We start from the raw sequence: 113,371 nt of genomic DNA on the forward strand, positions 1-113,371 counted from the left end.
CATCTGCCATGTGATGACACGGCCCGAACCCAAGATGCTCCAAGGCGAGCTTCAGCGAATATGTGCCAGTGCGACCCATGCCTGCGCCAATGACATATAGAGCCATGAGCACCCCCCGACGATTTCAATTGGTCAAAATACCGCTGTTTCCTTTACTTCGCTATATGTTTTGAAGGTCAGCTCCCGGTCGAACTCGGTCATTCAGGGTGATTGGGTTTGATCTTATCCCGCAGCGCGGACAGGCTCTCCTTCCTGGAAGGCGGCGAGCGCCGCCTTCAGCCCGTCGGGCCCGGTCGCGACAATCTGCGGCGGCGGCGAAAAGCCGGCGCCGAGCATCTTGCGGCCAAGCATGTGGTCGCCGGGCCGGTTGACCGATTCGATGCCGAGCAGCCGGCTTCCGGCATAGTGGTAGATGGAGAATTTGTTCTCGACCACGTCGCCCAGCACGACATGGCTGTCGCCACCCGCAATCAGGCCGACCATCTGCAGCTTCATGTCACCGATATCGGACCAGAACCACGGCACTGCCGAGTAATTGTCGGTGTGGCCGACGATGGTGCGCGCGGCGAGCCGCGCCTGGTCAGTGGCGTTCTGTACCGATTCCAGCCGCACATCGCCGCCGGTGAACCAGTGCCGGTAGGAGGCGGCATCGCCGATGGCGAGGATTTCCGGCACCGACGTACGCATCTGCTGGTCGACGCGGATGCCGTTGCCGATGGCAATGCCGGCGGCTTCGGCCAGTTCGACATTCGGCACGACGCCGATGCCGATGACGACCATCTGCGCCGGCAATCTTTCGCCGGATGAGGTGATTGCAGCCGAAACACGGCCGTTCTCGTCCTCCAGCCGTTCGATGGTGGTGCCGGTAAGGATGCGCACACCGGTGGCCTCCAGCCGCTGGCGCACATGGCCGGCGATGACCGGTGCCACGGCGCGGCCGAGCAGCCGGTCGACCGCCTCGACCACCGTAACCTTGCGGCCTGCCGCGGTGAGCGTCGCGGCAATCTCCAGGCCGATGAAGCCGCCGCCGAGGATGACGACCTCCTCGCTTTGCGCGCTCAATTCGCGGATCAGGCGGGCATCGCCGAGCGAGCGCAGCGACACAACGCCGGAAAGCTCCGAACCCGGCAGCGGCAGCAGGCGCGGCCGCGCGCCGGTGGCGAGGATCAGCCGGTCGAACGGCAACACACCGCCGCCCGATATCTCCAGCCTGCGGCCGCCTACGTCGATCCGCTCGACCCGGATGCCTGGCCGGAAGTCGATGGCGCTGCCGGTATAAAAAGCCTCGCCGCGCAACGGCTGCGGCTTTGCTTGCTGATCCTTGATGAAGGTCTTCGACAGCGGCGGCTTGTGGTAGGGCAATTCGTTTTCGTCGCCGACCAGGATCACCGGGCCGTCATAGCCTTCTTCGCGCAGGCTGGCGGCCGCTTGCACGCCCGCATGACCCGCACCGACAATGACGACCCCGTTCTTCATAGCAGCCCGATTCCTCATCCAAATCTAGGACGTCTCGCCAGGTGGCGATTGTCCGGCGCCGCCGCAAGAGCGCCGATCCGGGTCGCACCCGGAACGGCCGCCTGTCAACTGCGTCATGCGCCGGCATTCCTCATACGTCGGTGTTAAAGTTGACAGTTCTAGTTTAGAATAATTCTAAACTGTTGTTTCAATTGAATTTTTTCTATGCCACCAGTTGACATCCGGCGTCTTCGCCGTTTTATGGAAGCTCGCGCGTCAGCGCATCCCTTTGATGTCTGGGCCTTGAACCCTTTCGATTGGAGGCATTTCGGTGTCTTTCTTCCGCGAACCGCGCGATGGCGCGACCCTTCTTTGCCCGCTGGCAACTGCCCGCCGCGGCGCCGGCATTTCATTGATTCCCGAGGAGAGACAATCATGAGAACGATGATGACCGCGCGGTATGGCGGCAGGCTTGCAGCGATCGGCGCCACCGCGATGCTGACGGCGGCCGTGTTCGTGCTGCCGGCCAAGGCGCAAACCGATGCCAAGGCGGTCATCAAGACCTATTCCGACATTGCGCTCGCCAAATACGAGGATTCGCTGATCACGGCCGAGGCGCTCGACAAGGCCGTCGATGCGCTGCTCGCCAAGCCATCTGCCGAAACGCTGAACGCCGCCCGCGAGGCCTGGAAGGCATCGCGCGTTCCCTATCAGCAGACCGAGGTCTATCGCTTCGGTAACGCGATCGTCGACGACTGGGAAGGCAAGGTGAACTCCTGGCCGCTCGACGAAGGCTTGATCGACTATGTCGCCAAGAGCTACGGCACCGAGTCGGACGCCAACGCGCTCTACACCGCCAATGTGATCGCCAACAAGTCGATCGAGATCAACGGCAAGAAGATCGACGCCACCGACCTGACGCCGGAGTTCCTCTCCGGCACCCTGCAGGAGGCCGGCGGTATCGAGGCCAATGTGGCGACCGGCTATCACGCCATCGAATTCCTGCTTTGGGGCCAGGACCTGCACGGCACCGGTCCGGGCGCCGGCGAACGGCCCTACACCGATTACGACCTCGCCAATTGCACCGGCGGCAATTGCGACCGTCGCGGACAGTATCTGAAATCGGCGAGCGACCTTCTGGTTTCCGATCTAAAAGATATGGTCGACGACTGGAAGGAAGGCGGCGCCGCCCGCAAGAACCTTGTCGATGGCGAGCCGAACACCGCCATTTCGACCATCTTCACCGGCATGGGCTCGCTGTCCTATGGCGAGCTCGCCGGAGAGCGGATGAAGCTCGGCCTCTTGTTGCACGACCCGGAAGAGGAGCACGATTGCTTCTCCGACAATACCTACAACTCCCATCTTTACGATGCGATCGGCATCCGTGCCGCCTATCACGGCAGCTACAAGCGGCTCGACGGCACTGTCGTCGAGGGGCCGTCGGTGGCCGACATGGTCAAGGCGGCCGACCCGGCGGTTGCCAAGGAATTGTCGGACAAACTGGACGTCACCGTCGCCAAGATGGAGGCCATCAAGGCGCGGGCGCTTGCCGGCGAGGCCTATGACCAGCAGATCGGAGAAGGCAACACGGAAGGCAATGCCACTGTGCACGCGGCGATCGACGCGCTGGTCGATCAGACCAAGTCGATCGAACGCGCCGTCGGTACCCTGAAGCTCAATGCGATAGCCTTCGAGGGCTCGGACAGCCTCGATTCACCGGACAAGGTGTTCCAATAGACTATCGAAACCACCAGCCGCGCGACGCAACGAAGCGCCGTTAGCCAGAGCGACAAATGCTGATCTGCCATTGCAACATCATCACCGAAAAGGAGATAGAGCAGACGATCGTCGGACTGCTGGATGAGGACCCCTGGCAGCTGATCGTGCCGGCGAAGGTCTATCACGCCATGCACAAGCGCGGTCGCTGTTGCGGCTGCTTCCCAAATGTGGTCGAAACGATCATTCGGGTCACCGAAAATTACCATGCCCGCTCGGCGGCGAGTGGCGTGGACATCGTTTCACACCTGGATCGCGTCAGAGGCCTGCGCGTCCAATACGGGAGCAGAACCCATGAAAGGCGAACAGCAGATCATAGAGCGGCTTAACGAGGCTCTGTTTCTGGAACTTGGGGCGGTCAATCAATACTGGGTGCATTTCCGGCTGCTGGAAGACTGGGGATACGCCAAGCTAGCGAAGAAGGAACGCGCTGAATCGATCGAGGAAATGCACCATGCCGACCGGCTCGTGGCGCGCATCATCTTCCTCGAGGGCCATCCGAACCTGCAGTCCGTGGCGCCGCTGCGCATCGGGCAGAATGTCAAGGAAGTGCTCGAATCCGATCTTGCCGGCGAATATGACGCGCGCACCGCCTACAAGCGTTCGCGCGAGGTTTGTAACGAAGCAGGCGACTACGTGACGATGAAGCTGTTCGAGGAATTGCTGGCTGACGAGGAAGGTCACATCGACTTCCTCGAGACGCAACTCGACCTGCTCGCCTCGATCGGCGAAGAAAAGTACGGCCAACTCAACGCAGCGTCGGCCGACGAGGCGGAATAAGGACATGCCGGAATGCGGCGCCCCCTAGATTTCATGCGCCGCTTGCGGCCGGCCGAGCATTGTGGCCTGCCGCCTCCGCGATACGGTATCCTTCGCGGCGCCTTTCTTGCCGTGGTGGCGACGCTCACAGCCTCGGCGCTGGCCGGGGCGCCGCAACCGGCGGGGCTTGCCACCAGCCGCACGGATCTGACGCCGAAGGATCTGGCGCGCGTCATCGCCATCACCAGGCCGACCAGCGATTTCTCCAAGCCCGAGCAATTCGAGCTGATGCAGGGCGGCGCCGGCACCTCGAAGAAGGACGTCAACAAGGACGCCTTCTCGCAATCCTCCGCCAACATCAGCTTCGAGGAAGAGGGTACCTTCAAGCTCGGCAATGCCATTTTCCGCAAGAACTGGGTGTCCTCGCCATCCTCGACACAAGCCTCGGATGGGCTCGGTCCGTTGTTCAACGAGCGCGCATGCCAGAACTGTCATCTGAAGGACGGCCGCGGCCATCCGCCCGAAGGCGACAGCGGCACCACCTCGATGTTCCTGCGCCTGGCAAGGGAAGCCAGTACCGAGGAGGAGAAAGCCGCGCTCGCCGATCACAAGGTGCTCAACTTTCCCGACCCGGTCTATGGCACGCAGCTGCAGGAATTGGCCGTTCCCGGCCTGCAGGGCGAAGGCAGGATGCATGTCGACTATCAGGACGAGAAGGTGAAATTGGCGGACGGCAGCACGGTGTCGCTGCGCAAGCCGAGCTATTCGGTCGACGGTCTCGCCTACGGGGCGCTCAATCCACACACCACGCTGTCGCCGCGCATGACGCCGCCGATGATCGGCCTTGGCCTGGTCGAGCAGATCGCTCCTGCCGACATCCTTGCGCGTGCCGATGCGGCCGACCGCGATGGTGACGGGATTTCCGGCAGGCCAAACATAATACGCGACGCCAGCAGCGGTGAACTGACGCTCGGCCGTTTCGGCTGGAAGGCGCAGGCGGCATCGATCCGCCAGCAATCGGCGGACGCTTTTGCCGGCGATATCGGCATTTCGACGCCTGAGGTGCCGAAGCACTGGGGCGATTGCAGCGCCGCGGAAAAGACCTGCCTTGCCCTACCTAACGGTGTACAGGAGCGCCTCGGTCCGGTCGAAGCGCCGCCGCCGGTCATGGACCTCGTGACCTTCTATTCGCAAAACCTTGCCGTGCCGGCCCGGCGCGATCTCGACAGACCGGACGTGCTCGCCGGCAAAAAACTGTTCTACGATATGGGCTGCATCTCCTGCCATACGCCGAAATTCGTCACCCGTCGCGGCACCCCGAACAAGGCGCAGGCCTTCCAGCTGATCTGGCCTTATTCCGATTTTCTGCTGCATGACATGGGACCTGGTCTTGCCGACGGACAGGCGGTGGGCGAGGCCACGGGAAGCGAATGGCGCACGCCGCCACTGTGGGGCATCGGGCTCACCCAGACCGTCAGCGGCAACACCTTCTTCCTGCATGACGGGCGCGCACGAAGCCTGGCCGAGGCGATTCTGTGGCATGGCGGCGAGGGCCAGAAGGCGCGTGACCGCTTTGCCGCTGCCGGTGCGGCCGACCGCGCCGCGCTGATCAAGTTTCTGGAGTCGCTCTGATGCGGAAGCGTCTTGCATTCGCTCTGATGCTGGTCCTCGCCGCTGCGCTGCCGGCATCCGCGGCGGTGAAGGCTTCGGATGTGATCCAGCGGGCGATCGACGGCTTCGTCCGCCCGGCCTATGCCAGACTGAATGACCATGCGGACAGCTTGGCCAAGACCATGCACGCGCTTTGCCAAGCGCCCTCGCGAGACAATCTCGATGCGGCACGCGCCGAATTCTCGGGTGTCGTGGATGCCTGGTCGGTGGTGGAAATCATCCGTTTCGGGCCGATCGCGGAAAACAACCGGCTTGAGCGCATGCTGTTTTGGCCGGACCGCAAGAGCATCGGCCTGAAGCAGGTGCAGGCAGCACTTGCCGGCAAGGATCCGACAGCCGCCGATCCGGCCCAGCTGGCTACAAAGAGCGTCGCCATGCAAGGGCTCGGCGCACTGGAATTCGTCCTCTACGGCGACGGAGCCGGTCAATTGGTCGGCAGGGACGACGCCTATCGCTGCGCCTACGGTGCGGCCATTGCCGGCAATGTCGAGATGATTGCCGGCGAGGTTGGCGATGCCTGGAACGAGCCCAACGGCTTTGCCGCGCTCTGGGCCAATCCGGGTCCGCAGAACGCGCTCTACCACGACGGAACTGAAGCGGTGACCGAACTGGTCGGCGTCTTCATCAACGAGCTGGAAATGGTCCGCGACGTACGCCTGAAAGGCTTCCTGGGCGCCAAGCCGGAGGCCGACAAACCGAAACAGGCGATCTATTGGCGCTCGCAAAACACCGCCCGCTCGCTGACCGGGAATCTGGCGGGCATGGACACGCTGTTCCAGGCCTCGCAGCTTGGCGACGCGCTGCCGGCCGATGCGCGCTGGATGGCAGAATCGGTCCACATCCAGCTCACCAACGGGATCGAGGCGGCCAAGGCGATCAGGGGACCGATCGACAAGGCACTTGCCGATCCGGCGCTGCGCCAGAAGCTCGACTATTTCTCGCTGGTGACATCCAGCCTGACGACCCTGATCGGCACCAGGCTGACCGCCGAATTCGGCCTGACCGCCGGGTTCTCGTCATTGGACGGCGACTGATCATGAGGACGCCGCTGATCGATCGGCGCGATTTCCTGAGGGCCGCAGGCGCTGGTTTCGTAGCGGCGATGGCGCCGTCGGCCTGGGCAAAGACACTCGACGCCGACGCGGTCTTCGCCACCGCTTTCGTCAAGCGCGACGGCAGCTATGGCGCGGCCGTCCTGTCCGAGGCCGGCAAGTTGTTGCACACGATCGATCTGCCCGATCGGGGCCACGGCGTTACCTTCGACCCGGTGTCCAAGCGTTCGGTGGTGTTTGCCAGGCAGCCGGGCACCTTTGCTGTCGTCTTCGACCACACCGGCCGCGATGAACCGCAGACCGTTGCCAGCATTGCCGGCCGGCATTTCTTCGGTCACGGCGTGTTCTCGGCCGACGGCACGCTGCTCTACGCCACCGAGAACGATTTCGACAATGCCGCCGGCGTCGTCGGCGTCTATGACGCGCATGCGAAATTCAAGCGCATCGGCGAGTTTCCGACCTACGGCACAGGCCCGCACGAGCTTTTGCTGCTTTCCGATGGCAGGACGATTGCTGTGGCCAATGGCGGCATCGAGACGCATCCGGATTATGGCCGCGCCGAGCTCAACATTGCCACGATGCGGCCATCCTACGTGCTGGTCGACCGTCTCACAGGCGATCTCACCGAAAAGCACGAATTGCCGCCGGCGCTGCACCAACTGTCGATCCGCCATATGGATGCCGACCGCTCCGGCACCGTCTGGTTCGGCTGTCAGTACAGGGGGCCGGGTACCGATCGTCCCCCACTGCTCGGCCGCGCGCCGCGCGGCATGGACTTGAAATTGCTCGACATGTCGCAGGACGTGCTCTCGGCCTTCAGGAACTATATCGGCTCGGTCGCCGCCAACCCTGCCGCCGGCACTATCGCCGTGTCTTCGCCTGAGGGCAATTCGCTCGCCGTGATCGACACGGCCAGCGGCCGCATCGTCGCCACCAAGGCGCTGGTCGAGGTTTGCGGCGTTGCAGCCGATGGGGAAAGCTTCATGGCGACGACCGGCGCCGGCGAAATCATCGAAGCCGGTGGTGCGACCCGTTCCGAGCCGGACTATGTCTGGGATAATCACGTGCTGCGTATCGAGCAGATCGGCTAGTCCTGGCACCGATTTGTGGCAGTTACGTTCGTCGAAACTTACCGTCTTGAACCTGAGCCGAAGCAAAGTCGCCTGACGATTTATCCATTATGCCCTTGCGGTGATGAGCCCTGGCGGGCAGAGGGAAGCTGTTTTCGAAACTGTCTCAACCGGCCGCTTCATGAATTTACTTGCCATCGACTGTGCCGCCAATCTCTGCGCCGCCTGCGTCTACGACGCGGCGGCTGGGAAGGAACTCGGCCGTTCGGTGATCGATCTTGGCAAGGGCCATGCGGAACATTTGATGGCCGTGATCGAGGGAGCATTGAAGGCGGCTGGAACCGATTATGCCAGCCTCGGCGCCATTGCCGTTTCCACCGGTCCGGGCTCCTTCACCGGTCTGCGCGTCGGCGTCTCGGCGGCGCGCGGCCTTGCGCTGGCGCTGAAAATCCCGGCGATCGGCGTGACGACTCTGGAGGCCCTGGCGGCGCAAGCGAGAGCGGCATTTCCCGGTCGCGCCGTGCTCGCCGCGCTCGATGCAGGGCGCGAGGAAATCCATGCGGCACTCTACGATGAAGCATCCGTTTTGATTTACGGTCCCTCGGTGACCACGCTCTCGCAAGCCGCCGCCATCGCGGTTGACAGCTCCGCGGTTCTCGCCGGTACGGCGGCAACGCAAATTGCCGCCTCGGCCGGGCGCGCCTTCGACGTCGGCGCGACAGCGGCCACCGCCGACATCGCCGTCTATGCCCGGCTGGCCGCCGCCCAACGTGCCGGTAAAAAGGGCAAGGGCGAAAAGCCGAAACCGCTCTATCTGCGCGGCGCCGACGCAAAGCCTCAGGGAGGCTTTATTCTATCGAGGCAAGACCATGATCCCAAAAAGTGGAAACCGGTTTTGGGAAAAGATCATGGTCCAAACGGAAACAAGTCCTGATGCGCATTCCCTTCCTCCAGTCGCGCCGCAGGGACTATGCGCTCGAGCCGTTGACGGTTGCCGATAGCGCGGCCATGTCGGTGCTGCATCGCGAGGATTTCGCGCGGCCGTGGACCGACGACGAATTCGCCGCGCTGCTCGAGCAGGACACGGTGTTCGGCTATGCCGCGCGCGAGACCGGACAGGGTGCCAAGCCGCCGGTCGGCTTCGTGCTGGCGCGGCTGGCGGCCGGCGAGGGGGAGATCCTGACGGTCGCGGTGGCACGCTCGCATCGGCGCCGGGGGCTCGGCTGGCAATTGATGGATGCGGTGCTGCGTGAACTGCACGCACAGCGCGCCGAGGCGCTTTTCCTCGAGGTCGACGAGACCAATGTCGCCGCGATCGCGCTCTACCGGCGGTTCGGCTTCCGCGAGGTCGGCAAGCGTGCCAACTATTACAAGTCGCCGGAGCAGGGCCCGACCGGCGCGCTTGTCATGCGCCGCGATCTTCGTTAGCCAAACGCCGGGGTGGTGCGGATGATCGGAAAAATCAGGATTTTCCTGGCGCTGGGGCTGGTTGTCGTCGGCTCGCTGGTGCTTGTGCCGCTGCAGATATTGTCGATGCGGACCGGGCTCTGGCGCGAGACCTTCATCCTGAAAATCTGGCACAGGATGATTGTCAGGACGCTGGGGCTGCGCATCCATGTCAAGGGAGCGCTGTCCGGCCGGCGCCCATTGCTGATTGCTGCCAACCACATCTCCTGGACCGACATCATGGTGCTGGGGTCGATGGTCGACGTGACGTTCATCGCCAGGGCCGATATGGCCGGCTGGCCGTTGATCGGCATGCTGTCGAAGCTGCAGCGCACGGTATTCATCGAACGTGAGCGTAAGCGTTCGTCGGGCGACCAGGCGAGCGAGATCGCCGGCCGCATGGCCAAGGGCGACGCCATGGTGCTGTTTGCCGAAGGCTCGACCGGCGACGGCAACATGATCCTGCCGTTCAAGAGCACGCTGTTCGGCGCCGCTACAATGGCGATTGCGGAAGGGGCGGCCGAACAGGTCTTCATCCAGCCGGTGGCGATCGTCTATACGCGCCTGCATGGCGTGCCGCTCGGCCGCCGGCATCGGCCGGTTGCCGCCTGGATCGGCGACGAGGAGCTGATGCCGCACCTCAAGGTGCTGATGGCCGAGGGCGCCCTCGACGTCGAGGTGCATTTTGGCGAGGCGATTGCTTTCTCCAAGGGCTCAAGCCGCAAGGAGACGGCAAAGCAGATGGAACGCCAGGTGCGCAAGATGGTGCAGGCGGCGCTCGCCGAACCGCGTCCGAGCCGGTAGGCTGCGCAGGTCCCGGCCAGATTCGTCTGTTTTTTGTCGGGGAAAGGCGCTAGAAGCCGCGAAATGGAATTGAACACGATAGAACGCGACGACATCGGCGCTGCCGCCGAAAACCTGGTCGTTCCGCCTGCCGCGACCAGAAAGGTCTTCGTCAAGACCTATGGCTGCCAGATGAACGTTTACGATTCGCAGCGCATGACCGATGCGCTGGCGGCCGACGGCTATGCCGCGACAGACGCTATCGGCGAGGCCGATCTGGTGCTGCTCAACACCTGCCACATCCGCGAAAAAGCGGCGGAAAAAGTCTATTCCGAACTTGGGCGCATCCGTGAGTTGAAGGCCGAGCGTGCAAAGGCCGGGCGCGAAATGCTGGTCGGCGTCGCCGGCTGCGTGGCGCAGGCCGAGGGTGCCGAGATCATCCGCCGCTCGCCGGCCGTCGACCTGGTCATCGGCCCGCAGACCTACCACCGGCTGCCCGGTGTGCTGGCGAGGGCGCGTGGCGGCGAAAAGATCGTCGAGACCGACTATGCCGTCGAGGACAAGTTCGAGTATCTGCCGCAGCCGAAGCGCGCCGAACTGATCAGGCGCGGCGTGACGGCGTTCTTGACCGTTCAGGAAGGCTGCGACAAGTTCTGCACCTTCTGTGTCGTGCCCTATACGCGCGGCACGGAAGTCTCGCGGCCGGTCGCACAGATCGTCGCCGAGGCCGAGCGCCTGGCAGATGCCGGCGTGCGCGAGGTGACGCTGCTCGGCCAGAACGTCAATGCCTGGCATGGAAGAGGCGAAAACGGCGAGGAATGGGGCCTTGGCCGGCTGCTGTTCAGGCTGGCCGAGATTCCAGGCCTGGCGCGGCTGCGCTACACAACCAGTCATCCGCGCGACATGGACGATGAATTGATCGCCGCCCATCGTGATTTGCCGACGCTGATGCCCTATCTACATTTACCGGTGCAGTCCGGCTCCGACCGCATACTCAAGGCGATGAACCGCAGGCATATGGCCAAAGACTATCTGACGTTGATCGACCGCATCCGTGCCGCACGGAACGATATTGCACTGTCGGGCGATTTTATTGTCGGCTTTCCCGGCGAGACGGAAGCCGATTTCGAGGCGACCATGCAGTTGGTCGAAGACGTCAACTATGCCTCGGCCTTTTCGTTCAAATATTCGCCGCGCCCCGGCACGCCCGGCGCCGAGATGAGCGATCACGTGCCGGAGGCCGTCAAGGACGAGCGCCTGCAGCGGCTGCAGGCGCTGCTGCTGAAACAGCAGCAGGATTTCGGCACCAGCCTGATCGGCAGGACCATCGACACGCTGATCGAAAAGCCGGGCCGCCAGGCCGGCCAGAAGGTTGGCCGCTCGCCCTGGCTGCAGCCGGTTATTGTTGATGAAAAGGCCGGCGAAATCGGTGACATTATCCAGGTACGAATCACGAAGACGGGCTACAACAGCCTGTTCGCCGAATTGGCCTGAAGGTCTCGGCAGATGAGGAGAGACGGTTGAGCGCTGCTGAAGTGAAGAACCTGCCCCAGAACCTACCCTCGGGGGCCTCGGATATCGCGCACATCGTACTGACTTTCGACAACAACAAGCTTGCCAGCGCCCTTTACGGCCAGTTCGACGAGAATCTGGCCCGACTCGAGCAGAAGCTCGGCGTCGATATCCGCTCGCGCGGCAATCAATTGACCATCAAGGGCTCTTCCTCGGCCGCCGAGCAGGCACGCCGCGCCTTGGACAATCTTTACGGCATTCTGCAGAAAGGCACCGACATCGGCCAGTCCGATGTCGATGGCGCCGTGCGCATGGCGATCGCCAGCGACGATCAGCTGACGCTGCCGACGCTGGAGCGCAAGGGCAAGGTGTCCGCCGCCCAGATATCGACGCGCAAGAAGACGATCTATGCCCGCTCGCTGAACCAAGACGCCTACATGCGCGCGCTGGAGCGGTCGGAACTCGTCTTCGGCATCGGCCCGGCCGGCACCGGAAAGACCTATCTGGCGGTGGCGCATGCGGCAATGCTGCTCGAACGCGGCATGGTCGAACGCATCGTGCTGTCGCGCCCCGCGGTCGAGGCCGGCGAACGGCTTGGCTTTCTGCCGGGTGACATGAAGGAGAAGGTCGATCCCTATCTGCGGCCGCTCTATGACGCGCTCTACGACATGATGCCGGCCGACAAGGTCGAGCGGGCGATTGCCGCCGAGGTCATCGAGATCGCGCCGCTGGCGTTCATGCGCGGCCGTACGCTGGCGCACGCTGCCGTCATACTCGACGAGGCGCAGAACACCACGCCGATGCAGATGAAGATGTTCCTGACCCGGCTCGGCGAGAACTCGCGCATGATCGTCACCGGTGATCCGACCCAGATCGATCTGCCGCCAAACACCAAGTCCGGCCTGGTCGAGGCGCTGAGAATCCTCGACGGCGTCACCGGCATGGTGACGGTCCGCTTCAACGAAGGCGACGTCGTCAGGCATCCGCTGGTCGCCGAGATCGTCAAGGCCTACGACCGGGACGGCAAGCTGGCCAGGGGTTTGGGTGTCGAAAGCTGATACGATTATGCGGCCGCATGGCTGAGGAGCAAAAGGCGGGGGGACCGCTTCCCGTCGAAATCGATATCGCGATCGAGGCGGGCGACTGGCCCGACGAGACGACGCTGACGCGGCTGGTCGACCACGCCGTCTCGGCCGCCTTTGCCGAAACCGGTGCCGACGGGCGTTCCGAGCTCAGCATCGTCTTTTCCGACGATGCCCGTATCCGCACGCTCAATGCCGGCTGGCGCGGCAAGGACAAGCCGACCAACGTCCTGTCTTTTCCCGCTTTTCCGTTTGCCAGGGGCGGGCCTCTGCCGCCGATGCTCGGCGACATCGTGCTGGCCGCCGAGACTGTCGCGCGCGAGGCGGCACTGGAAGACAAGCCCATCGAGGACCATATCTCCCATCTCGTCATCCATGGCCTGCTGCATTTGCTGGGCTATGATCACGAAACCGATGCCGAAGCGGAACTGATGGAAGCGACAGAGCGCGCAGCACTTGCGAGGCTTGCCATTCCCGATCCCTACACGTAATTACAAAAGACCAATTGACCGGACGATGATGAACGACAAACCAGAGACTGCCGCCCGCTCCGACGCCGGCAGTGTGATCAAGCCTTCCGAAACGACGGAAGAGGGCTCGAGTCCGAGTACCACGACCGGCAGCTTCGCCAGCGAGGCATCGCCTGCCGGTCCTTCCCTGTTCGATCGCGTGCTCGGGCTTTTCAGGCACCGCAACGGCACCAGCCTGCGCGAGGAGATTGCCGGTGCGCTTGCCGAAACGGCGAGCGATGCAGAATCCTTCTCCCCCGGCGAACGCGCCATGCTTAACAACATCCTGCGCCTGCGCGAAGTGCGCGTCGAGGACGTCATGGTGCCGCGCGCCGACATCGAGGCGGTCGAGATCACCACGAAGCTGGGTGATCTTCTGGGGCTGTTCGAGCAGTCCGGCCATTCCCGCATGCCGGTCTATTCGGAGACGCTCGACGATCCGCGCGGCATGGTTCATATCCGCGACGTGCTGGCGCACATCACCAAGGTCGCCCGCGTCAGAAAGGGCAGGACGACCAGGAAAACTCCGGTCGCGACGGTTCTCGATCTCGCCCAGGTCGATCTGGCGCGCACCATCGGCGATCTCAACCTGATCCGACCGGTGCTGTTCGTGCCGCCGTCGATGCTCGCCTCCGACCTGATGGGGCGGATGCAGACGACGCGGACCCAGATGGCTTTGGTCATCGACGAATATGGCGGTACTGACGGTCTCGTCTCGCTCGAGGACATCGTCGAGATGGTGGTCGGCGACATCGAGGACGAGCACGACGAAGACGAGCCGATGATCACCCAGGCCGGCGAAGGCGTCTTCATCGTCGACGGGAAGGCCGAGATCGACGACGTCGCCAAGATGATCGGCGAGGATTTCGCCGCCGGCGAGCACGGCGAATATGTCGACACGATCGGCGGCATGATCTTCAACACGCTTGGCCGGGTGCCGGCGCGCGGCGAAGTGGTGCAGGCTATACCCGGCTTCGAGTTCCATGTGCTCGACGCCGATCCGCGCCGCGTCAAGCGCGTGCGCATCGTCGAGACCCTGAAGGGCGAGCGCCGCCGCCGCGCCGTCCGCACCGAGCAGGCTTGAAGGACGCGGCTTGCCCGATGCCGGTTGAGGACCCGTTCAAGCACTCAACCTTGGGCTCGGGTGTCTTCTACCAGAATCCGCGTGCCGCATTGACATGGCTTGAAAAGGCTTTCGGCTTCGAGCCGAGCATGGTGGTCAGCGATGCTAATGGCAGGCTCGTCCATTCCGAGATGCGGTTCGGCGACGGCTATATCATCGTCGATTCCGAATGGGCCGACCATATAGCCAGCCCGGCTTCAGTTGCAGGCAAGAACACGCAGTCGGTCTATGTACGTCTCAAGGACGGAATAGATGCCCACTGCGATCGTGCAAGGGCGGCGGGAGCCGAGATCGTCGAGGGGCCTGCCGACCAGCTCTACGGTGAACGGCAGTACAGGGCGCGCGATCCTGAAGGCCATGTCTGGACCTTTTCCCAGACTGTCGGCTCTGTCCCACGCGAAGAGGCTGAGCGGCTGGGCGGGCTGAAGATACAAGGCTGGCATCGATAACTATGAGCGGACTAGGTCGCCCGGTTTGGAGCCAAGCCCGCGGCCTGATAAATCTTGCTTCCTGATTCGCACGACTCGGAAGCATAGATGGAGCGCCAGGCCGGCCGGATAATTCTGCTTTGGGGCTGGCGGCGCGCGCTGGTGGCGTTTCTTGCCGGGGCGCTGGCGGTTCTTGCCCAGGCGCCTTACGATTTCTTCGCCGTCTGCTTCGTTTCGTTTCCCCTGCTGGTGTGGCTACTCGACGGCGCGACCGGCGAAGCCTCGGACGGTTTTCCGCGTCGCTTGCTGCCGGCTTTCGCCATCGGCTGGTGGTTCGGTTTCGGCTACTTTCTTGCCGGTCTCTGGTGGGTCGGCTCGGCGCTGCTGGTGGAGGCCGACAGCTTTGCCTGGGCCTTGCCGTTCGCGGTGGTCGGCATCCCCCTCGCGCTCGCCCTCTTTTACGGTTTCGCTGCCGTGGTTGCCCGGCTGTTGTGGAGCAACGACATCGGCCGCATCGCGGCACTTGCCTTCGGCTTTGCGCTGGCGGAATGGCTGCGCGGCTTCCTGTTCACCGGCTTTCCCTGGAATGCCGTCGGCTATGCGGCGATGCCGGTGCCTTTGCTGATGCAGAGCGTATCGGTGACCGGCATGGTCGGCATGGACGCGCTTGCGGTCTTCGTCTTTGCACTGCCGGCGCTGCTTGCGGCGCGCCGGCATCTCCGCCTCGGCGCGGCATTGCTTGTCGTTCTCGTCGCCGCCCATGCCGGCTTCGGCTATGTCCGGCTCGCCGCCCCCGAAAAGCCGGCCGCCCGCAGCCTTGACGTCCGTATCGTGCAGCCTGCCGTCGACCTTACGGAAAAATGGGATACCTCGGTGCGTGACCGTATCTTCGCCACCATGATGGGGCTTTCGGCCAAGGCGCCGGAACCCGGCCATGACAGGCCGCAATTGATCCTGTGGCCGGAGACGTCCGTGCCGTTTCTGTTCACCGAACGTCCGGATGCCCTGCCTGCGATCGGAGAGATGCTTGGCGATGGCCAGATGCTGGTCGCCGGCGTCGTTCGCGAGGAAGGCGGCTCGGCGGCCGGCAGCCGTTACTACAACTCTGTGGTGGCCATCGACGAAAGGGGCGAAATCGTCGATGCCGTCGACAAGGTCCACCTGGTACCCTTCGGCGAATACCTGCCTTTCGCCGATCTGCTCGGCCGCTTCGGCCTTGAGCAGCTTGTTGCCGGTCCAATGACCTTCGCGGCGGGCAATGAGCGGCATCCGATCGCCCTGCCCGGCGGTATCCGGGCGCTGCCGTTTATTTGCTATGAGGTCATCTTTCCCGATCTGGTCGCAGTTGACGCAACGTCAGCCGAGCTTATTGTGAACGTCACCAATGACGCCTGGTTCGGCGACACGCCGGGGCCGTACCAGCACTTCAGGCAGGCGCAGATCCGGGCGGTGGAGAATGGGGTGCCTCTGTTGCGCGCGGCTAATAACGGCATTTCGGCCGTTGTCGACTCGCGCGGTCGCATCGTCGACGCGCTGGCAATCGATGCACGCGGCGCGATCGATGTGCGTGTGCCGATCTCCAACCAAGCCATCGTTTCCTCCGGCCAACGACGCATTAACGGAATGCTGATCATGTTTTTGCTTGCCGTTGCGGCATGCATTTTGAACGTAAGGCAAAGGCTACGGGCGAATTGACAGCCGACACATTAGAAACTCATACTGTAAGCGCCTGAAAATTTTCGAAGTCGATAAGGTCGTTCTGTTGGGGCACGGGCCGCGGCGTCGTTTGGGCAGCAAAATAGAAAAAGCCGGAAAAATTCGGCGAGGAAAAAATGACAGAAGAAAACAAGAAAAAGCCGAATCCGATCGACATCCACGTCGGAAGCCGCATCCGGCTTCGCCGCAATATGCTGGGAATGAGCCAGGAAAAACTGGGTGAAAACCTCGGCATAACGTTCCAGCAGATCCAAAAGTACGAAAAGGGCACCAATCGCGTCGGCGCCAGCCGTTTGCAGGCAATCGCCTCCATACTCGGCGTCCCCGTCGCCTTCTTTTTCGAGGATGCGCCCGGTCAGGAGCCCGTGGGCAACCGTGGATTTGCCGAGGATGCTTCGATGACCTCCGCCGTCGAATTCTGCGGCAGCCCGGAAGGCCTCCAGCTGAATCGCGCCTTCGTCAAGATCGCTGACGTGAAAGTGCGCCGCAAGATCATCGAGCTGGTGAAGTCGCTTTCCACCGACGAAGTCGATTGACTGGCCCCTGAAGAGTTCAACAAGGAAGGGGTCGTCGTAGCTGGGCATGCAATTTCTCGCGGCTGCGCGCATTGAGGGATGTTCATTCCGCAGATGCGCTGAAGCGCAGATCGATTTCGCTCGACACGCTTCCTCGAAGCCGTTTTCCTCAGTCTGTTGGTGCAAGGGCTGATCGCAGTGCGCCCTGCCGCTGTCTCGGGATGCAAAGATAATAACGTCAAAATTCATGCCAGAACGGCTGCATGGCTTGACGAGCGACGCCCGGCACCGTTAACAACTGGCGCGCCAAAATCGGCGGCCTGCCGATATTTTTTTCAAGAGGGGACACCCGTGACGCGGCACAATTACTTCTTCACCTCGGAATCCGTTGCCGAGGGCCATCCCGACAAGGTCTGCGACCGCATCTCCGACGAGATTGTCGATCTCGTCTATCGCGAAGCCAGAAAGACCGGCATGGACCCGTGGAAGGTCCGCGTTGCCTGCGAGACGCTTGCGACGACCAATCGCGTTGTCATCGCCGGCGAGGTGCGCGTCCCCGAGACGCTGCTCAAGAAGGACAAGGAGGGCAACGTCCTGAAGGATGCGGCCGGCCATCCGATTGTCAACCCGGCCAAGTTCAAGTCGGTCGCTCGCAAGGCGATCCGCGAAATCGGCTACGAGCAGGCCGGCTTCCACTGGAAGACAGCCAAGATCGAGGTCCTGCTGCACGGCCAGTCGCCGGATATCGGCCAAGGCGTCGACAACGCCTCCGACCGGCAAGGCGAGGAGGGAGCCGGCGACCAGGGCATCATGTTTGGCTATGCCTGCCGCGAAACCCCGGACCTGATGCCGGCGCCGATCTATTACAGCCACAAGATCCTCGAATTGCTGGCGGCTGCGCGCCATGAAGGCAGCGGTGATGCCGGCAGGCTCGGGCCGGATGCCAAGAGCCAGGTCACCGTCCGCTATGTCGACGGCAAAGCGGCGGAAGTGACGCAGATCGTGCTGTCGACCCAGCATCTCGACGAGACGTGGGATTCGAAGAAGGTGCGCAACGTCGTCGAGCCCTATATTCGCGAAGCACTGGGCGACCTGAAGATTGCCGACAATTGCAACTGGTACATCAATCCGACCGGCAAGTTCGTCATCGGCGGGCCTGATGGCGACGCCGGCCTGACCGGTCGCAAGATCATCGTCGACACTTATGGTGGGGCTGCGCCTCATGGCGGCGGCGCTTTTTCTGGCAAGGACACCACCAAGGTCGACCGCTCGGCGGCCTATGCGGCGCGTTATCTCGCCAAGAACGTGGTTGCCGCAAAGCTCGCCGATCGCTGCACCATCCAGCTTTCCTATGCGATCGGTGTCGCCCAGCCGCTGTCGATCTACGTCGACCTGCACGGCACCGGCAAGGTCGACGAGGCAAAACTCGAGCGTGCACTGCGTGCCGTGATGGACCTGTCGCCGTCCGGCATCCGCCGCCACCTCGATCTCAATAAGCCGATCTATGCCAAGACGTCGTCCTACGGCCATTTTGGCCGCAAGGCCGGCCGCGACGGATCCTTCTCCTGGGAGAAGACCGATCTCGCCAAGGCGCTCAAGGACGCTCTCGCCGAACCGGTCGCCGAAGCAGTCGCCGCCTAACCGCGGCGCCTATGGATCCGAAGGACCGGCCAAGCCGTGCGACCGAGGCCTTTTTCGGTCGCCGGCGCGGCAAGACCATTCGACCACAACAGGCAGCGGCGCTGGAGAGCGGCTTCGCCGCCTACAGGCTCGATCTGACGGTTGAACCGCCGGCCGACTTGCGCAGCCTTTTCAAAGCCGAAGTTTCGGCTGTCCAGCTCGAAATCGGTTTTGGCGGCGGCGAACATCTTCTGCACCGTGCTACGGCCAGCCAGACGACCGGCTTTATCGGCGTCGAGCCTTTCGTCAACGGCATGGCCAAGATGATGATGGCGGTCCGGGAGCGGCCGCTTGCCAATCTGCGCGTCTATGACGACGACGCCACACGTCTGCTGGACTGGCTGCCGCAGGCTTCGCTTGACGGCATTGATCTTCTCTATCCGGATCCGTGGCCGAAGAAGAAGCACTGGAAGCGGCGCTTCGTCAGCCCGGTCAATCTCGACCGCTTCGCGCGCGTCCTGAAGCACGGCGGAAAGTTCCACTTTGCGTCCGATATCGATAGCTATGTGAACTGGACGCTCCTGCATTGCCGGGCGCACGACGCCTTCACGTGGCAGGCAAGCGAAGCAGCCGACTGGCACCGGCCCTATGATGGCTGGCCGGGGACGCGCTATGAGGCCAAGGCCATTCGCGAAGGCCGACGGCCCGCCTATCTCACCTTCGTGCGGAAATAAGCGGGAAAGTAGAGCTGAGCACAAGGCGAGCGGGCCGAAGGCTCTCGGCGCTCACTTGGCTCAGAAGCGACGGATCTTGTCGAAGGCTGCCGGCTCCATGCCGAGATTGCGCAGATCATGCGCACGCGGCTTGCGACCGCTTTCCACAGCCCGCGACGCGGCTACGGCGCTGCCGAACACGCTAAAGACATCGCCTATGGCTGAAAAAAATCCACGATTGTTCATGATGGTACCCTTTTGAGCGCAGTGAGCGCTCCAATTGTGCAATGCAACATAGATAGTCGTGCGTGGCCGGTGCTCAAAGGGGGATCACTGCATGGGCGCCATGCATTTGGCGCAGCGCTGCGGACTCGGAGCCTTGCCGTCATGCAGGACGGGCTTGAAACGAGGACCACGATCGTCTATATCAGCTTCAAATTCTTGGTCGCTATGACGAAGAGTGGGTCCACCCGGTCCCGCTCTTTTTTATTACCTGCCGACCAACAGAAATCGAGTGACAGGAACGAATGACAGTGACGGCAAGCGAAGGCGACGACCGCATCATCCGCGAAAGCGGCATCGATGCGCGCATCGCGCTGATCGTTCAGCCGGTACTGCGCGCCATTGGCTTCCGCTTGGTACGTGTGCACCTGTCGGGCCAGAACGGGCTGACGCTGCAGATCATGGCCGAGCGCGAGGACGGCACCATGACGGTCGAGGATTGTGAAGAGGTCAGCCGGGCGGTGTCGCCGGCGCTCGATGTCGATGATCCGATCGAGAAGGCTTATCATCTCGAAGTGTCGTCGCCGGGCATCGACCGGCCGCTGGTCCGCAAATCGGACTTTGCAGCCTGGACCGGCCATCTGGTGAAGATGGAAACATCGGTTCTCGTCGCCGACCGTAAGCGCTTCAAGGGCAAGATCGCCGAAAGCGACGCGGACGGTGTGCTGATCGAGCGTGACAAGGCCGCTTACGGCGAGGAGCCGACGGTACGTGTTCCCTACGATGCGATTGCCGAAGCGCGGCTGATTCTGACCGACGACCTTATCCGCGATGCGCTCTCGAAGGACAATCGGGCGCGCAAGGAAGCCAGGAAACGCCGCGGCGAACCCGAAGACGCACCAGAGGGTGCGGAAGACGAAACCGAACAGGAAATGTGATTGGGCTGCCGGCCGTAAGGGTCGGCAACAAGCTCGGGAGAAAGAAGATGGTTGTAAGCGCCAACAGGCTTGAACTGCTGCAGATCGCCGATGCGGTCGCGCGTGAAAAGTCGATCGACAAGTCGATCGTCATCGCCGCCATGGCCGATGCGATCCAGAAGGCCGCGCGCTCGCGCTACGGCCAGGAAACCAATATCCGCGCCGACATCAATGCCAATACCGGCGAGATGAAGCTGCAGCGGCTGATGGAAGTGGTCGAGAAGGTCGATGACTACGCGACGCAGATTGCCATTTCCTCGGCGCGCGAGCGCAATCCGGACGCCCAGCTCGGCGATTTCATTGCCGAACAGCTACCGCCGATGGATTTTGGCCGCATCGCCGCCCAGTCCGCCAAGCAGGTCATCGTGCAGAAGGTGCGCGAGGCCGAGCGCGACCGGCAATATGACGAATACAAGGACCGTATCGGCGAGATCGTCAACGGTACCGTCAAGCGCGTCGAATACGGCAACGTCATCGTCGATCTCGGCCGCGGCGAAGCGATCATCCGCCGCGACGAGCTGATTCCGCGCGAAAACTACAAGTATGGCGATCGCGTCCGTGCCTATGTCTATGACGTGCGCCGCGAACAGCGCGGCCCGCAGATATTCCTGTCGCGCACCCATCCGCAGTTCATGGCGAAGCTGTTCACCATGGAAGTGCCGGAAATCTACGACGGCATCATCGAGATCAAGTCGGTCGCCCGCGATCCGGGTTCGCGCGCCAAGATCGCTGTCATCTCGCGCGACAGCTCCATCGATCCGGTCGGTGCCTGCGTCGGTATGCGCGGCAGCCGCGTCCAGGCGGTCGTCGGTGAATTGCAGGGCGAGAAGATCGACATCATTCCATGGTCGCCTTCGGCGGCGTCCTTCATTGTCAATGCATTGCAGCCGGCGGAAGTCGCCAAGGTCGTGCTCGACGAGGATGCCGAGCGCATCGAGGTCGTCGTTCCCGACGATCAGCTGTCGCTGGCCATCGGCCGCCGCGGCCAGAACGTCCGTCTTGCCTCGCAGCTCACCGGCTGGGATATCGACATCCTGACCGAGCAGGAAGAGAGCGAACGCCGCCAGAAGGAATTCGTCGAACGGTCGTCGCTGTTCATGGAAGCCCTCGACGTCGACGAGATGGTCGGCCAAGTGCTCGCTTCCGAAGGCTTCACCAGCGTCGAGGAGGTCGCGTATGTCGACTCCGGCGAAATCGCGTCGATCGACGGCTTCGACGAGGACACGGCTTCGGAAATCCAGACCCGCGCCCGCGAATATCTGGAGAAGATCGAAGCCGAGCATGACGAGAAGCGCAAGGCGCTCGGCGTCAAGGACGAGCTGCGCGAGATTCCCGGCATCACCACCGCCATGATGGTGACGCTCGGCGAGGACGGCGTGAAGACGATCGAGGATTTCGCCGGCTACGCCGCCGACGACCTGACCGGTTGGAAGGAACGCAAGGACGGCGAGACGAAGGTATTCCCGGGTGTGCTCGCCAACCACGGCGTATCACGCGCCGATGCCGAGCAGATGGTCCTGGCCGCTCGCCTGAAGGCTGGCTGGATCACCGAAGACGAGCTTGCCGCCGAGGGCGCGCCGGCTGACGAAACCGTCGGTGCGTGAGGTGAAACCGCATCGCACCGAACCCGCCCTTGGACGAGATGAACGATCGCACCTGCATCGTCACGCGCAGGCAAGCCGAACCGGATGAGCTGATCCGTTTCGTCGTCGGCCCGGATTCGGCCGTCGTTCCGGACATCAAGAGAAACCTGCCCGGCCGCGGTTGCTGGGTGACGGCCGACCGCCTACATATAGAAAAGGCGGCGGCCAAAAACCTGTTTGCCCGTGCTTTTAAGGCGCAGGTGAGCGTGCCGGCCGATCTTGGCGGCATGGTCGACGCGCTGCTTTCCAGGTCCGCTCTGGGTATGCTTGGCCTGGCCCGCAAGGCGGGCGCCATAGCGCTCGGAGCGACCAAGGTCGAGAGCGCTGTGCGCGGCGGACTTGCACTTTTCGTGCTCCACGCGACCGAGGCTTCCGACGATGGCGTCCGCAAGATAAGCCAGGCGCGACGGGCAACCGTCCACCTCGGCGGGCCTGCGATCCGCGCTTACAAACTTTTCTCCGAGGCCGAGTTGAGCTTGGCATTGGGGGGTACAAATGTGATACATGCTGCCGTTCTCGCGGGAGACGCGGGCAGGGCGGTCCAGAAGCGCATGGTTGCGCTCGACCGATATCGGGGCGGTTCCCCGGACGATCTGGCAATGCTTGCGGCCGTTGCTGACGAAGATGATGCCGCAGAGGATATGGAATGAGCGATACGAAATCGGGCGACGACAAGACGCTGAGTGTTACGCCGAAGAAGACCTTGACGCTGAAGCGCCCCGGTATGGAACAGGGCACGGTGCGCCAGAACTTCTCGCACGGCCGCACCAAGTCGGTGGTCGTCGAGACCAAGAAGCGCAAGTTCTCGCTGCCCGGCGACAAGCCGGAGCCGGCGGCAGCGCCTGTGTCCGTCTTCACGCCGAAGCCGGTCGCGGCAGCACCTGCCGTGCAGGAAGCTCCCAAGGCGCCTCCCCCTCCGCCGCCGGTCGAACGCGGCGGCATGGTGCTGAACGAGTTGTCGCGCCAGGAAATGGAAGCACGCCGCCGGGCTCTCGAGGGCTCGAAGGTCCGCGATGTCGAGGATCGCCAGCGCGCCATCGAGGAAGCCAAGCGCCGCAGCGAGGACGAAGAGCGCCGCCGCCGCGAGCGCGAGGAATCGGCTCGCCGTCAGGCCGAGGAAGAGGCACGGCTGCAAGCCGAGGCCGAATCCCGCCGCCGTGCCGAGGAAGAGGCGCGCCGCCGTGCGCCGCTCGCCGCCGAACTGGCAACAGTCGATGACGAGGAAGAGGTCAAACCGAAGCGGACCGGTGCCGGCGCACCAGTGCGCCGTCTGGTCACGCCGGAAGTGGCGCGTCCGGCCAAACCGACCAAGGGCGAGGAAGACCGCCGCCGCGGCAAGCTGACGCTGAATTCGGCGCTTTCCGACGAGGATGCGCGCGCCCGCTCGCTCTCGTCGATGCGCCGCCGTCAGGAGAAATTCAAGCGCGCGTTGCATAACGAGCCACGCGAGAAAGTCATGCGTGAAGTGATCCTGCCCGAAACCATCACCATCCAAGAGCTGGCGCAGCGCATGTCCGAGCGCGCTGTCGACGTGGTCAAGTTCTTCATGAAGCAGGGCCAGATCCTGAAGCCTGGTGACGTCATCGACGCCGACACGGCCGAACTCGTCGCCACCGAATTTGGCCACACTGTCCGCCGCGTCGCCGAGTCCGACATCGAAGAGGGCTTGTTCAACATCGCCGATCGTCCCGAGGACCTGCAGCCGCGTCCGCCGGTGGTAACGATCATGGGCCATGTCGATCACGGCAAGACCTCGTTGCTCGATGCCATCCGCAATGCCAACGTCGTCTCCGGCGAGGCCGGCGGCATTACCCAGCATATCGGCGCCTATCAGGTCGAGAAGAACGGTCACAAGGTTACCTTCATCGACACGCCCGGCCACGCCGCCTTCACGGCGATGCGTGCCCGCGGTGCCCAGGCGACCGATATCGCCATCCTCGTGGTGGCAGCCGACGACAGCGTCATGCCGCAGACGATCGAATCGATCAATCACGCCAAGGCGGCCGGCGTTCCGATCATTGTGGCGATCAACAAGATCGACAAGCATGATGCCGACCCGCAGAAGGTGCGTTCGGAGCTGCTGCGCCACGAGGTGTTCGTCGAATCCATGGGCGGCGAGGTGCTGGATGTCGAGGTGTCGGCGACCAAGGGCATCAATCTCGACAAGTTGCTCGAAGCGATCCTGCTGCAGGCCGAAATCCTCGACCTGAAGGCCAATCCGGACCGCACCGCCGAAGGCGTGGTCATCGAAGCCCAGCTCGACAAGGGCCGCGGCCCAGTCGCTACCGTGCTGGTGCAGACCGGCACGTTGATGCCGGGCGACATTCTCGTCGCCGGCAACGAATGGGGCCGGGTACGCGCGCTCGTCAATGATCGCGGCGAGCAGGTCAAGGAAGCGCCGCCGGCAATGCCGGTGGAGGTGCTCGGCCTGCAAGGCACGCCGCAGGCCGGCGACCGCTTCGCCGTGGTCAACAACGAGGCCCGCGCCCGCGAGATCACCGAATACCGCCAGCGTCTGGCACGCGAGAAGGCGGTTGCCAGGCATGCCGGCCAGCGCGGTTCGCTGGAGCAGATGATGTCGCAATTGCAGACGAGCGGACTGAAGGAATTCCCGCTGGTTATCAAGGGCGACGTGCAGGGCTCGATCGAGGCGATCAACGCCGCGCTCGACAATCTCGGCACCGACGAGGTGCGCGCCCGCATCGTCCATGCGGGGGCTGGCGGCATTACCGAAAGCGACGTGTCGCTGGCGGAAACTTCGGGGGCTGCGATCATCGGCTTCAACGTTCGCGCCAATGCGCAGGCCCGCGCAGCCGCGGCTGCGGCAGGCATCGAGATCCGCTACTATTCGATCATCTACAATCTGGTCGATGATGTGAAAGCGGCGCTCTCCGGCCTGCTCTCGCCGGAGCGTCGCGAGACCTTCATCGGCAATGCCGAGATCCTCGAGATCTTCGACATCACCAAGGTCGGCAAGATCGCCGGCTGCCGTGTCACCGAAGGCAAGGTCGAGCGTGGTGCGGGCGTGCGCCTGATCCGCGACAACGTCGTCATCCACGAAGGCACGCTGAAGACCCTGAAGCGCTTCAAGGACGAGGTTTCGGAAGTTCCGGGCGGCCAGGAATGCGGCATGGCCTTCCAGAACTACGAGGACATGCGCGTCGGCGACGTCATCGAGTGCTTCCGCGTCGAGATGGTGACCAGGACGCTCTGAGCTCGAACGTTCGAGTTCGGGCATCCATCGAGACCGGGCGGTGGTCGAAAGACCGCCGCCCAAACCATATGAGACATGTGGTGCGGTCCTATCCCGCGCCCCACGATTTCAGGATAGAGAAAAATGCCCCGTTCAATCACATCAGGCCCATCCCAGCGCATGCTGCGTGTCGGCGAGCAGGTGCGCCATGCGCTGTCCGAGACCTTGCAGCGCGGCGAGATCCTCGATCCGCTGATCGAGAACACGGTGGTTTCGGTCTCGGAAGTGCGCATGTCGCCCGATCTGAAGATCGCCACCGCCTTCGTCTCGCCGCTTGGCGCCAAGGATGCCGGCGTGGTGGTCGAAGCGCTCAACAAGCATGCGAAGTTCGTCCGCGGCCGTGTCTCCGGCGCGCTGCGGCAGATGAAGTACATGCCGGAATTCCGCTTCCGGCTCGACACCAGCTACGACAATTTCCAGAAGATCAACGAATTGCTGCACTCGCCCGAAGTGGCGCGCGATCTCAGCGCCGACGACAAAGACAAAGACGACCGGAAGGACAGCGAATAGTGGCGCGTCGCGGCAAGAAGAAGGGCCGGCCGATCTCGGGCTGGCTGGTACTGGACAAGCCGGTCGGCATGGGCTCGACTGAAGCCGTCTCCAAGATCAAATGGCTGTTCCAGGCGGAAAAAGCCGGCCATGCCGGCACGCTCGACCCGCTGGCGTCCGGCATGTTGCCGATCGCGCTCGGCGAAGCGACCAAGACCGTGCCATACGTCCAGGACGGCGCCAAGGTCTACCGCTTCACGGTTGCCTGGGGCGAGGAGCGTTCGACCGACGACCTCGAAGGCCCGGCGACCAAAAGCTCGGACCGCCGTCCGGCGGAAGCCGACGTACGGGCGCTGCTTTCGAAATATACCGGCGTCATCATGCAGACGCCGCCGCAATTTTCGGCGATCAAGATCGCCGGCGAGCGCGCCTACGACCTTGCCCGCGATGGCGAGACGATCGACATTCCGCCACGCGAGGTTGAGATCGGTCGGCTCGATCTGGTCGAGCACATGGCCGATCGCACCATCTTCGAGGTCGAATGCGGCAAGGGCACCTATGTCCGCTCGCTGGCGCGCGACATGGGGCGCGACCTTGGCTGTTTTGGTCACATCGCCGAGCTGCGGCGGGTCGAGGTCGAGCCGTTCACGCAGGAAGATTTCGTCACCTTGGCCGAGCTGGAAGCCGCCCGCTTCGGCGAACAGAGCGAGGAAGGCTCGCAAACAGCGGACGCGCCGATCGACTTCGGTGCCATCGATGCACTTCTGGTCGACACCGCCGCGGCGCTCGAATGCTTGCCGCAGGTCGCGATCAGCGACGATGCGGCAACCAAAATCCGCCTCGGCAATCCGGTCATCATTCGCGGCCGTGACGCGCCGGTAGAAGCGGAGGAGGCCTGCGCCACCGCGCGCGGCAAGCTGGTCGCCATCGGCGCCATCGAGCAAGGCATGTTCAAGCCAAAACGGGTCTTTGTCGGGTAACAGCTGTCGCCCGGCGCATGATCTCCAAACCGGATTCTATTTTGGGAAAGGATCATGCGCTAAATCAACAGGGCGACGGCGTCGTTTGCCGTCCGAAGGGATGCGCGGCACCGACGCTGCATTCGAGGGGGCACATGGCAAAGGCTGACACGGTCAACAAACGAGCGGCGCTCAAAACACGGAGGCCGCCCGTCGGGGCCTCGCCCGGCACGCTGATCGCCGACCCGGCGGCACGCCGTTCCGAGCTCAGGCTGACATTGATCTCGCCCGAAAAGTTCAAGACCATCGACAATGCCAGCATCGACGACGTCAACACCCATTGCCACAATTGGCCGGTTATCTGGCTCGATTGCACAGGCCTCGCCAACATCCAGCTGATCGAGGAGATCGGCCGGATCTTCAACCTGCATCCGTTGGCGCTGGAAGATGTCGTCAACACCGGCCAGCGGCCGAAGGTGGATTTCTTCGAGGACCATGCCTTTGTCGTCGTCAGGATGATCGACGATGTCACCGCGCATCGCTACGAACAGATCGCCGTCTTCTTCGGCAGGAACTTCGTCGTCACCTTTCAGGAGCGCGAAGGCGACCCGTTCGATCCCGTACGCAAGCGGATCGCAAGCTCGGTGCCCAACCGCTTGCGCTCGCGCGGCGCCGACTATCTCGCCTATGCTTTGATCGACGCCATCGTCGACAGCTATTTCCCGCCGATCGAGGCTGCCGGCGAATTGGTCGACAGCATTGAGGACCAGATGCTGAACCAGGCGCACAAGCATCAGATGCGGCAGCTTCACGAATTGCGGCGCGATGCCAATGTGCTGAAGGGCGTGCTTTGGCCGATGCGCGACGCGCTGGCGACCATGATCCGCAACGACGTCTCTTATGTGAAGGCCGAAACCAAGATATTTCTGAACGACACGCTCGATCATTCGCTGCGATTGATCGAACTGGTCGAAACCCAGCGCGACATGCTGACCGGCCTGATCGAGATGCACTTGTCGCTCAGCCAGGCGCGCACCAACGACGTCATCAGCTATCTGACGATCGTCTCGGTGATCTTCATGCCGCTTACCTTTCTCGTCGGCGTATGGGGCATGAATTTCGACCCCGACACCTCGCCCTGGAACATGCCGGAGCTGAAAGCCTATTACGGCTATCCCCTGTCGCTCGTCTTCATGGCGCTTGTTGCGGTCGGGCTCTTTGCGTACTTCAAATGGAAGAAATGGCTCTGACTAGGCGGAAGTGCCCGTTTATGCAGCAAAAAGCCGGCTTGTGAATTAGGCTGGCCTTTTTGTCGGAATTGCACTATATGCGCCGCAGCCTCGCGCTTTGACGCGTTGCTTGCACCGGCCCCTGCTGGACGACATCCCGGCTGAGGGCGTCCCGTTTCCTCAAACAGACAAGGAAAAACACGATGTCGATTACTGCCGAACGCAAGAAGGAATTGATGGGCGAATTCGCAACCGCCAAGGGCGATACCGGGTCTCCGGAAGTCCAGGTGGCCATCCTTTCGGAGCGCATCAAGAACCTGACCGACCATTTCAAGGACCACAAGAAGGATAACCATTCCCGCCGTGGTCTGCTCGCTCTCGTTTCCCAGCGCCGCAGCCTGCTTGATTATCTCAAGCGCAAGGACGACGCGCGCTATCAGACGCTGATCGAGAAGCTCGGTCTGCGCCGTTGACGAATTGACCGGCGGGTTCTTTCGAGAGCCCGCCGGTCGCGCATTGGAGCATCGGGTCATCCAAGGCTCCATGAAGGAAGTAGAGCGCCGCGCATCGGTTTGGATGCGCAAAGGACGCTCTGAAGTTTAGATTTGCGCAGGATATTTTCCGAAAACCTGGTTTTCGGGTTCACGCGCAAGGCCACTCGGATCGATTGGCCAACCCGGTTTCGAAACAGCAGAGGGCCGCTCGAAACCGCCCATGGACGGTCATGGGGCAGGATTGCAGGACGCTCGTGCGGCAAATGCGCTGAATAGCCGAGCTTCCCGTTGTCTTGCCCGTGGCTGCCCGAGAAAGGAAGCCAAGGGAAAGGGGCATCCGCGCACGCTGAAACGGCGCGGCCCTTTCCGCATACGAAGGACAAGACATGTTCAATTACCACAAAGTGGAAATCGAATGGGGCGGCCGTCCGCTCATTCTCGAAACCGGCAAGATCGCACGTCAGGCTGATGGCGCGGTGCTGGCCACCTACGGCGAAACCAAGGTTCTCGCCACCGTCGTCTCGATGAAAGAGCCGAAACCCGGCCTCGATTTCTTCCCGCTGACGGTCAACTACCAGGAGAAGACTTACGCGGCCGGCAAGATCCCGGGTGGCTATTTCAAGCGTGAAGGCCGTCCGAGCGAGAAGGAAACGCTGGTTTCCCGCCTGATCGACCGCCCGATCCGGCCGCTCTTCGCCGAAGGCTACAAGAACGACACCCAGATCGTCGTCACCGTCGTCCAGCACGATCTCGAAAATGACCCGGACATCCTGTCGATCGTCGCCACCTCCGCCGCCCTGACCTTGTCCGGCGTGCCGTTCATGGGCCCGGTTGGCGGCGCCCGCGTCGGCTACATCAACGGCGAATATGTGCTCAACCCGCATGTCGACGAGATGCAGGAATCGAAGCTCGACCTGGTCGTCGCCGGCACCGCCGACGCCGTGCTGATGGTCGAGTCCGAAGCCAAGGAACTCGGCGAGGACCTTATGCTCGGCGCCGTCATGTTCGGCCACAGGGGCTTCCAGCCGGTGATCGACGCGATCATCAAGCTGGCTGAAGTCGCGGCAAAGGACCCGCGCGACTTCACCGCGCCGGACTATTCCGCACTTGAAGCCGAGATGCTCAAGATCGTCGAAGGCGAGCTTCGCGACGCCTACAAGATCACCGACAAGCAAAAGCGCTATGCCGCCGTCGACGCCGTCAAGGCGAAGGTCAAGGCCGCGTTCGCGCCGGCAGAAGGCGAAGAGGCCAAATACACGTCCGAACAGATCGGCACCGTGTTCAAGGAACTCCAGGCCAAGGTCGTGCGCTGGAACATCCTCGACACCGGCTCGCGCATCGACGGCCGCGACCTGAAGACGGTCCGCAAGATCGTCTCGGAAGTCGGCGTCCTGCCGCGCACGCACGGCTCGGCGCTGTTCACTCGCGGCGAGACCCAGGCATTGGTCGTCGCCACGCTCGGCACCGGCGAGGACGAGCAGTATGTCGATTCGTTGACCGGCATGTACAAGGAGAAGTTCCTCCTGCACTACAACTTCCCTCCCTATTCGGTCGGTGAAACCGGCCGCATGGGTTCGCCGGGCCGCCGCGAAATCGGCCATGGCAAGCTCGCCTGGCGCGCCATCCGGCCGATGCTTCCGACCGCCGACCAGTTCCCCTATACGTTGCGCGTCGTTTCGGAGATCACCGAGTCCAACGGCTCGTCGTCGATGGCTACCGTCTGCGGCACCTCGCTGGCTCTGATGGACGCGGGCGTGCCGCTGGCCAAGCCGGTCGCCGGTATTGCAATGGGCCTGATCAAGGAAGGCGGGCGCTTCGCCGTGCTCTCCGACATTCTTGGCGACGAGGACCACCTCGGCGACATGGACTTCAAGGTTGCCGGCACCGCCTACGGCATCACCTCGCTGCAGATGGACATCAAGATCGAGGGCATCACCGAGGAGATCATGAAGATCGCCCTCGACCAGGCCAAGGATGGCCGTCAGCACATTCTCGGCGAAATGGCCCACGCGCTGTCCGGCGCACGTGCCGAGCTCGGCGAGTTCGCGCCGCGCATCGAGGTCATGCACATCCCGACCGACAAGATCCGCGACGTGATCGGCTCGGGCGGCAAGGTCATCCGCGAGATCGTCGAAAAGACCGGCGCCAAGATCAACATCGAGGACGACGGCACGGTCAAGATCGCTTCGGCCAACGCCAAGGAGATCGAGGCGGCGAAGAAGTGGATACACACCATCGTCGCCGAGCCGGAAGTCGGTGAAATCTACGAAGGCACGGTCGTCAAGACCGCCGACTTCGGCGCTTTCGTCAATTTCTTCGGTCCGCGTGACGGTCTCGTCCACATCTCGCAGCTCGCCAATGATCGTGTCGCCAAGACCTCCGATGTGGTCAAGGAAGGCGACAAGGTCTGGGTCAAGCTGATGGGCTTCGACGAGCGCGGCAAGGTCCGCCTGTCGATGAAGGTCGTCGACCAGGCCACCGGCAAGGAGATCGTGCGCGACAAGAAGAGCGAAGGCGAAGAAAACGCCGCCTAAGCTGATCTAACTATGCAATCGAAGCGGGCGCGCCGGAAGGTCGCGCCCGTTTGCGTTTCAACAACAGCCTTGCAGTTCAAGAGTGGTGAATGTCCGCCGAGCCGCTGAAAACGCTTTTCCATCCGTTCGAGGCCGGTGCTGTTTCCCTGCCACGAAAGGATGAACGCATACTCTTTCTCGGTGCCGAGCCCGGCTTTCGCTTGCCGGAAGGGTCTGATGCCAAGCTTCATCTTGTCCAAGGCTTCAGGCCGCACTTTCGCGCCTTGCAGGCGTCCGGCTTCACGGTCACGCCGCAGGTCGAAGGCGAGGCTTTCGACGCGGCATTTGTGCTCGCTGGCCGCCATCGCGGCCAAAACGAGTTGCGCGTTGCCGAAGCGGTCGAACGCGCAGCACCAGGCGGGTTGATCGTCGTCGCCGGCAGCAAGGACGATGGAATCGCCAGCCTGCGCAAGCATGTCGGCGCCCTTGTGCCGCTCGAAGGCCACCTGCCGAAGCATCACGGCATTGCCTTCTGGTTTCGCCGGCCGGCCGATACCGTTGCCGCGGCAACGCTTCGCGCCGCCAATCCGGACTTGGTGGTCGAGGACCGCTTCCGCACGGCCCCAGGCATGTTTTCCTTCGACAAGATCGATGCCGGATCGAAGCTGCTGGTCGAAAATCTGCCCAACGATCTGCGTGGCAGCGTTGCGGATTTCTGTGCCGGTTGGGGCTATGTCGCCGCCGAAGTCGCCGCCCGCTCACCCGGCATATCGGCGCTTGACCTTTACGAAGCGGATTTCGAGGCGCTGGAGGCGGCCAAGGCCAATGTCGGCAACACAGGCGTGGAGCCACATTTCTTCTGGATAGATCTTTTGAGCGAACCGGTCGAGCGCCGCTACGACGTGGTCGTCATGAACCCGCCCTTTCACCGCAGCCGGGCGACTGAGCCGGAAATCGGTGCCGGCATGATCCGCGCGGCAGGCAAGGCGCTGAAGCCCGGCGGCCGGCTGTTCATGGTGGCAAACCGTCAGCTTCCCTACGAACCGGTGCTGGCGGCCGCCTTCTCCAGCCATGCGGAGCTCGCCCGCGACGGCATGTTCAAGGTCTTATCGGCGCGACGCTGAAATCCTGCGGGGCAAGCCGGCGATACGTCGCTCGCGCTATTCCCGCCCGCCGTCGGTCTGCTTCAATTCGTCAAGCGTCGGCATGGAAACGATGTGATAGCCGGAATCGACATAGTGGATTTCGCCGGTGACGCCGGAGGACAGGTCGGACAGCAAATAGAGCGCGGAGCCGCCGACTTCGTCGATCGTCACTGTACGGCGTAGCGGCGAGTTGCGCTGCTGGTAGGAGAACATGTGGCGTGCGTCGGAAATCCCGGCGCCCGCAAGCGTCCGTACCGGTCCCGCCGATATGCCGTTCACCCTGATGCCGCGCGGGCCGTAGTCGTTGGCGAGATAGCGGACGCTGGCCTCCAGCCCCGCCTTAGCGACACCCATAACGTTGTAGTTCGGCATGACACGGACCGAGCCGGCATAGGTCAGCGTGATCATCGAACCGCTATCCTTCATCAATGTGGCGGCGTGACGGGCGATCTCGGTGAAGGAGTAGCAGGAGATCACCATGGTGCGGATGAAGTTGTCGCGGCTCGTGTCGGCGTAGAGGCCTTTCAGCTCGTTCTTGTCGGAAAAGCCGATGGCATGGACGACGAAATCCAGCCCGCCCCACGCCTTCCCCAAAGTCTCGAAAGTCGCGGCGACCGACACGCTGTCCTCGACGTCGCAAGGCACCACCAGGGATGCGCCCAATTTCTCGGCGAGCGGCTTGACCCGGCGCCCGAAGGCCTCGCCCTGATAGGTGAAGGCGAGGTCCGCGCCATGTTCGGACAGTTTGCGGGCGATACCCCAGGCGATCGAATGATCGTTGGCAACACCCATGACAAGCCCGCGCTTGCCCTTCATCAATCCGTCCATGGTCGGCAAATCCTTATGCGGAATAGCGCTGGAAAATCAGCGTTGCGTTGGTGCCACCGAAACCGAACGAATTGGACAAAACGGTGTCGATCCTTGCATCGTCGATGCGCTTGCGCACGATCGGCATGCCCTCGAATTCCGGATCGAGGTTCTCAATGTGGGCGCTCTCGCCGATGAAGCCGCCTTGCATCATCAGGATCGAGTAGATCGATTCCTGCACGCCGGCGGCGCCCAGAGAATGGCCGGTTAGCGATTTGGTCGACGTGATGAAAGGCATCTTCTCGCCGAACACCTCGCGGATGGCGCCCATTTCCTTGGAGTCGCCGACCGGCGTCGAGGTGCCGTGCGTATTGATGTAGTCGACCGGCGAGGACACCGTTGCGAGCGCCTGCTTCATGCAGCGCGCCGCGCCTTCGCCCGACGGCGCCACCATGTCGTAGCCGTCCGATGTCGCGCCATAGCCGACGATCTCGGCATAGATCTTGGCGCCGCGTGCCTTGGCATGCTCGAGCTCTTCAAGAATCAGCACGCCGGCGCCGCCGGCAATGACGAAACCGTCGCGATCGACGTCGTAGGCGCGTGAGGCGACCGATGCCCTGTCGTTGAACTTGGACGACATGGCGCCCATGGCATCGAAGAGATCCGACATCGTCCAGTCGAGATCCTCATGGCCGCCGGCGAAGACGATGTCCTGCTTGCCCCACTGGATCAGCTCGTAGCCATTGCCGATGCAATGCGCAGACGTCGAGCAGGCCGATGAGATCGAATAGTTGACGCCGTGGATCTTGAACCAGGTGGCAAGCGTCGCCGACGCGGTCGACGACATCGCTTTTGGCACTGCGAACGGCCCGATCCGCTTGGGGCTGCCGTTTTTGACCGTGGTCTCGGCCGCCTCGACGATTGCACGGGTCGACGGTCCGCCGGAGCCCATCACGATACCGGTGCGCTCGTTGGTGATGTCGGCCTCGTCGAGGCCGGCGTCTGCGATCGCCTGGTCCATTGCGACATGGTTCCAGGCAGCACCCTGCGACAGGAAGCGCATGGCGCGACGGTCGATCATGCCCGATGGGTCCAGCGTCGGCGCACCCCACACCCGGCAACGGAAGCCATGCTCGGCGAAAGAGTCGGAGAAGCTGATGCCGGATCTGGCATCGTGCAACGAGGTCTGCACCTCGTTGGCATTGTTGCCTATCGACGACACGATGCCGAGACCTGTGACTACGACCCGTCTCATTCGCAACTCCTTCCAGCGCCGACCCCGAACCTGAAATCAATTTCCGGAATGGAACCATGCGCAAAATTAAAGTGCTACAGCGTTCATCAGACGTCCGAGACGTCGTACTGTAGGGTCTTCGTTCAGACGGCGGCCGATTGCTTGGACAGACCGACCTTCAGATCCGTTGCCGCGTATATGGGCTCGCCATCTGCCTTCAGCCAGCCATCGGCGATGCCAAGCACAAGCCGACCGCGCATCACGCGCTTGAAGTCGACGCCATACTCCACCTTCTTGACCGAAGGCGTGACCATGCCTTTGAACCTCACCTCACCGGTCGACAGCGCCATCCCTTTGCCGGGTTCACCGAGCCATCCGAGATAGAACCCCGTCAACTGCCACATGGCGTCCAGGCCTAGGCATCCTGGCATGATCGGATTACCGATGAAATGGCAGGCGAAAAACCACAAATCCGGCTTGATATCGAATTCCGCGCGGATGAAACCCTTGTCGAACGCACCGCCGGTCTCGCTGATCTCGGTGATGCGGTCGAACATCAGCATCGGCGGATAGGGCAGCTGCGCATTTCCCGGTCCGAACAGCTCGCCGCGGGCGCAGGCAAGCAATTCCTCGTAACCGTAGCTGGATTTCGAACCCGCCATCAATCTCGTCCCCGTGATCGTCCCGGGCGATAGGCGCCCTTGTCGGTGGTTTCCTAACACAATCTGTTTCAGGCCGGAAACCGGCGCTTGCGCTTAACCTGCCCGTCTGCCCGGGTCAATGCGCGCTATTGATCGCATTCGGTCGACAGAATATATGTCAGGACACGTCCGGTTTCGGCAGATGCTCAATTTCTGCCATTTTGGACCTGTCTGAGGCGGAACTGTGAGCGCGACGGATACATGGATCTGGGTTGCCGGAAGGATAATGTCGCTGTGGACAAGCGCGTTCGCGAGGCCGGTCTGAGGCCGACACGCCAGCGCATCGCGCTGGCCGATCTGCTTTTCGCCAAGGGCGACCGCCATCTTTCGGCCGAGGAACTGCACGAGGAGGCGCTTGCCGCCGGGGTGCCGGTGTCTCTGGCCACCGTCTACAATGCTCTGCACCAGTTTACCCAGGCCGGTCTTCTGCGCATCCTTGCCGTCGAGGGATCGAAGACTTATTTCGACACCAACACCTCCGATCACCATCATTTCTATATCGAGGGCGAAAACAGGATCTTCGATATCGACAGCGGCCCGGTGACGGTTTCCAACCTGCCGGAACCGCCGGAGGGCATGGAGATCGCCAATGTCGATATCGTGGTGAGACTGCGTCCGAAACGCTGCGACTGACCGGCGCCTTATGAAATTCCTGGATTTGACGCTCCGGCTCGAATGGGTCGCTGTCGCGGTGGCGGCTCTTGTCTTCTATGCAATCGCCGGTGTTTCCTGGTGGCTGTTTGCCGTGCTCATTCTGGCGCCCGACCTGTCGATGCTGGGTTACATGGCCGGGCCGCGCGTCGGGGCGGTCGCCTACAACGCCTTGCACATACTGATCTTGCCCGTTCTGCTGGCGCTTGTCGGCAGCGTCTTTGACAATGCAATGGCGGTAGCTGTCGCGCTGATCTGGATCGCCCACATCGCCATCGACCGCGCTCTGGGCTATGGTTTGAAGCTGTCAAGCAGTTTCCAGGATACCCATCTCGGCCGCATCGGCCGCTAAACCATCCCCGAACCGAAGATCAGCGGAACAAATGCCGGATCCGGCGCTTGCAGCGCTGGCCCGACCTCCGGTTCGGAAAGTCAGTTCTTGACCTTTTCGCCGGGATAGGCACCCCAGACCAGCGACTGCGCGAGCCAGCCGGTATGGCCGTCGAAGGTCATTTCGCACCACTGGCCATCGCAGGACTTGATCGTGCCCATCACCCCCGGTTCGAGGATCGCGATGACGCCTGCATCTTTTGCCGGGTCGTCAAGGAGGTTGACGCGAGCGTCCTTGCCGCGCTGCCAGGGGGCGACGATCGCCGTGCGACGGCCCGAAAGCAGCGACTGATTGATCCAGCCCTCCGAGCCGTCGGCATCGCGCACACGGCGCCACGTATCGAACTCCTGGATGATCTCCATCGGCAGGCCTGGCTTCATATACATCCAGTCGACGGAATAATTGACGCCCGGCCCAACGCGCGAGTTGACGCGGCCGGATTTCAGGCTGACGAAGCGCGGCAGCGGCAAGCCGCTTGGTCCGAGCGTGACGCTCTGGGCGGGTGCGGCGGCACTTTGCGCCATCACCAGTGGGCTATGGATGAGAGCGCCGAGGAATGCTGCACTGAGGGTCAGGCGGAGCGACGCGAAACCAGACACTTTCGTTCCTTTCGGCGCCCGCCCATCGGCCTTCGCGCCCATTTTTCTTTGTCTTCGGCGGAACCGCTTGTTACATGGATGACGGTACCGCGATCGGCTCTCAGTTTCGCTGTTCTTGGTTAAAGAGGTCTCAACGAGATCGGGTTCGAGGAAACAATGACAGGCAAAAAGAAGCCCCTCGTCGTCATCACGCGCAAGTTGCCCGACGTAGTCGAGACCCGCATGCGCGAGTTGTTCGACGCCCGCTTGAATGTGGAGGACAGGCCGATGACGCAGCCGGAACTGGTGGCGGCGGTCAAGGAGGCCGACGTGCTGGTGCCGACTGTGACCGACAATATCGACGCGGCGCTGATTGCCCAGGCCGGCGACAACCTCAAGCTGATCGCCAACTTCGGTAATGGCGTCGACAAGATCGACGTTGCGGCAGCGGCCAAGAAAGGCATCACCGTCACCAACACGCCGAACGTGTTGACCGAAGATACGGCCGACATGACCATGGCGCTGATGCTGGCCGTACCGCGGCGGCTGGCCGAAGGCGCCAACGTGCTGACCGGCGATAAGAAATGGGCGGGCTGGTCGCCGACCTGGATGCTCGGCCGGCGCATTTGGGGCAAACGGCTCGGCATTGTCGGCATGGGTCGCATCGGCACCGCTGTCGCCAGGCGCGCCAAGGCGTTTGGCCTCTCGATCCACTACCACAACCGCCACCGCGTACTGCCGGCAATCGAGGACGAGTTGGAAGCGACGTATTGGGAAAGCCTTGACCAGATGCTCGCCCGCATGGACATTATCTCGGTCAATTGTCCATCGACACCGGCAACCTTCCACCTGCTTTCGGCACGGCGGCTGGCGCTTCTGCAACCGTCAGCTTACATAGTCAACACCGCGCGCGGCGATATCATCGATGAGGAATCGCTGGTCAAGCTCATCCATGACGGCAAGATCGCTGGCGCCGGCCTCGACGTCTACGAGCACGAGCCGGCGCTGAACAGCAAGCTGCTGAAGCTTGCCCACAAAGGCAAGGTCGTGCTGTTGCCGCATATGGGTTCGGCGACGCTCGAAGGCCGTGTCGACATGGGCGAGAAGGTGATCATCAATATCCGCGCCTTCTTCGATGGTCATCGCCCGCCCGACCGCGTGCTGCCGTTGAGGGCGTGACCTGCCGTCACGCCGGCACGGTCTTGCCGCGGCAACCGCGCGTTCGTCGTTGGATAGCTTTGGCTTACGAAAACGCCTTGCGCATGGTGATTGAGGTCGGCCGGTCGTAGCCCTTGTGCGCTGTCCGTTCGGTTTCACGAAAACCGAGGCGGGCAAAGGCTGCGTGATTTCCGGTCAGCTCGACCCGCGTCTGGAGCTCGATGGCGGTCCTGTTGTGGCTGCGGGCAAGATCTTCGACGGCCTGCATCAGCTGTTTTCCAATGCCTTGTCCCTGAAGAACCGGCTCGACCGCGAGCTTTCCAACATAGAGCTCGTCTGCGCGCTTCAGGATGAAGACGCAACCGACGATCTCGTTTTCCTTCAGCGCCAGGAATGCTGTTTCCTCCAGCGCTCTAGCCCTGAGATTTTCAACGGTGAGCCGATGCACCGAGGACGGCGGGTCAATAACCCCGTCCATAAAGGCGAAGGCGCGCATGACCAGCGCCAGCACCTCGTCCCAACGGTCGAAATCGGCCGCAAGCTGCACGATGGAAACGTCGGCAGGCAGGCTCACGGGCTGGTTCGCTTGTAGCGGATCGTGTCGAAGCGTGCCGCCAGCGCATCGTAGAGCAGCAGTCGTCCGACCAGCGGCTCGCCAATCCCGGTGATCAGCTTGATCGCTTCCATGGCTTGCAGCGTGCCGATGACCCCGGTCAGCGCGCCGACAATGCCGGCCACCGCGCAGGATGGCACCAGTCCCGGCGGCGGCGCCTCGGGAAAGAGATCGCGGTAGCTTGGGTTCAACTTGCCGTCCGGGCCGGTTTCGAATGGCTTCAGTACGGTGACCGAGCCGTCGAAGCGGCCAACGGCGGCATGCACGAGCGGCCGGCTTTCCGCGGCGCAGGCGTCGGCCACCGCGTAGCGTGTCTCGAAATTGTCGGAGCCGTCAACGACGATGTCATAACGGGCAATGAGGGTAGGGGCGTTGTCCACGGTCAGCCTGAAATTGTGCTCTTCCACGACGACGTTTGGATTGATGCGGATGATCGCCGCTCTGGCGCTGTCGGTTTTCGCCACCCCGACATCGCCCGTGGCGTGGATCACTTGTCGTTGCAGGTTGGAAAGCGAAACGATGTCGTCGTCGACGATACCGAGAGTGCCAATCCCTGCGGCGGCGAGATATTCGAGCACCGGCGCACCCAATCCGCCGGCGCCAATGACGAGCACCCGCGCCCGCTTCAGCCGCTGCTGGCCGGCGCCGCCGATCTCGGGCAGCACGATGTGGCGGGCGTAGCGTTCGAGCTCTTCATCGGTGAGGGCGGCTGTGATCATCGCCGGACCATATAGCGGAGGAAAAAGCTTGTCAGGTATCAATGCATGCCGCTCAGAAGTGCGCCATGAACCAAGTTCAAATGGTCGGCCTGACCGTGCCGTGATCGACGGTCAGGAATTGCGCGCGTCCCTTGAGGCTGTCAAACAACGCGGCATCGGTCCCGGTCATGAAGGCCTGGCAGTTTAGTTCCTCCAGGATCGAGAACAAGGCCGCCCGTCGACCGCCGTCGAGATGGGCGGCGATCTCGTCGAGCAGCAGGATCGGTGTCATGCCCGACATCTCGCCGGTTAGCCGCGCATGCGACAAGACAATGCCGACCAGCAGCGCCTTCTGCTCGCCGGTCGAACAGAGCTCGGCCGGCATCGCCTTGGGCCGGTGGCGCACCACGAGGTCGGAACGGTGCGGGCCGTCGAGCGTGCGTCCGGCGGTGCGGTCGCGGTCGCGCCCCTGGGCAAGCGCACGACGGAACCGTTCCTCTACGTCGACGGCCGGCAAAATACCGAGTTCGCCTTCCAGTTCGCCAGAGATGCCGATGTCGGCTTGCGGAAACGGTCCGTCGCCGGGCAGCCGGTCGATCATGGCGGCGAGCAGGCGCACCAGTTCGGCACGCGCCGCGGCAATCGCCACGCCGGTCTCGGCCATTTGCATCTCGATCGCATCGAACCAGGCACCGTCGCGTGAACCGTCGGCGAGCAGTCTGTTGCGGCCGCGCATTGCCTTTTCGTAGTCAAGCGCGCGCTGGCCGTGGCCAGGATCGATCGCCAGCACCAGCCGGTCTAGGAAGCGCCGGCGGTCGGCAGCCGGCCCGGGGAACAGGCCGTCCATGGCCGGTGTCAGCCAGACCACGCGCAGCCATTCCAGCATGTCTTCGGCTGAGCGTGCCGTCGCGCCGTTGATCCGCACCCGCCGGCCGGCTTCGCCGTCGCTGCCCGATATTCCGGTACCGATCTCGACCTGGCCTTCCGGCCCGTCAAGCCGGGCATGCAGCGCAAACCCACCGTCGCCGCCTTCGCGCGCCACCTCGGAATAGGGTGCGCGGCGCAGGCCGCGGCCCGGCGTGAGCAGCGAGATCGCTTCAAGCAGATTGGTCTTGCCGGCGCCATTGTCGCCGGAGAAAACGACAGCGCCGGGATCAAGGTCTATTGCCAACGCCGCATAGTTGCGGAAATTAGTAAGTGTGAGCTTACTTATGTGCGTCTGCTGCGGTTTTGCAGATCTGGTCACGACAGCAAGATGGCCCCGTTCGGGCCCTACACCCGCATCGGCATCAGCACGTAGAGCGCGGTCTCGTCGGCCATATCGTGGATCAGCGTCGGGGAACCGGCATCCGCCAGCATGAACTTCGCCTCCGTGCCGGTCAGTTGCGCGGCAACGTCGAGCAGGTATTTGGCGTTGAAGCCGATTTCGATCGGATCGGACGAATAGTCGGCCGCCAGTTCCTCGGTGGCACTGCCCGAATCCGGGTTGTTGACCGCAAGCGTGACCTGCCCTTCGGCGATCGAAAGCTTCACCGCCCGGCCGCGTTCGGACGAAATGGTCGAAACGCGATCGACGGCAGCGGCGAAACTCTGGCGATCGATAATCAGCTTCTTGTCGTTGCCGGTCGGAATGACGCGCTGGTAGTCCGGGAAAGTGCCGTCGATCAGCTTGGAGGTCAAGATAACGCTGCCGATGGTGAAACGGATCTTGGTGTCGGACAGCTCGGTAGTGACTGCAACATCGGGATCGTCGACCAGCTTTTGCAGCTCGCTGACCGTCTTTCGCGGGATTATGACGCCAGGCATGCCCTCAGAGCCTGCCGGCGCATCGATCTCGGCGCGCGCCAGCCGGTGGCCGTCGGTCGCGACAGAGCGCAGCTTCAGCTTGCCGCCGGCCTCGTGCGTGTGCAGATAAATGCCGTTCAGATAATAGCGCGTCTCCTCGGTCGAGATGGCGAACTGGGTCTTTTCGATGAGGCCCTTTAGTCCGACGGAATCGAGCCGGAAAATATGCGAGAACGACCCGGCTGAAAGCTCGGGAAAGTCGGACTGCGGCAGGCATTGCAGGCGGAAGCTCGAGCGCCCCGACGTCACCGTCATGGCGTTGCCGTCTTCGTCGGTCTTCAGCGCCACCTCCGCGCCGTCGGCAAGCTTGCGCACGATGTCGTAGAGCAGATGTGCCGGGACCGTCGTCGCCCCGCCACGTTCGACCTTTGCCGGCGTTGCTTCGGTCACCTCCAGGTCGAGGTCGGTCGCCTTCATTTCAAGGCTGGCCCCCTCGGCGCTGAGCAGCACGTTCGACAGGATCGGAATGGTATTGCGCCGCTCGACCACGCGGTGAACATGGTTGAGCGACTTCAGGAGATTTGACCGTTCCAGGATAACACGCATGACGAAACAGGCTCGCTTGAATGAATGAACGGGTCTCCGGCAAGCGGCGCCCCGCGAAAGGTCTGAACAGGCTCAGAATCTGCGTAAACTGACAGGAAAAACCCGGCAAACGCAAGCCCGCGCCACCGGTTCGGACCGGCTGCACGGGCTTTCTGGGGATAAAAAGGCCGGAGTCGGCGAGCCGGCGTTTTTCGGGCCGTCAGGCCTGGTCGTTGATCAGCCTTCTCAGCAATTCGAGTTCCTGCGCCAGTGTGTTGTCGGCACCGGAAAGATCCTCGATCTTGCGCACCGCATGCAGCACGGTCGTATGGTCACGACCGCCGAACCGCCGCCCGATCTCCGGCAGCGAGCGCGGCGTCATCACCTTCGACAGATACATGGCGACCTGCCGTGGCTTGACGACGGTGCGTGTGCGCCGGTTGGACAGAAGTTCGGTCTTCGACACGTTGTAGTGGCGCGCGACGATGCGCTGGATGTCCTCGATACGCACCCGCTTGGGTTCGCCCGAACGATAGATGTGGCCAAGGATCTCGTCGATGCGGTCGATGGTGATCTGCGGTTCGAAGGATTGACGAAACAAAAGCTGGTTGAAGGCACCTTCGAGCTCGCGTCCGCTGCCGGTCACAGTGCGGGCGACGTGGTTGAGGATCTCTTCGGAAATATCGAGCGACGCATCATCGAGCTTGGCGGTGGCAAGCCTGAGCTTGAGCATACCGATACGCATGGCGAAATCCGGGGCTGACATTTCCAGCGCGACGCCGCCGTTGAGGCGCGAGCGGACGCGTGGCTCCAGCGACTCCAATTCCGACGGCGGCCGGTCGGCAGCGACCACCACTTGCTTGGCGCTGTCGAGCAGCATGTTGATCAAATGGCAGAATTCGTGCTGGATCGACTTGCCCTGCAGGAACTGCATGTCGTCGATGATGAGGAGGTCGATGTCGCGCAGCTGTTCTTTCAGCGTCAGTGCGTTGTTGTCGCGGATCGCGGTGGCGAACCGCCACATGAAATACTCAGCCGTCAGATAGACGACCCGCGATTTCGGATTCTGCTTCAGCGATTCTGCGGCGATCGCCTGCAACAGGTGCGTTTTGCCCAGCCCGACCGTCGCGTGAAGAAAGAGCGGATTGAAACGCACCGCGCTCGACTGCGATTCCGCGACCGCCTTGGCCGCGGCAAAAGCCACTCGGTTCGATGGTCCTTCGATGAAGGAGGTGAAAGTATAGCGTGGATCGAGTGGCGAACCGAGAACATTGTGCCGGAACTCGGTTTCTGCCGGCATCCCCGGGCGGGGTACCGGGACCCGTTCGACCCTGCTGGGGCTCGCCGTGCCCGCAGAGAGCGCGGTTTGCGTCTGCCTGGTCATCTTGCGCGCCGGGGCCACTTCTGGCTCGACGCTGTTGCGGCCCTGCCGTGTGGCGGTGCGAACCACGATCTCGATCTTGAGGATCTCCGGATCCTCGTGCTTCCACAACTCGGTGATGAGATCGAGATAGTGGCCGTTGATCCATGAACGCAGGAATGCGGTTGGCACTGAGATGCGGACAATGCCCTTAGAGGATTCAGCGACCTTCATGCGCCCGAACCAGCTCGAATAGACCTCGGTTCCCAGACGCGCCTTCAACTGGGCCTTGACCCGATCGAACTTCTGTTCAGCTTCATTGGAAGCCGCCATGTCGTTCCTTCCGATTAACGTTCCAGGAAATGGGAGGTCGCCTGTAAGCTCCCTTTCGATGCCGCCGCTCTGCATGATCGAGTTCCTTGTCTCTTGTACCTGTTTTCCGCCGGGGATGCGCCTCCTGCATCCATGTTTCCGGCGACCGTGTCTTCGCTGCGACACCATCGCCGCCGCCGGCTGATGAATCGCCTCGTTGTCGGTCCGGCGCCGAAGAGCCGATCCGCTTTGGTCATGTCAGGGCAACAAAATGCCGTCCGGCGAAAAACCGCCGGCGCACCGTCGACCTGCCATGTACAATTACGCCAGTCCCCTACCGTATCGAAAAGACAAACCAACCCCGTCCGCGGAGTTGAATCCGCGGTGTAAACTCTGCCAATTTGAGCTGGCCGGTTTCAGGCTGGTCAAGGGCCAAGGGCCCGTCCCTTCGATGGACAGACATTACCGAAATCGCTGTGGATAGGGCAAGGCCACCCCTAACGGATTTTTAAGGAATCTGACTAGCAAGGGACGTTTCGAACGCCATGCTGCAACAGTTGATTTTGACAAAGCCATTGTGATTCAAACCCTTTTCCGGCGAATATGAAAAAGGCCACACAACGCGAAATTTTCTGAAATAATTCACTTGACAGCCAATTGTCGCCTATCGGCCGCAGCTGATGTGAACAAGCTGTGGATCACCATCGGTAAGCTTCTGAAAAGAAAAGGTAATCTGTGACGCTCGGAAATTTTCGCATTGGCAGTTTCGAAGGCTCCGAATATCAGCGGGCATGTATATGCCGGCAAAGCATTTCGAACTTTGAAATGCACCCGGAGCGCCATTTTGCGGGCTTTCTTTTAAGTACTTGCCGGCAAACGAAAAAAACCCGGCGCGATTGGCCGGGTTTGAAGAAGCGCAGTTCAGGAAAAGGTATATTAGGCCGACAGCACCTTGACCCGTTGGGCCAACCGCGACACCTTGCGCGATGCCGTGTTCTTGTGCACCACGCCCTTGGTCGCGGCGCGCATCAATTCCGGCTCGGCCACCTTGAAGGCAGCCTGTGCGGCCGCCTTGTCGCCAGCCGCGAGCGCCTCTTCGACCTGGCGGATGTAGGTCCGGACGCGGGAGCGGCGGTTCTTGTTGATCGCTGCGCGACGGGCGATCTTGCGCGTTGCCTTTTTGGCCGAGGAGGTATTGGCCATGGTGCCTCTCTTCTGATCTGGTGGGCGCTTGCGGGATACCGCAGGGCGCAAAAAACAAACGGGCAGCCACAGGGCCGCCTCGGTTGGTGCGGCTTATAGTTCAGCTTTTCCGGCGCGTCAACGCTGCAGCGATTTCTTTTTGACCGGCGCCTTCGTCATCTCATCGGTTCGTGAAATTCGGCTTCCGCTTGCCGCTGAAGGCCGCCATGCCTTCCTTCTGGTCATCCAGCGCAAACAGCGAATGAAATAGCCGGCGCTCGAACCGCAGACCCTCGGTGAGCGTCGTCTCATAGGCGCGGTTGACGGCCTCCTTTGCCATCATCACCGACGGCAAGGAAAAACCAGCGATCTTGGACGCTGCCTTAAGCGCTTCCTCGATCAACTCGCCGGCTGGCACCACGCGCGAGACAAGGCCGGAACGCTCGGCCTCGGCTGCGTCCATCATTCGACCCGTCAGGCACATATCCATCGCCTTCGACTTGCCGACAAAGCGGGTCAGGCGCTGCGATCCGCCCATGCCGGGCATGACGCCCAGCGTGATCTCGGGTTGGCCAAACTTGGCGGTGTCGGCGGCGATGATGAAGTCGCACATCATCGCCAGTTCGCAGCCGCCCCCCAGCGCATAGCCCGCCACCGCCGCGATGATCGGCTTTCGTGCCCGCGTAAATTCTTCCCAGCCGACGAAGAAATCCTGCAGATAGGCATCCACATAGGAGATGGACTGCATTTCCTTGATATCGGCACCTGCCGCGAAAGCCTTTTCCGAACCAGTGATGACCATGGCGCCGATGTCGGCATTGGCGCCCATGCTATTCACCGACGCGACCAGTTCCGCCAGCACTTGTGAATTCAGCGCGTTGAGCGCCTGCGGCCGGTTCAGCGTAATCAGCCCGACCTTGCCGCGGGTTTCGACGATGATGGTTTCATAGCCCATGCTTTGCTCCTCCTCGCTTCTGGTTCAAGCCTGACAGGCCCGGCAGTGGAAAGTCGAACGACCGCTTTGCACGATACGCTCGATGTGGCCGCCACAACCAGGCTTGGAGCAGGCTTCCCCCTCGCGATCGTAAACCGCGAAGGAATGCTGGAAGTAGCCCAGCGATCCATCGGTCTGCATATAATCGCGCAACGACGAGCCGCCGGCGGCGATCGCATCGGCGACGACCGAGCGGATTGCTTCGGCCAGGCGTTCGCTCTGCTCTTTGGCTTTCTTGCCGGCTCTCGCGAGGGTGCCCGCTTCGCGCAGCGGCGACAGGCCGGCCCGCCAAAGCGCTTCCGAGACGTAGATATTGCCTAGCCCGGCAATCAGCCTCTGGTCCAGAAGTGCCGCTTTCAGCGGTGACTTGCGACCTTTCAGCAACGAAGCGAGCAGCGCGCCGTCCAGTGCGTTGCCTGTAGGCTCGACGCCTAATCCCGCCAGCATCGGATGCATGTCGGGCTCGCCTTCCGAAAACAGCATGAACCCGAAGCGGCGCGGGTCGTTGAAGATCACGCGAGAGCGGACGCCGGCAGGGGATGCGATGTCGAAGACGACGTGATCGTGAGCAGTGTTTTTCGAACGTTCGTGGTGGAACGCGCCGGGCGTTGCGCTCTCGTCGGCCGTTTCGATGCGAAACGAACCCGACATGCCGAGATGGCAGATCAGAACCGGGCCGTTGTCCATGTGCATTGTCAGATATTTGGCACGGCGGCCGAGCGCCGCAATCGTCTTGCCGGTCAGCCGCTCCGAAAATCTCTCGGGGAACGGAAACCGCAAATCCGGCCGGCGTGCCTCGACACCGACAATGCGGGCACCTTCAAGGGCCGGCTGCAGACCGCGCCTGACTGTCTCTACCTCCGGCAGCTCAGGCATGGCCACCTATCGTGGCGTGGAAGGAGGTGCCGTAACGGCCGCGCGCCAGCCCGAGATGTTCGGCCACGGTTTCGCCGATGTCGGCAAATGTTGTCCTCAGTCCGATGTCTGCGCCTTTGAAACCCGGCCGTGTCCCGATAATCGGAATACGCTCGCGCGTGTGGTCGGTGCCGCGCCACGTCGGATCGTTGCCGTGATCGGCGGTCAAAATGAGCAGATCGCCTGGCCTCAGCCGTGCGAATGCCTCGGGCAGGCGCCGGTCGAAAGCTTCGAGTGCGGCGGCATATCCCGCAACGTCGCGCCGATGCCCGAACTCGGTGTCGAAGTCGACAAAGTTCGCGAAGACGAGGTCGCTGTCGCGGGCGTCTTCCATGGCACCAAGCGTTTTGTCGAACATCGCCATGTTGCCGGCAGCCTTGCGGACTTCCGAGATCCCCCGATGGGCGAAAATGTCGCCGATCTTGCCGATCGCGATAACCCGGCTGCCGCGCGCCGTCAGCCGATCGAGCAGCGTCGGTTCCGGCGGCGGTACGGCATAGTCGCGACGATTATGCGTTCGCTCGAACGTGGCGGCGGTTTCACCGATAAACGGCCTCGCGATGACGCGGCCGATATTCAGCGGATCGACGAGCCTGCGCACCACTTTGCAGAACTCGTAAAGCCGTTGCAGGCCGAAATGAACCTCATGCGCGGCGATCTGCAGGACGGAGTCGATCGAGGTGTAGCAGATCGGCTTGCCGGTGCGGATGTGGTCTTCGCCGAACCGTTCGATAATCTCGGTGCCCGGAGCATGGCAATTGCCGAGGATGCCAGGCACCTTCCCTTCACGCACCATTGCTTCGGTCAACTCGGCCGGAAAGGCGGGAATCTTGTCTGGGAAGTAACCCCAGTCGAAACGGACCGGCAGGCCGGCTATTTCCCAATGGCCCGATGGCGTGTCCTTGCCGCTCGAAACCTCTTGGGCCGCGCCGTGAAAGGCGGCGGCAAGCGGCGCACTGCCGGCATTCTCGAACCTGAAACCCGTCGCCGTTGCCGCGGCCTGGCCGAGGCCGAGCGCGAGCATGTTTGGTACAAGAAGGGGTCCGGCACGCAGGCCTTCGCGATCGGCGCGGCCTTCTGCGCAGGCCCGCGCGATGTGTGCGAACGTATTGGAGCCGGTGTCGCCATAACGTTCGGCATCGGCCGCGCCGCCGATGCCGAAGGAGTCGAGGACAAAAAGGAAGGCGCGTGCCATCGAAAGGTTCATCATTGCCTGTGCGTTGGCTCAGACATAGGGTTCCGCGCCGCCATTGGCAATTCGGAAACCCAACGGCACGGCTTGGCGTGCTGGTCCCGGAGAGACGAATCGCGGCATGGTCGATCCGCGGATGGAAATGCGCGGCGCGGAGCTCGCATGAGGCTTGCCCTGACAGCATTCGCCGCCGTACTGGCTTTGCTGCTGGATGCGTCTTGCACAAACCTGGCGCGAGCCGATTGGCGCGATGTTATCGGAACGTTCCGTATCGGTATCGCCGCCGAACCGTTGCCGGTCCGAGGACTATGTGCTGGCTGCAGCCATCGTGCGTCTAGTCTCGGCCCGCGGTCGCAAGCAATAGCAACAGACCGGTTAGCGGGCTTCAGGCGTCAGCAATCGCTGCACGGAATGGTCGGGCTCCTGCGCGGCCGCAGATAATAAGTCTCCGCCATCGATATCGAATTGAAGACCGAGCTCAACCCGAACCGGCTTTGGCCGTCCGCCGACCAGGTGATGATTGGCTTGTAGGCGAGATCGCTTTCGACCCGAATGAGGAACGTGCCTTTGATCTTGAGCGCGCTCGGGACCGTTGTGGTGGAATCCTTGACCGCGTCGACGCTAGAGACGCCATCGACCAGTTTGCGCGACCACACGACCAGGACTTTCGGCGTCGTCTCGTTCGTCACCTGTATCGCCGTGATAATGATCTTCGGTTTCGAGCGGTTGTAGGGCTGGAGCGTGGAACTGCCGATCGCCATGATGGCATCGACATCGGCCGCCTTGACGGTCTGCTGCTGCGTGACGAGGTCCGCTACCATGCTGCCGATGCGGCTGACCTTCTTGCTGGTCTCGATGGCTTGCGAGGCCTCCATTGTCATAAAGTACATGATCAACAGGACAGGCACGATGAGGGCAAACTCGACAGCCGCAATACCGCGGCGGTCCGAGCAAAGCCGGACTGCTCTTGTACAAATCCCTGCGATGCCCAGCTGTGCCCCCGCACGAATCATGGCTTTGCCCTTTTCAAGCGACTACGTGGTTCAGTTGTCGAACGGCTCGTTCTGCCAAGTGATCGAAGCAAAATGCAGCGTTTTGCCGTCCTTCAGGTTGGCCATCGATTTGGCCATGAAGTCGGTCATCACCGGCCATTTGTAAAAAACACGCAGCATGTTTCTCGACTCCGCCAGGCCAGGTGCGACGGTGAAGGTCTGTGTGCTCGTGCCCTTGGTCAGCACGACGTCGCCATCCTGGATCTTGAAACCGGCCAGCGCCGCATCGGCGAAGGTCGGATATTCGCGCAAGTCCACCAGCAATCCGGGACAGGTCTTGGCGACCATGATCTCCAATTTGGTGCAGATCATATCCCGCAGCTTGGTCCCGGACACATCGGCCGGTCTTAGTTGGCCGGTACGCAGCTGGCGCGCGATGTCGTCGGTTGCGTTTGCCATCACTTCCTGTGCGGCAAAAGAAATGCAGCTCTCCAGGATGGCGAAGACAAGAAGCGCGAAAGGAATTGCAAGCATGGCGAATTCGATCGCCGTGCTTCCGCGGCGGTCGCCCAAAAACCGTCTTGGAGAACCTGCTCGTCCTGCCTTGCTCATGTCCTCTGCCCGCCGATGCCGCTTCTGTATCGGTCCCACCCTTAGTCGGAACCGATTGAAGTCCGGTTGGAATGACCGTTAAATTCAACGGGAAGGCCTTAACCCGGCGATAACCGAAGCACGTACTCGCCAAAGACGGAGACGTCGGCTACTAATGCGCGGCGCTCATTTCGGCTTCAGAGGCCTTCTCGGCATCGCTCTTATACGAGCTTTCGCAATATGGCGCGCAGGACATGGTCTGTACTTCGGAACGCCGATAGATGCGCACCGACGACGCTGCCTGGCGCACGACGGTTATTTGCTCATCGACGATCGGGTTGCCCTCCTGGTCGAGGACGACGAGATTGGTGACGCCAAATCCCTTGCCGGTCAGTACGATCGTCGATGCGTCCTGCACGGAGGCGTCGGCGATCGCCGGATTGCCGACGACAATCGTATCGGCGGCGCGCGACAATTTGATGATCTTTGCCTGGTTCATCGTCACCTCGATGCCGGCGCCGGCCTTGGCTGGAAAGGCGAAAGCCGCTGCGGCAAAAAGCACGGCAACTGGAAATGATGATCTCGGCCCGGCCATTGAGGCGCCCCCTGGCAAACTGTTCAACAGAACATGAACGAGATTGGTGAACCAACCGTTAAGCGGCTGGAGTTCAGGATCAAACCGGAACCGGCATTGGGCCTAGCCGGCACGGCTGGAACGTCTTTGCCGAATTGCGCCTTTTGCGCCTTTGTCAGCCCGGTGGCCTGGCGGCGGGTATTTTAGTTCTGGGTTAACCACGCAATGTCGTCGAAGCGGGAAAGGAATCGGTAAGCCTGTTTATTAAGCCGATTGAAACAGCTTCTCCTTAGATTCGCAGTATCCGATCAGCCACCAAGAGAAGTTGACGGAAGTGCTGTAACAATTGGAGTAGGAGCTCGAATGTCTAACCTCATCGCACGTTTTGTGAAGGACGAATCCGGCGCGACCGCTATCGAATACGGTCTGATCGCCGCTCTTATCGCACTCGCCATCATGGTCGGCGCCGGCCAGCTCGGCAACTCGCTGAACGCCAAGTTCACCGCCATCTCCACCAAGGTGAACGGTAGCTGACCGTAACGGGTTCGGTTGTTCTGAAATAAGGGCCGCCGCTCTGGCGGCCCTTATTTAGTCCTGGTATGATTTGAAACTTAGGCCTCATCAGTCGTTAATCGAATAGGATTAGGTTGGGGCCAGATGCAATTGGGTCATAGGCGCGCCGATGCTTGAAGCCTTGATCTTCGTCGTGTTTCCGTTTTGCATGCTTTTTGCCGCGATCTCCGACATGCTTTCGATGACGATCGCCAATCGCGTGCCGGTGTTGCTTGTTGTTGTCTTCGCCTTGGTTGCGCCTTTGACCGGTATGGACTGGGCCACCTATGGCTGGCATTTCGCCGCCGCCGGCCTGGTTCTCGCGGTGACGTTCGGCCTGTTCGCGCTGGGCGGCATGGGCGGCGGCGACGCCAAGCTTCTGGCTGCCACTGCCATGTGGATGGGACTGAACATCCATCTCATCGAATACCTCGTCGCCTCGACATTCATCGGCGGCCTGCTGACGCTAGCCATCCTCGCCTATCGAAAATCGCCGCTTGCCGCCGTCACAAGCCACAATCCGTTCCTGCGCCATTTCGCCGATGAGGCGACCGGCGTTCCGTACGGCATCGCGCTTGGCATTGGCGGTCTGCTCACCTATTCCGACTCGCCATTGATGGCCTGGGCACTTACCAGGCTGGCGGGCTGAATTTCGCTTTACGCCTTTGGCGCCGAGCAGGCGAGTTGACCACGTTTTCCTTCGGGCCGGGCTTGTCGGTCCAATTTATATAAACGTTAAATTAATCACGATCGTAAGTATAACATTAACCTTGTTTTGACGATTGCCGCTGCAAAGTCCCGCTTGGCTACGTGGTTTGCCAAGGCGAGGTTCGGACAGATGCCAGCATCCCGATTGATTATTCTGAGCGTGGCGATAGCCGCGGCCGGTGGTGCAGGCTATGTCGCGAAGAACATGGTCGTGGCTCCGCCGCCTCCGGTTCTCGATTCCGGTCCTCAGGCGCCGGCGATCGCGCTGCAGGATGTGCTTGTCCTTTCCGGCGACGTTCCGATGGGCAGTCCGCTTGAAAACAACATTTACTGGGAGTCATGGCCGTCCGCCGGCATCAACGCAAATTTCATCACCCGCGCCGCCGAGCCTGAAGCGCTGGACAAGCTGAAGGGCGCCGTCGCTCGCGTGGCGCTCTACGCCGGCGAGCCGCTGCGGCGCTCGAAGCTGATCGGTGAAGGGCAAAGCTTCATGTCGTCGATCCTGCCCTCCGGCATGCGGGCCGTTGCCACAAGCATCTCGGCCGACACCTCGGCCGGTGGCTTTATTCTTCCCAACGATTTCGTCGACGTCATCATGACCCGCAGAGCCGATCCCGCCAATGGCGGTGGTCCGGGCTTCACGACCGAAACTATCCTGAAGAACATTCGCGTCCTGGCGATCGACCAGACCATTCAGGAGGACGAGGAAGGTAAGAAGACCAGGGTTGGCCAGACCGCCACCCTGGAACTGACGCCGCAGCAGTCCGAGATCATCACCGTCGCACAGCAGATGGCGGATCGCCTGACATTGGCGCTGCGCTCGATCAAGGACAGTCAGGACAAGAATGTGGGCGAAGCCGATTACCTGGTTTCCGGCAATGGCCGGCGCGGAACCGTGCGGCTGATCAAGTCGGGCGAAGTTTCCGAAGTGGGGGCAAGGAAATGAGGCTAAAAACCAAACTGCCGCTCATCCTGGCTGCGGCGATCGGCCTGTTTCTCCTTGGAACGAATGCATATGGCATTGTCGATGCCAGTGCGGCGGGCAATGCCAGGGTGACGGCTTCGACCGCCACCCAGCGGGTCAAGCTCGGACTGAACAAGTCGGTGGTCATCGACCTCCCGAGCGATGCCTACGACATTCTCGTCGCCAACCCCGCTGTAGCCGACGCGGTGACCCGCACTGCCAGGCGCATCTATCTGTTTGGAAAGGCGGTCGGCGAGACAAATATCTTCGTCTTTGGCCCGAATGGCGAGCAGATCGTCAGCCTTGACCTAGCGGTCGAACGTGACGTTGCCGGGCTGGAGGATTATATCAAACGCTTCATCCCGTCATCGGAGGTTAAGGTCGAGTTGCTGAACGACAACGTCGTTCTGACCGGAACCGTGGACACTCCTCTGGACGCCAAGCGCGCGGCCGATCTGGCAACCATTTTCGTGTCCGGCGGCGAGGCAACCACGGGTCAATATTCGCAGACCGCTGCCGGCGGTTCGGCTGAAGCCGGCGTCGCGATCGATAACCCGGATGCCGAGCGCCGCGTCAGCAAGATCGTCAACTTGCTGCAGATCATCGGCGACGACCAGGTGACGCTGAAGGTGACGGTCGCGGAAGTCAGCCGCTCGGTGATGAAGCAGCTCGGCGTCAACATGGTGGGCAACGGCAGCAGCAACGGCATCAGCTGGGGCGCGGTAAGCGACAATTTCACTGGTTTGGGCAAGTCGCTGTCGAACTCGGGCCTCTCTATCGGCAGCTCGACGCTGCAGGCCTACATCAATGCCATGGAACAGTCCGGTGTCATGAAAACCCTCGCCGAACCAACATTGACGGCCGTATCCGGCGAGAAAGCGACCTTCAAGGTTGGCGGCGAATACAATATGGTGACCAGCGTTTCCCAAGCCGTATCAAATGATAACCAGACCGGTCTGAAGACGTATTCTGTCGAGAAGATCGAATACGGCATTGGCCTGGAATTCCAGCCGGTGGTGCTGTCTCCCGGCCGTATCAGCCTGAAAGTCAGAACCTCGGTTTCCGAGCCGACAACGGAGGGGTCTGTGTCTTTGTCCGAAGGTGTAACGAGCCCGGGCATGAATGCCCTGTCTCTCCGCAAGCGCTTGGCCGACACAACGGTGGAACTGCCTTCGGGCGGCTCGATGATGATTGCCGGCCTTGTCCGCGATGATCTCAGGCAAGCTGTTAACGGCTTGCCCGGTCTGACAAAGATTCCAGTGCTTGGCGCGCTGTTCCGCAGCAGGGATTTCGTTCGCAACGAGACCGAGCTCGTCATCATCATTACGCCCTATCTGGTGAAGCCGGTGGCGCGCAATGATCTTGCCAAGCCGGATGACAATTTCAACGCCGCCAGCGATGGCGCCGGCATTTTCCTTGGCCGCGTCAACCGTGTCTACGGCACCATGCAGACCGACAAGCCCAACGGCCGTTACCACGGCGTTGTCGGCTTTATCTACAAGTAAGCGGGGAAGCGGTCATGTCTAAGGCAACATCGAAGGCACGGGCGATCACCGCGACGCGGTCAGTCCATTCGCGAATCTGGCGGCCGGCCGTTCCCATTATGGCGATCGCGGTGGCGGCATTGCTGGCCGGCTGCGCCAATCGCGACAGCGTCACGGTGGGTGCCATACCGGACGATTATCGCACCACCCATCCGATCGTCATAGCCGAGAAGATACAGAAGATCGACCTTCCGGTCGGCGCCGGCGACCGTGGCATGACCAGATCCCAGCGTGACACGCTCCTGGGCTTTCTGGACGGATACGACAGGAGCGCGGCTCCGGTGCTGACGATCGAGATTCCGAGCGGCTCAGCCAACGAAATCGCAGCGGCCGCGGCCGGCCGCGATTTCGCCAGGCTGGCCATAGCCAGCGGCATCAGCCGGAAGCGGATCGACATGCGGTCCTACCAGTCTGTTTCGGCCGAAGCGTCGGCACCGGTCCGTGTTGCCTACGTCTCGGTGAAGGCTCAGACGGATAAATGCGGTCGCTGGCCCGAAGACCTGCTGCAGACTTCGGAAAACAAGCACTATGCCGATTTCGGCTGTTCGTATCAGAACAACCTGGCTGCCCAGATGGCCAATCCGTCCGATCTGATCGGGCCACGCAAGCCGACGCCGATCGACGCGGAAAATCGCGGTGCTGTGATCGACGTCTATCGTGACAGAGGTATTTCGGACGAATTCCTCGGCAATTCGGAAGTCGAATATTAACGAGTGTTGAGGCTCAACAAACCCTAAGCCGCGCAAGTCACGGAAAGTGATGACAATGAGCAATCTTGCCTATGACACAGAGGTACCGGGCGGCGAAACCTCGGAGCAGGATCTTGCCGCGATGCAGGCGTTGCGGCCGATCCCGCGCATTTCGATCCAGGCATTTTGCGAGACCGAAGGCGTAGCCAATCCGGTCGAGCGCGCCGGCGAGGATCGCCGCATGGCCAAGGCCCATTTGAAGGTGCATATGGGGGGCATCCCCACCGCTATCGAATTCTATCAGTCGGCGCCGACGCCGAACCTGATCCTGCTTGAATCGCGCAGCGAGCCGAAGCTGTTGCTGGAACAACTCGCCCAGCTCTCCGAGCATTGCGACCCGACCTCCAAGGTGGTGGTTGTCGGCCACTACAACGACGTCGGCCTGTACCGCGAACTCATCCGTTCGGGCATTTCCGAGTATGTCATCGCGCCCGTATCGATGGCCGACATCGTCAGCGTGGTGTCTTCGATCTTCGTTGATCCGGAAGCTGAGCCGATCGGCCGCTCGATTGCCTTCATCGGCGCCAAAGGCGGCGTCGGCTCGTCGACCATAGCCCATAATGTGGCCTGGGCCATGTCGTCCCTTTTCAAATCCGAAGTGGTTGTCGCCGATCTCGACCTCGCCTTCGGAACGGCCAATATCAATTTCGACCAGGATCCGGCGCAAGGCATTGCCGAGGCAGTCTTCTCGCCGGAACGCGTCGACGAGGTCTATCTCGACCGGCTGCTCGCCCAATGCGCCGAGCACCTGTCGCTGCTTGCGGCCCCTTCGACCCTGGAGCGGGTCTACGATTTCGATCCCGACGCCTTCACCCAGCTTATCGACATAGCCCAGCGTAGCGCGCCGCTCCTCGTGCTCGATGTTCCCCACGTGTGGGCCGGCTGGACCAAGAACACGCTGGTCAAGGCCGACGAGATCGTCATCACGGCGACGCCCGAACTGGCCAATCTGCGCAACACGAAGAACCTGGTCGACATGCTGAAGCGGCTTCGTCCGAACGACCCCGCGCCAAAGCTTGTGATCAACCAGGCCGGTGTGCCGAAACGTCCTGAGATTACGCCGTCCGACTTCTCCGAATCGCTCGGCCTTTCGCCGATGTCGGTCATCCCGTTCGAGCCGCTTTTGTTCGGAAATGCTGCGAACAACGGACGTATGCTCGGTGAGATGGATGCCAAGAGTCCGGTTGTCGCCACGATCAACGAGATCGCCCATGTGCTGACAGGGCGCAGCGAAATCAAGGTGAAGAAAAAGGCTGGCCTCGGCAATCTGATCGGCAAGCTTTCGCGCAACAAGAAGTGATGCCTCAGCGGTGGAATTGGTAAGCGATCATGTTTGGTAAAAGAGGCAGCGACGACGGCAACCGGACCATTCCGGAATTCCGTCAGCCAGCACCCGCACCTGCTGCGCCGGCGGCCGCGAACCCTGTGGAAGCGGCTGTAACTGCCAGGCCGGCGGCGCTGCCGCCATCCGGCGCGCCTGCCGCGCCGGCGGTTCGCCGTGCGGTCGAGCCGCCGCCATTGGCCCCGGAGCCGAAAAGTATCCAGCGCCAAAAGAGCGAAACCTACTACGACACCAAAAGCCAGGTCTTCGCCGCACTCATCGATACGATAGATCTGTCGCAGCTCGCCAAACTCGATCCCGAAAGCGCGCGCGAGGAAATCCGCGACATTGTCAACGACATCATCGCGATCAAGAATTTCGCGATGTCCATCGCCGAGCAGGAAGAGCTTCTCGAGGATATCTGCAACGACGTTTTGGGCTACGGGCCGCTGGAGCCACTGCTTGCCCGCGACGATATTGCCGACATCATGGTCAATGGCTCCAAGAACGTCTACATCGAAGTCAACGGCAAGGTCGAGCAGACCGGCATCCGTTTCCGCGACAACCAGCAGCTCCTCAACATCTGCCAGCGTATCGTCAGCCAGGTTGGCCGCCGCGTCGATGAATCAAGCCCGATCTGCGATGCGCGTCTTCCTGATGGCTCCCGTGTCAACGTCATCGCACCGCCCCTGGCTATCGACGGCACCGCACTTACCATCCGCAAGTTCAAGAAGGACAAGCTGACGCTCGACCAGCTGGTCAAGTTCGGCTCGATTTCTCCGCAAGGAGCCGAGATTCTCAAGATCATCGGGCGTGTCCGCTGCAACATTGTCATCTCGGGCGGTACCGGCTCAGGCAAGACGACGCTGCTCAATTGCCTGACCAACTATATTGACCGCGAAGAACGCGTCATCACCTGCGAGGACTCAGCTGAGCTGCAATTGCAGCAGCCGCATGTGGTGCGTCTCGAAACCCGTCCGCCCAACCTCGAAGGCGAGGGCGAAGTGACCATGCGCGACCTGGTCAAGAACTGTCTGCGCATGCGCCCCGAACGTATTATCGTCGGCGAAGTGCGCGGACCCGAAGTGTTCGACCTGCTGCAGGCGATGAACACCGGCCATGACGGCTCGATGGGAACGATCCACTCGAACAGCCCGCGCGAATGCCTCAACCGCATAGAGTCGATGATCGCCATGGGCGGCTACACGCTGCCGCAAAAAACCGTGCGCGAAATCGTCGTCGGCTCCGTCGACGTGATCATACAGGCTGCACGCCTGCGCGACGGATCGCGGCGTATCACCCACATCACCGAGGTGATCGGCATGGAAGGCGACGTCATCATCACCCAGGACATCGTTCTCTATAACATCAAGGGCGAGGACGCGAACGGCCGGCTGCTGGGCGAGCACGTGTCGACTGGCATCGGCCGTCCGCATTTCTGGGAGCGCGCCCGCTACTACGGTGAGGAGCAGCGCCTCGCGGTTGCGCTCGAGGCGATGGAGAAACGCGCTGATTGATCCGTCTGGAAGCGTGGGGGCCAGGGTCGATGTTCGGAATTGACGGCACCGTATTGGCATTCGTCGTGCTCGCCGGCTTCAGCGCCGGCGCGGTGGCCTATGCTTTCCTGTTCAACCGGATCAGCACCGAGAAGCAGGTCGGCAAGCGGCTTGAATCGATCAAGACCGCCGAGACGGATCGTTCCGTCGTCAAGGCGTCGCGCGATCGCGTGGCGGAAGCGGCCAAGCGTCGCAAGTCCGTCCAGGATTCGCTGAAGGATCTCGATCAAAAGCAAAAGTCCAATCAGAGCCTGGTCAAGAAACCACCGCTGAAGATCCAAATCCGTCAGGCCGGCATGAAGATCTCGCTTGAGCGCTTCTATGTCTACTCGGCGGTCTGCGGCGTCGTCTTGACGGCTCTTGTCTATTTCATCGGCGCACCGTTGCTGGTCTTGCCGGCTGCGCTGCTGGTCGGCGTCTTGGGTCTGCCCCGCTGGTTCGTCTCGTTTCGCCGCGCGCACCGCGTCAAGGCGTTCCTCAACGAATTTCCGAACGCGCTCGACATCATCGTGCGTGCGGTAAAATCCGGCCTGCCGCTGAACGACGCCGTGCGTCTGATCGCCAACGAATCCCCCGAGCCGGTCAAGACCGAGTTCCGCCGCATAGTCGATTCGCAGCAAATGGGTTTGTCGATCCCTGACGCGGCCATGCGCATGCCAGAAACGATGCCGTGCACCGAGGCGAGCTTCTTCGGCATCGTCATCCAGATCCAGTCTCAGGCCGGCGGCAATCTTTCCGAAGCGCTGGGCAATCTTTCGCGCGTGCTTCGCGACCGCAAGAAAATGAAAGCCAAGGTCCAGGCATTGTCCATGGAAGCCAAGGCATCCGCCGTGATCATCGGCGCGTTGCCTTTCGTCGTCGCCTTTCTCGTCTATTTGACGAGCCCGAACTACATCATGCCCCTCTTCATCACCAGCACCGGCCATCTGATCCTCGGTTGTTCCGGCATCTGGATGTCGATGGGCGTCCTGGTAATGCGCAAGATGATGAATTTCGAAGTCTAGGACTCGCGTATGACCGATCACGTCATCAGAACTCTCACCGACCCGTCCCTGCTGATCGCACTGCTGGTCGGCATCGCGGTGTTTGCGACCGTCTTCACGCTGCTGCCCGCTTTTGGCGGGAACCAGCTCAAGGCGCGCATGAAATCCGTAGCGCTGGAGCGCGATGAGCTGCGCGCCAAGCAGCGCGCGCGGCTGGCAGTCGAAGCCGACCGCCGCCGCAAGGGCCTGCGCGAAGAACAGTCGGTCGGCATGCGCAATATTGTCGATCGCCTGGATCTCAGGCGTGCGCTGGCGGATGAAGGTACCTTGCAGAAATTGAAAGTGGCGGGTTTTCGCGGGCAAAATCCGCTGACGCGCTTCCTTTTCTTCCGTCTCGTCCTGCCCTTCATCGGCTTTGCATTGGCGGCGATGTATCTGTTCGTGCTCGGCGGATTGCCCGAGCAGCCGCTTTTCGTGAAGCTGTTCGTGTGCATCGTGGTAGCCTATGCGGGATTCTACGCGCCGGTGCTCTACGTCAACAATCGCGCTACCAAGCGCAAGCAGTCGATTCAGATGGCGTGGCCGGACGCGCTCGACCTGTTGCTGATATGCGTCGAGTCCGGCATGTCGGTGGAAGCGGCGCTTCGCAAGGTCGCCGATGAGATCGGCGCGCAATCGGTGGCATTGGCGGAAGAATTCATCCTGACAAACGCCGAGCTTTCCTATCTGCAGGAGCGCAAGCAGGCCTACGAGAACCTTGCAAGCCGAACTGGCCTGGAATCCGTCAGGTCGGTGTCCCAGGCGTTGGTTCAGGCCGAGCGCTACGGCACGCCCGTGGCGCATGCGTTGCGGGTGCTTGCCAGTGAGAGCCGCGACATGCGCATGAATGCCGCCGAGAAGAAAGCGGCCGCGCTGCCGCCGAAGCTCACCGTGCCGATGATCCTGTTCTTCCTGCCGGTGCTGTTCGCCATCATTCTGGGTCCCGCCGGCATCCAGGTGAGCCAGCGCGGCATCTTTGGCGACCAGCCGAAATCCAGCAGCAAGTAGCGCCAGCGGCGTTGCCAGAAACGCTGATACGATTCAGAGCCACGCTGCCGGTGCAGCGCGGCTCTTTGCGTTAGACATGTTGCGGAATTTGCGCGCCGGTTCGGCGCTCGAAGCGGTCAGTTGGTGGCGGGCTTTGCCTTGTCCTGGTCCTTGAGCTGGCTCCAGGCGTTCTGCTGCGCCAGCATCTGGCGAAGGTAAGCGACGTTAGCCTGCGCCTGATCCGGCGACAGCTCTTGCGAGGCGATCTTCTCGGCCTCGTCGAAACGGCCTTGCAGACCGACGACCAGCGCAAGGTTCTGGCGGACGCGGCTGTCTGCATTCGGCTGCTGGGCGGCTGAGCGCATATAGGTTTCGGCTGTGCGCAAATCACCTTCCAGCACGTACGACATGCCGAGATTGGAAAGGATCGACGGTTCGTTCGGCCTGAGGTCAAGCGCCTTGCGATAGCCTTGGCGCGCCTCGTCCTTCTGGCCGAGCTGGTCGAGAATAGCAGCTTCCGCCGATACCAGTTTCCAGTCAGGATATTCGGGCGTCTGGGCGCGGCGCACGGCATCGAGAGCCGGCTCGAACTGTCCGTTGGCGGCAAGCGCCTTGCCATAGGCGGCGAGCACGTCGCGGTCCTTCGGCAGGGCGATCGCCAGCTTGCGCATCACCGCAAGCGATTGGTCTGCGTCGCCGTCCATCTGCAGCGCCGCGGCAAAATTTGTCGCGATCCGCTTGTCGCTGGGGTTTTTCGAATAGGACTGGCCGAGCGCCATCGTAGCGTTGTGCAGTTCGCCCGCCGACATTGTTTCCAGCGGCTTGCCGCTTGGACGAGAAATCGAGCCAGTCGTCAATTTGCTGGTTCCGCAGCCAGCGACGCCTGCGGCAAGCGCCATCATCAACGCCGTGCTGATCAGCCTATTTGCGCTGGCGTTCATCCTGCGGTTGGTCGGCATCGGCACCAGGGCTCCGTTCATGCGCGTGACCATTTGCGAGGTCATCTTTCCTCCCGCAGAAATATTCTGTTAACCCTAACGGAGAGTTAAGAAACGCCGACTCGGAAGCCGGAGGCCAGCGAATGCCTGTCGAACTCGTCGAGAAAGAATTGAGCAATGCGCTGCCGGTCCATCTGGTGGCGAAGGATGCTCTGGCGGCGGCGGGCCTTGCGCCATCGTCGGTCGCCTGGGCCAAGGCCAACGGCTTTTCCGGCGAGGCCGGCAGGACGCTGATCGTGCCTGGCGACAACGGCGCGATTGCCGGAGCCCTGTTCGGCACCGGTGATGGCGAGGGCGCACTGGCCATCGGCGCACTGGCGAGAGCCTTGCCCGAAGGCGAGTGGCATTTTGCGTCCGCACCGGCCAAGCCGGAGCTTACGGCACTCGCCGTGGCGCTCGGCGGCTATGTCTTCACCCGCTACGGCAAGAAGCCAGGCAAGACGCTTCGCCTCGCGCTGCCGGCAGGCACCGACGCCGCCCGCATCCGCCGCCTCGCCGATGGCATTTTCCTGGCGCGCGATCTGGTTAACACGCCGACCAGCGATATGGGCCCTGGGCAGTTGGAGAAGGCCGCCCGGACCTTGGCCGCGACGCACAAGGCCGAAATATCGGTGACCAAAGGCGACGATCTTCTTACCGCCAACTTTCCGATGATCCACGCCGTCGGTCGGGCTTCTGCCGACGCGCCACGCCTGATCGACATGATTTGGGGGCCGAACAATGCCCCCAAGATAACGCTGGTCGGCAAGGGCGTCTGCTTCGATACAGGCGGTCTCGACATCAAGCCGTCCTCGGGCATGCTTTTGATGAAGAAGGACATGGGCGGCGCTGCCAACGTGCTGGGTCTCGCTTCCATGATCATGGCCACCGGGTTGAAGGTTCGGCTGCGCGTGCTCATCCCGGCTGTCGAGAATTCGATAGCCGGCAACGCCTTCCGGCCAGGCGACGTGCTGGTGAGCCGCAAGGGCATCACCGTCGAAATCGGCAACACCGACGCCGAAGGACGGCTGGTGCTCGCCGATGCCTTGGCCTTGGCCGATGACGAAGAGCCGCAGATGCTGGTCGATATGGCGACGCTGACAGGCGCTGCCCGTGTTGCGCTCGGTCCCGACCTGCCGCCGTTCTACACCGGTGACGAGGCGCTTGCATCCGAGCTGGCGGACGCCTCCGTTGCGGTCGAGGATCCGCTATGGCGCATGCCGTTGTGGAAGCCCTATGACGCCAAGCTGGCGTCGAAGGTGGCCAACATCAACAACGTCACGTCGGATGGTTTCGCCGGCTCGATCACCGCGGCGCTTTTCCTGAAGCGCTTCGTGGAAAAGACCGCCGGCTGGGCGCATGTCGATATCTTCGCCTGGAACCCGTTCGACCGCCCGCACGGCCTTGCCGGTGGCGAAGCGCAAGGCATCCGGGCGCTGGAGCAGGTCATTTCGAACCGCTACGGCTGATTCTCGGGCATAGCCGACGAAGGTATTGACTGAAACGGAACCGAAACAATTTTCCGTCATGCTGGACGGATGTCGATTATCATGCGTCCAAGCCAGGCCTTGCGACTATGGCAACAGGTGGTGTTATCCGAGGTGCGTGACGACGCGCCCGATCTCACTATGCGCCAGACGGCGATCCTGTTCACCATCTATCTCGATCCGCCGCCACATACGGTGCGGGGGTTAGCCGCCCGCCTCAACGTCACCAAGCCGGTGATCACCCGTGCGCTCGATACGATGGGGGCGCTGAAACTGGTGTCGCGCCACCGCGACGAGCTCGACAAGCGCAACGTGCTGGTCAGGCGTACAGTCGAAGGCGCGCTCTTTGTCGAGCGCTTTGGCGATGTTATCATTGCCAGAGCCCAAGAGTTGCCCATTTGAACGAGTTGCCGATTTGACCGCCAGGGATGCCCGCCTCCATGCCTTCCGCTCCGATCTCGCCGACGCCAGGCTGAGAGGCGAGGTCGCTGCCGACCGTTTCGTCGCCGGCCGGCCGGCTCGCATATCAGCCTCCGTCGCCGACATCCGCAAGGCGCCGTGCCCGGACGCCGGCGTCGATACCCAGCTTCTGTTCGGCGAAGACGTCCTCGTCTTCGAGGACGTTGAGGGCTGGGCCTGGATACAGGCCGAGCGCGACGGCTATGTCGGCTATGTCGCCGACACCGTGCTGGGCGGTCGGGAGCATGCGCCCACCCATGTTGTCTCGGTGCCGCGCACTTTCCTCTATCCGGGACCGGATTTGCGGTTCCCGGTGGGCGGGGAGCTCTCGATGGGGTCATTGGTGGCGGTGACGGGCTCAGCGGAAACGCGCGGCACGCATTATGCTCTGCTGCCGTCCGGCCAGGCGGTCATCTCGGGTCATCTCAGGCCGGTCGCCGAGGTTCACCCCGACTACGTCGCGGTCGCCGAGGCGTTTCTCGGCACGCCTTATCTGTGGGGCGGCGTCTCCGGATTCGGCATCGATTGTTCCGGTCTCGTGCAACTTGCAATGCACATGGCTGGCAGGCAAGTGCTGCGCGACACCGACATGCAGGCGGCGACCGTTGGTGAACCGCTCGACCCCGGGCCGGATTTTGCCGGGCTGCGGCGCGGCGACCTGGTCTTCTGGAAAGGCCACGTCGCGATCATGACGGACCCGGAGACCATGATCCACGCCAACGGCCACACCATGCTGGTGTCGCGTGAAGGACTGAGGGAGGCGGTCGCCCGTATCGGCTATCTCTATGGCGGACCGACCGGGTTTCGCCGGCCGTAACGCGAATCGATCACCTTTTGTTCTGATTCTGCTTGGCGATTGCGCGCCGCCGCGCTACCTCTGGCGCGTGACAGAGCAGCCGCGCCTTGCCCAACAGAATGCCGCCGTCGTCCTGCCCGAGCCATTTGTCAAATGGTTTGAGGAAAAGGGCTGGTCGCCGCGCGCCCACCAGATCGATTTGCTGGCCAAAGCCCAGGGCGGCCGGTCGGTATTGCTGATCGCCCCGACCGGCGCCGGCAAGACGCTGGCCGGGTTCTTGCCATCGCTGACCGAACTGGCCGGCCGACCGAGGAGAAGGCCGGGGCAGGCGCATCGAGGCATCCACACACTCTACATCTCGCCGCTGAAGGCGCTGGCCGTCGACATCGAGCGCAATCTCGGCAAACCCGTCGAAGAAATCGGGCTGCCGGTCACCGTCGAGACGCGCACCGGCGACACGCCCGCACACAAGCGCCAGCGGCAGAAGCTGGCGCCGCCCGACATTCTCCTGACCACGCCCGAGCAATTGGCGCTGCTGATTGCTGCGCCCGATGCCATGCGCTTCTTCGAGGACCTGCGCTATGTCGTGCTCGACGAATTGCATTCGCTGGTGACCTCGAAGCGCGGGCATCTCCTGTCGCTCGGGCTGGCCCGGCTGCGCTCGTTTGTGCCCGCACTGCAGACGATAGGCCTGTCGGCGACGGTCGCCGAGCCTGACGAATTGCGGCGCTGGCTGGTCAGCCAGAATCCACCGGGGCCGATGGCCGAACTGATCGTCGTCACTGGCGGCGCCAAGCCCGATATCTCCATTCTCGATTCGGAGGAGCGCGTGCCGTGGGCGGGACATTCGGCCCGCTACGCAACGCCGGAAATCTACAACGAGATCAAGCGCCACAAGACAACCCTGCTGTTCGTCAACACGCGCAGCCAGGCGGAGTTGCTGTTCCAGGAGTTGTGGCGGGTCAACGAGGAGACCTTGCCGATCGCACTGCATCACGGTTCGCTCGACGTCGCGCAGCGCCGGCGTGTCGAAAAGGCAATGGGCGAGAACGCCCTGCGCGCCATCGTCGCCACGTCGACGCTCGACCTCGGCATCGACTGGGGCGATGTCGACCTGGTCGTCCATGTCGGCGCGCCGAAAGGTGCCAGCCGGCTGGCGCAGCGCATCGGCCGCGCCAACCACCGTATGGACGAGCCGTCTAAGGCGATCCTGATACCGGCCAACCGCTTCGAGGTGCTGGAATGCAGGGCGGCGCTCGACGCCAATTATCTCGGCGCCCAGGATACCCCGCCGCTGGTCAACGGCGGGCTCGATGTGCTGGCGCAGCACGTGCTGGGCTGCGCCTGCGGTGCGCCGTTCCATGCCGATGCGCTGTTCGAAGAAGTGCGGACGGCCGCGCCCTATGCCGATCTCGACCGGCCGACATTCGATCGCGTCATCGATTTCGTCGCCACCGGCGGCTACGCCTTGAAGAACTACGAACGTTACGCCCGTATTCGTCTCAACAAGGACGGGCTGTGGCGGGTCTCAAATCCTCGCGTCGCCCAGCAATACCGGCTCAACGTCGGGACCATCATCGAAGTGCCGGCGCTCAACGTCCGCTACGTCCAGGCCGGCAGCAGAGGCGCGGCCTCGCGTGGCGGCCGGGTTCTGGGCAAGATCGAGGAGGCGTTCCTCGAAACGCTGACGCATGGCGACACCTTCATGTTCGCCGGCAAGGTGCTGCGCTTCGAAGGTATCCGCGAGAATGAGTGCTTTGTCTCGAATGCACCCGGCAGCGACGCCAAGGTGCCGTATTACGGTGGTGGCAAATTCCCGCTTTCGACGTACCTGGCCGAACAGGTCCGCGCCATGCTGGACGATCCGCAGCGCTGGAAGAAGCTGCCGGAGCAGGTCGCCGACTGGCTACGCTTCCAGGCCGACAAGTCGGTGCTGCCGAAACGCGACGATCTGCTGGTCGAGACCTTTCCGCGCGGCAACCGCTACTATCTAGTGGCCTATCCGTTCGAGGGCAGGCTGGCGCACCAGACGCTCGGCATGCTGCTCACCCGCCGCCTCGACAGGGCGGGAGCCAAGCCGCTCGGCTTCGTCGCCACCGACTATGCGCTTGCCATATGGTCGCTGGCCGATATGGGCCATATGTTCAGGGCGAAGAAACCGTCGCTGGCTGCGCTATTCGATCAGGACATGCTGGGCGACGACCTCGAAGCCTGGCTCGCCGGCAGTTGGTTGTTGAAGCGCACCTTTCGCAATTGCGCGCTGATCTCGGGATTGATCGAGAAACGCCACCCGGGGCAGGAGAAGAGCGGCCGCCAGGTAACCGTGTCGACGGATCTCATCTACGACGTGCTGCGCAGCCACGAGCCCGACCATATCCTTTTGCAGGCGACGCGTGCCGATGCCGCGACCGGTCTCTTGGATGTCAGCAGACTTGCCGAGATGCTCTCGCGCGTCCAAGGTCGAATCATGCATAAGAACCTCGAGCAGATATCGCCGCTCGCCGTGCCGATCATGCTCGAGATCGGCAAAATGCCGGTGCACGGCGAGGCCGATGACACGCTGCTGATGGATGCAGCCACGCTGGTCGAGGAGGCCATGGGGACGAAATGACTGTCGCGCTCGCCATGGCTGCGCCTCTGGCGGATGCGGGCGCTGTCCGTATCGCCGGCGAACGCGCGATCTGCGACCGTCGCGGCGTGCTCTATTTTCCCGAATTCCGGCTTCTGACCGTATCCGACCTGCATCTGGAAAAAGGCTCATCACTGGCCAGGCGCGGCACGCTGGCCCCACCTTACGACACCGGTGCGACGTTGCTCCGGCTGCAGGCGGTGATCGCCGATTATCAGCCTGCGATCGTTATCAGCCTGGGCGACAGTTTTCACGATGGCGGCGGCGCCGCACGTATGCACGCGAGCTTTCGCCAAAGACTGGAAGGGCTGATGGTCGGGCGCGACTGGTTCTGGGTCGCCGGCAATCATGATCCTGAAGCGCCGGCCGACTTGCCAGGCGAGACCGTGCGCGAGCTGGCCATAGGCTCGCTACTCTTCCGGCACGAGCCTTCGGCGGTGAGAGTGGAAGGCGAGATATCAGGCCACCTGCATCCTTGCGCCCGCATCGTGCAGCAAGGCCGTTCGGTGCGGCGTCGTTGCTTTGCCGGCGATGGCGGCCGCATGATCATGCCGGCTTTCGGCGCCTATACCGGCTCGCTCAACGTGCTCGATCGCGCCTATGCCGGGCTGTTCCGCCGCGAAACGCTGATGGCCTATATGCTTGGCACAGAGCGCATTTTCGCGATTTCCCACGCGATGCTCAGGCCGGGCTGAACCTACCTGCCGTAGTACAAAGTGACCGTGTGCTTGGCCTCGGCGAAGAACAGCCAGCGCTCGACCAGCATTCCGGCGAGTTGGGCGATTGCGGCGAGTATCGACAGTGCTGCCGCATAGGGCCACGGCAAGGCGAACGCCGCGACCAGCAGCAACGCGGGCAAAGCAAAGGCCAGCACCTGCGTGATCTGGCGGAGTTTAGCGCTGTGCTTGCGCGCAATGCGAAAACCCATCTCCTTGAGCAGATAGTTTTCCTCGGTATGCGGCCATTCCAGCGACCGCACCGTGCCGCCGGAAAGCCCGGTTGCGGTGTTGGCATTGGTCGGGATCTCCAGCCTGTCATTGTATCGCCAGGTCGCCAGCTTCAAACCCCAGCCGAGCGCGGTCAGCAACAGGGCACCCGCCAGAAGCATATTCGAGCCTGCGGCAAATCCCTGCAGCAGGGCGTTGAGCAGTACGCTGCCGGTCATCGCCGAAAAGACCAGGTAGGCGGGCAGGGTGAAGCGGCTGTGCCACTGGGCAATCGGCTTCAACGACGCGTAGATCATGCTGGTGGTGCAGACGGTTGCGACCGCGCCGATGGCAGCGAGCAGCCCGGCGACAGCCGCCCAGCCGCTCGTACGGCCGAGGACCACCCAGCCAATAGCGAACAACCCCGCCGGCACGAAGGTGGCGACCGAGGCAACACCTTCGCGCGACAGCCATGAGCTACGCCATTGCGAGAAGGCACGCCAGGCGCGTTCGGGCCGGCCGAGATGGCCGGCCGACGACAGCAGGCCTGTCGAGATCAGGCCAAGCGCCAGCCCCATGCCGGTGAGGCCAAGCCAGAAATCGGGCGGGATAAAGCCCTGTCCGGCGAGCACGCCAAGCAGCGCGAGCAGGCCGTAACCGGCGCCCGTGGCCGTGGTGAAAAAGACGACGGAGAAGGCTGGATGCATGAAGGCACGGGTCAGTTCGAAAGCATGCGGTCGACCCAGCCGAGGAAGCCGCCTTCAGCCTGCACCGCTTCAAGCGCTGGCGCCGGCACCGATGCGGCGCGGGTGGTGTGGGCACGTGGCGGCAGATATTTGTTGGTCGGCTTATAGCCCATTTCCGGCATCAGATCGACACCGCCGCGCTCGGCCACCAGTTGCGAGATAGCGGATGCCGGATCGCCCAGATCGCCAAAATGCCGCGCGCTGGTCGGGCAAGCAGCGACGCAGGCGGGCACGCGATCTTCCTCCGCCAGATTGTCGTTGTAGATGCGGTCGACGCACAACGTGCATTTCTTCATCACGCCGACATCGGTGTCGAATTCGCGTGCGCCATAGGGACAGGCCCAACTGCATAATTTACAGCCGATGCATTTGTCCTCGTCGACCAGCACGATGCCGTCCGACGCCCGCTTGTAGGAGGCGCCGGTCGGGCAGACGGTGACGCAGGCCGGTGTCTCGCAATGCAGGCAGGAGCGTGGGAAATTGACCGTGCGCCCACCCATCTCCGTGATGTGCTCATAACTGTGCACCCGATTGAACCAGACGCCGTCGACATTGCCGCCATAGGGGTCGATGTCGGTCAGCGGCGCCATGTGGCCGCCGGTGTTCCATTCCTTGCAGGCGGTAACGCAGGCCTGGCAGCCGACGCAGGTGTCGAGGTCAATGACCAGGCCGAGCTTTTTGTCGGTGTGGGTGGGAAGGCAAGTCATTTGGCAGCTTCTCTTTCCCGACGGAATTCGGCGCCGAAACTAAGCTTATCGGGCGGGGGCTCAAAATGCGGTGGCTGTCGGAACCGCTCGAACTGCGGTTCGGTGAAGCCTGCTTCCTCGTCTGCGCATTTGACGATGCGCACGCGCAGGTCGAACCATGCCGCCTGGCCGGTGACAGGATCGGAATTCGAATAGTGTTTGCCATTCGCATCGGCAGAGGTCTGGTCGCCGATGATGTGGTTGAGCAGGAAGCCGCGATTGGATTCGGCCGCATCATCCTTCAGCCCCCAGCTGCCGCGACGCTTGCCGATCGCATTCCAGGTCCACACCGTATTGGCGTTGACGCCGTCGACCAGCTTGATCTGTCCTTTGACCTTGCCGTTGATGCTCTCGATCCACACCCAGTCGTCATCGGCAAGCCCGAGGCTGGCGGCGGTCCGATTGTGCACGAACAGCCGGTTCTGGCTGGTGATCTGCCTTAGCCACGCATTCTGCCCGCCCCAGGAATGGTACATGTGCATCGGCCGCTGCGTCAGCGCGTGCAGCGGATAGGCTTGGCTGTCGACCGCAGCCTCTTCGAAGGGCGCGTACCAGAACGGCAGCGGATCCATATAGGTCTCGATACGGCTGCGCTCCGCCTCCGGCGGCAGCACCCCGCCATGGCCGCGCGCCGCAAGGCGAAAGCGCTGCATCGGCTCCGAATAGAGTTGGAAGACGATCGGCTCGGCCTTCGGCATGAAGCCCATGCTCTCAGCGAATTCGAGATACGAGCGGTTGGCCATCTTGTAGTAGCGCTGATCGGCGGCGAAGTCCTGGTGCCAGAAGCCGCCATTATCTATGTAGCGTTGCAACTGGTCGGGATTGACCTCGCCCTTGCCGACCGAGGCCCCGTCCTTGCCGCGCCAGCCGGCGAGCGGACCGACACCTGGCGTGCGCTCGTGATTGACGATGTAGTCGGCATAGTCGCGGTATTTGGCGGAGCCGTCGTCGTCAACGAAGCCGGGCAGGCTGAGCCGCGCGCCGAGTTCGATCAGCACCGTCTGGAACGGCCTGACGTCGCGGTCCGGCTCGACGACGGGATGGCGGATCGCGTCGCCCGGCCCGTCGGCATGGCTGATCGGCCGGTCGAGCAGACTGATACAGTCATGACGCTCGAGATAGGTCGTGTCCGGCAGCACCAGATCGGCAAAAGGCACGGTCTCGGAATAATAAGCGTCGGAATAGATGATGAACGGAATCTTGTACTCGCCCGACGCATCGATATCGGTCAGCATCGCCATCGTCTCGACCGTATTCATCGACGAGTTCCAGGCCATGTTGGACATGTACATGAACAGAGTGTCGATCTTGTAGGGATCGCCCGCCCAGGCGTTACGAATGACCGTGTGCATGAGCCCATGGGCGGCCAGCGGCGCGTCCCAGGAGTATGCCTTGTCGATACGAACAGGCTTGCCGCCTTCATCGATCAGCAGGTCCTCCGGTCCGCAGACGAAGCCGAGCGGCATGCCTTCGAGCGGTGTCATCGGCTTCACATTCTTGCCGGCGGGCTTTGGAGCCGGCGGCGCGGGCCGCGGATAAGGCGGTTTGAAGCGGAAGCCGCCCGGCGCGTCCACCGTGCCGAGAAGCACCTGAAGCAGATGAATGGCGCGGCAAGTGTGAAATCCGTTCGAATGGGCCGAGATGCCGCGCATCGCATGCATCGACACCGGCCGACCCTTGATGGTCTCGTGCCGGCGGCCGGCCCAGTCCGTCCAGGCCACCGGCAATTCGATTTGCTGTTCGAAGGCGACATGGGCGAGTTCTGCGGCAATGCGTCGGATGGTGTCGGCGGAGATGCCGCACCGGTCAGCGACGGCGTCCGGTGAATAGCTCTCGTCCAGATAACGGTCGGCGACGAGTTGGAAGACTGGCACGCAGCGGCGGCCGTCGACGAGAACGCTGCCGGTCAATGCGGGCTTCGCGTCGGCATCGCTGGCATTGACAGGCATCTTCGCCACCCTGTCCCAAGCCAGCGGATTGCCGTCGCCATTGCGCATGAACAGCCCGTCATCGACAGCTCCAGGCTCCTGAACGACCAGGATGTGGGCATTGGTGTAGCGCAAGAGGTACTCGAGATCGATGCGGCCAGCCTTCAGCAATTCGTGGATGAGGGCGAACACGAACAGGCCGTCGGTGCCGGGCCGGATGCCGATCCAGTCGTCGGCAATCGCGTTGTAGCCGGTGCGGCAGGGATTGATTGAAACCACCTTGGCGCCGCGCGCTTTGAGCTTGCCGAGGCCGATCTTGATCGGATTGGAATCATGGTCTTCGGCAACCCCGAACAGCATGAAATACTTGGTGTTGTCCCAGTCGGGCTCGCCGAACTCCCAGAACGAGCCGCCAATCGTGTAGAGGCCGCCGGCTGCCATGTTCACCGAGCAGAAACCGCCATGGGCCGCGAAGTTCGGCGTGCCGAACTGGCTCGCCCACCAACCGGTCAGCGATTGCGACTGGTCGCGGCCGGTGAAGAAGGCGAGTTTCTTCGGATCGGTCTGGCGGATGTTGGAAAGCCGTTCTGTCGCGATCGACAAAGCTTCCTCCCACTCGATCTCGCGGAACTCGCCCGAGCCGCGCAGTCCGGTGCGCAGCAATGGTTTCGTCAGCCGCGCCGGGCTGTAATGCTGCATGATGCCGGCGCTGCCTTTGCCGCACAGCACGCCGCGATTGACCGGATGATCCTTGTTGCCGTTGATATACCGAACCTTGCCGTCTTTGATATGGACGTCGATGCCGCAGCGGCAGGCGCACATATAGCAGGTGGTCTTGGCGATGCTGTCGGAGACATCAGGCGAAGTATCGACGCCGTCGCCTTCAGCGGGGGCGCGCGTATCGGCAAGCGGCCGTTGTGATGGTGCCGAATTGGCTCCGCGCAGCAGGTTGTTGGTCATGATCCGGTGATGCTCTTGCGCTCCGCGAACTTGGCTCTCGTCTTCGGGCCAGGGCCGCGCATGTAATGCTCTTCCGGCCGATAGCGTTCACCCAAGAGCCGCCGCCGCAGGCTGCGGGTCCAGTGCGCAAACACCGATTTGAACCGCCCCACCAATTCTACCCTCGACTGCTCTGGCGCGACTTTTTTCCAATTTCGGGCCAAAATTTAGAACAAAGCAACCGATCCGTCTAACAACTTGCTCTTGTAATTCTAATCGGAGTTGCTTCTTAATTGCTGGCATGACTCTGGACCAATTGCGGATCTTCGTCGCCGTCGCCGAACGGGCGCACATGACCAAAGCGGCCGAGTTGCTGGGCATCTCACAGTCGGCCGCATCCGCCGCGATCCGCTCGCTCGAACAGCAGCATGGCGTCCAGTTGTTCAACCGAGTGGGCCGCAATATCGAGCTCGCCGAGACCGGACGCCGATTCTTGCCCGAGGCCAAGGCGGTCCTCGAGCGGACTGCGGCCGCCCACAATGTGCTGGAGCATGTCTCGCAGACGATATCAGGCAGTCTCTCGATCGCTGCCAGCCAGACCATCGCCAGTTACTGGCTGCCGCGCCGGCTCGCCTCTTTCCACGAAGCCTATCCTGCCGTCAGGCTGAGCGTGAGCATTGGCAACACCAGGCAGGTAGAGACCAATGTACTTGATGGCGCAGCCGATTTTGGCCTGGTCGAGGGGCGCACCGAATCCGACATTTTGCGGCGTGCCAAGGTCGATATCGATCGCATGATGCTGGTCGTGGCGCGCTCGCACCCTGAGATCGCAGAAGTTTCGCCTGGACATCCCGACCTTGGCGGGCTTCGCTGGATCATTCGCGAAGGCGGGTCGGGCACGCGCGAGGCGCTGGAGGACCTTGCCCGACGCGACGGGATTTCGTTCGCGGACCTGCAGATATTCCTGGTATTGCCGAGCAATGAGGCTATTCGCCAGGCGGTCGAGGCCGGCGCCGGCGCCAGCATCATTTCGGAACTCGTCGTCGCGCGCGTGGTCGCCGAAGGCAGTCTGCGTTCCGTGCCGATCGATCTGCCGAAGCGCGAATTTGCCATGATCACGCATCGCGACCGGCAGCCAAGCCTGGCCCAGATGGCGCTCAAGGCGCATCTTGGCGGCAAAGCTGAGAGATCCGCGCCGCTTTAAGCCGATCAGCCGAACTTCCGCTGCGCGTCGAGCGCCAGCCCAAGCCCGACCGAGCCGAACACATCGCCTTCGATTACCGACGCCTGCGGCACCAGCGCCAGGATCTGCTGCCTGGCCAGCGGGATCGCGGTCGATCCGCCGGTCAAGAACACCGCGGTGATATCCGAGGCCTTCACCTGTGCGTCGCGGATGGTCTGCTCGACCTTAGCCGCAACACGCTCAATGTCCCTGGCTATGGTGGCTTCGAGACTCTTGCGCGTGATTTCTGCCGTGAACCTCACCTCCGGCAGCGCGACCTCGACATCGGCCGACGATCGGTCCGTCAGCTCAATCTTGGCCTTTTCGACCAGTGCCGCCAGCGCGTGGCCGTAACGATGCTCGACGATGTGGATGAACCGGTCGACCAGGTCCGCGCGCTCCGCCTCATAGCGGATCTGGCGCAGATGCGTCATCGCCCTCGCGGTATAGACCAGGTTGATGCGCTGCCACGTCGCCAGGTCGATGAAGTAGCTCGCCGGCAGATTACGTTTGCCATCCTTGGTCGGTGAGAGATGGCCGAGCTGCGGCATCACATGGGCGATGCTCAACAGCCGGTCGAAGTCGGTGCCGCCGATGTGGATGCCGCGGCTGGCCAGGATGTCGTCCTTGCGGTCAAGCGAGCGGGCGCGCTCGGGCGAGACCCGCACGATTGAGAAGTCGGACGTGCCGCCGCCCATGTCGACGATCAGCGCCAGTTCCTCGCGCGTCACCTTTTGTTCGTAGTCGAGTGCCGCGGCAATCGGTTCGAACTGGAAGGCGATGTGCTTGAAGCCGTGGGCACGAGCGGCATTTTCGAGTTCGTGCTCCGCCTTGGCGTCGGCCTCGGCATCGTCGTCGACGAACTGCACGGGCCGTCCCAGCACGACGCTGTCGACCGCGTCATGGGCTTCTTCTTCCAGCTTCTTTTTCAGATGGCCGACGAACAGGCCGACAATCTCCATGAAGCCGATCGAGCGCGCCTTGATGCGCGTCTTTTCGTGGGCGAGCGAGCTGCCGAGCACACTCTTCAACGAGCGCATCAGGCGGCCTTCGATACTGTCCGTATAGTTGGCAAGGGCGCGTCGCCCGAAATAGGTGCGGTTGTCCTCGAAATTGAAAAACACCGCACTGGGCAGCGTGACCTGGCCGTCTTCCAACGCCACCAGCCGCGGCTGCCCGTTCCTGACCACGCTCACGGTGGAATTCGAAGTGCCGAAGTCGATACCGGCAAATGCTGGTCGCATCGTGCGTTCCTGTAGTTCTGATTTGGGGAGCAGCAGCTCGTATCCGGTCGGGTCGGGGGTCGCGGTCTAGCCCATACCCTCGGAAAGGGAAACCACTTTTACGAGAGTTCAGTCTTTCCTGAACACCAGTCTTCCGAGCCAGCCGGTCAGCATGGCCAGCGATACGGCAAAGACACCGTATAGGAAGGAATAGTCGTGCGCGACGCGGAAGATCGACTGTTCGAAACCGGACTTGCGGATTTCGAGCTGGGCGGAGCTTTCCTTGATGAACAGGCCGCTCTTGAACAGGAACGCGCGGGCCTTATGGGTGCCGACCGGAACGTTTGGGGCGAGCCTGACGGTGGCGCGGAACAGGTTCTGCGACAGGAACTGCACACCGCCGACATTCTCGCTGTAGAGGCCGGTCGCCGCCTTGCGTTCGCGCAGCGCGGCGGTGAACTCCTCGATTGTCGCCGGGCTGTCCTCCGCGTCGGCCGGCTGCAAATAGAGGTTGGAGGCGCCAAGCGACAGCTGCTTGTAGCTGTTCGGATCGGTGACGTCCTGCAGCGGCCGCGTCGTCGCCACCGAATAGGAGACAGGTACGTTTTTGAAGGTCTCCGACTCCAGATTGACCCAGACGCCGAGCACCCGGTCCTTGCGGCGCACGACGACCGGCCGAGCCGGGCCTTCCAGCACGACGATCACGTCGTAGCGCCCTTGCCGCGCGACAAGCGGATCGGCATTTTCCAGTGAGCCGAAAATGGTCAGGTCGGCGCCGGAAAAGCCGGCGGTAATCGAGACATTGTCGGTGGAAAGGCCGATCTGGATGTTTTCGGTTAGTGGCGCCTGCGCCTTCGCCGGTGGCGCAGCAGCCAGCAGCGACAGCAAGGCGGCGGCCGCGAGCGTCCTTAGGCCGGCCATCAGCTCAGGCCCACGCCGGACAGAGAATAGAGATTGGGCGGCGTGACGAAAAGATCGATGGCAAGCCGGATGGCTACCGCCAGCACGAGCAGCGCCAGCAGCGCCCTGAGTTGCTCGCCCCGCAGCCTCTGACCAGCCTTGGCGCCATATTGCGCGCCGGCGACGCCGCCTGCCATCAACAGGAAGGCGAGCATGACGTCGACCGTCTGGTTGGTGGTGGCGTGGACCAGCGTGGTGTAAGCCGAGGTGAAGATGATCTGGAACAGCGAGGTGCCGATGACGACGTTGGTCGGCACTTTCAAAAGGTAGATCAGGGCCGGCACCATGATGAAGCCGCCGCCGACGCCCATGATCGAGGACAGGAAGCCAATCGCCGCGCCCAGCCCAAGCACCGGAATGACGCTGACGAAGAGCTTCGAGGCCCTGAACCGCATCTTCAGCGGCAGGCGGTGGATCCAATTATGCTGGCCGGATTTCTTCAACACCGGTGCGGCGCCGCTGCGAGTGGCGCGCAGCGCATTGACGCTCTCGACCAGCATCAGTCCGCCGACGGTGCCGAGCAGCACGACGTAGAGCAGCGAGATGAACAGGTCGAGCTGGCCGAGCCGGCGCAGGAGCGCAAAGACATAGATGCCACCGGTCGAGCCGACGATGCCGCCGGCTAAAAGCACGCCGCCGAGCTTGAAGTCGAGCGTGCCGCGCTTCATGTGCGACAGGGCGCCGGAGAAGGAGGAAGCGATGACCTGGTTGGCGCCGGTGGCGACCGCAATTGCCGGCGGTATGTTGTAGAAGATCAGCAGCGGCGTAATGAGAAAGCCGCCGCCCACGCCGAACATGCCCGACAGGAAACCCACCGCCGCACCCATGGCCAGCAGCACGAAGATGTTGACGGAAATTTCCGCGATCGGGAGATAGATGCCCACCCGTCAGTCTCGATCAGTTTGCCTCCTGGCGAATGCAACCGTTGCGGGCATTTTGCGTCAGAAGGCTATCTCGTTCTTGCGCCGGCCGGGCCGTGAAGTCAAACTTCGCCGCACCGCCGAAACAAAAAACAACTCAATCAGTTAACAGGCAAATCTGTGGCAAGGGCGTCGCGGAAACGACGCATCCGCCGTTATTTACGCGCAAGCAGCGCCTTGACCAGCTTTTCGTCGATCGCGCCGGTTGCCTTCATATCGTTGTCGGCCTGGAAGGCCATGATCGCGTTCTTGGTTTTCTGGCCCATCATGCCGTCGGGATTGCCGGCCTCGTAGCCGTTCTTGTTGAGAATGCGCTGGATGTTCTGGACCGCTTTCTTCATGTCGATGCCGGCGGTCGTCTGCGGTGTGCCGTCCTGCCACGATTCAGGAACGTCGGCCGAATTGGCGGCTGGATCGAGCGGCTTGGCCTTCCACAGTTCAGCCGCGGCCCGCGCACGCTCCAGCTGCTCGGGCCTCAGCGCCTTGGCGATCTCGTCGCGCTTGGCCGCCGCATCCTTGTCGCCGGTCTTGGCGACGAGTGCGAACCATTTGTAGCTCTCCTCGAGGTTCTGCTTCATGCCGACGCCCTTCGCCGCGAGGATGCCGAGATTGAACTGGCTATCCTTGACACCGAGATCCGCCGCCGCCTGGAACCAGCGCGCTGCCGATTCATTGTCGGTCACGCCATCCGCCGCCATCGCAAACAGCACGGCAAGATTGTGCATCGCGCTGGCATTGCCCTGCGCTGCGGCAAGCTGGTACCAGGTTTTCGCTTTCTTGATGTCGCTTGCGACGCCGATGCCCTTCTCGTAAAAATTGCCGATGCGGTATTCTGCCGGTGCGAAACCGAGTTCGGCAGCTTTCTCATACCATTTGGCCGCCGCCGCCATGTCTTCTTTGACGCCGCGAGACTCGGCGTAGCGCGAGCCGATCTCGAACAGCGCCTTGGCGTCGCCGCCGGCCGCTGCATCGCGCAGGGCGGCCGGACCGGCATCGGCCGGAACGTCGATCTTGGCAACGCCTGCCGCGGCAGCATCCGCCGGCGGCACCGTGCCGGTCGTGTCCTGCATCGCAGCGGTGGCTATAGCAGGCGCGGCAGCCATTGGCTCGGCGTCGCTGGCCGTCGCCGCTGCCGGCGCGGGCACTGCGGCCGCGGTGTCTTGCGCCGCCAGGTCAGCGGGCGCCGCGGAAGCCGAGGGCGCCGTCGATGTCTCGGCTGCCGGTGTAGCGGGGCCGGTTTGCGCCGCCGTGTCGTCCTTGGTCATCGATGCGGATGGCTCTGCCTGCCTGACGGTGGGCGACGGCGCTCTCTCCTGTGTTGTCGTCTGCGCGTCCGCCTTCGGCTCGCTGGCAACGCTGGCCAAAGCGGTTTCCACCGGCTGTACGGCCACGGCCGGTGCCGCCTCATTGTTGGTGACTTCGACCGGGTCGGAGAAGAAGGCTTTGCCCAGTTGCAGGCCGGCAAGCGCCAGCATGATGGCGATTGCCCCCATCAGGATCGGCTTGCGCCGCGCCTTGAGCAGGTCGCCGATCCTGAGTGCCTTGACCGGGCCTTTCATCGTCGACTGGCGCTTGAGGGCGTCCGCCTCGGCGGCCGCCGCCTGCGCAGCCCGTCTGGCTGCCGCGATGAAGTCCGATTTCGCCGCCTCAGCGCCGCCTTCCCGGGTCGGCTGCCCGCGCTCGTCGCGCACGCGCTTCATGATGGCGCTGAGGTCGGGTGCGCCGGAGCCGGGTTCCAGTGGTCGGTTGGCGAGCTTGGGGTCGAGGGGCTCGTCGAGATCGACGCTGGGTATCTCGGCGCTCTGCGCCGAGCCTGCAAGCGGCGGCATCTCGGCGTCCTTCTTGCCCTTCAAGGCGCGCGCCAGCCCGCCTAACATCGATTTCCTGCCGCCGCCTTGCTCGGTTTTTTCACGCGTCGTGTCTGAACCGAGAGCCGCCAGGGCTGCTGCGGCGGCGGCCTCGGCTGGCGTACGCGGACCTGGCTCGTCGCGCACGAGCGCCGCGGCGCGGCCGTCGAGATCGGCCATGCTGCCCGTCAACGGCAGCGGCTGGTCGAGGTCCATCGACGGTGCGTCCTGCACCGAGATCTTGGATGGCCGGCCGAAACGCTTGCTCAACTCCGCGCTTGCCGGTTCACCCGTCTCCAATGAACCAAGCCTGTCAACGATCTTGAGCAGCGTATCGTGGATAGCCTCGAACGTTCTCGAATTGCGCTCGTCCGAACGGCGCGTCAGTGCCTCGAGCGTCTTCAGGTCCTGGGCGAGGCCGGTAACGGCCGCCGTGTTGGCGCTTGATCCGGCCAGTGAGCGGACGGCGCTCTCAGCCGCCTCGCGCGCCGCGCCGAGGACGGAATCGCGGGTTCCGGCCAGCGACTTCTCGATTTCGTTGAGACGCGGGCTGATGTCGTCGAATTCCGGCAGCGGCGTGCCGGGCTTGGAAAGATGCGCCGTCAGGCCGGCGACCTGCGCCTCAAGGCTGCGGATCAACGCCGGGTCGATGCTGGCGACCTGTGCCGCGGACGAATCCAGCCGGCTTGAGATGTCTTCGAGCCGGCTCTCCAGGCCACGGATCGCCGCCTCGTTGGCGGGATCTGGAACGCGCGTCTCAATCCGCTTGGCCAGCGCGGTGAAGCGGGCGTCGATGGCATCCATGATGCCAGCGCTATCGACCTGCGGCATGCGCTGGTCCAGCCTGTCGGCGACCTCGTCCAACCGGCGCTCAAGGTCGCGAAACAGCATGTTGCCTTGTTCGATTGCGTCGCCCTGGCGACGTTCCATCATGCTGGACAGCACGTCGAAGCGCTGCTCGAGCCCCTGGAAGATGTAGTCGGCGTCGGGCATGGCAGGTGCGTGGTCGATCTTGTCGGCAATAAGCGCGACTTGCCTGGCAAGGCGCTCCATCGCCTGTTCCGGCAGATTGGCTCGGCCGGCCAGTTCATCCACGCGGCTCGACAATGTGTTGAGACGGTCAATGACCTCCCGACCCGGACGATCCTGCGACACTTCTTCGATTTGCTGGGCCAGTGAATCGATCCGCTTCTCGATGCGTTCGAAGGGCTCGGGGTCGAACGAATTGGCTTGCGCGGCAACCGTCGAGGCGACGATCGCGCGGGAAATCTCGTCGAGCCGCTCGTCGATCTGACTGAATGTGTCGCCGCCGCGATTGTCCTGCTGGCGGGCGAAATGGTCGACCGCTCCGGCAAGCGTGCGGACCTTTTCCTCGAGCGAGCGCAGCGACAGCGATTCCGGCAGATTGCTGACGGCATTGCTGATCTGTTCGAGCCGCTCCGTCAGCGCCGACAGGCCGGGTGCATCGGAACGCTTGCGCTGATCGGCCTCGACGCGATCCTCGAAAGCGTTCCAGCGGCGGTCGAAATCGTCCCAGCGGCGTCCGACCGCCTGCACGCTCTCCTCGCGCGCCAGCGTATCGAGCGCGGCTTTGACCTGCTCAAGCTCGAGCCGCAGCATATTGACGCTTCTGTCGTCGCTTTTTTCGGCCAGTGTCTGGATGGCGCCGGAAAGCCGCTCGAATTCGACGCTGAGTTCGGCGCTGCCTTTGCCGCCGCCATTTGACTGGAAGGCTCGCCCAATATTCTTGCGCAGTACCTCGAACTCGCGTTGCAGGCCGGAGGTCATCTGCTGGCGCAAGTCTTCGCGCAGGCCGCGCAATTCCCCGGCGATCTTGCCGGCTAGGGCGACGCTGTCCTCCTGGCCGCGCACCCGGTCGATATCGCGGGCGATCGCCTGGTAATTCTGGTCGAAAGCCGCTGCTGGACCTTTCGGCCGCTGCGCGCGTGGATCCTCATACCGGCGCTGCTGGCCATAGGGTTGGGCGCTGGGATAGCGTGGTTCTGCCGCTGGTCGGCGCGGATCGGGGTGGCTTGCCGTCTCCTCGCGCGTCCGCTCCCGCCGCTGCTCCAGAGTTTCCAGGGAGCGGTTGAGCTCTTCAAGCGTCGTGTGCGGCCGGCGTTGCCTGCCGGCGTTGAGTGTATCGAGGTAGGACCGCTTGCTGTTCATCAATGCGCCCGTTTCAGAATTGCTGGCTTTCACCAGGTTCCCAAAGTCCTGCCGGGACGAACGCGACTGCCTGGCTTGTTGCAGTGGAAGACGAGCTTCCCGGGTCTCATCCGCGCTCCGAAAAACCGTGAAAAATTCAGTACAGGATAGACACGGGTAACCGACATGCGCACATTTCGCCCCAACGTGGTAAACAACGCGTTAACCAAGCTTAAGAAGTTGCAACTTTGTCGGCTGGCTGCCGACGGCGCCGGGTGTCTTTTTTGGACGCGCAAAAGACGTTGTAGAATTTTGATCAGCCGCATGATCGCTCCCGAAATCGGCAACGACCTTTTAGGTTGTCCGCTGGTGCTGCGGCATAAAGTTGCAAGACCAGAACGCTCTTGCGTGGTGAGGCGGCTATCGATATAGAATTGACGTAAACGTAAATGAGCGGATTACGCCGTTTGCGATTTGTTTGTTGAAACCACGAGTGGAAGCACGCCCCCGCTTTCACTCAGGCGACGCAAGGTCCGCGACCGCGACGCCACCAGACGGGGAAAGCCAGTGACCATGAAACTTATTTCGCCCGGCCAAGCCGCGGCCAACACCAACGATATGTCGAGCGAAGCCGGTGAAGAGCTTGTCCGCATCGGCGAAATGGCCAAGAAATATGGAGTGACGCTGCGTACGCTGCGTTTCTATGAGGACAAGGGTCTGCTCAACCCGCAGCGCGACGGCTCGACCCGTCTCTATACACGCCGCGACAGGGCCCGGCTGAAGCTGATCCTGCTTGGCCGCAAGGTCGGGTTCTCGCTGCGTGACGTCAAGCAGATGATGGACCTCTACGATCCGAACGGCTCCAACACCAAGCAATTGCGGCTGGCGCTCGACAAGTCGGAGAAGCAGCTTGCCCGTCTGCAGAAGCAGCGGGCGCTGATCGACGACGCCATCAGCGAACTGAGTGCTTCGATGTCGACCGTCCGGCAAATGCTGATCGAGCGCTCGACGCCGCAGGCCAGCGTAGCGAGCTAAACTAAGCTTTCGATTTGTGACGAATAAGAGCCGCGTGGCTTTCGCTGCGCGGTTCTTCGTCGTTTGCCGTGCTTTGTCGTTTGTCGTCCTGGCGCGCGGGAGAAAATTTGCCGCAGCGCAGAATTGACGTTTACGCAAACGTCAATATTTGTTATCTCGACCACAACGTTGGTCCGTCTGCCATCCTCATAAGCTGGGGCTGATTTCGGGGCCAAGACCGCATGGTGGAGGAAACGCATGCCGATCTACAGAGCGCCGGTCCGGGACACGCTGTTCGTGCTGAACGAAGTGCTGGGATATCAGCGTTATTCCAATCTTCCCGGATTTTCCGACGCGACGCCGGATGTGCTCGAGGCCATCCTTGCCGAGGGCGCGAAGCTCGCCGAAAACGTGATGCAGCCGCTGAACCGCGTTGGCGACGTGGAAGGCTGCATGCGCCATGACGACGGTTCGGTAACGACGCCGAAAGGCTTCAAGGAAGCTTTCGACCAGTATCGCGAAGGCGGCTGGATGGGGCTCGCGGCACCTGTCGAGTTTGGCGGGCAAGGGTTGCCCTACGCGGTGCACACTGCGGTTGCCGAATACATGGTGTCGGCCAATATGTCGCTGATGATGTATGCCGGCCTGACGCAAGGCGCGATCGCTGCGATCATCACCCATGGCACCAAAGAGCAGAAGGCAACATGGTTGCCGAAGCTAGTCGAGGGCGCCTGGACCGGCACCATGAACCTGACCGAGCCACACTGCGGAACCGATCTTGGCTTGCTGCGCACCAAGGCCGTCCCCAATGGCGACGGCACCTACAGGATCTCCGGTCAGAAGATCTTCATCTCGGCCGGCGAGCATGACATGTCGGACAATATCGTCCACCTGGTGCTGGCCCGTATCGAGGGCGCGCCGGATGGCGTGAAGGGCATCTCGCTGTTCATCGTGCCGAAGCTCAAGCTCGATGCCTCAGGCAATCCGGGCGAGAAGAACACCGTCTCCTGTGGCTCGATCGAGGAGAAGATGGGTATCCATGGCAACTCGACCTGCGTCATGAATTACGACGACGCTGAAGGCACGCTGCTCGGCGAGGCCAATGGCGGGCTGAAAGCAATGTTCACCATGATGAATGAGGCGCGGCTTGGCGTCGCCCTGCAGGGACTTTCGCTATCTGAGGTTGCCTACCAGAATGCGGTTTCCTACGCCAAGGATCGTCTGCAGGGCCGCTCGCTGTCAGGGCCGAAGGCGCCGGACAGGAAGGCCGATCCGATCATCGTCCATCCGGACATCCGCCGCAGCCTGATGACCATGAAGGCTTTCAACGAGGCCGGCCGCGCGCTGGCGCTGTGGACGGCGATCAAGTCCGACATCGCTCACCGCTCCGGTGACGACAAAGATCGCCAGGTCGCAGACGACTACACCGGCCTGATGACGCCGGTGGTCAAAGGCGTGCTCACCGACAAGGGGTTCGATCATGCGGTAATGGCGCAGCAGGTCTTCGGCGGCCACGGCTATATAGAAGAGCACGGCATGAGCCAGTTCGTCCGCGATGCGCGCATCGCCATGATCTATGAGGGTGCCAACGGCATCCAGGCGCTCGACCTCGTCGGCCGCAAGCTGGCCTTGAATGGCGGCCGCGCGGTCCAGGCTTTCTTTAAGGAAGTCGGAGAGTTCTGCGAGGAAAACCGCACCGACGAGACGATGGCGCCCTTCACCAAGGCGCTGAAGAAGGGCCTCAACGATCTGCAGACGGCGACGATGTGGCTGGTGCAGAACGGCATGGCCAAGCCCGATAACGCCGGTGCCGCCTCGACCGATTACATGCATCTCTTCGGCCTGGTGGCGCTGGGCTATATGTGGGCCCGGATGGCCAGGGTGGCCGCAGCGAAATTGGCGAATGGCGCCGACGGCGCTTCGTCTTTCTACGACCACAAGCTGGTGACGGCGCGCTTCTTCATAGAGCGGATCATGCCGGAGACGTCGGCGCATCTTGCCCGCATCTCCAGCGGTGCCGACACATTGATGACCCTGCCGGCGGAAGCGTTCTAGCTTCGGCGTTCCCCTCCCCCTCGAGGGGAGGGTGGCCCGAAGGGCCGGGAGAGGGTCCTGCGTGCAGTGCGCCGACCTCCATTCTGGTGCATGCCTTGGAGGAAAATGATCGCAATGCCGTGGCACATGGCGCAGGTTGTAATAGATAAGGTCAAGCAAGTCATCGGCGACCCCACCCGGCCGCTTCGCGGCCACCCTCCCCTCGAGGGGGAGGGGAACGTCGGCGCGAGGGAGAAACCATGACCCACCCCGCCGAAATCCTTGGCCTTCCCAAGCCCGCCTGGGCGGCGGACGAGGTCGGCATGCTTTACGACATGGCGCACCGCTTCATGTCGGAAGAGATCGCGCCGCGTTACGACGAGTTCGAGAAGAACGAAATGGTCGACCGCGAGAGCTGGCTGAAGGCGGGTGCTGCCGGCCTGCTCTGCGCCTCTATGCCGGAGGAATATGGCGGATCGGGCGGCACCTTCGCGCATGAGAGCGCCATCATCGAGGCGATCGGCCATGTCGGCGTCGACGGGTTCGGCATTGGCCTGCACAATTCGATCGTTGCCCCCTACATCCTCCATTACGGCTCGGACGAGCAGAAGAAGAAATGGCTGCCGAGGCTGGCGACCGGCGAGCTGATCGGCGCCATCGCCATGACCGAGCCCGGTGCGGGCTCCGACCTTCAGAGCGTCAAGACGCGCGCCGAAAAGGACGGCAACCAGTACAAGCTCAACGGCTCGAAGACCTTTATCACCAACGGCCAGCTCGCCAATTTCATCATCGTCGTTGCCAAGACCGATCCTGAGAAGGGCGCCAAGGGCATCTCGCTGATCGTCGTCGAGACTGACGAGGTGGAAGGTTTCGAGCGCGGCCGCAACCTCGACAAGATCGGCCTCAAGGCCAACGACACGTCGGAACTGTTCTTCAACGACGTGCGTGTGCCGACCTCGAACCTGCTCGGCAACGAGGAAGGCCAGGGCTTTGTCCAGTTGATGCAGCAATTACCGCAGGAGCGGCTGCAGATCGGCACCACTGCTATTGCCATGGTCGAGCGGGCGCTGGCGCTTACCATCGACTACGTCAAGGAGCGCAAGGCCTTCGGCAAGGCCATCATCGAATTCCAGAACACCCAGTTCAAACTTGCCGAATTGAAGACCGAGGCGACCATCGGCCGCGTCTTCTATAATGACTGCGTTGCCCGCCACATCAACGGCGGCCTCGACCCGGTGACCGCGTCTATGGCCAAATACTGGCTGTCGGACCTGCAAGGAAAAGTCGTCGACGAATGCCTTCAATTGCATGGCGGCTATGGCTACATGAATGAATATCCGATTGCGCGCATGTTCCGCGACGCCCGCGTCCAGCGCATCTACGGCGGCACCAACGAGATCATGAAATTGCTGATCGGGCGCTCGCTCTGAGCGAGTTTCAGCAAACCCAAGGAGCAGGAAAATGGCCGAAGCTTATGTCTATGATGCCGTGCGCACGCCGCGCGGCAGGGGCAAGAAGGATGGCTCGCTGCACGAAGTGCCGGCGGTGCGGCTCGGCGCCAAGGTGCTCGAGGCCATCCGCGACCGCAACGGGCTGGACACCGGCACCGTCGACGACATCATCTTCGGTTGTGTCGATCCGGTTGGCGAGGCGGGTGCGGTCATTCCACGTGCCGCCGCTTTCGAGGCCGGCTACGACACCAAGGCGCCTGGCATGCAGATATCGCGCTTCTGCGCCTCGGGCCTCGACGCCATCAATTTCGGCGCCGCCAAGATCGCACAGGGCGCCGACGAGATCGTCATTGCCGGTGGCATCGAATCGATGTCGCGCGTCGGCATGGGCGCCTCCGGCGGCGCCTGGTTCATGGACCCATCGGTCGGCCTGCCCGGCTGGTTCGTGCCGCAAGGAATCTCGGCCGACCTGATCGCCACCAAATACGGCTTTTCGCGCGACGACGTCGATGCCTACGCGGTCGAAAGCCAGAAGCGTGCCGCCAAGGCGTGGGGCGAGGGCCGCTTCAAGAATTCGGTGATCTCGGTCAAGGACCAGAACGGCCTGACCATCCTCGACCATGACGAACATATGCGGCCCTCGACCGACATGCAGTCGCTGGCCGCGCTCAACCCGTCCTTCGTCATGCCCGGCGAAATGGGCGGCTTCGACGCCGTCGCCGTGCAGAAGCATCCCGAGGTGGAACAGGTCAACCACGTCCACCATGCCGGCAATTCCTCCGGCATCGTCGATGGCGCGGCCGCCGTGCTGCTCGGCTCGAAAAAGGCGGGAAAGACGCTCGGCCTCAAGCCGCGCGCACGCATCCGTGCGTTCGCCAACATCGGCTCCGAACCGGTGCTGATGCTGACCGGCCCCGTCGACGTCACCGAGAAGCTGTTGAAGCGGGCGAAGATGAAGCTGTCGGACATCGACCTGTTCGAGCTCAACGAGGCCTTCGCTTCGGTGGTGCTGCGCTACATGCAGGCTTTCGACATTCCGCATGACCGGATCAACGTCAATGGTGGGGCCATCGCCATGGGCCATCCGCTCGGCGCCACCGGTGCGATGATCTTCGGTACGGTGCTGGACGAATTGGAACGCCGCGACCTCAACACCGCGCTGGTGACGCTTTGCATCGGCGCCGGCATGGGCACTGCAACGATCATCGAACGCGTCTGACGGAGAGAGATGATGAGCTACACCAATTTCACCCTCGACATCGACGCCGACGGCATTGCGCTGGTCACCTGGGACATGCCGGACCGTTCGATGAACGTCTTCACCGAGGAGGTGATGCTCGAACTGAATACCATCGTCGACAAAGTGGCGAGCGATGCAGCGATAAAGGGCGCGGTGATCACCTCCGGCAAGGATACGTTCTCGGGCGGCGCCGACATCACCATGCTGCAGAAGATGCTGGCGACCTTCGCCGCCGACAAGGCGAAGGACCCGGAGAAGGCGACCAAGGCGCTGTTCGACAATGCGGGCACCATGAACGGCCTGTTCCGTAAGCTGGAAACTTCGGGAAAGCCATGGGTTTCGGCGATCAACGGCACATGCATGGGTGGCGCGTTCGAATTGTCGCTCGCCTGCCATGGCCGTGTCGCGGCCGATTCAGACAAAGTGAGGATGGCGCTTCCCGAAGTGAAGATCGGCATTTTTCCGGGCGCCGGCGGCACCCAGCGCGTGCCACGGCTGACCGACCAGCAGCAGGCGCTGCAAATGCTGACGTCCGGCCAGACGCTGTCGCCTCAGAAGGCCAAGTCGATGGGCCTGATCCATGAGATTGCCGAGCCGGACAAGCTGGTCGAAACCGCCAAGGCGATGATCAGGAACGGCTTGAAGCCGGTGGCGCCATGGGATGAAAAGGGCTTCAAGCTGCCCGGCGCCCCGATCTATTCGGTGGCCGGTGCCAATCTGTGGCCCCCGGCCATCGCCATTCTGCGCCGAGAGACCTATGGCAATTATCCCGCCGCTGCCGCCATCCTGAAATGCATCTATGAGGGCCTGTTGGTGCCGTTCGACACCGCCTTGCGGATCGAGCAACGCTATTTCACCGAGATCATGCAGACAAGGGAAGCGGCAGCGATGATCCGTTCGTTGTTCGTGTCGCTGCAGGAACTGAACAAGGGCGCGCGCCGCCCGGCCGGTGTGCCGGAAACGAAGTTCAAGAAGATCGGCGTACTCGGCGCCGGCTTCATGGGCGCCGGCATCGCCTATGTGACGGCCAAGGCCGGCATTCCGGTGGTGCTGCTCGACCGCGACATGGAGTCCGCCGCCAAGGGCAAAGCGCATTCCGACAACCTGATCTCGGATCAGGTCAGGAAGGGCCGCGCCAAGCCAGAGGACAAGGAAAGATTGCTGTCGCTGATCACGCCGACGGCCGATTACGCCGATCTTGCCGGCTGTGATCTTGTGGTCGAGGCGGTGTTCGAGGATTCGGCCGTTAAGAAGGATGCCACCGAACAGGCCGAGGCGGTGCTGAAGCCGTCGGCGATCTTCGCGTCGAACACGTCGACCATCCCAATCACATCGCTGGCCAGGAATTCGGCGCGCCCGAAGAATTTCATCGGCATTCATTTCTTCTCGCCGGTCGACAAGATGATGCTGGTCGAGATCATCCTCGGCAAGAAGACCGGCGACAAGGCGCTGGCCACCGCGATCGACTTCGTCCGCGCCATCAAGAAGACGCCGATCGTCGTCAACGATACGCGCGGCTTCTATGTCAATCGCTGCGTGCTGCGCTACATGTCGGAAGCCTACAAGATGCTGATCGAAGGTGTTCCGGCGCCGATGATCGAAAACGCGGCCAAGGCCGCCGGCATGCCGGTCGGTCCTCTGGCGTTGACCGACGAGACTGCGATCGACCTTGCCCAGAAGATCATGAAGCAGACCATGCGCGACCTCGGCGACAAGGCGGTCGACCCGAAGCAGATGGTGCTGATCAACACGATGGTCGACACGCATGGTCGCTTGGGCCGCAAGAACGGCAAGGGCTTCTATGACTATCCGGCAAAACCGGCCAAGAAGAAGCTGTGGCCAGGCCTCAGGGACCTCTACCCGCAGCTGTCGCCGGAGCAGGTCGATTATGAGGAACTGAAGCAGCGGCTGCTGGTCACCATCGCGCTTGAGGCGGTACGGGTGATGGAAGAGGGCATCGTTACCGACCCACGCGAGGCCGATGTCGGCTCGATCCTGGCCTTCGGCTTCGCGCCCTATACCGGTGGTGCACTGTCCTACATAGACGGCATCGGCGCGAAAAAATTCGCTAAGATCGCCAAAGGCCTGCAGAAGAAATACGGTGCCGAGTTCAAGGCGCCGAAGCTGCTGCTCGACATGGCCGAGAAGGGCGAGACCTTCTACGAGCGCTTCGATCCTTATACCAGAAACGAGGCCAAGGAGGCGGCGTGACGCCGTCTTCGACGGTGGACAAGATGGCGGCCAAGGGATAGAACAGGGAAGGTATTTTTTCCTGTTTCGAAGGAAGAGCAAGGTGCTCTCGCACGACCGCGTTTGGGCCGCCATCGACGCTCTTGCCGAGCGTTATTCGCTTTCGGCCTCTGGACTGGCCAGGCGCGCTGGCCTCGACTCGACCGCCTTCAACAAATCGAAGCGGCTGTCCTCAGATGGACGGCCGCGCTGGCCGTCGACCGAATCGCTGGCCAAGATCATCGAGGCGACCGGCGCCTCGCTGGATGAATTTGCGGGGCTGGTCGAGGGTCGGGGTAATTCCGACGCACTACCCGTGCAGAGACCGTCGGTGCCGCTGCTCGGCTTCGCCCAGGCGGGCGCCGGTGGCTTCTTCGACGACGCCGGGTTTCCAGCGGGGCAGGGATGGGACCTGATCGAGCTTCCGGCACGGGCAACCGAAACCTCCTATGCCTTGAAGGTCCAGGGCGATTCCATGCTGCCGCTCTATCGCAATGGCGATGTCCTGATCGTCGAGCCAGGGGCTACCATACGAAAGGGTGATCGCGTCGTCGTCAAGACCAATGCCGGCGAGGTGATGGCCAAGGTGCTCGACCGCCAGACACCGAGGTCGATCGCGCTGGTCTCCCTCAATCCCGATCACCCGGACCGCGACATCCCCATGCGCGATGTCGAATGGGTGGCGCGGATTGTCTGGGCAAGCCAGTAGGCGCGGGGCCGGTGCGTCTGCCTCACCTTGCCTTGGCTGTTCTGGCGATCCCGGCGATGGCCACGGCAATTGTCGCCGGCGGCCGCGCCGTCCAGAGCGAAAGCGGCGGCCCCTGGGAGCAAATCCAGGTCGGCGCTGAACCGCAGCCCGCCGCGCCGGCTACGTCGGCCATCCCGAAATCAGTGCCGGCCAAGCAGGCGGCGCATTCGAGGGCAATCGATCCAGAAATCGTGGTGCCGCCGCAGCTCGGTTCCAACGAGCTTGAACGGATAGAGCCGCGCGCCCCGTTGAGCGATCTGGCATTGGCCGGACCGCCCAAGCCGCCAAAAACGAAAATGCCCGACGACTGGAAAGGCACGAAACTATTCCAGCCCGTCGCGTCGGCCGCCGGGGTCATCGAAGCAAAGGGCTATTCGATTGCGGTTTCCGGTATCGACATCGTCAAGCAGGAGGAGACTTGCACCGACGGCGGCGAGTCCTGGAATTGCGGCATTCGGGCGCGAACGGCCTTCCGCGCCTTTCTCCGCAGTCGTGCGGTGGTCTGTGCCGTGCCGCCCGAAGGCGGTCGTGATCTGATCGCCGCCGAGTGCCGGATCGGCAATCAGGATATCGGCCAATGGCTGGTCGAAAATGGCTGGGCGCGCGCCGCCAAGGGCGGCCCTTACGTAGAAGCCGGCGAGAAGGCGCGTGCAGCAAAAAAAGGCGTCTTCGGGCCGGCGCCGAGCGTTTCAGGCCTGCCGCCGCTCCCGGCTGCTGCGTCGCGATCCGCGCCTGTAGCGCCTAGCTCGATCCTGGAGGAGCAAGACGGCGTCCTCATGCCGCCAGCTGACCAGCCAGCGCCCGCTGAATGAGCTCGCGCGTTTCGGCGATGCCGTAGAGCGCGGCGAAGGAGCCGAAGCGCGGCCCGCGTTCCTGACCTATCAGCACCTGATAGATCATCTGGAAGAAGGCGACGGAGACACCGGGTCCGCCCTCCGGGCTCTGCTTGGAATGATCCTGGTAGCGCTCGATCTTGCGCGCAACATTGAGGGCAGCGTTCTGGATTGCCTCGCTGTCGGCATCAGCCGGCAGCGCGGCGAGCGCTTCCGAAAGCTTGGTCAGCGCCTCGCGCTCGACCGCGTCGGCAGCACGGTACACTTTCGCCGGCTTCACGAAATCGTCGAAATAGCGGATGGCATATTCGGCCAGCCGGTCGAGCTCGGGATGGGTTGTCGGCGTCACACCCGGCGCGTGGCGCGAAATGAAACCCCACAGCACGTCCCTGTTCTGCGCATTCGAGGCGCTGACCAGGTTGAGCAGCAGCGAGAACGGAACCGGCAGGTCGACTGCCGGGGGATTGCCGTCATGCATGTGCCAGACCGGATTGCCCAGCCGCTCCTTCCAGTCCTGCCTCTGATAGGCAGAGAGGAACGTGTAATATTCGTCTACCGCCTTCGGGATGACGTCGAAATAAAGCTTCTTCGCGGTTCGCGGGCGCTGGAACATATAAAGGCTAAGGCTCTCGGTCGGCGCGTAAGTCAGCCACTCGTCGATGGTCAGCCCATTGCCCTTCGACTTCGAGATCTTCTGGCCGTTCTCATCGAGGAACAGCTCATAATTGAAGCCCTCGGGTGCCGGAGCATCGAGCGCGCGGCAAATCTGCCCGGCGAGCTTGACGGAATCGATCAGATCCTTGCCGGACATCTCGTAATCGACGCCGAGTGCTGCCCAGCGCATCGCCCAATCTGGCTTCCATTGCAGCTTGGCATGACCGCCGGTCACCGGCGTCTCGAAGCGCTCGCCGGTGTCCGGGTCGCGCCACACGATGGTGCCGGCGTCGAGCTTGCGCTCGTCGATCGCGACTTGCATGACGATGCCGGTCTTGGGATGGATCGGCAGGAAGGGCGAATAGCTCAGCGCCCGCTCCTCGCGCAGTGACGGCAGCATAATTGCCATCACCCTATCGAAGCGCTCGAGCATCTTGAGCAGCGTCCCGTCGAAGCGGCCGGAAGTATAATAGTCGGTCGAGGAAGCGAATTCGTAATCGAAGCCGAAACGGTCGAGGAAAGCGCGCAGCCGTGCGTTATTGGCGGCGCCGAAGGACGGATACTCATTGGAGAACGGGTCCGGTATCCTGGTCAGCGGCTTGCCGAGATAGGCGCGCAGCATGTCCTTGTTAGGCACATTGTCCGGCACCTTGCGCAATCCGTCCATGTCGTCGGAGAAGCACAGCAGCCGCGTCTTGACCTTGTCTTCAGTCAGCACGCGGAAAGCGTGGCGCACCATAGATGTGCGCGCCACCTCGCCGAACGTGCCGATGTGCGGCAGGCCGGACGGGCCGTAGCCGGTCTCGAACAGCACCGTTTCCGGGTAGCCGCTGCTCGCATAGCGGGCGACGATCTTTTTCGCTTCCTCGAATGGCCACGCCTTGCTTTCGGCGGCGGCGGCGAGGACTTCCGGGCTGAGATCGATCGGCTGTCGTTCGGCCATGATGCTATTCCTGCAACTTTGCCGGCATCCATGCCGGCAGCCGCATGCTCTAGACCATGATCCCGAAAAGTGGAACCCGGTTTTCGGGCAGGACCGTGATCAGGCAAGAAGATTAAGCGCCCCCGTCCCGATAGTCAGGATGGATCAAGTTCCAAGGCGTGATCGGAGCGCCGACGATCGCGGCTGTTTTTCCTTGCGGCGCCGGCCCCTCGTTCCTAACTTCGGGACCATCTCAAGGAGTTGTAAATGCCATTGTCGCCACACGAAGCCATGATCTACCTGATGGTCATCACCTCGGCGTCAGACCGCGACATGACCGACGTCGAACTGGCGCGGATCGGCGACGTCGTTCGATCCTGGCCGGTGTTTGAGGATTTCAACCAGGAGCGGCTGGTCGAGGTCGCCCAGGCCTGCCAGAAAATGCTGCATGAAAAGGATGGGCTGGAGGGCGTCCTGGCGCGCGTCGCCGAGGCGCTGCCCGAACGCCTGCGTGACACCGCCTATGCCGCCGCCTTCGAGGTCGCAGCTGTCGATCTCGAAATGCGCCTGGAGGAGGTGCGCGTCCTGCAGCTCGTCCGCCGGGAACTCGACCTCGATGCGCTGACGGTCGCCGCCATTGCGCGAGCCGCCAAGGCCCGCCTTCGCACGCTGACCTGAGCCGGCGGCCAAGCTCAGAAAAAACTGACGGGAAAATAGCGCAGATAGAACTCGGCGAACGTGCCTTTCACCGAGATTTCCTGCAGCGCGTAGTCGAAAGCGGCGGCCAGTGCCGGATCGTCGGCCCTGGTGGCGATTGCCATGCCTGAGCCGAGATATTCGGGCGCCAGATAGGGGCCGCCGGCAAAGCGGCAGCAGCCCGCTGCATCCGAACCGCCGAGCCAGAAGGCGAAACGCATGCCGTCGCCGAAGGCGGCGTCGATCTTGCCGGCTTTCAGCTCGCCATAAAGCTCCTCCGGCTTTGCGAACGGGACGATTTGGACGTCGCCGAAATAATCGCGCAGCATCCGCTCGTGCGCGGAGCCGGCGATCACGCCGACACGCTTGCTGCGCAGCTTGTCGAACATTGGTTCGGTCAGCGCCTGTGTCTTCAGCATGATCAAGCGTGCCGGAAATTGCAGGTAGGAGCGTGAAAATGCGTATTTCGACCGCGACTCCGGCGTCGCGGCGATGCCGGCAATGATCGCTTCGCCCTCGCCTTTCCCGAGCGCACCTTCGAGCTCGGCCCAGGGCAGCGCCTGGATCTGGCATTTTTCGGCAATGCCGAGCTCGGCGCAGATGGCGCGCGCCAGGTCGACATGGAAGCCCGACAGCCGGCCTGCCCCATCGAGGAAATTGAACGGCGGGAAATCCGTGGTGGTCAGGAATCGCAGCCGCGGCAGCATCGAAAGGTCCGGCTTTGGCAGCCGCTCCTTGGCGTCCCAGAACACCGGCACCTGCGGCTCCGCGGCGAGCGCAGCAACCGCAAGCGATTGCGCTCCGATCAATATCGAGATCAATGAAATGGATATGCGCCGAAACGCCACGCGACGACTCCGTCCGGGTCTTGCCCCGGCTTTCGTACGAAATAACAGGTTTTTGTACGAAAAAAACACAGGTACGACGGTTTTTGGTTTCATCATTGCAATTTAGGGATATTGTTTAGTGAGTTTGCAAGTGACTGCGTGATGCCGGCTGAAGAGGAGCAGTAGGACGCACAGGGGAGGCAGCTTTGCAGTCCGGGGTTGATGGCGTGGTGCGGGTTGATCACTGCCATTGGCGTCAAGAGCGGAAGGCAACATGGGGTAGATGTTGCGATGGGTCATTTCGATCGTACGCTGGAGTTGATAGATCAGTTGCAGCACGCCGGCACAGCCGCCGCCGTCTGCGAAAAGCTGCTGGGGGTAACAAGCGGGTTCGGGCTGACGGCGCTGATGGCCGGGACGGTTCCGCAACCTGGCACACCGAGAAACCAGCAAAAGGACCATGTGCTGCTTTGCGACTGGCCGGCTGAATGGCTTGAGCGCTACGTCGCGCGCAACTACGTCGATCACGACCCCGTCGTCAGCCACATGAAGCAGCTTCAAGCGCCATTCCAGTGGCGGGAAGCATCTCAGGGCATCCGCATCGGCAAGAGCGGCGGCGAGGTGATGGGCGATGCCGGCGAATTCAAGCTGCGCGACGGGTTGGCCTTCCCGCTAATCACGCTCGATGGCCAGATCGTCATGGTGTCGCTAGGCGGCGAGGCTGTCGAATTGTCGAGCGCCGAGTTCGGGTTGGTGTCGCTGGTCTCGACTTATGCGATTGGCCGCGCAATGCAGCTCCACACCATGGCGGGCAAAACCATCGATCATGTCGAATTAACGCCGCGTGAGCGCGAATGCCTGCAATGGGCTGCTGTTGGCAAGTCCGAATGGGAGATTTCACAAATTCTCGGCATTTCGGAACACACGTCAGAGAAACACCTTCTTAACGCCAAAAGCAAACTCGGTGCCGTCAACCGGGTCCAGGCCGTCGCGGAAGCGATAAGGCGCGGCTATATTAACTAGGTCGGCCGCGCCGGCCTAGAAATTCTTGCTTGCGTGATCGCGTAATTTTTTTGGGAAAGCACGGCCGTATCTTCCTATTGAAACTAGGAGACGGCAAATGCTTTTTTCCCTCACGACCCAGGAATTGATGGAACGGCCCGACCTCTGGGAGGCCGTTCATCGTTTGCGTTACAGAGTTTTCGTCGAAGAGATGGGATGGACCGATCTGCAGCGCCCTGATGGCCTCGAGATCGATCAATTCGACCACGATGAGGCAGTGCACCAGATCGTCATCCGCAATGGCGAGCTCGCCGGTTATCAGCGGATGTTGCCGACGACCCGGGCACATCTTCTAACCGATGTGCTGGCGGACCTTTATGAGGGAACCCCACCGTCGGGCCCGAATGTCTATGAACTGACCCGCTATGCGGTTGCGCCGGGATTCCGCGACGGTCGGCGCGGCGTGTCGACGGTCGGCACCGAGCTGATCGCCGGCTTCGTCGAGTGGGGTCTGAAGCGCAACGTCAACCAGGTGATCATCGAATTCGAGCCGATGTGGGTGCTTCGCGCGCTGCAGCTGCATTTCCTGGCAACCCCGCTCGGTTACCAGCGTACCTATGGCAACCAGCAGGTGGTTGCCACACTGCTCACCTTCAACGAGCACACGCTCGACGTGGTGCGTTCGCGCCGCAACCACTTTGCGCCGGTGCTGGCCAGAGGGTACCCGGACATGCTCGGACAGAGACGCGCCTCGTGAGATTGGAGAGAGGCCATGAACGTTCACTCAAAAGCAGAATTCCGCAATCACACGCTGATCGTCACGGTATCGTCGGGTGACGGCCGCCCGGTGCTGGACAGGCGGGCCTATGAAAGCCTGGCCAGAACATTCCACGAAGCCGCTGTCGACGACGACGTCCGCGTCGTGGTCCTGCGCGGCTTGGCCGGGTGCTTCTGCCTCGGTGCCGATTTCTCCGAATTTCTCGACGCCACCAAACATCGGCGACTGATCGCCGCCGTCACCGATATGTTCCGCACGCTGGCGACGTTCCCGAAACCGGTCCTTGCCTGTGTCGACGGCGACGCCGTCGGCGTCGGTTGCACCATCCTGTTCCACTGCGACATGGTGATCGCCTCGAGCAAGAGCACGTTTCGCGTGCCGTTCGTCGATTTCGGCCTGGTGCCGGACGCGGCGACCAGCATTCTGGCGCCGCAGAAGCTCGGCTATGCCGGGGCGTTCCGCTTCTTCTGCCTGGGCGACACGCTCGCCGCCGAAGATGCCAGGGCACTGGGCCTTGTCGGCGAGATCGTGACGGACGGCAGCGTCGAGGAAGCCACGTTGGCAAGAGCCAGGCAACTCGCCAAGAAGCCTGTCGCGGCGCTGCTACAGACGCGCGACCTGCTGAGGGGCGACACCGGCGCGCTCTGCGACCGCATCGACCAGGAGATCTCGCTTTTCCAGCAGGCGCTGCAGGACGACACCACGCTGAAGCGACTGCAGCGGATTGCCCGGCTGGCGGCATGAGAGCCGCGTATCGATGAGGTGAGCTTATTTTTCGAGGAAAGTCGGCCCTTCGCCGATGATCTTCTTGTCCTCCTTGCCGATGACGTCGAGGTCGCGGCCGTCATAGGGAAGCGAAAGGAGAATGCGCTGCATGACGGCCAGCCGCGCGCGCCGTTTGTCGTTCGCCCGCACAATGATCCAGGGCGCGAACTCCTTGTGCGTGCGCTCGACCATCAGGTCGCGCGCTTTGGTGTATTCGTCCCATTTGGTGATGCCGGCGATGTCGATTGGCGAAAACTTCCAGCTCTTCAGCGGGCTCCAGCGGCGGTCGTGGAATCGCTCGAGCTGCGTTTCCCGGCCGATGTTCAGCCAGAATTTGAAGAAATGTATGCCCTCGTTGCGGATCATCCGCTCGAAATGCGGAACCTCGTCCAGAAATTGCCCTTGCTGCTCGGGCGTGCAGAATCCCATCACCGGTTCAACGCCGGCGCGGTTATACCAGGAGCGGTCGAAGGTGACGAATTCGCCCGATGTCGGGAAGTGGTCGACGTAGCGCTGGAAGTACCATTGTCCAAGCTCGGTGGGCGTTGGCTTGGTCAGCGCCACGTTGCGCGCCGTGCGAGGGTTCAGATACTGGCGCAAAACGAAGATAGTGCCGCCCTTGCCGGCAGCGTCGCGCCCCTCGAACAGCGACATTACCCGCTTGCCCGTCGACTGCAGCCACGCCTGCGCCTTGACCAGCTCGATCTGCAGCTTCTCTAGCCTCTCGTCATACTCCTCGCTCTTCATCTTCTTGTCGTAAGGGTAACCGCCGGCGGTGAGCTTGCGGTCCTCGACCCAGTCGGGAAGCGCGGGGGCCTCGATGTCGAACGCTCTCTCCTTGCCGTCGATCATGATCTTCAGCGGCCCCGATGAGGGTGCGGCGGGGCTTTCCTTAGCGTTTTTCATCGAGGCGAACCTTTCCAGTTTCCGGACTCGTGCTATTGGGAGCCTTACTGCATCGGCCCAAAAATCGGAATCGATTTTCGGAAAGAACGATGCAGCAGATAAAGTGGTAGAGCGTCTTTTGTGCGTCCAATTGGACGCACTGCGCTCTAGCGCCGGTCCAGCAAGAAGTTCTTGAAGTGGCCGCAGACGGAGCGCAAATGGCCGACATCGGCACGGAGCGGAGAGGCAGGGCGCAAGCCGTCGCCATGCGGCTGTGGAACAGCCGCTGGCTGCTGGCGGCCGGCCTCGTTGCGGTTCTGATGGTCTATGGTTTTGCCGGCATGTCTGGCTATGTGGTGCTGCTGGCTGGCGCCGTGCTGGTTGCCGCTGCGATGCTGCCGGCCGGCATCGCCCGCCAATCGACCGAAAATGCCGCGGCCATCGAGTCGAGCGTGCAACAACTTTCCGGCGAATATCTCGCGGCGGCGGTTGCCGATCCGCTGATCATTTTCGATCGCTCCGCCGCCATCGTCCACGCCAACGCTGCTGCCTTTGCCGCCTTCGGCGGGATTGCGCCCGGCATGTCGCTGTCGCTGAAATTCCGCGCGCCGGAAATGCAGGCCTTGCTGGATAGTATCTTGGCGGGCAACGTCGCTTCGGACAGCGTCGACTACATAGAAAAGCTGCCGGTCGAACGAGCCTATCGGGTGAGCGCGTCTTCAGTCGGCCATGCCACGGATCTCTACGTGCTGGTGTTCAAGGACCAGAGTGAGGCGCGCCGGATCGACAGAATGCGTGCCGACTTCATTGCCAATGCCAGCCACGAGCTGCGCACGCCTCTCGCCTCGATCGCCGGCTTCATCGAGACGCTGCGCGGGCCGGCCCGCAACGACCCCGCGGCGCGCGAGCAGTTCCTGCAGATCATGCAGAACCAGACCAGCCGCATGGCGCGCCTCATCGACGATCTTCTGTCGCTGTCGCGCCTGGAGATGAAGCCCTATCTCAAGCCGGGAACCGAGGTCGACCTGCGCCAGGCCATCGACAGCGTCATCGATTCGCTTGGGCCGCTCGCAAAGGAAAACGGCGTCGTCATCGAGCGTGATTTCGCGGAAGGGCCGCTCGACGTGCCCGGCGATCGGGACGAGCTTTTCCAGGTCTTCGAAAACCTGCTGGAAAACGCCTGCAAATATGGTCAGTTGGGCGGACGCGTCGTGGTGTCGATCATACGCAGCGACAGCGATCCCGAACCGGGCATCGACGTCACCATCAGGGATTTCGGCCCCGGCATCCCCGAAGAGCACATCCCGCGCATCACCGAGCGCTTCTACCGCGTCGACGTCGAGAACAGCCGAACCCAGAAGGGCACCGGCCTTGGCCTGTCCATCGTCAAGCATATCCTGACCCGCCACAACGCCAGACTCTCCATCAGGTCGGAGGTCGGCAAGGGTGCGGCGTTCACGGTCCATTTGCCGGCTCGCTAACGTAGTACTATCTCTAGCACATAATGGGCCGTTTCTTTTTTCTGTCATCCGGCTAGCGTATCAGCGGGGATTCGAGGGAACGACTCAACCACGAGATCCCGGGAAGGCATTTCGTCATGCAGTCCGTGCATATCGTCAGCGCCTATGACGAGGAGCTGAAATATCTGTCGAAGCGCATCGCGGCGATGGGCGGGCATGCCGAGCGCATGGTCGAGCAGGCGGTCGCGGCGCTGGTCAATGCGGATCCGGGGCTTGCCCAGAAAGTCATTCGGGACGACCTGGTTCTGGATGAGGGACAGCGCGAGATCGACGACAAGGCGATCATCATCATCGCCAAACGCCAGCCGATGGCGACGGATCTGCGCGAGATCGTCGGCGCGATCCGCATCTCGGCTGACCTCGAACGGGTAGGCGACCTCGGCAAGAACGTCGCCAAGCGGGTGGTTGCCGTCGCAGACGGGCGCCAGCCGAACAGCCTGTTCCGCGGCCTCGAGGCTTTGGCCAATCTGGCACTGACCCAGCTCAAGGAAGTACTCGACGTCTATGCGTCGCGGTCGGTGGAGAAAATCGGTTTCGTGCGCGACCGCGACGACCAGATCGACGCCATGTACACCTCTCTGTTTCGCGAATTGCTGACCTACATGATGGAAGACCCACGCAACATCACGCCCTGCACACATCTCCTGTTTTGCGCCAAGAACATCGAGCGCATCGGCGACCACGCTACCAACATCGCCGAGACGATCTACTATATCGTCACCGGCGATCAGATGCCGGCCGATCGTCCGAAGGGCGACAAGACGGACAAGATTATTCTTCCCGCAACCCAACCAGCGAAGTGAGTTCTCTCAGCACTGATGCGAATTTCGGATTCGCCACCTGACAGAAAATTGCGCTAAGCTTTCGACGCGCCGACTTCTCAGTTCCGCGATGAAGGCCCCGCCTTCAGGAGGCTGCGATGGAATACGTCCGCGAGTTTGCTCCTGCGCCGCCGATGTCGGGTATAATCGCTTGCGGCGTCTATACGGCTGGGCGGCGCATCGCCGACATTCCGATCGAGGAAGCCGGCGAATGGGCCGGGAAGCCGGGCCACGTGGTCTGGATCGGACTGCTGGAGCCCGACCGCAATTTGTTGCTGCGCGTCCAGGCGCAATTCCATCTGCATGAGCTGGCGATCGAGGACGCCGAGCATCCGCACCAGCGACCGAAGATCGAGCAATATGGTGATGCCCTGTTCATCGTTGCCCGCACGGCACAGCTGATCGACAGCCGCGTCACCTTCGGCGAGACGCATCTGTTCGTCGGCGCGGGCTACATTGTCAGCGTCAGGCATGGCCCGTCGACCTCCTACGCCGCCGTTCGCCAGCATTGGGAAAGCTGCCCACATTCCCTTGCCAAGGGCGAGGATTTCGTCCTCTACGCCATTCTCGACTTCATCGTCGACAACTATATGCCGGTGCTTGAGCAGATCGAAAACGAGGTCGAGGCGATCGAGGACAAGGTTCTGCTGAAACCGATGACCGGCTCCGATATCGAACGGCTTTATATGCTGCGCCGCGATCTCTTGCGCCTGCGTAATGCGGCCCTGCCGCTGGTGGAGGTCTGCCGGCGGCTCACCAGCGCCGATCTGCCGCAAATCCACACAGCCATGCACCCGCTGTTTCGCGACGTCACCGACCACATCCGCACTGTCCAGGAAAAGATCGACAGCCTGCGTGAGGTTCTCGCCTTCGCCTTCGAGGCGAGCCTTCTGGTCGGTCAAAGCCAGGAGACGGCGATCTCCAAGAAGCTTGCCTCATGGGCCGCAATCTTGGCCGTGCCGACGGCATTCGCCGGCATTTACGGCATGAATTTCAGCGACATGCCGGAACTGAGGATGGAATATGGCTACCCGGCCGTCCTGGCGGCAATTGCCCTGATCTGCACGTTTCTTTACTGGCGGTTTCGCAAGAATGGGTGGCTTTGAAGCGAGGGCAGTAGGGCAGTAGGGCAGTAGGGCAGTAGGGCAGTAGGGCAGTAGGGCAGTAGGGCAGTAGGGCAGTAGGGCAGTAGGGCAGTAGGCTATCGCTTCGGGAGCGCGCTTCTCTACAATTCACCTACTGCCGTACTGCCTTACTCCCCTATTCCCCTAACTATCTGCTCCGCCGCCGCTCCGATGCCGGCTGGAACGCCACACGGGCGTGGTACTTGCAGTAGGGGCCGGTTTCGGCGGCGTCGTTGCCGCAGAAATGGAAGTCTTCCGAAAGCGGATCGCCGTTCGGCCATTTGCAAGTGCGCTCGTTGAGTTCGACAAGTTGCAGATGCCGCGAGATCGGCACCACGACGTTCTCGACCGGGCGGATATAGTGGCGCGCCACCGGTTCGGCATCGAACTGCGCCTTGAGCGCGGTCGCACCGATCGACATCGAGGTGGTGGCATGGCGTGTGGCGCTTGCTGCCCGGGACACCGATTTCTGGATCGTCGATCCCTGCACCGTCTTCTTCTGGCGTGCCGGTGAGGCGGTCGTGCGTCCGCGACCGGACAGTTTCAGCCGGTGCACTTTGCCGATGACCGCATTGCGGCTGACCCCGCCAAGCTGTGCGGCGATCTGGCTGGCGCTGAGGCCCTCCGACCACAATTTTCTGAGAAGTTCGACTCGCTCGTCAGTCCAGTTCATGAGACCGCGCTCCTGCTGAAACGTGCGGCAATCGGAATCCATTCCCGACCCGGCTTCTGCCGGGCAGACACCACATATATCGGGTGATTAGGTCCGCCGCACGAAATCTAGTTATTTCTCTACTACAATTACCTTATGCGCTGACTCGGTGACAAGAGTCCCAAGGCCAACACGAATCGGTTTTTTCGGTTTTCCCCAACTTGCCCGGTCGCTTATGAGCCGGCGTTATGCTGGGGGGCTTGCCGCGCGACCTTGCGCGACCTTTTCGTTGACTTCACGGCCGAAAAACACGATAAGCCACAAGGGCCGCCGCTTTGGCGGCTTTTTGATTTTTCCGGTTCCGGAGACGCATATAATGAGCGGTTCGGCGCTTTTCGAGACCTTTGTTCGCGCACCCCTGGCTTTCGACCATGGTGAAGGCACCTGGCTGGTCACCGACAAGGGCGAGCGATATCTCGATTTCGCCGGCGGCATCGCCGTGAATTCGTTGGGCTACAGCCATCCGCATCTGGTCGCGGCCCTCACCGAGCAGGCCGCCAAGCTCTGGCACGTCTCCAATCTGTACGAGATTCCGGGACAGAGCCGGCTCGGCGAGCGGCTGGCCGACGCAAGCTTCGCCGACAAGGTGTTCTTCACCAATTCCGGCGCAGAGGCGCTCGAATGCGCCATCAAGACGGCGCGGCGCTACCACTTCGTCAAGGGCCATCCCGAGCGCTACCGCACAATCACCTTCGAAGGCGCCTTCCACGGCCGCACCCTGGCGACCATCGCCGCCGGCGGCCAGTACAAGTATCTGGAAGGTTTCGGCCCCAAGGTCGACGGCTTCGACCAGGTCGGTTTCGACGATATGGATGCCGCCGAGAAGGCGATCACGCCTGAAACCGCGGCGATCCTGATCGAGCCGGTGCAAGGCGAGGGCGGCATCAGGCAAGTGCCGACGCAATCGCTGAAGCGGCTCAGGCAGCTCTGCGATCAGCACGGACTGCTCCTGATTTTCGACGAGGTCCAATGCGGCGTCGGCCGCACCGGAAAGCTGTTCGCGCATGAGTGGGCGGGTGTCACACCCGACCTCATGGCGGTGGCCAAAGGCATCGGCGGCGGCTTCCCGATGGGTGCCTGCCTCGCCACCGACGAGGCAGCGGTCGGCATGACCGCCGGCGTGCACGGCACCACCTTCGGCGGCAATCCGCTGGCAATGGCGGTCGGCAACGCCGTGCTCGACGTGGTGCTGGAAGACGGCTTTCTCGAAGACGTCCGGCGCAAGGCACTGCTGTTGAAGCAGGGGCTCGCTGGCGTCGCCGACGAATTTCCGGATGTTATCGAAAGCATCAAGGGTAACGGCCTGATGCTCGGGCTTAAATGCGCGATGCCCAACACCAAGGTCACGGTGGCACTGCGTGACCAGCATCTCTTGACGGTTCCGGCAGGCGACAACGTTATCCGCCTGCTACCGCCTCTCACCGTCACCGACGCCGAGATCCACGAAGCGCTCGAGCGCATTCGTGCCGGCGCCAAGAGCCTGGCGGATGCCATCGTCGCTGCCGCTGCGAAGTAATCCTGGAATTTCTGATGTCCCTTCGCCATTTCACCGATCTTTCCGCCGTTTCCGAAGGCGATCTGCGCTTCATGCTCGACGACGCAGCGGTGCGAAAGGCAAGGCTCAAGGCCGGCGAACACAGCAAGCCGCTCGAAGGCAAGGTGCTGGCGATGATCTTCGACAAGCCGTCGACGCGCACGCGCGTGTCGTTCGACGTCGGTATGCGGCAGTTGGGTGGCGAGACGATCATGCTGACCGGCACCGAGATGCAGCTTGGCCGTTCGGAGACCATTGCCGACACGGCCAAGGTGCTGTCGCGCTATGTCGATGCCATCATGATCCGCACCACCTCGCATGACCGGCTGCTGGAACTGACGGAAAACGCTACGGTCCCCGTCATCAACGGGCTGACCGACGAGACCCATCCCTGCCAGCTGATGGCCGACATCATGACCTTCGAAGAGCACCGCGGTCCGGTGGCCGGTAAAACGATCGCCTGGACCGGCGACGGCAACAACGTGCTGCATTCGCTGCTGGAGGCATCCGCGCGGTTCCATTTCAAGCTGAACGTCGCCGTGCCCGAGGGCAGCGAACCGGCCCAGAAGCATGTCGACTGGTCGAAAGCCAATGGCGGCAAGCTGAAATTCACCCGTTCGCCCGAGGAGGCCGTTCACGAGGCCGACTGCGTCGTCACCGACTGCTGGGTGTCGATGGGCCAGGAGCACCGTGCCCGCGGCCACAATGTCTTCCTGCCCTATCAGGTCAATGCGGCACTGATGGCGAAAGCCAAGCCGGACGCGCTGTTCATGCACTGTCTACCGGCGCATCGCGGTGAGGAGGTTACCGACGAGGTCATCGACGGACCGCATTCGGTGGTGTTCGATGAGGCCGAGAACCGGCTCCATGCCCAGAAGGCGGTCTTGGCCTGGTGCCTGGGCGCTTGATACGAGCCGCGGTGATCCGGGCCGGCCTGATCTGCGCCGCCTTGATCTGGGCCGCCTTGATCCGGGAGTTGGTGGTGCCTATCTCAGGCGCATCACGCAAATCGAGCGCGTCTCGTCGCATGCGCCCCGGAGGGCGGTATCGCCGCGCCCCGGAGCTTTGTCATGTTGGAAACTCATCAATTGGCTGAACATAAACCCAAGCTCGGCGAATTCGGCTACGCCGGCGACGACCATGTCGTGCCGTTCGAGGTCGGCCCGCTCGACGTGCGCGGTCGCACCGTCCAGCTCGGGCCGATGCTCGATGCTATTCTCAGCCGCCACGACTATCCCGAGCCGGTCGCCCGGCTCCTGGCTGAAGCCTGTGTGTTGACGGTATTGCTCGGAACTTCGCTGAAGTTCGAGGGCAAGTTCATTCTGCAGACCCGCACCGACGGGCCGGTCGACATGCTGGTCGCGGATTTCTCCACGCCGCACGCGCTGCGCGCTTATGCCCGCTTCGATGCCGACCGGCTGCAGGCTTTGACTTCTGCCGGCGAGACGTCACCGCAGACGCTGCTCGGCAGCGGCGTCCTGGCGCTGACCATCGACCAGGGCGCTCACACACAACGCTACCAGGGCATCGTCCAGCTCGACGGCGTCACACTGGAAGATGCCGCACGCACTTATTTCCGCCAGTCGGAGCAGATTCCGACCGACCTCCGGCTTTCGGTTGCCAAGCTTCTGACGCCCGGCGTCGGCGGTGCCCGCGAGCAATGGCGGGCCGGTGGCCTGCTGGCACAATTCCTGCCGCAGTCGGCGGAGCGCATGCGCGTACCCGACCTTCCCGGTGGCGACGGCGATCCGCGTGAGGAAATCCACGACCCGACCGACAATTCCTGGCAGGAGCTGCTGGCGCTGGTTGGTACTATTGAACCGACCGAGCTGATCGATCCGACGATCGGCGCCGAACGGCTGCTTTACCGGCTTTTCCACGAGCATGGCGTCCGCGTGTTCGGCGGGGTGCCGGTCGCCGACCAGTGCTCATGCTCGAGGGAGAAGATCCACGGCATTCTCGAAGGCTTTTCTGCCGAGGAGATCAGGGACAGCACCGAGGATGGCAGCATTCACGTCGCCTGCGAATTCTGCTCGAAGCAATATGACTTCGATCCGGCGGAGTTTGCAGCGGCCGGATGACGGCCGTCAATTGACGGTGCGCCGCATTCCCGGCAAGTCGAGCGAGAAGGCGGGGATGGCGACGTCGAACGTCTCGCCCCGCTTGTTGCGCATGGTGTAGTGCCCGACCATGATGCCGGACGGCGTCGAGAGCGGGCATCCAGACGTATACTGATAGCTGTCGCCGGGGTTGAGTCCGGGTTGCTCGCCGACGACCCCGGGGCCGCGCACTTCCTCGACCTTGCCGGTGCCGTCGGTAATGTGCCAGTAGCGCGACAGAAGCTGCACGAACTCATCCGACTGATTGTCGATGATCACCTGATATCCCCAGACATAGCGGTTTTGCGGCGGGTCGGAGTGATCCTCCAGATAGAACGGCCTGACCTGCACTTCGATGTTGCGGGTGACGGCGCTGTACATAAACTGCTCCAAAGCAATGTAGATGGAACTTTCGACGCTCAGCGCAGTTTGATCAACGATGCGCGTCATCTCCTTGCCCGACTCGAGCGCAGGTGCCGAAAAACAATGTCATTTAAGTGACACATGACAATGATGGTGTGCAGGCTTGTGCCGGGCGACTCAGCGTTCTGTCGAATTGTTGAAAACGGCCGTCATGCGGCCGGCACTTCTGGAGTGACCAGATCTCGATGGAACCGACATTCGCAGCCGCCCTCCTTTCCATAGCCATCCTTCTTTCAAATCTCGCCAGCATCCTGTTAGCTTCGCTGAAGCTGAAGCGACCAGCCAGGATCGCACCGCCCGCGGCCAACGCGCCGCCGGTATCGATCGTCATCCCGGCGCGCGGCGTCGAGGCATTTGCCGAAGAGACGCTGGAGCGCGCCTTCTCACTCGACTGGCCGCGCTACGAACTCATCTTCTGCGTTGCCCATGCCGACGATCCGGTGGTCAAGCCGATCACCGCCGCAATGGCGCGCTTTCCAGCTATTCGCGCCCGTCTTCTAGTCGGTGACGACCGCATCAGCGGCAATCCAAAACTCAACAATTGCGTGAAGGGTTGGGAAGCGGCGCATTATAGCTGGGTCATCCTTGCCGATTCCAACGTGCTTATGCCGAGCGACTACGTCCAGCACCTGATGGCGGCGTGGCGGCGCGACACCGGCCTCGTCTGCTCGACGCCGATCGGCTCGCGACCGGACGGCTTCTGGGGGGAGGTCGAATGCGCCTTTCTCAACACGCTGCAGGCACGCTGGCAGTACGCCGGAGAGGCGCTCGGCCTCGGCTTCGCGCAGGGCAAGAGCATGTTGTGGAATAAGCCGATGCTCGACGCCAATGGCGGCATCTGCGCGCTTGCTGCCGAGATCGCCGAAGACGCCGCCGCGACCAAGCTGGTCAACGGGCTCGGACTGCGGGTCAATCTTGTCGCCTCGCCCTTCGAACAGCCGCTCGGCCGGCGCACGTTTGGCGAGATCTGGTCGCGGCAGGCGCGCTGGGCGCGGCTGCGCCGCGTCACCTTCGCGCTGTTCTTCGCCCCCGAGATCCTGATCGGCGCAGCGCCGCCGCTGGTGCTTGCTCTGATCGCGGCGGCTGACGCCGGCGTCAGCCTGCCGGCAACCGCCATCGCCGTGCTGGTCGCGGCCTACCTGCCGGAATGCGCCTTGGCCTCGGCCAAGGGATGGCACCTGTCGCTGCGCACCATCCTGGCGATGATGGCGCGAGACCTGATGCTTCCCGCCATTTGGGCGCGCGGATGGCTGAGCGGCGCCGTCGACTGGCGCGGCAATGTGATGACTATCCAGACCAAGGCCGTCGCGGAGCTGAAAGAGACCCCGTCTGGCGCCTGATCGGCGCGTCCCCGCTCGCCTCTGTTCGGCCAGCCCTTATCCGGCAACTCTCAGTGCCTGCTCGATGTCTTCGAGCAGGTCGTCGGCGTCCTCAAGGCCGACTGACAGCCTGAGCGTTCCCGGTCCGATGCCGAGCTCGGCGCGGGCTTCATCGGTCAAGTTCTTGTGTGTAGTCGTCGCCGGATGGGTGATCAGACTCTTGGCGTCGCCGAGATTGTTGGAAATCAGCACGACGTCGAGTGCGTTCTGGAAGGCAAAGGCCGCCTGCTTGCCGCCCTTCACATCGAGGCAAATCAGCGTCGAGCCGCCCGACATCTGCTTCTTGACCACGGCCGCTTGCGGGTGGTCGGCGCGGCCGGGATAGATGACGCGGGCGATTTGCGGGCGCTCGGCCAGGAAATCCGCGATGCGGCCGGCACTTTCCGTCTGCTGGCGTACGCGCAGCGGCAGCGTCTCCAGGCCTTTCAGCAGCGTCCAGGCATTGAAGGGCGAGAGGCTCGGGCCGGTGTGACGGAAATAGTCATGCAGGTTCTCGTCGATCCATTTCTTGTCCGACAGAACGATGCCGCCAAGACAGCGCCCCTGGCCGTCAATATGCTTCGTGGCCGAATAGACGACGATATGGGCGCCGAGCTGCAGGGGTTTCTGCTGCAAGGGCGTGGCGAAGACATTGTCGACGATCAACCTGGCGCCGTTCGAATTGGCAAGTGCCGCGACGGCGGCAATGTCGACTACCTCCAGCGTTGGATTGGTAGGGCTTTCCAGGAAAAACAGTTTGGTGTTGGGCTTGACCGCCTTTTGCCAATTGGCGATGTCGGTGCCGTCGACCAGCGTTGCCTCAATGCCGTATTTCGGCGCCAGCGTCTCGACCACCCAGCGGCAGGAGCCGAACAGCGCGCGCGCCGCCACGATATGGTCGCCCGCCTTGGCGCTGCACAGCAGTGCTGCCGTCACCGCCGCCATGCCGGATGCCGTGGCGCGCGCGTCCTCGGCTCCTTCCAGCGCGCACATGCGTTTTTCAAACATGTCGACCGTCGGATTGGCATAGCGCGAATAGATGAAGCCCGGCTCCTCGCCCTTGAAGCGGGCCTCCGCCGCTTGCGCTGTCTCGTAGACATAGCCTTGGGTGAGATACATCGCCTCGGAGGTCTCGCCGAAGCCGGAACGCAGCGTCCCGGCATGCACGAGTGCGGTCTGAGGCTTCCAGTCGCGCTTCTTGGTCATCATTCCATCCAAACACCAAAATTGGTCCAAACAACAAAAAACCGGTCGCGAAAGTCGCAACCGGTCCTTATGGCCTTGCGGCCCGACGGTCCTTTAGCGACTTGTTTAACGTGGCTGCAAGCCGACCGGCCAAATCACCACGGGATAACGAGCTTTAGACCCGCGCCACGCTTGCGTCAATTGCCGGCATGATTAAGAGGGTTGTACCAAGCAGGTGCCAAAGGCGTCTACGGTCGGACCTGCGACAGAACAAGACCTCGCCCGGCGTTCGAACGGAGCCAGACCCTTGCGGCAGACAGGCATTCTTCCCGATCAGGATATTTCCACGCTGTTCCAGACGGGCGCGCTGAAATCGCCGCGCACGCTCGATGCCGATCAGATCCAGCCGGCCAGCCTTGACCTCAGGCTCGGCGACAAGGCCTGGCGGGTGCGCGCTTCCTTCTTGCCCGGCCCGGACCACAGGGTTGTCGACAAGCTCGACCGGCTGAAGCTGCACGAGATCAACCTCGCCGAAGGTGCCGTGCTGGAAACCGGCTGCGTCTACATCGTGCCGCTGCTCGAAAGCCTGGCGCTGCCCGCCCATATTTCCGCCTCCGCCAACCCGAAAAGCTCGACCGGACGGCTCGATATCTTCACCCGGGTAATGACCGACCGTGGCCACGAGTTCGACAAGATCGCCGCCGGCTATGAAGGCCCGCTCTATCTGGAGGTCAGCCCGCGCACTTTCCCGATCGTCGTGCGCACCGGCTCGCGGCTGTCGCAGATCAGGTTCCGCACCGGCAATGCGCTCTTGTCGGAAAGCGAGCTGCACGACCTGCACCGCGCCGAGATGCTGGTCGCCACCGAACCACCTAACATCTCAGGCGGCGGCATCGCGCTGTCGATCGACCTCGACGGCGACAAGGATGGGCTTGTCGGCTATCGCGGCAAGCACCACACCGGCTTGGTCGACGTCGACAAGCGCGCCGCGCAGGATGTCGTCGATTTCTGGGAGCCGCTCTACAAGAGCGGTGCCGGCGAGCTGGTGCTCGATCCGGACGAATTCTATATTCTGGTGTCGCGCGAGGCGGTGCATGTGCCGCCACTCTACGCCGCCGAAATGACGCCTTTCGACCCGCTGGTCGGCGAGTTCCGCGTCCATTATGCCGGTTTCTTCGACCCGGGTTTCGGCCATTCGGCGTCGGGCGGCACCGGCAGCCGGGCGGTGCTCGAGGTGCGTAGCCACGAAGTGCCGTTCATCCTCGACCATGGCCAGATCGTCGGACGGTTGGTCTACGAGCACATGCTGAAACGGCCGCGGGCGCTCTACGGCACAGATCTAGGCTCGAACTATCAGGCGCAGGGCCTGAAACTGTCCAAGCATTTCCGCGCCGCCCGCTGAGCTTGTTCGCAATTCCGTCAGCCGCGAAACAAATATTCTTTCGCGGCGCCAAGGCAGCCATGAAACTGACCGATAAAGAGCAGTTCTCGCACTGCCAATCGCTTCTTCCCCCAAAATCCTCTGGTTTGCTTCTCGTCGTCAAGTGAGGCGCTTGAGCTGGACTGCAAGGGGAACAACTGCTTGTCGATACATCCCAGCACATGGGCTCTGGCGGAGTCGATACCGCAGGCTCTGCCATTGTCGTTCAGTCTGTCAGCGCCGAGTGCGGACGTCATGCGATCCGCGTTGCGCATCAGAAAGCTCACTTGCGATTTCGAATAACCGGTGGCCAGAAGCCGGTTAGTCATCGACATCCGGGCTTCGCGATAGGATTTTGCGCTGCATTGTCCGGCGCTGTAAGCCGCCGGGGAGAAATAGGCGAGGAACAGGACTAAATTTACGACACAGTGCCAATCCGCAGGCCGTTCATTTTTCGCTCCTGAATTCTGTCACCAGTTTACAACGCCTTCACCGCCACCTTCACCGGCTGCTCGATTTCAAGCGGGTTGCGCAGCGGCAGGCCGAAATCCTGCGCCTCGATTTCGAATACGTCACCGGCCTCGGTCCTGATGCCGTCGGCGAAGGACAGCGTCGCCGTGCCGAACATGTGCACATGCACGTCGCCCGGCTGGCGGAAGGCCGAGTATTTGAAGTGGTGATGCTCGAGATTGCCAATGGTGTGCGACATGTTCGCCTCGCCCGACAGGAACGGCTTTTCCCAAAGCAGCTTGCCGTCTCGAAGGATGCGTGAAGCGCCGCGGATATCGGACGGCAGGTCGCCGATCAGGATCTCCGGCCCGAACGAGGCGTTGCGCAGCTTGGAATGGGCGAGGAAGAGGTAGTTCACGCGCTCCGTGACGTGGTCGGAAAATTCGTTCGACAGCGTAAAGCCGACACGGAACGGGGCGCCGTCGTCACCGATCACATAGATGCCGGCAATTTCCGGCTCCTCGCCGGCATCCTGAGCGAAGGCGGGCGACATAAGCGCCGCACCGGGCGCCACCGCCATGGTGCCGTTGCCCTTGTAGAACCATTCCGGCTGCACGCCGATCTGGCCTTTCGCCGGCTTGCCGCCCTCAAGCCCCATGCGGAACATCTTCATGGAATCGGTCAGCTGTTCCTCGCCGTCCGTGCTGAGCTTCTTGTGCATGGAATCGCGGGTCGCGGCGGAGCCGAGATGCGTCAGCCCGGTGCCGGTGAGATGGAGATGCGCCGGATCGGGATGGTTGATCGGCGACAGCAGCCGGCCCTTCTTGTAGGCTGCGTCGAGATCGACGGTTTCGCCGAAGCCTTTGCGCTCGATCAGGGCGACAAGCCCGCTGCCGGTACGCGCGGCTTCCATCGCCAGCGAATAGACGCTGCGGGCGCCGTTGATGACGCGGGTCTTGCCGCCGTTGCGGGCAACGACGCGGATCGTCTCGGCGTCGTCGAGGATTTGTGAGATCAGCATGGTAACCCTCTCTGAATTGTGGGCTGGCCTGCCCTTTCTCGGCAAACCCTACCCTGCGCGGCCCGGACCCTGTCCGCGCCTCGGTTGAAATTCTCGTCCGGATTGCGCTCGCGGATCAGGTCCCTCGGGGGACTTCTTTGCGCCGCCCGGCAGCGCCGCGATGTGACCCGTATGCCTCCTGGTTGCCTCTCAAGCCTTGTTCTTGTTGTAGACGTCAAAGACGACGGCGCCGAGCAGCACCAGGCCTTTGACCACCTGCTGCCAATCAACATTGACGCCCATGATCGACATGCCGTTGTTCATGACGCCCATGATGAAGCCGCCGACCACCGCGCCGATCACCTGGCCGACGCCGCCCATCGCCGAAGCGCCACCGATGAACACCGCGGCGATGACGTCGAGCTCGCTGCCGAGGCCGGCCGCCGGCACAGCCTGCCCCAGGCGCGCCGCGATAATCAGGCCGCCGAGTGCCGACAGCACGCCCATATTGATGAACACCATCAACGTCAGCCGTTCGGTCTTGATGCCCGATAGCTGGGCTGCCTTGGCATTGCCGCCCATCGCATAGATGCGACGGCCGATCGTCATGCGTTTGGTAACGAAGACGAACAACGCGATCAGCACGCCCATCACCATGAGAACGATCGGGAGGCCCCTATAGGTGGCGAATTGGTAGACGAGAAACAGCGCCAGCGCGCTGATCACCAGCGTCTTGACGACGAACAGCGAGAAGGGCTCGGCTTCGTAGCCATGCTTCTCGCGGGTGCGCCGTGCCCTGAGCCCGAAATAGGCATAGGCGAGCACGGCGACGAGGCCGATCACGATCGTCGTCAGGTGCAGCGTCAGGCCGCTGCCGACAATGGTTTTGCCGGCGGCGTTCACGGTTGGCGGTATCAGCGTCAATGGGCCGATCAGGTCCGGAATGAAGCCGGAACTGAGCGCCTTGAAGCCGACGGGAAGCGGCCCTACGGAAGACCCGCCACCCAGCAGCGCCTGGCAGATGCCGCGGAAGATCAGCATGCCCGCCAGCGTGACGATAAAGCTCGGTATTCGGTGATAGGCAATCCAGTAGCCTTGTGCCGCGCCGATCGCACCACCGACGATCAGGCAGATGATCGACACCACCAGCGGATTGCTCAATGGGCCAAGCGGCCAGATGACCATCATCATCGCCGCCAGTGCGCCGATGAAGCCGGCGACGGAGCCGACGCTGAGATCGATGTGACCCGAAACGATCACCAGAAGCATGCCCAGCGCCATCACGATGATAAAGCTGTTCTGCTGCACGAGATTGCTGAGGTTCACCGGCTTGAACAGCGTTCCGGACGTGGTGAACTGGAAGAACACCATGATTGCGATCAACGCCAGCACCAACCCGTATTCGCGCAGGTTGGTGACCAGCGCCGAGACGGCAATGCGAGGTCCCTGTTGTAGATCCTGGGCAACGCCGGTCTGCGGCCCGGGAGCGCTTTCGGTGCTCATGATGCTTTTCCTTCTCCGCGGACGATGGCGCGCATTATCTTTTCCTGGCTGGCGTCGCTTGCCGCCATTTCGCCGACGATGCGTCCTTCGTTCATGACGTAGATGCGGTCGGTGATGCCGAGCAGTTCGGGCATTTCCGACGAGATGACGATGATTGCCTTACCCTCGGAGGCGAGACGCGCGATGATCGTATAGATTTCATACTTGGCGCCGACGTCGATACCGCGTGTCGGCTCGTCGAGGATCAGCACTTCCGGATTGGCGAACAGCCATTTCGATAGCACCACCTTCTGCTGATTGCCGCCAGAAAGGTTGCCGGTCATCTGGTAGACGCTCGAGGCGCGGATATTGGTCCTGCCGCGATAATCATTGGCGACCGAAAGCTCGCGCAAATCGTCGATCACGCCGTGGCGCGACACGCCGGGCAGGTTGGCGAGTGTGATGTTGTGCTTGATATGATCGATCAGGTTGAGCCCGTAGGTCTTGCGGTCCTCGGTAACGTAGGCGATGCCGTGTTCCACGGCCTTGCTCACCGAGGAGACATCGATCGGCTTGCCGTCAAGGAACACCTCGCCGGTGATGCGGCGGCCATAGGACCGGCCGAACAGGCTCATGGCAAACTCGGTCCGGCCGGCGCCCATCAGCCCGGCAATGCCGACCACCTCGCCCTTCCGAGCGTTGAGGCTGATGCCCTTGATGACCTGCCGCTCGGCATGGAGGGGGTGGTAGACCGACCAGTTCTTCACTTCGAGCACGGTCTCGCCGATCTTCGGCTCGCGCGGCGGATAGCGGTCGTCGAGCGAGCGGCCGACCATCGAGGTGATGATGCGGTCCTCCGAGATGTCCTTCTTGGCCAGCGTCTCGATGGTCCGCCCGTCGCGGATGATGGTTACCTTGTCGGCGACCCGGTTCACCTCGTTGAGCTTGTGCGAGATCAGGATCGAAGTGATGCCCTGCCGCTTGAATTCGAGCAGCAGATCGAGCAGCGCCTGGCTGTCCTTTTCGGACAGGCTCGCCGTCGGCTCGTCGAGAATGAGCAGCTTCACTTCCTTGCTGAGCGCCTTGGCGATCTCGACCAGCTGCTGCTTGCCGACGCCGATATTGGTGATCAGCGTGTTGGGGTCTTCCTTGAGGCCGACCTTCTTGAGCAGGGCGCTGGTGCGCGCCTCATTGGCATTCCAGTCGATGACGCCGTATCTGGCGTGCTCGTTGCCGAGAAAGATGTTTTCGGCGATCGACAGCATCGGCACCAGCGCAAGCTCCTGGTGGATGATGACGATGCCCTTGCGCTCGCTGTCATGGATGCCTTTGAAATGGCACTCATCGCCGCGATAGATGATCTGGCCGTCATAGGTGCCGGACGGATACACACCCGACAGCACCTTCATCAGCGTCGACTTGCCGGCGCCGTTCTCGCCGACCACGGCATGGATCTCGCCTTCCTCGACCATGAGCTTGACGTTCGACAGCGCCTTGACGCCGGGAAACGTCTTGGTGATGTCGCGCATCTCCAAAATCGTCGATGCCATTGAGAATACCACTCCTGCGAGGTCCGCAAACAATACCGGGCTGGCTCGCCAACGAAAAGGGGCCCTGTCTGCGCAGGACCCCAGGCTTTGTAACCGCGATTACTTCAGCTCTTCGGCCTTGATGTAGCCGGAGTCGACCACCAGCGCCTGATAGTTCGACTTGTCGACATCATGCGGCGTCAACAGGATCGAGGGAACCACCTTGACGTCGTTGTTGTAGGTCGTGGTGTCGAGGCCTTCCGGCTTGCCGCCAGAGAGCACCTTGTCGACGAGATCGACCGTCGCCTTGGCGAGTTCGCGGGTGTCCTTGAACACGGTCGAATACTGCTCGCCGGCGATGATCGCCTTGACCGAAGCGGTCTCGGCGTCCTGTCCGGTGACGATCGGCCATGGCTGATCGGCGGTGCCGTAGCCCACGGCGCGCAGCGAAGCGATGATGCCGCGCGACAGGCCGTCATAGGGCGAGAGCACGCCATCGACGCGGCTGCCGTCCGAGTAGTTGGCGGAGAGCAGATTGTCCATGCGGGCCTGGGCGGTTGCCGCCAGCCAGCGCAGCGTGCCGACCTTGTCCATGCCCATCTGGCCGGACTTCACGACGAGGGTCTTGTCGTCGATCAGCGGCTGAAGAACCGACATGGCGCCGTTATAGAAGAAGAACGCATTGTTGTCGTCCGGCGAACCGCCGAACAGCTCGATGTTGAACGGGCCCTTCTTCTCGGGATAACCGAGACCCTTGAGCAGCGATTTGGCCTGGATGACGCCGACGCCGAAATTATCGAAGGTGGTGTAGTAGTCGACATTTGGCGTCTTCTTGATCAGGCGGTCGTAAGCGACGACGACAACGCCGGCGTCATTCGCCTTCTGCAGCGCATCGCCCATCGTGGTGCCGTCGATCGAAGCGATGATCAGCGCCTTCGGGCCCTTGGTGATTTCGTTTTCCAGCTGGCTGAGCTGGTTCGGAATGTCGTCCTGCGCGTACTGCAGGTCGACAGTGTAGCCCAGAGCCTCGAGCTGGGACTTGACGGCGTCGCCGTCGTTGATCCAGCGCTGCGAGGTCTTGGTGGGCATCAGCACGCCGATCAGGCCTTCGCCCGCCTGCGCCGGCAGCGTCATGGCCGCGATGCCTAGGGCCGCGACGGCGGCCAGTGTCTTGATAATCTTCACATTAACTCTCCCTGGTTGATGGACGCGTACCCTTGGGTTTCGTGGGCCGCGCAATCGTGCAGGAGCGCCAAACGCGCCGCTGCCGTCAATCGATCTCCGGTATCCTCCCAATCGGCCCCGAGACTCTGGTTTCAATCGATACGAGTTTTCCCTCGTCACCGACCGTCAAAGCCTCAGGACGCGCGAAGGGTGTGTCGCTTTGCCATAACTGTCAAATGCGATCTTTGATGGTTGCTATATCGAGACTGATATGGCTTAGGCTAGTGACGACGCTCCCGGATCCAGCCAGGGCGCCGGGCGTAAGAGTAGGGAAGAATCATGGCGGCGCTGCGAAATCCTGACGGAATATCAGCCAGTTACGATGAAATCCCGGGTGATGGCGGAACCTTGCTGCGCAGCGGCTTGAGCCTGCGTCACATGCGCATGATCGCAGCCCTCGACGAGCACGGCCGTGTGAGCGCCGCGGCCCAGGTCATGAACATCTCGCAGCCGGCGGCCTCGCGCATGATCGCCGAGATGGAGGCCGTGCTCGACGTCAAGCTCTGCGAAAGGCTGCCGCGCGGCATCACGCTGACACCCTATGGCAAGGCGTTGGCACGGCGCGCGCGATCGATCCTGCTCGAGATGC

104 protein-coding genes, 1 pseudogene and 1 riboswitch (1 of these 106 cut by a window edge) are annotated in these 113,371 nt (G+C 62.3%); of the genes and pseudogenes, 67 read left to right on the plus strand and 38 right to left on the minus strand.

Features of this window, described 5'->3' with window-relative positions; translation table 11 throughout:
• Positions 1-106 (minus strand): sulfotransferase (locus NKJ20_RS12775; RefSeq protein WP_352744525.1); only part of this gene is annotated, 106 nt, incomplete at its 3' end.
• Between the two features lie 116 nt (positions 107-222).
• On the minus strand, positions 223-1,476 hold the full coding sequence (locus tag NKJ20_RS12780; protein WP_352744387.1) for an NAD(P)/FAD-dependent oxidoreductase: 1,254 nt from the start codon (positions 1,474-1,476) through the stop codon (positions 223-225).
• Positions 1,477-1,902: 426 nt separating this feature from the next.
• Between NKJ20_RS12780 and NKJ20_RS12785 the strand changes: the two genes are divergently transcribed.
• The 18 genes from NKJ20_RS12785 to trmB all read left to right on the plus strand — a co-directional run bounded on the left by NKJ20_RS12785 (position 1,903) and on the right by trmB (position 19,251).
• The gene (locus NKJ20_RS12785; RefSeq protein ID WP_352744528.1) at positions 1,903-3,192 is read left to right on the plus strand and encodes an imelysin family protein; all 1,290 of its coding nucleotides are present in this window, start codon (positions 1,903-1,905) and stop codon (positions 3,190-3,192) included.
• Positions 3,193-3,248: 56 nt separating this feature from the next.
• Positions 3,249-3,560: a (2Fe-2S)-binding protein gene (locus NKJ20_RS12790; protein WP_023676882.1), complete on the plus strand. Its 312-nt coding sequence runs from the start codon at positions 3,249-3,251 to the stop codon at positions 3,558-3,560.
• Complete coding sequence (gene bfr / locus NKJ20_RS12795; protein WP_023676883.1) at positions 3,526-4,011, plus strand: bacterioferritin; 486 nt, start codon at positions 3,526-3,528, stop codon at positions 4,009-4,011. The genes NKJ20_RS12790 and bfr overlap by 35 nt, the downstream gene beginning before the upstream one ends.
• Before the next feature lie 12 nt (positions 4,012-4,023).
• Positions 4,024-5,622 carry a di-heme oxidoreductase family protein gene (locus NKJ20_RS12800; protein ID WP_352744389.1) on the plus strand — a complete coding sequence of 533 codons (1,599 nt, stop codon included), beginning with the start codon at positions 4,024-4,026 and terminating at the stop codon, positions 5,620-5,622.
• Positions 5,622-6,695 (plus strand): imelysin family protein, encoded by a 1,074-nt coding sequence (locus tag NKJ20_RS12805; RefSeq protein WP_352744392.1) that lies wholly within the window; start codon positions 5,622-5,624, stop codon positions 6,693-6,695. The genes NKJ20_RS12800 and NKJ20_RS12805 overlap by 1 nt, the downstream gene beginning before the upstream one ends.
• Before the next feature lie 2 nt (positions 6,696-6,697).
• Complete coding sequence (locus tag NKJ20_RS12810; RefSeq protein ID WP_352744395.1) at positions 6,698-7,804, plus strand: DUF1513 domain-containing protein; 1,107 nt, start codon at positions 6,698-6,700, stop codon at positions 7,802-7,804.
• Positions 7,805-7,964: 160 nt separating this feature from the next.
• Positions 7,965-8,717 (plus strand): tRNA (adenosine(37)-N6)-threonylcarbamoyltransferase complex dimerization subunit type 1 TsaB, encoded by a 753-nt coding sequence (tsaB, locus tag NKJ20_RS12815; RefSeq protein ID WP_352744397.1) that lies wholly within the window; start codon positions 7,965-7,967, stop codon positions 8,715-8,717.
• Positions 8,717-9,211, plus strand: a complete 495-nt coding sequence (gene rimI, locus NKJ20_RS12820; protein WP_352744399.1) for a ribosomal protein S18-alanine N-acetyltransferase — start codon at positions 8,717-8,719, stop codon at positions 9,209-9,211. Before tsaB ends, rimI begins: the two co-directional genes overlap by 1 nt.
• A gap of 21 nt (positions 9,212-9,232) precedes the next feature.
• A complete protein-coding gene (olsA, locus tag NKJ20_RS12825; RefSeq protein ID WP_352744401.1) occupies positions 9,233-10,033 on the plus strand; it encodes a lyso-ornithine lipid O-acyltransferase in 801 nt (266 codons plus the stop codon).
• 63 nt (positions 10,034-10,096) lie between these two features.
• Positions 10,097-11,506, plus strand: coding sequence for a tRNA (N6-isopentenyl adenosine(37)-C2)-methylthiotransferase MiaB (miaB, locus tag NKJ20_RS12830; RefSeq protein ID WP_352744404.1), 1,410 nt, complete (start codon positions 10,097-10,099; stop codon positions 11,504-11,506).
• Between the two features lie 26 nt (positions 11,507-11,532).
• Positions 11,533-12,582 carry a PhoH family protein gene (locus NKJ20_RS12835; RefSeq protein ID WP_023676891.1) on the plus strand — a complete coding sequence of 350 codons (1,050 nt, stop codon included), beginning with the start codon at positions 11,533-11,535 and terminating at the stop codon, positions 12,580-12,582.
• A gap of 17 nt (positions 12,583-12,599) precedes the next feature.
• Complete coding sequence (gene ybeY, locus NKJ20_RS12840) at positions 12,600-13,097, plus strand: rRNA maturation RNase YbeY (protein ID WP_352448596.1); 498 nt, start codon at positions 12,600-12,602, stop codon at positions 13,095-13,097.
• Positions 13,098-13,125: 28 nt separating this feature from the next.
• A complete protein-coding gene (locus tag NKJ20_RS12845) occupies positions 13,126-14,199 on the plus strand; it encodes a hemolysin family protein (RefSeq protein WP_352448597.1) in 1,074 nt (357 codons plus the stop codon).
• A gap of 17 nt (positions 14,200-14,216) precedes the next feature.
• The gene (locus NKJ20_RS12850) at positions 14,217-14,687 is read left to right on the plus strand and encodes a VOC family protein (RefSeq protein ID WP_352744408.1); all 471 of its coding nucleotides are present in this window, start codon (positions 14,217-14,219) and stop codon (positions 14,685-14,687) included.
• 87 nt (positions 14,688-14,774) lie between these two features.
• Positions 14,775-16,361 carry an apolipoprotein N-acyltransferase gene (gene lnt, locus NKJ20_RS12855; RefSeq protein WP_352744411.1) on the plus strand — a complete coding sequence of 529 codons (1,587 nt, stop codon included), beginning with the start codon at positions 14,775-14,777 and terminating at the stop codon, positions 16,359-16,361.
• A gap of 137 nt (positions 16,362-16,498) precedes the next feature.
• Positions 16,499-16,918: a helix-turn-helix domain-containing protein gene (locus NKJ20_RS12860; RefSeq protein WP_023676895.1), complete on the plus strand. Its 420-nt coding sequence runs from the start codon at positions 16,499-16,501 to the stop codon at positions 16,916-16,918.
• Between the two features lie 330 nt (positions 16,919-17,248).
• Complete coding sequence (metK, locus tag NKJ20_RS12865; protein WP_023676896.1) at positions 17,249-18,538, plus strand: methionine adenosyltransferase; 1,290 nt, start codon at positions 17,249-17,251, stop codon at positions 18,536-18,538.
• A gap of 11 nt (positions 18,539-18,549) precedes the next feature.
• Positions 18,550-19,251 (plus strand): tRNA (guanine(46)-N(7))-methyltransferase TrmB, encoded by a 702-nt coding sequence (trmB, locus tag NKJ20_RS12870; protein WP_352744414.1) that lies wholly within the window; start codon positions 18,550-18,552, stop codon positions 19,249-19,251.
• 60 nt (positions 19,252-19,311) lie between these two features.
• Here the strand turns inward: trmB and NKJ20_RS12875 are convergent, their stop codons facing one another.
• Positions 19,312-19,476: a hypothetical protein gene (locus NKJ20_RS12875; RefSeq protein WP_352448601.1), complete on the minus strand. Its 165-nt coding sequence runs from the start codon at positions 19,474-19,476 to the stop codon at positions 19,312-19,314.
• A gap of 281 nt (positions 19,477-19,757) precedes the next feature.
• Between NKJ20_RS12875 and rimP the strand changes: the two genes are divergently transcribed.
• The 10 genes from rimP to NKJ20_RS12925 all read left to right on the plus strand — a co-directional run bounded on the left by rimP (position 19,758) and on the right by NKJ20_RS12925 (position 32,133).
• Entirely contained in the window at positions 19,758-20,390 is a 633-nt protein-coding gene (rimP, locus tag NKJ20_RS12880) for a ribosome maturation factor RimP (protein ID WP_023676900.1), read from the plus strand.
• 47 nt (positions 20,391-20,437) lie between these two features.
• On the plus strand, positions 20,438-22,033 hold the full coding sequence (nusA, locus tag NKJ20_RS12885) for a transcription termination factor NusA (RefSeq protein ID WP_352566252.1): 1,596 nt from the start codon (positions 20,438-20,440) through the stop codon (positions 22,031-22,033).
• 38 nt (positions 22,034-22,071) lie between these two features.
• On the plus strand, positions 22,072-22,722 hold the full coding sequence (locus NKJ20_RS12890) for an RNA-binding protein (RefSeq protein ID WP_352455116.1): 651 nt from the start codon (positions 22,072-22,074) through the stop codon (positions 22,720-22,722).
• Complete coding sequence (infB, locus tag NKJ20_RS12895) at positions 22,719-25,286, plus strand: translation initiation factor IF-2 (protein WP_352589066.1); 2,568 nt, start codon at positions 22,719-22,721, stop codon at positions 25,284-25,286. The genes NKJ20_RS12890 and infB overlap by 4 nt, the downstream gene beginning before the upstream one ends.
• Before the next feature lie 123 nt (positions 25,287-25,409).
• Positions 25,410-25,835, plus strand: a complete 426-nt coding sequence (gene rbfA, locus NKJ20_RS12900) for a 30S ribosome-binding factor RbfA (RefSeq protein ID WP_352448604.1) — start codon at positions 25,410-25,412, stop codon at positions 25,833-25,835.
• Positions 25,835-26,794, plus strand: coding sequence for a tRNA pseudouridine(55) synthase TruB (gene truB, locus NKJ20_RS12905; protein ID WP_352744417.1), 960 nt, complete (start codon positions 25,835-25,837; stop codon positions 26,792-26,794). The genes rbfA and truB overlap by 1 nt, the downstream gene beginning before the upstream one ends.
• 134 nt (positions 26,795-26,928) lie before the next feature.
• Complete coding sequence (corA, locus tag NKJ20_RS12910; RefSeq protein ID WP_352680483.1) at positions 26,929-28,023, plus strand: magnesium/cobalt transporter CorA; 1,095 nt, start codon at positions 26,929-26,931, stop codon at positions 28,021-28,023.
• 140 nt (positions 28,024-28,163) lie between these two features.
• Positions 28,164-28,475, plus strand: coding sequence for a 30S ribosomal protein S15 (gene rpsO, locus NKJ20_RS12915; protein ID WP_280940423.1), 312 nt, complete (start codon positions 28,164-28,166; stop codon positions 28,473-28,475).
• Between the two features lie 407 nt (positions 28,476-28,882).
• The gene (pnp, locus tag NKJ20_RS12920; protein WP_352448607.1) at positions 28,883-31,030 is read left to right on the plus strand and encodes a polyribonucleotide nucleotidyltransferase; all 2,148 of its coding nucleotides are present in this window, start codon (positions 28,883-28,885) and stop codon (positions 31,028-31,030) included.
• An 89-nt stretch (positions 31,031-31,119) separates the two neighbouring features.
• Positions 31,120-32,133, plus strand: coding sequence for a class I SAM-dependent methyltransferase (locus NKJ20_RS12925; RefSeq protein WP_352744420.1), 1,014 nt, complete (start codon positions 31,120-31,122; stop codon positions 32,131-32,133).
• Positions 32,134-32,169: 36 nt separating this feature from the next.
• Here the strand turns inward: NKJ20_RS12925 and fabI are convergent, their stop codons facing one another.
• The 3 genes from fabI to fabA all read right to left on the minus strand — a co-directional run bounded on the left by fabI (position 32,170) and on the right by fabA (position 34,857).
• Positions 32,170-32,982, minus strand: a complete 813-nt coding sequence (gene fabI, locus NKJ20_RS12930) for an enoyl-ACP reductase FabI (protein ID WP_023676910.1) — start codon at positions 32,980-32,982, stop codon at positions 32,170-32,172.
• A gap of 13 nt (positions 32,983-32,995) precedes the next feature.
• Positions 32,996-34,216: a beta-ketoacyl-ACP synthase I gene (gene fabB, locus NKJ20_RS12935; RefSeq protein ID WP_352448609.1), complete on the minus strand. Its 1,221-nt coding sequence runs from the start codon at positions 34,214-34,216 to the stop codon at positions 32,996-32,998.
• Between the two features lie 122 nt (positions 34,217-34,338).
• Complete coding sequence (gene fabA, locus NKJ20_RS12940) at positions 34,339-34,857, minus strand: 3-hydroxyacyl-[acyl-carrier-protein] dehydratase FabA (RefSeq protein ID WP_023676912.1); 519 nt, start codon at positions 34,855-34,857, stop codon at positions 34,339-34,341.
• Positions 34,858-35,097: 240 nt separating this feature from the next.
• Between fabA and irrA the strand changes: the two genes are divergently transcribed.
• Together irrA and NKJ20_RS12950 are read left to right on the plus strand one after the other, a co-directional pair.
• Positions 35,098-35,529, plus strand: coding sequence for an iron response transcriptional regulator IrrA (gene irrA / locus NKJ20_RS12945; RefSeq protein ID WP_023676913.1), 432 nt, complete (start codon positions 35,098-35,100; stop codon positions 35,527-35,529).
• 10 nt (positions 35,530-35,539) lie between these two features.
• The gene (locus NKJ20_RS12950; protein ID WP_352680480.1) at positions 35,540-35,899 is read left to right on the plus strand and encodes a DUF4260 domain-containing protein; all 360 of its coding nucleotides are present in this window, start codon (positions 35,540-35,542) and stop codon (positions 35,897-35,899) included.
• Positions 35,900-35,979: 80 nt separating this feature from the next.
• Here NKJ20_RS12950 and NKJ20_RS12955 read toward each other — a convergent pair whose 3' ends face one another.
• Positions 35,980-36,537: an SH3 domain-containing protein gene (locus NKJ20_RS12955; protein ID WP_023676915.1), complete on the minus strand. Its 558-nt coding sequence runs from the start codon at positions 36,535-36,537 to the stop codon at positions 35,980-35,982.
• A 156-nt stretch (positions 36,538-36,693) separates the two neighbouring features.
• Here NKJ20_RS12955 and NKJ20_RS12960 point away from each other — a divergent pair, with 156 nt between their 5' ends.
• Positions 36,694-37,695 carry a 2-hydroxyacid dehydrogenase gene (locus tag NKJ20_RS12960; protein WP_352455122.1) on the plus strand — a complete coding sequence of 334 codons (1,002 nt, stop codon included), beginning with the start codon at positions 36,694-36,696 and terminating at the stop codon, positions 37,693-37,695.
• Positions 37,696-37,759: 64 nt separating this feature from the next.
• Here NKJ20_RS12960 and NKJ20_RS12965 read toward each other — a convergent pair whose 3' ends face one another.
• The 9 genes from NKJ20_RS12965 to NKJ20_RS13005 form a co-directional block, all read right to left on the minus strand.
• Positions 37,760-38,248 carry a GNAT family N-acetyltransferase gene (locus NKJ20_RS12965; protein WP_352744423.1) on the minus strand — a complete coding sequence of 163 codons (489 nt, stop codon included), beginning with the start codon at positions 38,246-38,248 and terminating at the stop codon, positions 37,760-37,762.
• Positions 38,245-39,006, minus strand: a complete 762-nt coding sequence (locus tag NKJ20_RS12970) for a molybdopterin-synthase adenylyltransferase MoeB (protein ID WP_031211813.1) — start codon at positions 39,004-39,006, stop codon at positions 38,245-38,247. The genes NKJ20_RS12965 and NKJ20_RS12970 overlap by 4 nt, the downstream gene beginning before the upstream one ends.
• Positions 39,007-39,082: 76 nt before the next feature.
• Positions 39,083-40,231 carry a DNA replication/repair protein RecF gene (recF, locus tag NKJ20_RS12975; RefSeq protein WP_352455124.1) on the minus strand — a complete coding sequence of 383 codons (1,149 nt, stop codon included), beginning with the start codon at positions 40,229-40,231 and terminating at the stop codon, positions 39,083-39,085.
• A gap of 26 nt (positions 40,232-40,257) precedes the next feature.
• On the minus strand, positions 40,258-41,376 hold the full coding sequence (dnaN, locus tag NKJ20_RS12980; RefSeq protein WP_023676920.1) for a DNA polymerase III subunit beta: 1,119 nt from the start codon (positions 41,374-41,376) through the stop codon (positions 40,258-40,260).
• A 199-nt stretch (positions 41,377-41,575) separates the two neighbouring features.
• Positions 41,576-43,048, minus strand: coding sequence for a chromosomal replication initiator protein DnaA (gene dnaA / locus NKJ20_RS12985; RefSeq protein ID WP_352744427.1), 1,473 nt, complete (start codon positions 43,046-43,048; stop codon positions 41,576-41,578).
• Positions 43,049-43,963: 915 nt separating this feature from the next.
• Positions 43,964-44,230 carry a 30S ribosomal protein S20 gene (rpsT, locus tag NKJ20_RS12990; protein WP_023676922.1) on the minus strand — a complete coding sequence of 89 codons (267 nt, stop codon included), beginning with the start codon at positions 44,228-44,230 and terminating at the stop codon, positions 43,964-43,966.
• Between the two features lie 160 nt (positions 44,231-44,390).
• Complete coding sequence (locus tag NKJ20_RS12995; RefSeq protein WP_352448613.1) at positions 44,391-45,164, minus strand: enoyl-CoA hydratase; 774 nt, start codon at positions 45,162-45,164, stop codon at positions 44,391-44,393.
• 24 nt (positions 45,165-45,188) lie between these two features.
• On the minus strand, positions 45,189-46,079 hold the full coding sequence (gene mutM, locus NKJ20_RS13000; protein ID WP_352448614.1) for a bifunctional DNA-formamidopyrimidine glycosylase/DNA-(apurinic or apyrimidinic site) lyase: 891 nt from the start codon (positions 46,077-46,079) through the stop codon (positions 45,189-45,191).
• Positions 46,072-47,313 (minus strand): phosphopentomutase, encoded by a 1,242-nt coding sequence (locus NKJ20_RS13005; RefSeq protein ID WP_352744430.1) that lies wholly within the window; start codon positions 47,311-47,313, stop codon positions 46,072-46,074. The genes mutM and NKJ20_RS13005 overlap by 8 nt, the downstream gene beginning before the upstream one ends.
• Positions 47,314-47,472: 159 nt before the next feature.
• Between NKJ20_RS13005 and NKJ20_RS34140 the strand changes: the two are divergent.
• Positions 47,473-47,601, plus strand: a pseudogene (locus NKJ20_RS34140) (phosphate/phosphite/phosphonate ABC transporter substrate-binding protein); the annotation flags it as partial.
• A gap of 101 nt (positions 47,602-47,702) precedes the next feature.
• Here the strand turns inward: NKJ20_RS34140 and NKJ20_RS13010 are convergent.
• The 3 genes from NKJ20_RS13010 to NKJ20_RS13020 all read right to left on the minus strand — a co-directional run bounded on the left by NKJ20_RS13010 (position 47,703) and on the right by NKJ20_RS13020 (position 49,488).
• Positions 47,703-48,323 (minus strand): TadE/TadG family type IV pilus assembly protein, encoded by a 621-nt coding sequence (locus NKJ20_RS13010; protein WP_023676926.1) that lies wholly within the window; start codon positions 48,321-48,323, stop codon positions 47,703-47,705.
• A 30-nt stretch (positions 48,324-48,353) separates the two neighbouring features.
• The gene (locus NKJ20_RS13015) at positions 48,354-48,914 is read right to left on the minus strand and encodes a TadE/TadG family type IV pilus assembly protein (protein ID WP_023676927.1); all 561 of its coding nucleotides are present in this window, start codon (positions 48,912-48,914) and stop codon (positions 48,354-48,356) included.
• A gap of 151 nt (positions 48,915-49,065) precedes the next feature.
• On the minus strand, positions 49,066-49,488 hold the full coding sequence (locus NKJ20_RS13020) for a pilus assembly protein N-terminal domain-containing protein (protein ID WP_352448617.1): 423 nt from the start codon (positions 49,486-49,488) through the stop codon (positions 49,066-49,068).
• Between the two features lie 342 nt (positions 49,489-49,830).
• On the opposite strand from NKJ20_RS13020, the gene NKJ20_RS13025 reads away from it, so the two are divergent.
• The 9 genes from NKJ20_RS13025 (at position 49,831) to NKJ20_RS13065 (ending at position 58,891) form a co-directional block, all read left to right on the plus strand.
• Positions 49,831-50,001 carry a Flp family type IVb pilin gene (locus NKJ20_RS13025; protein ID WP_023676929.1) on the plus strand — a complete coding sequence of 57 codons (171 nt, stop codon included), beginning with the start codon at positions 49,831-49,833 and terminating at the stop codon, positions 49,999-50,001.
• A gap of 148 nt (positions 50,002-50,149) precedes the next feature.
• Positions 50,150-50,668: an A24 family peptidase gene (locus NKJ20_RS13030; protein ID WP_352448618.1), complete on the plus strand. Its 519-nt coding sequence runs from the start codon at positions 50,150-50,152 to the stop codon at positions 50,666-50,668.
• 189 nt (positions 50,669-50,857) lie between these two features.
• Complete coding sequence (gene cpaB / locus NKJ20_RS13035; protein ID WP_352744431.1) at positions 50,858-51,673, plus strand: Flp pilus assembly protein CpaB; 816 nt, start codon at positions 50,858-50,860, stop codon at positions 51,671-51,673.
• Positions 51,670-53,196 carry a type II and III secretion system protein family protein gene (locus NKJ20_RS13040; protein ID WP_352448619.1) on the plus strand — a complete coding sequence of 509 codons (1,527 nt, stop codon included), beginning with the start codon at positions 51,670-51,672 and terminating at the stop codon, positions 53,194-53,196. The genes cpaB and NKJ20_RS13040 overlap by 4 nt, the downstream gene beginning before the upstream one ends.
• Positions 53,197-53,210: 14 nt before the next feature.
• Complete coding sequence (locus tag NKJ20_RS13045) at positions 53,211-53,945, plus strand: CpaD family pilus assembly protein (RefSeq protein ID WP_352448620.1); 735 nt, start codon at positions 53,211-53,213, stop codon at positions 53,943-53,945.
• Positions 53,946-54,000: 55 nt separating this feature from the next.
• On the plus strand, positions 54,001-55,284 hold the full coding sequence (locus tag NKJ20_RS13050) for a CpaE/TadZ family protein (protein WP_352744434.1): 1,284 nt from the start codon (positions 54,001-54,003) through the stop codon (positions 55,282-55,284).
• 29 nt (positions 55,285-55,313) lie between these two features.
• On the plus strand, positions 55,314-56,822 hold the full coding sequence (locus NKJ20_RS13055; protein WP_352448622.1) for a TadA family conjugal transfer-associated ATPase: 1,509 nt from the start codon (positions 55,314-55,316) through the stop codon (positions 56,820-56,822).
• Positions 56,823-56,851: 29 nt separating this feature from the next.
• Complete coding sequence (locus tag NKJ20_RS13060; RefSeq protein WP_023676935.1) at positions 56,852-57,865, plus strand: type II secretion system F family protein; 1,014 nt, start codon at positions 56,852-56,854, stop codon at positions 57,863-57,865.
• A 9-nt stretch (positions 57,866-57,874) separates the two neighbouring features.
• Positions 57,875-58,891, plus strand: coding sequence for a type II secretion system F family protein (locus NKJ20_RS13065; protein WP_352744438.1), 1,017 nt, complete (start codon positions 57,875-57,877; stop codon positions 58,889-58,891).
• Positions 58,892-59,007: 116 nt separating this feature from the next.
• Here NKJ20_RS13065 and NKJ20_RS13070 read toward each other — a convergent pair whose 3' ends face one another.
• Positions 59,008-59,829, minus strand: a complete 822-nt coding sequence (locus tag NKJ20_RS13070; RefSeq protein ID WP_352744531.1) for a tetratricopeptide repeat protein — start codon at positions 59,827-59,829, stop codon at positions 59,008-59,010.
• Positions 59,830-59,951: 122 nt separating this feature from the next.
• Here NKJ20_RS13070 and NKJ20_RS13075 point away from each other — a divergent pair, with 122 nt between their 5' ends.
• The 5 genes from NKJ20_RS13075 to pdeM all read left to right on the plus strand — a co-directional run bounded on the left by NKJ20_RS13075 (position 59,952) and on the right by pdeM (position 65,913).
• Positions 59,952-61,316 carry a leucyl aminopeptidase family protein gene (locus tag NKJ20_RS13075; RefSeq protein WP_352621903.1) on the plus strand — a complete coding sequence of 455 codons (1,365 nt, stop codon included), beginning with the start codon at positions 59,952-59,954 and terminating at the stop codon, positions 61,314-61,316.
• A gap of 69 nt (positions 61,317-61,385) precedes the next feature.
• A complete protein-coding gene (locus tag NKJ20_RS13080) occupies positions 61,386-61,736 on the plus strand; it encodes a MarR family winged helix-turn-helix transcriptional regulator (protein ID WP_023676939.1) in 351 nt (116 codons plus the stop codon).
• The gene (locus NKJ20_RS13085) at positions 61,699-62,610 is read left to right on the plus strand and encodes a C40 family peptidase (RefSeq protein WP_502894789.1); all 912 of its coding nucleotides are present in this window, start codon (positions 61,699-61,701) and stop codon (positions 62,608-62,610) included. Before NKJ20_RS13080 ends, NKJ20_RS13085 begins: the two co-directional genes overlap by 38 nt.
• A 67-nt stretch (positions 62,611-62,677) precedes the next feature.
• Positions 62,678-65,200, plus strand: a complete 2,523-nt coding sequence (locus NKJ20_RS13090; protein ID WP_352744441.1) for a ligase-associated DNA damage response DEXH box helicase — start codon at positions 62,678-62,680, stop codon at positions 65,198-65,200.
• Positions 65,197-65,913, plus strand: a complete 717-nt coding sequence (pdeM, locus tag NKJ20_RS13095; protein ID WP_352641109.1) for a ligase-associated DNA damage response endonuclease PdeM — start codon at positions 65,197-65,199, stop codon at positions 65,911-65,913. Before NKJ20_RS13090 ends, pdeM begins: the two co-directional genes overlap by 4 nt.
• 2 nt (positions 65,914-65,915) lie before the next feature.
• On the opposite strand, the gene NKJ20_RS13100 is transcribed toward pdeM, so the two are convergent.
• Genes NKJ20_RS13100 through NKJ20_RS13110 form a run of 3 tightly spaced genes read right to left on the minus strand, consistent with a single transcriptional unit; the run spans position 65,916 to position 70,524 of the window.
• Positions 65,916-66,851, minus strand: coding sequence for a dimethyl sulfoxide reductase anchor subunit family protein (locus NKJ20_RS13100; RefSeq protein WP_352744444.1), 936 nt, complete (start codon positions 66,849-66,851; stop codon positions 65,916-65,918).
• A gap of 11 nt (positions 66,852-66,862) precedes the next feature.
• Positions 66,863-67,597, minus strand: coding sequence for a 4Fe-4S dicluster domain-containing protein (locus NKJ20_RS13105; protein ID WP_352621895.1), 735 nt, complete (start codon positions 67,595-67,597; stop codon positions 66,863-66,865).
• A complete protein-coding gene (locus tag NKJ20_RS13110) occupies positions 67,594-70,524 on the minus strand; it encodes a molybdopterin oxidoreductase family protein (RefSeq protein WP_352621893.1) in 2,931 nt (976 codons plus the stop codon). Before NKJ20_RS13110 ends, NKJ20_RS13105 begins: the two co-directional genes overlap by 4 nt.
• Positions 70,525-70,804: 280 nt before the next feature.
• Here NKJ20_RS13110 and NKJ20_RS13115 point away from each other — a divergent pair, with 280 nt between their 5' ends.
• Positions 70,805-71,707, plus strand: a complete 903-nt coding sequence (locus tag NKJ20_RS13115; RefSeq protein ID WP_352744447.1) for a LysR substrate-binding domain-containing protein — start codon at positions 70,805-70,807, stop codon at positions 71,705-71,707.
• A gap of 5 nt (positions 71,708-71,712) precedes the next feature.
• On the opposite strand, the gene NKJ20_RS13120 is transcribed toward NKJ20_RS13115, so the two are convergent.
• The 4 genes from NKJ20_RS13120 to NKJ20_RS13135 form a co-directional block, all read right to left on the minus strand.
• Positions 71,713-72,969, minus strand: a complete 1,257-nt coding sequence (locus tag NKJ20_RS13120) for an Hsp70 family protein (RefSeq protein WP_352744450.1) — start codon at positions 72,967-72,969, stop codon at positions 71,713-71,715.
• Positions 72,970-73,077: 108 nt separating this feature from the next.
• Positions 73,078-73,869: a TIGR02186 family protein gene (locus NKJ20_RS13125; RefSeq protein WP_352455141.1), complete on the minus strand. Its 792-nt coding sequence runs from the start codon at positions 73,867-73,869 to the stop codon at positions 73,078-73,080.
• Positions 73,869-74,792, minus strand: a complete 924-nt coding sequence (locus NKJ20_RS13130) for a sulfite exporter TauE/SafE family protein (protein WP_023676949.1) — start codon at positions 74,790-74,792, stop codon at positions 73,869-73,871. The genes NKJ20_RS13125 and NKJ20_RS13130 overlap by 1 nt, the downstream gene beginning before the upstream one ends.
• 191 nt (positions 74,793-74,983) lie before the next feature.
• On the minus strand, positions 74,984-78,844 hold the full coding sequence (locus NKJ20_RS13135) for a peptidoglycan-binding protein (RefSeq protein WP_352744453.1): 3,861 nt from the start codon (positions 78,842-78,844) through the stop codon (positions 74,984-74,986).
• Positions 78,845-79,396: 552 nt separating this feature from the next.
• Here NKJ20_RS13135 and NKJ20_RS13140 point away from each other — a divergent pair.
• The 7 genes from NKJ20_RS13140 (at position 79,397) to NKJ20_RS13170 (ending at position 88,351) form a co-directional block, all read left to right on the plus strand.
• On the plus strand, positions 79,397-79,858 hold the full coding sequence (locus NKJ20_RS13140) for a MerR family transcriptional regulator (RefSeq protein ID WP_023677331.1): 462 nt from the start codon (positions 79,397-79,399) through the stop codon (positions 79,856-79,858).
• Positions 79,859-80,095: 237 nt separating this feature from the next.
• Positions 80,096-81,892: an acyl-CoA dehydrogenase gene (locus NKJ20_RS13145; RefSeq protein ID WP_352744456.1), complete on the plus strand. Its 1,797-nt coding sequence runs from the start codon at positions 80,096-80,098 to the stop codon at positions 81,890-81,892.
• 239 nt (positions 81,893-82,131) lie between these two features.
• Positions 82,132-83,301 (plus strand): acyl-CoA dehydrogenase family protein, encoded by a 1,170-nt coding sequence (locus NKJ20_RS13150; protein ID WP_352744459.1) that lies wholly within the window; start codon positions 82,132-82,134, stop codon positions 83,299-83,301.
• 31 nt (positions 83,302-83,332) lie between these two features.
• Positions 83,333-84,541: an acetyl-CoA C-acetyltransferase gene (locus NKJ20_RS13155; protein ID WP_352448635.1), complete on the plus strand. Its 1,209-nt coding sequence runs from the start codon at positions 83,333-83,335 to the stop codon at positions 84,539-84,541.
• A gap of 12 nt (positions 84,542-84,553) precedes the next feature.
• A complete protein-coding gene (locus NKJ20_RS13160; protein ID WP_352744462.1) occupies positions 84,554-86,773 on the plus strand; it encodes a 3-hydroxyacyl-CoA dehydrogenase NAD-binding domain-containing protein in 2,220 nt (739 codons plus the stop codon).
• Between the two features lie 82 nt (positions 86,774-86,855).
• On the plus strand, positions 86,856-87,500 hold the full coding sequence (locus NKJ20_RS13165; RefSeq protein ID WP_352744465.1) for a S24 family peptidase: 645 nt from the start codon (positions 86,856-86,858) through the stop codon (positions 87,498-87,500).
• 11 nt (positions 87,501-87,511) lie between these two features.
• The gene (locus tag NKJ20_RS13170; protein WP_352448638.1) at positions 87,512-88,351 is read left to right on the plus strand and encodes a thermonuclease family protein; all 840 of its coding nucleotides are present in this window, start codon (positions 87,512-87,514) and stop codon (positions 88,349-88,351) included.
• Here the strand turns inward: NKJ20_RS13170 and NKJ20_RS13175 are convergent.
• A complete protein-coding gene (locus NKJ20_RS13175; protein ID WP_352744467.1) occupies positions 88,314-89,969 on the minus strand; it encodes a lysine--tRNA ligase in 1,656 nt (551 codons plus the stop codon). The genes NKJ20_RS13170 and NKJ20_RS13175 overlap by 38 nt on opposite strands.
• A gap of 246 nt (positions 89,970-90,215) precedes the next feature.
• On the opposite strand from NKJ20_RS13175, the gene NKJ20_RS13180 reads away from it, so the two are divergent.
• The gene (locus tag NKJ20_RS13180; RefSeq protein ID WP_023677339.1) at positions 90,216-90,626 is read left to right on the plus strand and encodes a tellurite resistance TerB family protein; all 411 of its coding nucleotides are present in this window, start codon (positions 90,216-90,218) and stop codon (positions 90,624-90,626) included.
• Positions 90,627-90,640: 14 nt separating this feature from the next.
• On the opposite strand, the gene NKJ20_RS13185 is transcribed toward NKJ20_RS13180, so the two are convergent.
• Positions 90,641-91,492, minus strand: a complete 852-nt coding sequence (locus tag NKJ20_RS13185; protein WP_352744470.1) for an ABC transporter substrate-binding protein — start codon at positions 91,490-91,492, stop codon at positions 90,641-90,643.
• A 270-nt stretch (positions 91,493-91,762) separates the two neighbouring features.
• Here NKJ20_RS13185 and NKJ20_RS13190 point away from each other — a divergent pair, with 270 nt between their 5' ends.
• The 3 genes from NKJ20_RS13190 (at position 91,763) to NKJ20_RS13200 (ending at position 93,995) form a co-directional block, all read left to right on the plus strand.
• Complete coding sequence (locus tag NKJ20_RS13190) at positions 91,763-92,494, plus strand: helix-turn-helix transcriptional regulator (RefSeq protein ID WP_023677341.1); 732 nt, start codon at positions 91,763-91,765, stop codon at positions 92,492-92,494.
• 97 nt (positions 92,495-92,591) lie between these two features.
• Complete coding sequence (locus NKJ20_RS13195; protein ID WP_023677342.1) at positions 92,592-93,230, plus strand: acyl-homoserine-lactone synthase; 639 nt, start codon at positions 92,592-92,594, stop codon at positions 93,228-93,230.
• Positions 93,231-93,245: 15 nt separating this feature from the next.
• Positions 93,246-93,995: an enoyl-CoA hydratase-related protein gene (locus NKJ20_RS13200; RefSeq protein ID WP_023677343.1), complete on the plus strand. Its 750-nt coding sequence runs from the start codon at positions 93,246-93,248 to the stop codon at positions 93,993-93,995.
• A gap of 24 nt (positions 93,996-94,019) precedes the next feature.
• Here NKJ20_RS13200 and ppk2 read toward each other — a convergent pair whose 3' ends face one another.
• Entirely contained in the window at positions 94,020-94,922 is a 903-nt protein-coding gene (ppk2, locus tag NKJ20_RS13205; RefSeq protein ID WP_352744473.1) for a polyphosphate kinase 2, read from the minus strand.
• Between the two features lie 197 nt (positions 94,923-95,119).
• On the opposite strand from ppk2, the gene NKJ20_RS13210 reads away from it, so the two are divergent.
• From NKJ20_RS13210 to NKJ20_RS13220, 3 genes are all read left to right on the plus strand, one after another.
• On the plus strand, positions 95,120-96,382 hold the full coding sequence (locus tag NKJ20_RS13210; protein WP_352448643.1) for an ATP-binding protein: 1,263 nt from the start codon (positions 95,120-95,122) through the stop codon (positions 96,380-96,382).
• A gap of 116 nt (positions 96,383-96,498) precedes the next feature.
• Complete coding sequence (gene phoU, locus NKJ20_RS13215; protein ID WP_023677346.1) at positions 96,499-97,224, plus strand: phosphate signaling complex protein PhoU; 726 nt, start codon at positions 96,499-96,501, stop codon at positions 97,222-97,224.
• 116 nt (positions 97,225-97,340) lie between these two features.
• Positions 97,341-98,348, plus strand: coding sequence for a magnesium and cobalt transport protein CorA (locus NKJ20_RS13220; protein ID WP_023677347.1), 1,008 nt, complete (start codon positions 97,341-97,343; stop codon positions 98,346-98,348).
• 166 nt (positions 98,349-98,514) lie between these two features.
• Here the strand turns inward: NKJ20_RS13220 and NKJ20_RS13225 are convergent, their stop codons facing one another.
• A complete protein-coding gene (locus NKJ20_RS13225) occupies positions 98,515-99,039 on the minus strand; it encodes a GcrA family cell cycle regulator (RefSeq protein WP_023677348.1) in 525 nt (174 codons plus the stop codon).
• A gap of 355 nt (positions 99,040-99,394) precedes the next feature.
• Between NKJ20_RS13225 and NKJ20_RS13230 the strand changes: the two genes are divergently transcribed.
• The 3 genes from NKJ20_RS13230 (at position 99,395) to NKJ20_RS13240 (ending at position 102,693) form a co-directional block, all read left to right on the plus strand.
• Positions 99,395-100,594 carry an aspartate aminotransferase family protein gene (locus NKJ20_RS13230; protein ID WP_352744474.1) on the plus strand — a complete coding sequence of 400 codons (1,200 nt, stop codon included), beginning with the start codon at positions 99,395-99,397 and terminating at the stop codon, positions 100,592-100,594.
• A gap of 14 nt (positions 100,595-100,608) precedes the next feature.
• Positions 100,609-101,520, plus strand: a complete 912-nt coding sequence (gene argF / locus NKJ20_RS13235; protein ID WP_352744477.1) for an ornithine carbamoyltransferase — start codon at positions 100,609-100,611, stop codon at positions 101,518-101,520.
• A 162-nt stretch (positions 101,521-101,682) separates the two neighbouring features.
• Positions 101,683-102,693, plus strand: a complete 1,011-nt coding sequence (locus NKJ20_RS13240) for an Hsp33 family molecular chaperone (protein WP_023677351.1) — start codon at positions 101,683-101,685, stop codon at positions 102,691-102,693.
• Positions 102,694-102,699: 6 nt separating this feature from the next.
• Here NKJ20_RS13240 and apaG read toward each other — a convergent pair whose 3' ends face one another.
• A complete protein-coding gene (gene apaG, locus NKJ20_RS13245) occupies positions 102,700-103,092 on the minus strand; it encodes a Co2+/Mg2+ efflux facilitator ApaG/CorD (protein WP_352744534.1) in 393 nt (130 codons plus the stop codon).
• A 227-nt stretch (positions 103,093-103,319) separates the two neighbouring features.
• Between apaG and NKJ20_RS13250 the strand changes: the two genes are divergently transcribed.
• On the plus strand, positions 103,320-104,474 hold the full coding sequence (locus NKJ20_RS13250) for a glycosyltransferase (protein ID WP_352744480.1): 1,155 nt from the start codon (positions 103,320-103,322) through the stop codon (positions 104,472-104,474).
• Between the two features lie 36 nt (positions 104,475-104,510).
• Here NKJ20_RS13250 and NKJ20_RS13255 read toward each other — a convergent pair whose 3' ends face one another.
• Positions 104,511-105,701: an O-succinylhomoserine sulfhydrylase gene (locus NKJ20_RS13255; RefSeq protein WP_352744482.1), complete on the minus strand. Its 1,191-nt coding sequence runs from the start codon at positions 105,699-105,701 to the stop codon at positions 104,511-104,513.
• Between the two features lie 70 nt (positions 105,702-105,771).
• A riboswitch (SAM riboswitch) is annotated at positions 105,772-105,849 on the minus strand.
• Positions 105,850-105,984: 135 nt separating this feature from the next.
• Here NKJ20_RS13255 and NKJ20_RS13260 point away from each other — a divergent pair.
• Positions 105,985-107,079: a 2'-deoxycytidine 5'-triphosphate deaminase gene (locus tag NKJ20_RS13260; RefSeq protein WP_352744484.1), complete on the plus strand. Its 1,095-nt coding sequence runs from the start codon at positions 105,985-105,987 to the stop codon at positions 107,077-107,079.
• A gap of 17 nt (positions 107,080-107,096) precedes the next feature.
• On the opposite strand, the gene NKJ20_RS13265 is transcribed toward NKJ20_RS13260, so the two are convergent.
• The 5 genes from NKJ20_RS13265 to chvE form a co-directional block, all read right to left on the minus strand.
• Positions 107,097-107,432, minus strand: a complete 336-nt coding sequence (locus NKJ20_RS13265) for a hypothetical protein (protein WP_352744486.1) — start codon at positions 107,430-107,432, stop codon at positions 107,097-107,099.
• Positions 107,433-107,575: 143 nt separating this feature from the next.
• Positions 107,576-108,568: an AraD1 family protein gene (gene araD1, locus NKJ20_RS13270; protein ID WP_352457733.1), complete on the minus strand. Its 993-nt coding sequence runs from the start codon at positions 108,566-108,568 to the stop codon at positions 107,576-107,578.
• Positions 108,569-108,757: 189 nt separating this feature from the next.
• Entirely contained in the window at positions 108,758-110,050 is a 1,293-nt protein-coding gene (mmsB, locus tag NKJ20_RS13275; RefSeq protein ID WP_292659525.1) for a multiple monosaccharide ABC transporter permease, read from the minus strand.
• Positions 110,047-111,579 carry a multiple monosaccharide ABC transporter ATP-binding protein gene (gene mmsA, locus NKJ20_RS13280; RefSeq protein WP_352457734.1) on the minus strand — a complete coding sequence of 511 codons (1,533 nt, stop codon included), beginning with the start codon at positions 111,577-111,579 and terminating at the stop codon, positions 110,047-110,049. The genes mmsB and mmsA overlap by 4 nt, the downstream gene beginning before the upstream one ends.
• Positions 111,580-111,678: 99 nt before the next feature.
• On the minus strand, positions 111,679-112,743 hold the full coding sequence (gene chvE / locus NKJ20_RS13285; protein WP_352744488.1) for a multiple monosaccharide ABC transporter substrate-binding protein: 1,065 nt from the start codon (positions 112,741-112,743) through the stop codon (positions 111,679-111,681).
• A gap of 318 nt (positions 112,744-113,061) precedes the next feature.
• Between chvE and NKJ20_RS13290 the strand changes: the two genes are divergently transcribed.
• On the plus strand, positions 113,062-113,371 hold the start of the coding sequence (locus tag NKJ20_RS13290) for a LysR family transcriptional regulator (protein WP_352448650.1). Its footprint extends 680 nt past the window's final position; 310 of the gene's 990 nt are visible here — the first part of the coding sequence; the start codon lies at positions 113,062-113,064; its stop codon lies off the right edge, out of view.

It is taken from the genome of Mesorhizobium sp. M0185 (assembly GCF_040322175.1).
Lineage (GTDB): Bacteria > Pseudomonadota > Alphaproteobacteria > Rhizobiales > Rhizobiaceae > Mesorhizobium.

Excerpts from the sequence above, each read along its gene's own strand:
- fabA (WP_023676912.1), bottom strand. The coding sequence starts at position 34,857 with ATGGCGGGTTCGAAATCCAGCTACGGTTACGAGGAATTGCTTGCCTGC.
- olsA (WP_352744401.1), top strand. The coding sequence starts at position 9,233 with ATGATCGGAAAAATCAGGATTTTCCTGGCGCTGGGGCTGGTTGTCGTC.
- apaG (WP_352744534.1), bottom strand. The coding sequence starts at position 103,092 with ATGTACAGCGCCGTCACCCGCAACATCGAAGTGCAGGTCAGGCCGTTC.
- NKJ20_RS12850 (WP_352744408.1), top strand. The coding sequence starts at position 14,217 with ATGCCGGTTGAGGACCCGTTCAAGCACTCAACCTTGGGCTCGGGTGTC.
- araD1 (WP_352457733.1), bottom strand. The coding sequence starts at position 108,568 with ATGCTGATCTCACAAATCCTCGACGACGCCGAGACGATCCGCGTCGTT.
- phoU (WP_023677346.1), top strand. The coding sequence starts at position 96,499 with ATGCAGTCCGTGCATATCGTCAGCGCCTATGACGAGGAGCTGAAATAT.
- NKJ20_RS12995 (WP_352448613.1), bottom strand. The coding sequence starts at position 45,164 with ATGGGCTATGAAACCATCATCGTCGAAACCCGCGGCAAGGTCGGGCTG.
- mmsB (WP_292659525.1), bottom strand. The coding sequence starts at position 110,050 with ATGAGCACCGAAAGCGCTCCCGGGCCGCAGACCGGCGTTGCCCAGGAT.
- lnt (WP_352744411.1), top strand. The coding sequence starts at position 14,775 with ATGGAGCGCCAGGCCGGCCGGATAATTCTGCTTTGGGGCTGGCGGCGC.
- NKJ20_RS13020 (WP_352448617.1), bottom strand. The coding sequence starts at position 49,488 with ATGGCCGGGCCGAGATCATCATTTCCAGTTGCCGTGCTTTTTGCCGCA.
- NKJ20_RS13055 (WP_352448622.1), top strand. The coding sequence starts at position 55,314 with ATGTTTGGTAAAAGAGGCAGCGACGACGGCAACCGGACCATTCCGGAA.
- rpsT (WP_023676922.1), bottom strand. The coding sequence starts at position 44,230 with ATGGCCAATACCTCCTCGGCCAAAAAGGCAACGCGCAAGATCGCCCGT.
- NKJ20_RS12790 (WP_023676882.1), top strand. The coding sequence starts at position 3,249 with ATGCTGATCTGCCATTGCAACATCATCACCGAAAAGGAGATAGAGCAG.
- NKJ20_RS13200 (WP_023677343.1), top strand. The coding sequence starts at position 93,246 with ATGAACGTTCACTCAAAAGCAGAATTCCGCAATCACACGCTGATCGTC.
- NKJ20_RS13100 (WP_352744444.1), bottom strand. The coding sequence starts at position 66,851 with ATGCATCCAGCCTTCTCCGTCGTCTTTTTCACCACGGCCACGGGCGCC.
- NKJ20_RS13225 (WP_023677348.1), bottom strand. The coding sequence starts at position 99,039 with ATGAACTGGACTGACGAGCGAGTCGAACTTCTCAGAAAATTGTGGTCG.
- NKJ20_RS13230 (WP_352744474.1), top strand. The coding sequence starts at position 99,395 with ATGAGCGGTTCGGCGCTTTTCGAGACCTTTGTTCGCGCACCCCTGGCT.
- infB (WP_352589066.1), top strand. The coding sequence starts at position 22,719 with ATGAGCGATACGAAATCGGGCGACGACAAGACGCTGAGTGTTACGCCG.
- NKJ20_RS13220 (WP_023677347.1), top strand. The coding sequence starts at position 97,341 with ATGGAATACGTCCGCGAGTTTGCTCCTGCGCCGCCGATGTCGGGTATA.
- ppk2 (WP_352744473.1), bottom strand. The coding sequence starts at position 94,922 with ATGAAAAACGCTAAGGAAAGCCCCGCCGCACCCTCATCGGGGCCGCTG.
- tsaB (WP_352744397.1), top strand. The coding sequence starts at position 7,965 with ATGAATTTACTTGCCATCGACTGTGCCGCCAATCTCTGCGCCGCCTGC.
- NKJ20_RS13155 (WP_352448635.1), top strand. The coding sequence starts at position 83,333 with ATGGCCGAAGCTTATGTCTATGATGCCGTGCGCACGCCGCGCGGCAGG.
- NKJ20_RS13120 (WP_352744450.1), bottom strand. The coding sequence starts at position 72,969 with ATGCGACCAGCATTTGCCGGTATCGACTTCGGCACTTCGAATTCCACC.
- NKJ20_RS13145 (WP_352744456.1), top strand. The coding sequence starts at position 80,096 with ATGCCGATCTACAGAGCGCCGGTCCGGGACACGCTGTTCGTGCTGAAC.
- NKJ20_RS13105 (WP_352621895.1), bottom strand. The coding sequence starts at position 67,597 with ATGACTTGCCTTCCCACCCACACCGACAAAAAGCTCGGCCTGGTCATT.
- NKJ20_RS12845 (WP_352448597.1), top strand. The coding sequence starts at position 13,126 with ATGAACGACAAACCAGAGACTGCCGCCCGCTCCGACGCCGGCAGTGTG.
- cpaB (WP_352744431.1), top strand. The coding sequence starts at position 50,858 with ATGCCAGCATCCCGATTGATTATTCTGAGCGTGGCGATAGCCGCGGCC.
- NKJ20_RS13085 (WP_502894789.1), top strand. The coding sequence starts at position 61,699 with ATGTTATCATTGCCAGAGCCCAAGAGTTGCCCATTTGAACGAGTTGCC.
- NKJ20_RS12960 (WP_352455122.1), top strand. The coding sequence starts at position 36,694 with ATGACAGGCAAAAAGAAGCCCCTCGTCGTCATCACGCGCAAGTTGCCC.
- NKJ20_RS13265 (WP_352744486.1), bottom strand. The coding sequence starts at position 107,432 with ATGTCGATGACTAACCGGCTTCTGGCCACCGGTTATTCGAAATCGCAA.
- mmsA (WP_352457734.1), bottom strand. The coding sequence starts at position 111,579 with ATGGCATCGACGATTTTGGAGATGCGCGACATCACCAAGACGTTTCCC.
- dnaN (WP_023676920.1), bottom strand. The coding sequence starts at position 41,376 with ATGCGTGTTATCCTGGAACGGTCAAATCTCCTGAAGTCGCTCAACCAT.
- NKJ20_RS13195 (WP_023677342.1), top strand. The coding sequence starts at position 92,592 with ATGCTTTTTTCCCTCACGACCCAGGAATTGATGGAACGGCCCGACCTC.
- NKJ20_RS13070 (WP_352744531.1), bottom strand. The coding sequence starts at position 59,829 with ATGCCGACCAACCGCAGGATGAACGCCAGCGCAAATAGGCTGATCAGC.
- nusA (WP_352566252.1), top strand. The coding sequence starts at position 20,438 with ATGGTTGTAAGCGCCAACAGGCTTGAACTGCTGCAGATCGCCGATGCG.
- NKJ20_RS13015 (WP_023676927.1), bottom strand. The coding sequence starts at position 48,914 with ATGAGCAAGGCAGGACGAGCAGGTTCTCCAAGACGGTTTTTGGGCGAC.
- NKJ20_RS13110 (WP_352621893.1), bottom strand. The coding sequence starts at position 70,524 with ATGACCAACAACCTGCTGCGCGGAGCCAATTCGGCACCATCACAACGG.
- NKJ20_RS12785 (WP_352744528.1), top strand. The coding sequence starts at position 1,903 with ATGACCGCGCGGTATGGCGGCAGGCTTGCAGCGATCGGCGCCACCGCG.
- NKJ20_RS13255 (WP_352744482.1), bottom strand. The coding sequence starts at position 105,701 with ATGATGACCAAGAAGCGCGACTGGAAGCCTCAGACCGCACTCGTGCAT.
- NKJ20_RS13175 (WP_352744467.1), bottom strand. The coding sequence starts at position 89,969 with ATGGCCGAACGACAGCCGATCGATCTCAGCCCGGAAGTCCTCGCCGCC.
- pnp (WP_352448607.1), top strand. The coding sequence starts at position 28,883 with ATGTTCAATTACCACAAAGTGGAAATCGAATGGGGCGGCCGTCCGCTC.
- NKJ20_RS13025 (WP_023676929.1), top strand. The coding sequence starts at position 49,831 with ATGTCTAACCTCATCGCACGTTTTGTGAAGGACGAATCCGGCGCGACC.
- fabB (WP_352448609.1), bottom strand. The coding sequence starts at position 34,216 with ATGAGACGGGTCGTAGTCACAGGTCTCGGCATCGTGTCGTCGATAGGC.
- NKJ20_RS13210 (WP_352448643.1), top strand. The coding sequence starts at position 95,120 with ATGGCCGACATCGGCACGGAGCGGAGAGGCAGGGCGCAAGCCGTCGCC.
- corA (WP_352680483.1), top strand. The coding sequence starts at position 26,929 with ATGGCAAAGGCTGACACGGTCAACAAACGAGCGGCGCTCAAAACACGG.
- NKJ20_RS12950 (WP_352680480.1), top strand. The coding sequence starts at position 35,540 with ATGAAATTCCTGGATTTGACGCTCCGGCTCGAATGGGTCGCTGTCGCG.
- NKJ20_RS13005 (WP_352744430.1), bottom strand. The coding sequence starts at position 47,313 with ATGGCACGCGCCTTCCTTTTTGTCCTCGACTCCTTCGGCATCGGCGGC.
- NKJ20_RS13240 (WP_023677351.1), top strand. The coding sequence starts at position 101,683 with ATGTTGGAAACTCATCAATTGGCTGAACATAAACCCAAGCTCGGCGAA.
- NKJ20_RS13250 (WP_352744480.1), top strand. The coding sequence starts at position 103,320 with ATGGAACCGACATTCGCAGCCGCCCTCCTTTCCATAGCCATCCTTCTT.
- NKJ20_RS12780 (WP_352744387.1), bottom strand. The coding sequence starts at position 1,476 with ATGAAGAACGGGGTCGTCATTGTCGGTGCGGGTCATGCGGGCGTGCAA.
- miaB (WP_352744404.1), top strand. The coding sequence starts at position 10,097 with ATGGAATTGAACACGATAGAACGCGACGACATCGGCGCTGCCGCCGAA.
- NKJ20_RS13010 (WP_023676926.1), bottom strand. The coding sequence starts at position 48,323 with ATGATTCGTGCGGGGGCACAGCTGGGCATCGCAGGGATTTGTACAAGA.
- NKJ20_RS13150 (WP_352744459.1), top strand. The coding sequence starts at position 82,132 with ATGACCCACCCCGCCGAAATCCTTGGCCTTCCCAAGCCCGCCTGGGCG.
- NKJ20_RS12875 (WP_352448601.1), bottom strand. The coding sequence starts at position 19,476 with ATGAACAATCGTGGATTTTTTTCAGCCATAGGCGATGTCTTTAGCGTG.
- argF (WP_352744477.1), top strand. The coding sequence starts at position 100,609 with ATGTCCCTTCGCCATTTCACCGATCTTTCCGCCGTTTCCGAAGGCGAT.
- NKJ20_RS12925 (WP_352744420.1), top strand. The coding sequence starts at position 31,120 with ATGTCCGCCGAGCCGCTGAAAACGCTTTTCCATCCGTTCGAGGCCGGT.
- NKJ20_RS13050 (WP_352744434.1), top strand. The coding sequence starts at position 54,001 with ATGAGCAATCTTGCCTATGACACAGAGGTACCGGGCGGCGAAACCTCG.
- NKJ20_RS13140 (WP_023677331.1), top strand. The coding sequence starts at position 79,397 with ATGAAACTTATTTCGCCCGGCCAAGCCGCGGCCAACACCAACGATATG.
- NKJ20_RS13160 (WP_352744462.1), top strand. The coding sequence starts at position 84,554 with ATGAGCTACACCAATTTCACCCTCGACATCGACGCCGACGGCATTGCG.
- fabI (WP_023676910.1), bottom strand. The coding sequence starts at position 32,982 with ATGGACGGATTGATGAAGGGCAAGCGCGGGCTTGTCATGGGTGTTGCC.
- NKJ20_RS12860 (WP_023676895.1), top strand. The coding sequence starts at position 16,499 with ATGACAGAAGAAAACAAGAAAAAGCCGAATCCGATCGACATCCACGTC.
- pdeM (WP_352641109.1), top strand. The coding sequence starts at position 65,197 with ATGACTGTCGCGCTCGCCATGGCTGCGCCTCTGGCGGATGCGGGCGCT.
- NKJ20_RS13060 (WP_023676935.1), top strand. The coding sequence starts at position 56,852 with ATGTTCGGAATTGACGGCACCGTATTGGCATTCGTCGTGCTCGCCGGC.
- NKJ20_RS13065 (WP_352744438.1), top strand. The coding sequence starts at position 57,875 with ATGACCGATCACGTCATCAGAACTCTCACCGACCCGTCCCTGCTGATC.
- NKJ20_RS13045 (WP_352448620.1), top strand. The coding sequence starts at position 53,211 with ATGTCTAAGGCAACATCGAAGGCACGGGCGATCACCGCGACGCGGTCA.
- NKJ20_RS13135 (WP_352744453.1), bottom strand. The coding sequence starts at position 78,844 with ATGAACAGCAAGCGGTCCTACCTCGATACACTCAACGCCGGCAGGCAA.
- NKJ20_RS13115 (WP_352744447.1), top strand. The coding sequence starts at position 70,805 with ATGACTCTGGACCAATTGCGGATCTTCGTCGCCGTCGCCGAACGGGCG.
- rbfA (WP_352448604.1), top strand. The coding sequence starts at position 25,410 with ATGCCCCGTTCAATCACATCAGGCCCATCCCAGCGCATGCTGCGTGTC.
- NKJ20_RS13190 (WP_023677341.1), top strand. The coding sequence starts at position 91,763 with ATGGGTCATTTCGATCGTACGCTGGAGTTGATAGATCAGTTGCAGCAC.
- trmB (WP_352744414.1), top strand. The coding sequence starts at position 18,550 with ATGGATCCGAAGGACCGGCCAAGCCGTGCGACCGAGGCCTTTTTCGGT.
- NKJ20_RS13080 (WP_023676939.1), top strand. The coding sequence starts at position 61,386 with ATGTCGATTATCATGCGTCCAAGCCAGGCCTTGCGACTATGGCAACAG.
- NKJ20_RS12800 (WP_352744389.1), top strand. The coding sequence starts at position 4,024 with ATGCGGCGCCCCCTAGATTTCATGCGCCGCTTGCGGCCGGCCGAGCAT.
- NKJ20_RS13180 (WP_023677339.1), top strand. The coding sequence starts at position 90,216 with ATGCCATTGTCGCCACACGAAGCCATGATCTACCTGATGGTCATCACC.
- NKJ20_RS12890 (WP_352455116.1), top strand. The coding sequence starts at position 22,072 with ATGAACGATCGCACCTGCATCGTCACGCGCAGGCAAGCCGAACCGGAT.
- NKJ20_RS12970 (WP_031211813.1), bottom strand. The coding sequence starts at position 39,006 with ATGATCACAGCCGCCCTCACCGATGAAGAGCTCGAACGCTACGCCCGC.
- NKJ20_RS13040 (WP_352448619.1), top strand. The coding sequence starts at position 51,670 with ATGAGGCTAAAAACCAAACTGCCGCTCATCCTGGCTGCGGCGATCGGC.
- bfr (WP_023676883.1), top strand. The coding sequence starts at position 3,526 with ATGAAAGGCGAACAGCAGATCATAGAGCGGCTTAACGAGGCTCTGTTT.
- ybeY (WP_352448596.1), top strand. The coding sequence starts at position 12,600 with ATGGCTGAGGAGCAAAAGGCGGGGGGACCGCTTCCCGTCGAAATCGAT.
- rimP (WP_023676900.1), top strand. The coding sequence starts at position 19,758 with ATGACAGTGACGGCAAGCGAAGGCGACGACCGCATCATCCGCGAAAGC.
- NKJ20_RS13125 (WP_352455141.1), bottom strand. The coding sequence starts at position 73,869 with ATGGCCGGCCTAAGGACGCTCGCGGCCGCCGCCTTGCTGTCGCTGCTG.
- mutM (WP_352448614.1), bottom strand. The coding sequence starts at position 46,079 with ATGCCTGAGCTGCCGGAGGTAGAGACAGTCAGGCGCGGTCTGCAGCCG.
- NKJ20_RS12805 (WP_352744392.1), top strand. The coding sequence starts at position 5,622 with ATGCGGAAGCGTCTTGCATTCGCTCTGATGCTGGTCCTCGCCGCTGCG.
- NKJ20_RS12810 (WP_352744395.1), top strand. The coding sequence starts at position 6,698 with ATGAGGACGCCGCTGATCGATCGGCGCGATTTCCTGAGGGCCGCAGGC.
- dnaA (WP_352744427.1), bottom strand. The coding sequence starts at position 43,048 with ATGGCGGCTTCCAATGAAGCTGAACAGAAGTTCGATCGGGTCAAGGCC.
- irrA (WP_023676913.1), top strand. The coding sequence starts at position 35,098 with ATGGATCTGGGTTGCCGGAAGGATAATGTCGCTGTGGACAAGCGCGTT.
- rimI (WP_352744399.1), top strand. The coding sequence starts at position 8,717 with ATGCGCATTCCCTTCCTCCAGTCGCGCCGCAGGGACTATGCGCTCGAG.
- NKJ20_RS13030 (WP_352448618.1), top strand. The coding sequence starts at position 50,150 with ATGCTTGAAGCCTTGATCTTCGTCGTGTTTCCGTTTTGCATGCTTTTT.
- NKJ20_RS13075 (WP_352621903.1), top strand. The coding sequence starts at position 59,952 with ATGCCTGTCGAACTCGTCGAGAAAGAATTGAGCAATGCGCTGCCGGTC.